The sequence below is a fragment of the Actinotignum timonense genome (assembly GCF_030216305.1).
Classification (GTDB): Bacteria; Actinomycetota; Actinomycetes; order Actinomycetales; family Actinomycetaceae; genus Actinotignum; species Actinotignum timonense_A.
On the sequence record NZ_JASOKT010000004.1, the window covers coordinates 57672 to 147537 of the forward strand.

Annotated in this window: 81 protein-coding genes and 4 tRNA genes; 20 read left to right on the forward strand and 65 right to left on the reverse strand. The window is 63.1% G+C overall.

Features of this window, described 5'->3' with window-relative positions; all coding sequences use genetic code 11:
* Positions 1 to 3: 3 nt before the first annotated feature.
* The 21 genes from rplO to rpsJ form a co-directional block, all read right to left on the reverse strand.
* Entirely contained in the window at positions 4 to 480 is a 477-nt protein-coding gene (rplO, locus tag QP305_RS03745) for a 50S ribosomal protein L15 (RefSeq protein ID WP_087070541.1), read from the reverse strand.
* Positions 480 to 662 carry a 50S ribosomal protein L30 gene (gene rpmD, locus QP305_RS03750; RefSeq protein WP_026428275.1) on the reverse strand — a complete coding sequence of 61 codons (183 nt, stop codon included), beginning with the start codon at positions 660 to 662 and terminating at the stop codon, positions 480 to 482. The genes rplO and rpmD overlap by 1 nt, the downstream gene beginning before the upstream one ends.
* Positions 662 to 1366 carry a 30S ribosomal protein S5 gene (rpsE, locus tag QP305_RS03755; RefSeq protein ID WP_026428276.1) on the reverse strand — a complete coding sequence of 235 codons (705 nt, stop codon included), beginning with the start codon at positions 1364 to 1366 and terminating at the stop codon, positions 662 to 664. The genes rpmD and rpsE overlap by 1 nt, the downstream gene beginning before the upstream one ends.
* A 23-nt stretch (positions 1367 to 1389) precedes the next feature.
* Positions 1390 to 1761, reverse strand: coding sequence for a 50S ribosomal protein L18 (gene rplR, locus QP305_RS03760; protein ID WP_016443087.1), 372 nt, complete (start codon positions 1759 to 1761; stop codon positions 1390 to 1392).
* Positions 1761 to 2297 (reverse strand): 50S ribosomal protein L6, encoded by a 537-nt coding sequence (gene rplF / locus QP305_RS03765; protein ID WP_284904074.1) that lies wholly within the window; start codon positions 2295 to 2297, stop codon positions 1761 to 1763. Before rplF ends, rplR begins: the two co-directional genes overlap by 1 nt.
* An 18-nt stretch (positions 2298 to 2315) precedes the next feature.
* Positions 2316 to 2714 carry a 30S ribosomal protein S8 gene (rpsH, locus tag QP305_RS03770; RefSeq protein ID WP_026428278.1) on the reverse strand — a complete coding sequence of 133 codons (399 nt, stop codon included), beginning with the start codon at positions 2712 to 2714 and terminating at the stop codon, positions 2316 to 2318.
* A gap of 54 nt (positions 2715 to 2768) precedes the next feature.
* Entirely contained in the window at positions 2769 to 2954 is a 186-nt protein-coding gene (locus QP305_RS03775) for a type Z 30S ribosomal protein S14 (protein WP_016443090.1), read from the reverse strand.
* Positions 2955 to 2956: 2 nt separating this feature from the next.
* Positions 2957 to 3508, reverse strand: coding sequence for a 50S ribosomal protein L5 (gene rplE / locus QP305_RS03780; protein ID WP_016443091.1), 552 nt, complete (start codon positions 3506 to 3508; stop codon positions 2957 to 2959).
* Positions 3505 to 3846 (reverse strand): 50S ribosomal protein L24, encoded by a 342-nt coding sequence (gene rplX, locus QP305_RS03785; RefSeq protein WP_016443092.1) that lies wholly within the window; start codon positions 3844 to 3846, stop codon positions 3505 to 3507. The genes rplE and rplX overlap by 4 nt, the downstream gene beginning before the upstream one ends.
* Positions 3846 to 4214, reverse strand: coding sequence for a 50S ribosomal protein L14 (gene rplN / locus QP305_RS03790; RefSeq protein ID WP_016443093.1), 369 nt, complete (start codon positions 4212 to 4214; stop codon positions 3846 to 3848). Before rplN ends, rplX begins: the two co-directional genes overlap by 1 nt.
* Before the next feature lie 157 nt (positions 4215 to 4371).
* Positions 4372 to 4647 carry a 30S ribosomal protein S17 gene (gene rpsQ, locus QP305_RS03795; protein WP_026428279.1) on the reverse strand — a complete coding sequence of 92 codons (276 nt, stop codon included), beginning with the start codon at positions 4645 to 4647 and terminating at the stop codon, positions 4372 to 4374.
* A gap of 11 nt (positions 4648 to 4658) precedes the next feature.
* Positions 4659 to 4886, reverse strand: coding sequence for a 50S ribosomal protein L29 (rpmC, locus tag QP305_RS03800; RefSeq protein WP_016443095.1), 228 nt, complete (start codon positions 4884 to 4886; stop codon positions 4659 to 4661).
* A complete protein-coding gene (gene rplP, locus QP305_RS03805; protein ID WP_016443096.1) occupies positions 4886 to 5302 on the reverse strand; it encodes a 50S ribosomal protein L16 in 417 nt (138 codons plus the stop codon). The genes rpmC and rplP overlap by 1 nt, the downstream gene beginning before the upstream one ends.
* A 3-nt stretch (positions 5303 to 5305) precedes the next feature.
* Positions 5306 to 6139 carry a 30S ribosomal protein S3 gene (rpsC, locus tag QP305_RS03810; protein WP_026428280.1) on the reverse strand — a complete coding sequence of 278 codons (834 nt, stop codon included), beginning with the start codon at positions 6137 to 6139 and terminating at the stop codon, positions 5306 to 5308.
* Entirely contained in the window at positions 6139 to 6519 is a 381-nt protein-coding gene (rplV, locus tag QP305_RS03815; protein ID WP_026428281.1) for a 50S ribosomal protein L22, read from the reverse strand. The genes rpsC and rplV overlap by 1 nt, the downstream gene beginning before the upstream one ends.
* A gap of 34 nt (positions 6520 to 6553) precedes the next feature.
* Positions 6554 to 6835, reverse strand: a complete 282-nt coding sequence (gene rpsS / locus QP305_RS03820) for a 30S ribosomal protein S19 (RefSeq protein WP_026428282.1) — start codon at positions 6833 to 6835, stop codon at positions 6554 to 6556.
* A gap of 14 nt (positions 6836 to 6849) precedes the next feature.
* Positions 6850 to 7686, reverse strand: coding sequence for a 50S ribosomal protein L2 (rplB, locus tag QP305_RS03825; protein ID WP_026428283.1), 837 nt, complete (start codon positions 7684 to 7686; stop codon positions 6850 to 6852).
* A gap of 33 nt (positions 7687 to 7719) precedes the next feature.
* Positions 7720 to 8031 (reverse strand): 50S ribosomal protein L23, encoded by a 312-nt coding sequence (gene rplW, locus QP305_RS03830; protein WP_016443101.1) that lies wholly within the window; start codon positions 8029 to 8031, stop codon positions 7720 to 7722.
* Positions 8031 to 8678, reverse strand: coding sequence for a 50S ribosomal protein L4 (rplD, locus tag QP305_RS03835; RefSeq protein ID WP_284904076.1), 648 nt, complete (start codon positions 8676 to 8678; stop codon positions 8031 to 8033). The genes rplW and rplD overlap by 1 nt, the downstream gene beginning before the upstream one ends.
* 2 nt (positions 8679 to 8680) lie before the next feature.
* Entirely contained in the window at positions 8681 to 9346 is a 666-nt protein-coding gene (rplC, locus tag QP305_RS03840; RefSeq protein ID WP_016443103.1) for a 50S ribosomal protein L3, read from the reverse strand.
* 11 nt (positions 9347 to 9357) lie between these two features.
* On the reverse strand, positions 9358 to 9666 hold the full coding sequence (gene rpsJ / locus QP305_RS03845; RefSeq protein WP_016443104.1) for a 30S ribosomal protein S10: 309 nt from the start codon (positions 9664 to 9666) through the stop codon (positions 9358 to 9360).
* Between the two features lie 294 nt (positions 9667 to 9960).
* On the opposite strand from rpsJ, the gene QP305_RS03850 reads away from it, so the two are divergent.
* From QP305_RS03850 to QP305_RS03860, 3 genes are all read left to right on the forward strand, one after another.
* Complete coding sequence (locus tag QP305_RS03850) at positions 9961 to 10092, forward strand: hypothetical protein (protein WP_257960040.1); 132 nt, start codon at positions 9961 to 9963, stop codon at positions 10090 to 10092.
* A gap of 84 nt (positions 10093 to 10176) precedes the next feature.
* Positions 10177 to 11601: an aldehyde dehydrogenase family protein gene (locus tag QP305_RS03855; protein ID WP_284904078.1), complete on the forward strand. Its 1425-nt coding sequence runs from the start codon at positions 10177 to 10179 to the stop codon at positions 11599 to 11601.
* Positions 11602 to 11603: 2 nt separating this feature from the next.
* Complete coding sequence (locus QP305_RS03860; protein ID WP_284904080.1) at positions 11604 to 12704, forward strand: zinc-binding dehydrogenase; 1101 nt, start codon at positions 11604 to 11606, stop codon at positions 12702 to 12704.
* Positions 12705 to 12797: 93 nt separating this feature from the next.
* Here the strand turns inward: QP305_RS03860 and QP305_RS03865 are convergent, their stop codons facing one another.
* The 16 genes from QP305_RS03865 to QP305_RS03940 all read right to left on the reverse strand — a co-directional run bounded on the left by QP305_RS03865 (position 12798) and on the right by QP305_RS03940 (position 33333).
* The gene (locus QP305_RS03865) at positions 12798 to 13454 is read right to left on the reverse strand and encodes an HAD family hydrolase (protein ID WP_284904081.1); all 657 of its coding nucleotides are present in this window, start codon (positions 13452 to 13454) and stop codon (positions 12798 to 12800) included.
* Positions 13455 to 13673: 219 nt separating this feature from the next.
* Positions 13674 to 14864, reverse strand: a complete 1191-nt coding sequence (tuf, locus tag QP305_RS03870) for an elongation factor Tu (RefSeq protein ID WP_026428288.1) — start codon at positions 14862 to 14864, stop codon at positions 13674 to 13676.
* Between the two features lie 104 nt (positions 14865 to 14968).
* A complete protein-coding gene (fusA, locus tag QP305_RS03875) occupies positions 14969 to 17095 on the reverse strand; it encodes an elongation factor G (protein ID WP_026428289.1) in 2127 nt (708 codons plus the stop codon).
* A gap of 42 nt (positions 17096 to 17137) precedes the next feature.
* Positions 17138 to 17608: a 30S ribosomal protein S7 gene (rpsG, locus tag QP305_RS03880; RefSeq protein WP_016443110.1), complete on the reverse strand. Its 471-nt coding sequence runs from the start codon at positions 17606 to 17608 to the stop codon at positions 17138 to 17140.
* A complete protein-coding gene (gene rpsL / locus QP305_RS03885; RefSeq protein WP_016443111.1) occupies positions 17608 to 17982 on the reverse strand; it encodes a 30S ribosomal protein S12 in 375 nt (124 codons plus the stop codon). The genes rpsG and rpsL overlap by 1 nt, the downstream gene beginning before the upstream one ends.
* A gap of 286 nt (positions 17983 to 18268) precedes the next feature.
* Positions 18269 to 22156: a DNA-directed RNA polymerase subunit beta' gene (locus QP305_RS03890; RefSeq protein ID WP_284904082.1), complete on the reverse strand. Its 3888-nt coding sequence runs from the start codon at positions 22154 to 22156 to the stop codon at positions 18269 to 18271.
* 45 nt (positions 22157 to 22201) lie between these two features.
* Positions 22202 to 25699, reverse strand: a complete 3498-nt coding sequence (gene rpoB, locus QP305_RS03895) for a DNA-directed RNA polymerase subunit beta (RefSeq protein WP_284904083.1) — start codon at positions 25697 to 25699, stop codon at positions 22202 to 22204.
* Between the two features lie 437 nt (positions 25700 to 26136).
* Positions 26137 to 27165, reverse strand: a complete 1029-nt coding sequence (locus QP305_RS03900) for a GNAT family N-acetyltransferase (RefSeq protein WP_284904084.1) — start codon at positions 27163 to 27165, stop codon at positions 26137 to 26139.
* A gap of 416 nt (positions 27166 to 27581) precedes the next feature.
* On the reverse strand, positions 27582 to 27971 hold the full coding sequence (gene rplL, locus QP305_RS03905; protein ID WP_026428293.1) for a 50S ribosomal protein L7/L12: 390 nt from the start codon (positions 27969 to 27971) through the stop codon (positions 27582 to 27584).
* A 182-nt stretch (positions 27972 to 28153) separates the two neighbouring features.
* Positions 28154 to 28675 carry a 50S ribosomal protein L10 gene (rplJ, locus tag QP305_RS03910; RefSeq protein WP_026428294.1) on the reverse strand — a complete coding sequence of 174 codons (522 nt, stop codon included), beginning with the start codon at positions 28673 to 28675 and terminating at the stop codon, positions 28154 to 28156.
* 355 nt (positions 28676 to 29030) lie between these two features.
* On the reverse strand, positions 29031 to 30362 hold the full coding sequence (locus tag QP305_RS03915) for a hypothetical protein (RefSeq protein ID WP_284904085.1): 1332 nt from the start codon (positions 30360 to 30362) through the stop codon (positions 29031 to 29033).
* A gap of 198 nt (positions 30363 to 30560) precedes the next feature.
* Entirely contained in the window at positions 30561 to 31262 is a 702-nt protein-coding gene (gene rplA, locus QP305_RS03920) for a 50S ribosomal protein L1 (RefSeq protein ID WP_284904086.1), read from the reverse strand.
* Positions 31263 to 31437: 175 nt separating this feature from the next.
* A complete protein-coding gene (gene rplK / locus QP305_RS03925; protein ID WP_016443119.1) occupies positions 31438 to 31872 on the reverse strand; it encodes a 50S ribosomal protein L11 in 435 nt (144 codons plus the stop codon).
* Between the two features lie 238 nt (positions 31873 to 32110).
* Complete coding sequence (gene nusG / locus QP305_RS03930; protein ID WP_284904087.1) at positions 32111 to 32923, reverse strand: transcription termination/antitermination protein NusG; 813 nt, start codon at positions 32921 to 32923, stop codon at positions 32111 to 32113.
* A gap of 42 nt (positions 32924 to 32965) precedes the next feature.
* The gene (secE, locus tag QP305_RS03935; protein ID WP_016443121.1) at positions 32966 to 33205 is read right to left on the reverse strand and encodes a preprotein translocase subunit SecE; all 240 of its coding nucleotides are present in this window, start codon (positions 33203 to 33205) and stop codon (positions 32966 to 32968) included.
* Between the two features lie 55 nt (positions 33206 to 33260).
* Positions 33261 to 33333, reverse strand: a tRNA-Trp gene (locus QP305_RS03940).
* A 195-nt stretch (positions 33334 to 33528) separates the two neighbouring features.
* Here QP305_RS03940 and QP305_RS03945 point away from each other — a divergent pair.
* Positions 33529 to 34743: a pyridoxal phosphate-dependent aminotransferase gene (locus tag QP305_RS03945; protein ID WP_159455005.1), complete on the forward strand. Its 1215-nt coding sequence runs from the start codon at positions 33529 to 33531 to the stop codon at positions 34741 to 34743.
* A gap of 202 nt (positions 34744 to 34945) precedes the next feature.
* On the opposite strand, the gene phoA is transcribed toward QP305_RS03945, so the two are convergent.
* Positions 34946 to 38722, reverse strand: a complete 3777-nt coding sequence (gene phoA, locus QP305_RS03950; protein WP_284904088.1) for an alkaline phosphatase — start codon at positions 38720 to 38722, stop codon at positions 34946 to 34948.
* Between the two features lie 196 nt (positions 38723 to 38918).
* Positions 38919 to 40253 carry a phosphotransferase gene (locus QP305_RS03955; RefSeq protein ID WP_284904089.1) on the reverse strand — a complete coding sequence of 445 codons (1335 nt, stop codon included), beginning with the start codon at positions 40251 to 40253 and terminating at the stop codon, positions 38919 to 38921.
* 102 nt (positions 40254 to 40355) lie between these two features.
* Between QP305_RS03955 and QP305_RS03960 the strand changes: the two genes are divergently transcribed.
* Positions 40356 to 41375, forward strand: a complete 1020-nt coding sequence (locus tag QP305_RS03960; RefSeq protein WP_284904091.1) for an adenosine deaminase — start codon at positions 40356 to 40358, stop codon at positions 41373 to 41375.
* Here the strand turns inward: QP305_RS03960 and QP305_RS03965 are convergent.
* The 13 genes from QP305_RS03965 to QP305_RS04025 all read right to left on the reverse strand — a co-directional run bounded on the left by QP305_RS03965 (position 41372) and on the right by QP305_RS04025 (position 53367).
* Complete coding sequence (locus tag QP305_RS03965; protein WP_284904092.1) at positions 41372 to 42538, reverse strand: UDP-N-acetylmuramate dehydrogenase; 1167 nt, start codon at positions 42536 to 42538, stop codon at positions 41372 to 41374. The two genes, QP305_RS03960 and QP305_RS03965, sit on opposite strands and share 4 nt — an antisense overlap.
* 208 nt (positions 42539 to 42746) lie before the next feature.
* Positions 42747 to 42917, reverse strand: coding sequence for a 50S ribosomal protein L33 (rpmG, locus tag QP305_RS03970; protein WP_016443127.1), 171 nt, complete (start codon positions 42915 to 42917; stop codon positions 42747 to 42749).
* A gap of 39 nt (positions 42918 to 42956) precedes the next feature.
* A tRNA-Met gene (locus QP305_RS03975) sits at positions 42957 to 43030 on the reverse strand.
* A gap of 27 nt (positions 43031 to 43057) precedes the next feature.
* Positions 43058 to 43130, reverse strand: a tRNA-Thr gene (locus tag QP305_RS03980).
* Between the two features lie 97 nt (positions 43131 to 43227).
* Positions 43228 to 43309 (reverse strand) — tRNA-Tyr (locus tag QP305_RS03985).
* A gap of 306 nt (positions 43310 to 43615) precedes the next feature.
* Positions 43616 to 44665 carry a lipoate--protein ligase family protein gene (locus QP305_RS03990; protein WP_284896430.1) on the reverse strand — a complete coding sequence of 350 codons (1050 nt, stop codon included), beginning with the start codon at positions 44663 to 44665 and terminating at the stop codon, positions 43616 to 43618.
* Between the two features lie 45 nt (positions 44666 to 44710).
* Complete coding sequence (locus QP305_RS03995; RefSeq protein ID WP_284904093.1) at positions 44711 to 46132, reverse strand: FAD-dependent oxidoreductase; 1422 nt, start codon at positions 46130 to 46132, stop codon at positions 44711 to 44713.
* Positions 46133 to 46588: 456 nt separating this feature from the next.
* Positions 46589 to 47242 carry a ribosome hibernation-promoting factor, HPF/YfiA family gene (gene hpf / locus QP305_RS04000; RefSeq protein WP_284904095.1) on the reverse strand — a complete coding sequence of 218 codons (654 nt, stop codon included), beginning with the start codon at positions 47240 to 47242 and terminating at the stop codon, positions 46589 to 46591.
* A 187-nt stretch (positions 47243 to 47429) separates the two neighbouring features.
* Complete coding sequence (locus QP305_RS04005; RefSeq protein WP_284904096.1) at positions 47430 to 48380, reverse strand: ComF family protein; 951 nt, start codon at positions 48378 to 48380, stop codon at positions 47430 to 47432.
* 154 nt (positions 48381 to 48534) lie between these two features.
* On the reverse strand, positions 48535 to 50256 hold the full coding sequence (locus tag QP305_RS04010) for an LpqB family beta-propeller domain-containing protein (protein WP_284904097.1): 1722 nt from the start codon (positions 50254 to 50256) through the stop codon (positions 48535 to 48537).
* Complete coding sequence (mtrB, locus tag QP305_RS04015; protein ID WP_284904098.1) at positions 50253 to 52145, reverse strand: MtrAB system histidine kinase MtrB; 1893 nt, start codon at positions 52143 to 52145, stop codon at positions 50253 to 50255. The genes QP305_RS04010 and mtrB overlap by 4 nt, the downstream gene beginning before the upstream one ends.
* On the reverse strand, positions 52142 to 52825 hold the full coding sequence (mtrA, locus tag QP305_RS04020) for an MtrAB system response regulator MtrA (RefSeq protein ID WP_026428307.1): 684 nt from the start codon (positions 52823 to 52825) through the stop codon (positions 52142 to 52144). Before mtrA ends, mtrB begins: the two co-directional genes overlap by 4 nt.
* 152 nt (positions 52826 to 52977) lie before the next feature.
* A complete protein-coding gene (locus QP305_RS04025) occupies positions 52978 to 53367 on the reverse strand; it encodes a DUF3499 domain-containing protein (RefSeq protein ID WP_087070520.1) in 390 nt (129 codons plus the stop codon).
* Between the two features lie 105 nt (positions 53368 to 53472).
* Between QP305_RS04025 and QP305_RS04030 the strand changes: the two genes are divergently transcribed.
* Positions 53473 to 53841: a metallopeptidase family protein gene (locus QP305_RS04030; protein ID WP_284904099.1), complete on the forward strand. Its 369-nt coding sequence runs from the start codon at positions 53473 to 53475 to the stop codon at positions 53839 to 53841.
* Positions 53842 to 53955: 114 nt separating this feature from the next.
* Here QP305_RS04030 and QP305_RS04035 read toward each other — a convergent pair whose 3' ends face one another.
* Genes QP305_RS04035 through QP305_RS04045 form a run of 3 tightly spaced genes read right to left on the reverse strand, consistent with a single transcriptional unit; the run spans position 53956 to position 58739 of the window.
* Positions 53956 to 55335, reverse strand: a complete 1380-nt coding sequence (locus tag QP305_RS04035; RefSeq protein ID WP_284904100.1) for a DUF5719 family protein — start codon at positions 55333 to 55335, stop codon at positions 53956 to 53958.
* Positions 55335 to 58352, reverse strand: a complete 3018-nt coding sequence (locus tag QP305_RS04040; protein ID WP_284904101.1) for a glycosyltransferase family 2 protein — start codon at positions 58350 to 58352, stop codon at positions 55335 to 55337. Before QP305_RS04040 ends, QP305_RS04035 begins: the two co-directional genes overlap by 1 nt.
* Before the next feature lie 36 nt (positions 58353 to 58388).
* Positions 58389 to 58739: a WhiB family transcriptional regulator gene (locus QP305_RS04045; RefSeq protein WP_425319833.1), complete on the reverse strand. Its 351-nt coding sequence runs from the start codon at positions 58737 to 58739 to the stop codon at positions 58389 to 58391.
* Positions 58740 to 59040: 301 nt separating this feature from the next.
* Here QP305_RS04045 and rfbA point away from each other — a divergent pair, with 301 nt between their 5' ends.
* Positions 59041 to 59931: a glucose-1-phosphate thymidylyltransferase RfbA gene (rfbA, locus tag QP305_RS04050; protein WP_284904102.1), complete on the forward strand. Its 891-nt coding sequence runs from the start codon at positions 59041 to 59043 to the stop codon at positions 59929 to 59931.
* Between the two features lie 109 nt (positions 59932 to 60040).
* Here the strand turns inward: rfbA and rfbD are convergent, their stop codons facing one another.
* Positions 60041 to 60898, reverse strand: coding sequence for a dTDP-4-dehydrorhamnose reductase (gene rfbD / locus QP305_RS04055; RefSeq protein WP_284904104.1), 858 nt, complete (start codon positions 60896 to 60898; stop codon positions 60041 to 60043).
* 38 nt (positions 60899 to 60936) lie between these two features.
* Positions 60937 to 62631, reverse strand: coding sequence for a DUF2142 domain-containing protein (locus QP305_RS04060; protein WP_284904106.1), 1695 nt, complete (start codon positions 62629 to 62631; stop codon positions 60937 to 60939).
* 166 nt (positions 62632 to 62797) lie between these two features.
* Between QP305_RS04060 and QP305_RS04065 the strand changes: the two genes are divergently transcribed.
* From QP305_RS04065 to QP305_RS04080, 4 genes are read left to right on the forward strand one after another with little or no spacing between them, the layout of a single operon-like run.
* A complete protein-coding gene (locus tag QP305_RS04065) occupies positions 62798 to 63415 on the forward strand; it encodes a dTDP-4-dehydrorhamnose 3,5-epimerase family protein (RefSeq protein ID WP_284883091.1) in 618 nt (205 codons plus the stop codon).
* Between the two features lie 2 nt (positions 63416 to 63417).
* The gene (locus QP305_RS04070) at positions 63418 to 64350 is read left to right on the forward strand and encodes a glycosyltransferase family 2 protein (RefSeq protein WP_284904109.1); all 933 of its coding nucleotides are present in this window, start codon (positions 63418 to 63420) and stop codon (positions 64348 to 64350) included.
* Complete coding sequence (locus QP305_RS04075) at positions 64347 to 65885, forward strand: DUF2142 domain-containing protein (protein ID WP_284904110.1); 1539 nt, start codon at positions 64347 to 64349, stop codon at positions 65883 to 65885. Before QP305_RS04070 ends, QP305_RS04075 begins: the two co-directional genes overlap by 4 nt.
* 57 nt (positions 65886 to 65942) lie before the next feature.
* Positions 65943 to 67577 (forward strand): hypothetical protein, encoded by a 1635-nt coding sequence (locus QP305_RS04080; protein WP_284904111.1) that lies wholly within the window; start codon positions 65943 to 65945, stop codon positions 67575 to 67577.
* Here QP305_RS04080 and QP305_RS04085 read toward each other — a convergent pair.
* From QP305_RS04085 to QP305_RS04095, 3 genes are read right to left on the reverse strand one after another with little or no spacing between them, the layout of a single operon-like run.
* Positions 67491 to 68414, reverse strand: a complete 924-nt coding sequence (locus QP305_RS04085) for a lysylphosphatidylglycerol synthase domain-containing protein (RefSeq protein ID WP_284904113.1) — start codon at positions 68412 to 68414, stop codon at positions 67491 to 67493. The two genes, QP305_RS04080 and QP305_RS04085, sit on opposite strands and share 87 nt — an antisense overlap.
* Entirely contained in the window at positions 68411 to 69577 is a 1167-nt protein-coding gene (locus QP305_RS04090; RefSeq protein WP_284904114.1) for a glycosyltransferase family 4 protein, read from the reverse strand. The genes QP305_RS04085 and QP305_RS04090 overlap by 4 nt, the downstream gene beginning before the upstream one ends.
* Entirely contained in the window at positions 69574 to 70638 is a 1065-nt protein-coding gene (locus QP305_RS04095; RefSeq protein WP_284904115.1) for a glycosyltransferase family 2 protein, read from the reverse strand. Before QP305_RS04095 ends, QP305_RS04090 begins: the two co-directional genes overlap by 4 nt.
* Before the next feature lie 153 nt (positions 70639 to 70791).
* On the opposite strand from QP305_RS04095, the gene QP305_RS04100 reads away from it, so the two are divergent.
* A complete protein-coding gene (locus QP305_RS04100; RefSeq protein WP_284904116.1) occupies positions 70792 to 72843 on the forward strand; it encodes a glycosyltransferase in 2052 nt (683 codons plus the stop codon).
* 59 nt (positions 72844 to 72902) lie between these two features.
* On the opposite strand, the gene QP305_RS04105 is transcribed toward QP305_RS04100, so the two are convergent.
* Genes QP305_RS04105 through QP305_RS04115 form a run of 3 tightly spaced genes read right to left on the reverse strand, consistent with a single transcriptional unit; the run spans position 72903 to position 76997 of the window.
* Positions 72903 to 74741 (reverse strand): hypothetical protein, encoded by a 1839-nt coding sequence (locus QP305_RS04105; RefSeq protein ID WP_284904118.1) that lies wholly within the window; start codon positions 74739 to 74741, stop codon positions 72903 to 72905.
* A gap of 54 nt (positions 74742 to 74795) precedes the next feature.
* The gene (locus QP305_RS04110) at positions 74796 to 76046 is read right to left on the reverse strand and encodes an ABC transporter ATP-binding protein (RefSeq protein WP_284904120.1); all 1251 of its coding nucleotides are present in this window, start codon (positions 76044 to 76046) and stop codon (positions 74796 to 74798) included.
* 24 nt (positions 76047 to 76070) lie between these two features.
* Entirely contained in the window at positions 76071 to 76997 is a 927-nt protein-coding gene (locus QP305_RS04115) for an ABC transporter permease (RefSeq protein ID WP_284904121.1), read from the reverse strand.
* Positions 76998 to 77227: 230 nt separating this feature from the next.
* Here QP305_RS04115 and QP305_RS04120 point away from each other — a divergent pair, with 230 nt between their 5' ends.
* Positions 77228 to 78808 (forward strand): hypothetical protein, encoded by a 1581-nt coding sequence (locus QP305_RS04120; RefSeq protein ID WP_284904123.1) that lies wholly within the window; start codon positions 77228 to 77230, stop codon positions 78806 to 78808.
* Positions 78805 to 81252, forward strand: coding sequence for a glycosyltransferase (locus QP305_RS04125; RefSeq protein ID WP_284904124.1), 2448 nt, complete (start codon positions 78805 to 78807; stop codon positions 81250 to 81252). The genes QP305_RS04120 and QP305_RS04125 overlap by 4 nt, the downstream gene beginning before the upstream one ends.
* A 156-nt stretch (positions 81253 to 81408) precedes the next feature.
* Here the strand turns inward: QP305_RS04125 and QP305_RS04130 are convergent, their stop codons facing one another.
* A complete protein-coding gene (locus tag QP305_RS04130) occupies positions 81409 to 82827 on the reverse strand; it encodes a glycosyltransferase family 39 protein (RefSeq protein WP_284904125.1) in 1419 nt (472 codons plus the stop codon).
* A gap of 126 nt (positions 82828 to 82953) precedes the next feature.
* Between QP305_RS04130 and QP305_RS04135 the strand changes: the two genes are divergently transcribed.
* The 4 genes from QP305_RS04135 (at position 82954) to QP305_RS04150 (ending at position 86325) form a co-directional block, all read left to right on the forward strand.
* A complete protein-coding gene (locus QP305_RS04135; RefSeq protein ID WP_284889314.1) occupies positions 82954 to 83709 on the forward strand; it encodes a glycosyltransferase family 2 protein in 756 nt (251 codons plus the stop codon).
* Positions 83684 to 84058 carry a DUF2304 domain-containing protein gene (locus tag QP305_RS04140; RefSeq protein ID WP_234984475.1) on the forward strand — a complete coding sequence of 125 codons (375 nt, stop codon included), beginning with the start codon at positions 83684 to 83686 and terminating at the stop codon, positions 84056 to 84058. The genes QP305_RS04135 and QP305_RS04140 overlap by 26 nt, the downstream gene beginning before the upstream one ends.
* A gap of 32 nt (positions 84059 to 84090) precedes the next feature.
* Positions 84091 to 85158, forward strand: coding sequence for an NAD-dependent epimerase/dehydratase family protein (locus QP305_RS04145; RefSeq protein WP_087070499.1), 1068 nt, complete (start codon positions 84091 to 84093; stop codon positions 85156 to 85158).
* 87 nt (positions 85159 to 85245) lie between these two features.
* Positions 85246 to 86325 (forward strand): acyltransferase family protein, encoded by a 1080-nt coding sequence (locus QP305_RS04150; RefSeq protein WP_284904126.1) that lies wholly within the window; start codon positions 85246 to 85248, stop codon positions 86323 to 86325.
* A gap of 61 nt (positions 86326 to 86386) precedes the next feature.
* Here QP305_RS04150 and QP305_RS04155 read toward each other — a convergent pair whose 3' ends face one another.
* Complete coding sequence (locus QP305_RS04155) at positions 86387 to 87274, reverse strand: glycosyltransferase family 2 protein (RefSeq protein WP_284904127.1); 888 nt, start codon at positions 87272 to 87274, stop codon at positions 86387 to 86389.
* Positions 87275 to 87487: 213 nt separating this feature from the next.
* Here QP305_RS04155 and QP305_RS04160 point away from each other — a divergent pair, with 213 nt between their 5' ends.
* Both QP305_RS04160 and QP305_RS04165 read left to right on the forward strand, forming a co-directional pair.
* Positions 87488 to 88807, forward strand: a complete 1320-nt coding sequence (locus tag QP305_RS04160; protein ID WP_284904128.1) for a hypothetical protein — start codon at positions 87488 to 87490, stop codon at positions 88805 to 88807.
* Between the two features lie 63 nt (positions 88808 to 88870).
* Entirely contained in the window at positions 88871 to 89860 is a 990-nt protein-coding gene (locus QP305_RS04165) for a glycosyltransferase family 2 protein (RefSeq protein WP_284904130.1), read from the forward strand.
* Positions 89861 to 89866: the final 6 nt, after the last annotated feature.

Here is an 89866-nt window from a genome sequence, read left to right on the forward strand (position 1 = left end):
GTATTACTTGGATTCGACCTGCGGCGCGGAGATGGAACCCCCGGCAGCTTCGATCTTTTCCTTAGCCGAATTCGACCACGCTTCCACTTCGACGTCGAGCTTGACGGAAATCTCACCGGTTCCGAGAACCTTGACCGGGGAGTTCTTGCGAACCGCGCCCTTGGCCACGAGATCCGCCGAGGTCACCTTCCCACCTTCGGGGAAGAGCTCGCCGAGCGCCGAAACGTTAATGACCTGGTATTCGACCCGGAACGGGTTCTTGAAACCGCGCAGCTTCGGAAGGCGCATATGCAGCGGCATCTGGCCACCTTCGAAACCGGGACGCACGGTATTACGTGCCCGGGTACCCTTGGTACCGCGACCGGACGTCTTACCCTTGGATCCTTCACCGCGACCAACGCGAATCTTCGCCTTGTTCGAACCCGGAGCCGGACGCAGGTCGTGCAGCTTAATGATGGAATCCTTTTCTGCTTCCGCCATTAGTCAACCTCCTCCACGGTAACGAGGTGAGCCACGGCGCGAACCATGCCCTTCACCTCGGGGGTATCCTCGCGCACAACGGACTGACCGATCTTGCGCAGACCGAGCGTGCGCAGGGTGTCCTTCTGGCGCTGGATCGCACCAACAACACCCTTCACCTGGGTGATCTTAAGATTTGCCATTACGCACCAACTCCCGCGGCCGCGGCCTCATTTTCCGCCTTAGCGGCTTCAGCCTCTTCGATCTCGCGTTCCTTGGCTTCCGCTTCGGCGCGGGCCCGCAGCATAGCTTCGGGAACAACGCGCTCGATGGGGAGCCCACGCCGGGCGGCAACCGCTTCGGGCTGCTCAAGCTGCTTGAGGGCAGCCACGGTGGCGTGCACGATATTGATCGCGTTCGAGGAACCGAGCGACTTGGAGAGCACATCGTGAATACCCGCGCACTCCATAATGGCGCGCACCGGACCGCCGGCGATCACGCCGGTACCGGGAGCGGCCGGGCGCAGCAGCACAACGCCGGCGGCGTCTTCGCCCTGCACCACGTGCGGGATGGTCCGCGCGATACGCGGGATGCGGAAGAAGTTCTTCTTCGCTTCCTCGGTACCCTTGGCGATAGCGGCGGGAACTTCGCGGGCCTTGCCGTAGCCGACACCCACGAGGCCGTTACCGTCACCCACCACCACGAGGGCGGTGAAGGACATCCGGCGGCCACCCTTGACCGTCTTCGCGACGCGGTTAATGGTCACCACGCGCTCGATATAAGCGTTCTTTTCTTCACCGCGACGGTTGTCACGGCGGTTCTCACGACGGTTATCGCGGCGGCCGCGACGACCTTCGTTGCGATTTTCCCGGCCGTTCTGGGCCGGATCCTGCTGCTCTGCAGCCATTTTCCTCTGCCTTTCCTCAGCCGTTAGAAATCGAGTCCTGCTTCGCGCGCACCTTCGGCGACAGCTGCAACGCGACCGTGGTACTGGTTGCCACCGCGGTCGAAGACCACGGCGCTGATACCAGCATCCTTGGCGCGCTGACCGACGCGTTCGCCGACCTTCCGCGCGATTTCTGTCTTGGTACCCTCCGCTTCGCGCAGGTCAGCCTCGTAGGACGAGGCAGCCGCGAGAGTGCGGCCCACGACGTCGTCGATAACCTGGGCGTAAATATGGCGGTTGGAACGCGAGACCACGAGACGCGGCCGCGCGGCGGTACCGGAAATACGCTTGCGCAACCGGAAGTGGCGGCGCGCACGAGCGATGTACTTGCCCTTGCCCTTGATGGTAACAGCCATCACTTACCAGCCTTTCCAGCCTTGCGACGAATAACTTCGTCCGCGTACTTGACACCCTTGCCCTTGTAGGGTTCGGGCTTACGAAGCTTGCGAATCTTCGCTGCGGTTTCACCCACGAGCTGCTTATCGATACCCGAGACTGTGAACTTGGTCGGGGTCGTCACCGTGAAAGTGATGCCTTCGGGAGCTTCGAAAAGAATCGTGTGGGAGTAGCCCAGCGAGAATTCCAGATCAGAACCCTTAGCGACGACGCGGTAACCGGTTCCGACGATTTCCATCGCCTTGGCGTACCCGTTGGTGACGCCCTCGATCATATTCGCGACGAGGGTGCGGGTCAGGCCGTGCAGCGAACGCGATTCGCGCTCGTCATTGGGCCGGGTCACCAGAACCGTATTGTCATCAACATTCACCGCGATCGGCTCGGCCACGGAGAGCGCGAGCTGACCCTTGGGGCCCTTGACGGTGACGTCCTGGCCGGAAACCGACACTTCAACGCCGCCGGGGATAGCGATGGGAAGCCTACCAATTCGAGACATTATTGCACCTACTTCCCATTACCAGACGTAAGCGAGGACTTCCCCGCCAACGCCCTTATCCTTGGCCTCGCGGTCCGTCATGAGGCCGGAGGAGGTGGACAAAATAGCCACACCCAGGCCGTCAAGAACGCGCGGCAGGTTCGTGGACTTCGCGTAAACGCGCAGGCCCGGCTTGGAAATACGCCGGACGCCAGCGAGGGCGCGCTCACGGTTCGATCCGTACTTCAACGTGAGGGTGAGAGTCTTGCCCACCTGGGCGCTCTCCACCTCGTAGGAGTCGATGTAGCCTTCGCGCTTCAAGATGTCCGCGATATGGGACTTAATCTTGGAGTACGGCATAGACACCGACTCATGGAACGCCGAATTGGCGTTACGCAGACGCGTCAGCATGTCTGCGATTGGGTCAGTCATTGTCATTTTGGGCTGTGGCCCTTCCTCGTCGCGGTTTCCGATGGACCTGCGACGTAGTCTTTACCAGCTGGACTTCTTAACACCGGGGAGTTCGCCGCGCAGGGCCAACTCACGCAGGCAAATACGGCACAGGCCGAACTTGCGGTAAACGGAATGCGGACGGCCGCACCGGTTGCAACGGGTGTACGCACGAACGGCGAACTTCTGCTTACCGGCGGCCTTTTGCTTCAGAGCGGTCTTTGCCATATTTAGGCCTCCTTGAAGGGGAATCCGAGATGCTTGAGAAGAGCGCGCCCTTCGTCGTCGCTCCCGGCAGAGGTCACCACGGTGATGTCCATACCGCGCACGCGATCAATCTTGTCCTGGTCGATCTCGTGGAACACGGTCTGTTCGGTCAGACCGAAGGTGTAGTTCCCGTTGCCGTCAAACTGCTTGGGCGAAAGGCCGCGGAAGTCGCGGATACGCGGCAGCGCGGTGGAAATAAGCCGGTCGAGGAATTCCCACATGCGGTCACCGCGGATGGTGACGAAGCACCCGATGGCCTGGCCTTCACGCAGCTTAAACTGCGCGATGGACTTCTTGGCCTTGGTGATCATCGGCTTCTGGCCGGTAATCGCCGTCATATCGGCGACGGCGCCGTCGAGCACCTTGGAGTCGCGCGCAGCATCACCCACGCCCATATTCACCACGACCTTGACGATCTTGGGAACCTGGTTGACGTTGACGTACTTAAATTCTTCCTGGAGTTCCGGGATGATGTGTTCCCGGTACTTCACCTTGAGACGGGGGGTATCGCTCACAGTTCGATTTCCTTCCCGCCGCGGCGTCCGATGCGCTCACGGACAATCTTCTTCTTACCGTCGCGCTCCACCTCTACCTCGCGGTAGCCCACGCGAATCGGCTTGCCATCGTGAACGAGGGCAACGTTCGAAATGTGAATCGGTGCTTCAACGGTTTCAATACCGCCGGTGGTGCCGCCCCGCGAGGTCTGCCCCACACGCACGTGCTTCTTCACGCGCTGGACGCCTTCCACGATGACGCGATCACGCTTGGTATCAACGGAAAGCACGCGCCCCTGCATACCCTTATCGCGCCCGGCGATAACCTGGACGAGATCATCCTTCTTAATCTTCGCCATTAGATCACCTCCGGAGCCAGCGAAATGATGCGCATGAACTTCGCGTCGCGAAGCTCACGCCCAACGGGCCCGAAGATACGGGTGCCGCGGGGTTCGCCGTCGTTCTTCAACAGCACGGCTGCGTTTTCGTCGAACTTGATGTAGGACCCGTCCTTGCGGCGCGTTTCCTTAACTGCACGGACGACGACCGCCTTGACGACGTCGCCCTTCTTTACGTTTCCGCCCGGAATAGCATCCTTGACGGTGGCGACGATGGTGTCACCAATTCCGGCGTAGCGCCGGCCGGAGCCGCCGAGCACGCGGATGCACAAAAGTTCCTTGGCACCGGTGTTATCGGCGACGCTAAGCCGCGTCTCCTGCTGGATCATGTGTTTCTATCTCCTATTGTCGTGCCGGTTCTCGGATTCGAGCCTTGCCGAACGAATGGGTTCGCGCGAACTGCGCCGGCCCAAACGCCTTTGGCCCACATGCGAGGGCCGCCTGCGTTCAGGCCGGTCACATTCGCTCAAGCTAGGAAAGCCCTAACTACTTCGCCTTCTCGATGATCGTAACGACCCGGAAGTGCTTGGTCGCGGAGAGCGGGCGGGTTTCCATAATGGAGACCAAATCGCCTACGCGAACTTCGTTATTTTCGTCGTGCGCCTTCACTCGCTTGGTGCGGGTGATAACTTTACCGTATAGCGGGTGCTTTACGCGATCTTCAACTTCAACAACAACGGTCTTGTCCATTTTGTCGGAGACCACGTAGCCGCGCAGCGACTTGCGATGATTACGTGTTTCGGTGCTTGCGTTCTCGCTCATCTCATCCTCACTTACTGAGCGGCCGGAGCGGTTCGAATGTTCTTCTCCCGCTCGCTCTTAATGGTGTAAATGCGAGCAATCTCGCGACGAACTTCCCGCAGGCGGCCACTGTCCTCCAGGCGGTGAGTCACCGCCGAGAAGCGGAGGTTGAACAGTTCCTTCTTCGACTCGGCAAGCTTCTCGAGAAGCTCCGCGTCGGTCATCGCGTCGAGTTCCGCGGTGGTCAGTCCCTTAGCCATTACTCAACCTCCTCACGGGTGATAAAGCGGGTCTTGATGGGCAGCTTGTGCTGGGCGCGGCTCATGGCCTCACGGGCGAGAGCCTCATCCACACCGGCCATTTCGAACATGACACGGCCGGGCTTGATATTGGCAACCCAGGTTTCCACCGGGCCCTTACCCGAACCCATACGCACGCCGAGCGGCTTCTTGGTGAGCGGGCGATCCGGGAAGATGTTGATCCAGATCTTGCCGCCACGCTTGACGTGACGCGTCATGGCGATACGGGCTGCTTCAATTTGACGATTGGTGATGTAGGCCGGCTCGAGCGCCTGGATACCGTATTCACCGAAAGCCAGCTGAGTTCCGCCCTTGGCCATACCCTTACGGTGCGGACGGTGCTGCTTGCGCCATTTAGTACGACGAGGAATCAGCATGAGTTATGCCTCCGTTCCGGTTGATTCCGGCGCGGCCACCGGAGCTTCGGCTCCGGCTGCCGGGCTCTGAGCCTGTTCGCTGCGGGCTTCCCCACGCTGGCCACCGCGACCGCGCCCGGCGCCGCGGCGACCGCGACGATCCGAACGGCCCCCGCGCCCACCGCGCGGAGCTTCCGCGAGGCTGCGGTAGTACTCAGCGTCGGTCAGATCACCGCGGTAGATCCACACCTTCACGCCGATGCGGCCGAAGGTGGTACGCGCTTCGTAGAAACCGTAGTTGATATTCGCGCGCAGGGTGTGCAGCGGCACACGCCCTTCGCGGTAGAACTCGCTACGCGACATTTCGGCGCCACCCAGACGGCCCGAGCACTGCACGCGGATGCCCTTGGCACCGGCGCGCTCGGCGGACTGGATGCCCTTGCGCATGGCGCGGCGGAAGGACACGCGCGAGGCGAGCTGTTCCGCGATACCCTGCGCCACGAGCTGGGCGTCAGCTTCCGGGTTCTTCACTTCGAGAATATTGAGCTGCACGGCCTTGCCGGTCAGCTTCTCCAGATCGGCGCGGAGGCGATCAGCTTCCGCACCGCGCCGGCCAATGACGATGCCGGGGCGAGCGGTGTGGATATCCACAACCACGCGCTCGGCGCGGCGCTCGATGTGCACGCTGGAAATCCCGGCGCGCTCAAGCGTCTTTTCGATCATGTCACGGATTTTGACATCTTCGAGGACGTAGTCCGAGTAGCGCTGCCCCTTCTTGGTGGAATCAGCGAACCACTTGGAGCGGTGGTCAGTCGTGATGCCGAGACGGAACCCAATAGGGTTGACTTTCTGTCCCACTAGCGGGCCCTCCTCTGCTTCTTGGCCTTCGGCTTCTCGTCGGTAACGATAACGGTGATGTGACTCGTCCGCTTGTTGATGCGGTTCGCCCGGCCCTGGGCACGCGGCTGGATACGCTTCATCGTCGGGCCTTCATCGGCGTAAATCTCGCCAATGAACAGCTCGGACTCATCGAAGCGCTCCCCCGCCTGCTCGGCGGCGTAGCGCGCGTTGGCGATGGCCGACTCCACGATCTTACGAACCGGAGTGGCGGCCGCAAACGGTGCGAACTGCAGTACGTCAATAGCGTCCAGGGCGCGCCGGCCGCGGATGGTGTCCACGACACGACGGGCCTTCATGGGCGACACGCGCACGAAGCGCGCCTGCGCCTTTGCTTCCATAGTTCTGCCTTACTCTCTCGCTCGAGGCCCCGGCTTAGCGCCGGCGGCCCTTTCGGTCGTCCTTGTCGTGCCCGCGGAAGGTGCGGGTCGGGGCGAACTCCCCGAGCTTGTGGCCAACCATGGATTCGGTAATGAATACCGGCACATGCTTGCGTCCATCGTGCACTGCAAAGGTGTGACCCAGGAAATCGGGGGTGATAACCGACCGACGCGACCAGGTCTTGATTACGTTCTTGGTGTTCTTCTCGTTCTGCTCGTCGACCTTCTTGTAGAGGTGCTCGTCGACGAACGGACCCTTCTTCAAACTGCGGGGCATCAGCTAATCCTTCCTCAGCGCTTCTTGCCGGTCTTGCGACGGCGCACGATGAGCTTGTCGCTGGCCTTGTTCGGACGGCGGGTACGGCCTTCCTTCTTGCCCCACGGGCTAACGGGATGGCGCCCACCGGACGTCTTACCTTCACCACCACCGTGCGGGTGGTCCACCGGGTTCATCACGACACCGCGGACGGTCGGGCGCACGCCCTTCCAGCGCATACGGCCGGCCTTACCCCAGTTGATATTCGCCTGCTCGGCATTACCGACTTCACCGACAGTGGCGCGGCAACGCACGTCCACGTTACGGATTTCGCCGGAGGGCATGCGCAGCTGCGCGTACTTGCCTTCGCGGGCAACCAACTGCACGGAAGCGCCGGCGCTGCGGGCGATCTTCGCCCCGCCCAGCGGCTTGAGTTCCACATTGTGCACCGTGGTACCGAGCGGGATATTGCGCAGCGGCAGGTTGTTGCCGGGCTTGATATCCGCATTCGGGCCGGTTTCGATGAGATCGCCCTGCTTCACGCCGCGGGGAGCAACGATGTAACGCTTCTCGCCATCAACGAAGTGGAGCAGCGCGATACGCGCGGTGCGGTTCGGATCGTATTCGATGTGCGCAACCTTGGCCGGCACGCCGTCCTTATCCCAGCGACGGAAGTCGATGAGACGGTACTGGCGCTTGTGCCCACCGCCCTTGTGACGGGTGGTGATGCGTCCCTGGTTGTTACGCCCACCGGTCTTCTTCAGGGGACGAACGAGGGACTTCTCCGGGGTCGAACGAGTGATCTCGGCGAAGTCGGCAACGCTCGCACCGCGACGACCCGGGGTCGTCGGCTTGTACTTACGAATTCCCATGAGTTCTTATTCCTCAGTTCCTCGAATCGCCTATTAGACGATTTCGCCGTAGATGTCGATGGAGCCTTCACGCAAGGTGACGATGGCCCGCTTGGTATTCTTGCGCCGCCCGATGCCGTTGCGCGTACGCCGGGTCTTGCCCTGGCGGTTCTGCGTATTGACGGAGGCAACCTTGACGCCAAAAATCGCTTCGACGGCCTGCTTGATTTCGGTCTTATTCGAACGCGGATCAACGAAGAAGGTGTACTTACCCTGTTCTTCGAGCAGCGCGCTCTTCTCCGACATCACCGGGGCGAGGATGACATCGTGCGGGTTCTTATTCCAGAAGTTACCGTTCTCAGTCATTACTTCTCATCCTTCTTGGTGTTCCTCTCCACGAACGCGCCCAGCGCGGCTTCGGTGAAGATAACGTCGTCAGCAGCAAGAACGTCGTAGCTATTGAGCTGATCAACGTAGAGGACGTGGATCTGCGGGAGGTTGCGCACGGAAAGCACCGAGGCATCATCTTCACGCTGGACCACGACGAGCGCCTTGCGCCCCTCGTTCATCTTCTCGATGAGCGCACGCGCCGCCTTGGTGGACGGGGTCTCATCGGCAACAAAAGCGGTCACGGCGTGAATACGCTCGTGGCGAGCCCGATCCGAGAGGGACTGCAGCAGCGCGGCCGCAATCATCTTCTTGGGGGTGCGCTGCGAGTAGTCACGCGGCTGCGGGCCGTGGACAACGCCGCCACCGACCCACTGCGGAGCGCGGATCGAACCCTGGCGGGCCCGGCCGGTTCCCTTCTGGCGCCACGGCTTCTTGCCGCCGCCGGACACCTGACCGCGGGTCTTCGTGGCGTGGGTACCCAGGCGAGCGGCAGCTTGCTGCGCGTTAACGACCTGGTGGACCAGCGCCATATTGAAGTCGAGATCAAAGAGCTGAGCCGGGAGGGTGGCCTGCGAGGTCACCTTGCCGGTTTCATCGAGAACGTCAATCTTGAAGTCTGCCATTGTTAGGCTCCCTTCACGGACGTGCGGACCACAACCGAGCCACCCTTTGCACCGGGGATGGCGCCAACCACGAGCAACAGGCCGTTCTCGAGGTCAACGGAGTGGATGGACAGATTCTGCACCGTGACGCGATCCTGACCCATGCGACCAGCCATGCGCAGACCCTTGAAGACGCGCGAAGGGGTGGCGCAGGCGCCGATGGAACCGGGCTTGCGGTGGTTGCGGTGCGCACCGTGGGAGGCCGACACACCGGCGAAGCCATGACGCTTCATCACACCGGCGAAGCCCTTACCGCGGGAGGTACCGATAACGTCAACGGACTGACCGGCTTCAAAGATATCCGCGGTCAGTTCCTGCCCGAGCGTGTATTCACTGGCATCGGGGGTGCGGATTTCCGCCAGCTTCTTGCGCGGCGTAACACCGGCCTTAGCGAAGTGGCCCTGGAGCGGCTTGGTGACGTTCTTCGTCTTTTCATCGCCCGAGGCGAGCTGCACGGCGGAATAGCCGTCAACCTCGGGGGTGCGAACCTGGGTCACCACATTGGTGCCCACGCGCACAACGGTAATGGGAAGGAGGCGCCCGTCCTCATCCCAGAGCTGGGTCATCCCCAGCTTCGTGCCCAGCAACGCCTTCACGGGCTTGCTGGCAACAGCTTGCTTGGAGTTCATTGCGTATTACCTCAGAGCTTGATTTCCACGTTGACGTCAGCCGGAAGATCGAGACGGCGCAGGCTGTCAATCGTCTTCAGGGTGGGATCCACGATGTCAATAAGGCGCTTGTGTGTGCGCATCTCAAAGTGATCGCGGGAATCCTTGTACTTGTGGGGCGAGCGGATAACGCAAAAAACGTTTTTTTCCGTCGGCAGCGGGACGGGTCCCACCACGGTCGCGCCGGTACGCGCAACTTCATCGACGAGCTTCTTGGCCGCGCTATCAATGACCTCATGGTCATATGACTTCAGCCGAATGCGGATCTTCTGTCCCGCCATGGCGCGTCTACCTCTCTTTAGCTTCGGTGCCCGGTACCCGCACTCGGGCGTGTCGTACCGGAGGTAAATCTAGTAGCCATGCCCTATGTGAGGTTACGGAGAACCCTTTATACGATAATCGGCGTTGGGTAACCGATTAAGTTCCTTCGCTCGTAATCCGAGCAACTTGTTAAGTATGCCAAAAACTTCGGCGTACTTTCAAGACTTTCACGGCGAACGTGCGCCGTTTCTCATTCCCAGCGAGCCCGAAGGCCGGCCGGCACGGGTAAAAATTTTACCGAAAGACCACGTTTCGTGCAAGAAACGGTTGCGGTGAAGCGCTTCACGTCACGGTACGACGACGCCGCAGCCTCCCGGACTCTCGGCCACGCGGGCCGCCAGCGGCGCCGTCGCCCCACCCTTGCCCCGGATGCCGCCACCACCTAGCATGGCTTTAAGTGATCTACATCGCTAAGCGGCGCAGGTGCCGCGAGCGGGTGATCATCCACCATACCGAGGAGGTAGACAACGATGTCCTATCGATCAACAAATCCCTATACCGGTGAGGTGCTCGCCGAATTCCCCTATGCCACCGACGACGAGGTGGATAAGGCACTCGAGCTGGCGCACGGAACATTCCAGACGTGGAGCCGCACCTCCATCGCCGAGCGCGCCGCTATTTTGCGCCGCGCCGCGGATATCGCGGAAGAACGCGCGAGCGAACTCGGGGCGCTGGCCACCCTGGAAATGGGCAAACTCATTGGAGAAGCCACCGGGGAAGCCGGCGGCACCGTTCCAACAATGCTGCGCTGGCTCGCTGATGAAGCGGAAAATATTTTAGCTCCGCGCCCTGTCAGCTCCACCGCCGCACCTTTTGAAGGCTATATTGACTATCGCCCGGAGGGCGTCGTCGTCGAAATTGAACCGTGGAACTTCCCGTACTACCAGGCCATTCGCGGTTTCGCGCCCGCAATGCTCTGCGGCAATACGGTTATCCTCAAGCACGCGTCGATTCTGCCGCAATGCGCCGCAGCGATTGTCCAGGTGCTCTACGATGCCGGGCTGCCGCGCGGGGTATGGCAAAATCTGTACGCCACCCACGCGCAGGTGGAGCGGCTCATCAGCGACGACCGGGTACGTATTGTTACGCTCACCGGTTCGGAAGCAGCGGGAGCGAAAATCGCGCAGCTCGCTTCCCGGCACCTGAAGAAATCCGTCATGGAACTGGGTGGTTCCGATCCCTTTATTATTTTGGACGACGCCGATATCGAGGCCACCATCCAGCTGGCAATTATGGGACGCTGCTTCAATGCCGGCCAGGTATGCGCCTCCCCCAAACGCATGATTGTTCCCGATGCGCTCTATGACCGTTTCGTCGCCGGCCTCAAGGAAAGCACCGCGCAGCTGCGGCCCGGGGACCCGGCAGCGGAAGAGACCACCGTGCCGCCCATGTCGTCCCGCGAGCAGGCCGCCACGGTCAATGATCAAATCCGGCGGGCTATCGAAGGTGGAGCGAGCGCCACTCCCCTGGGCCATATCGTTCCGGAAGGAGATACCTGGGTGCAACCCACCCTCCTCGAAAACGTGGAGCGGGATAACCCCGTCTTCTACGAGGAGATTTTCGGGCCGGTCTGGAGTGTGTACCGGGTATCCTCGGAAGAAGAAGCAATCCGACTGGCTAATGACTCGTGCTACGGGCTGGGCGGAACGGTTCATTCGGTCGACGTTGCGCATGCCGCGCGCGTCGCCGCCCGGGTAGATACCGGCACCGTTGCCATTAACTCCCCGGTTCCCGCTGTTCCCGCCGGCATGCCTTTCGGCGGTGTCAAGCGCTCCGGTTTCGGGCGCGAGATGGGCTACGAAGGGGTACGCGAATTCGCCAATATCCAGTCGATTCTTCTCCCGGAGGGAATCTCCGCGGCGGAGTTCCTCTCCTCGCTTTCACGAAAGGAGTAAGAATGAAAGCAGCAGTAGTTAATTCTGTGGGCGGTGGGTTCACCACCGAAGATATCGAGATTGCCGAACCCATCGGGCGCGAGGTACTTTTCGACGTCAAGGCTTCCGGCCTGTGCCGCTCGGATCTTACGCTCTCCACCACCAATTTCGGATTCCCCTTCCCGCAGGTGCTCGGGCACGAAGCCGCCGGCGTGGTTACTGCCGTCGGCCCGGACGTGAAGGAAATCAAGGTGGGTGACCACGTGGTTGCCTCCCTCATCCAGTATTGCGGGCACTGCCGGGCCTGCCGTGAATCGCGCATGTACGAATGCGAATTCCCGGAGGAAACACTGCGCGGCCCGGATGAAGCCCCGCGGCTGAGCCGGAACGGCGAACCGATTTTCCAGACCTACGGTATTGCCGGCTTCGCGGAGCAGGCGCTCGTGCACGAACACCAGGTCGCGAAGATCAATCCGGACATGCCTTTCCCGCAGGCCTGCGTGATCGGCTGCGCGGTCATTACCGGCGCGGGCGCGGCTCTCAATACCGCGCAGGTGCGCCCGGGTGACACCGTGGCGGTGGTGGGCTTGGGCGGGGTGGGCCTGAGCATCGTCAACGGCGCCCGCATTGCCGGGGCCAGCCGGATTATCGGGGTGGATACCAACCCGGAGAAGGAAGAATTTGGAAAGAAATTCGGGATGACCCACTTCGTGAACGCGGGCGACCGGGATGTTATCGAGCAGATCTTCGCCGCGACCGAGGGGCGCGGGGTGGATAAGTCCTTTGAGGCGCTCGGCATCGTGCCTACGATGGAGACGGCTATCGCCGCCACCCGCCAGGGTGGAGACGTGTACGTAGCCGGGGTCTTCAAGCCGGAGATGGAGTGGACCATTAATCCGCTCAATGAATTCTTCGTGCACCGGCGCCATATCCACGCGGTATACATGGGGAATACCGATATTAAGACGGATATTCCCCAGTACGTGGAGTTCTACCAGCAGGGGCGCCTCCACCTGGATGACCTTGTTGCCACGGAGATTGCCCTCGATGATATCGACGCGACCTACAAGGCAATGGTGAATCATCACGCCGGGATTGGCCGCGTGGTTATCACGTCCTTCTAGCGGGTGGGCTGCGCGGCGGCGCGCTAGAGCTCGACGGCGCGCGAGTGCAAGGCCGCGGCCCCGCAGAACCGCGGACCGCAATATGGCTACAAGCTAAAGTAGCGCCGCGAGTTCAGCCAGGGGGAACTCCCCCACATCCACGGTGAAAGCGCCGGCACTCCGGGCCGCGGCCAGCCCCGGCCCAGAATCCTCGAAAGCAAGGCAGCTATCAATAAGGACGCCGAGGCGCTGCGCACCCAGGAGGTACGGGGCGGGATTCGGTTTACCGGGGACGTCATCGTCCCCGGTAACCGCCGCCTCCAGCCGGCTACCCGGCCCGGCCAGGAATATTTCCACCGGGCGGCCCGGGGTGGCCGTGACCAATGCCTGCGGAATGCCGGCCGCGGAGAAAGCATCGAGGAGCTCAGCCGCCCCGTCGATGAGTTCCGCATCGGCCATATGATCGGCCATGGCCCTTAGCACCTCGGCAAACATTTTCCAGGGATCCACTTCTCCCCCGCCGCGGCGTACCGCGGCCATCATGCGCCGCCCGTGCGCAATCGTATCCGCACCGCGGATAGCCAACACATCCTCATCGGTCCAGATTCCACCGTGGGAACGCACCACATTTCCAGATACCCGGGCCCATTCCTCTTCGGAATCCACCAGGGTTCCGTCCATATCCCAGAGCACCGCTGCCGGGGCTGCGTTTCCTGCTGCCGGGGTAACGCTGCCCGCCACATCACCGGGAAACCCGATTTTCTTATACACATCCTCAAGAGCTATAGCGCCACTCTGCCAAGTTCTGCGTCGTCGTGCAAATATACGGCGGCACGCAAGCATCAAGCGTAACGGCGCACCGCACAGCGCCCCTAACACCCACGCATAGCAAAGGGACCCTAGCGCAGTGCTAGGGTCCCTTCCCGCCTCGCGGCGGACGTTTTGCTCAGTTACCCGGTGACCGGGTAGCTGCGCCCAGATGCATCAAAGTTACTTGATGATCTTGGTGACACGCCCTGAACCAACGGTGTGGCCGCCCTCGCGGATAGCGAAGCCGAGGCCTTCTTCCATGGCGATGGGCTGGATGAGCTCAACCGACATCTCGGTGTTGTCGCCGGGCATAACCATCTCGGTGCCTTCGGGCAGCGTGATGACGCCGGTGACGTCCGTGGTGCGGAAGTAGAACTGCGGGCGGTAGTTGGAGAAGAACGGGTTGTGACGGCCGCCTTCTTCCTTCTTCAGCACGTAGACCTGAGCTTCGAACTGGGTGTGCGGGGTAATGGTGCCGGGCTTGGCCACAACCTGGCCACGCTCAACATCTTCACGCTTGGTGCCGCGGAGCAGCAGACCGCAGTTTTCGCCAGCTTCGGCGTAGTCCATCTGCTTGTGGAACATTTCGATACCGGTGACGGTGGTCTTCTGGGTATCGCGGATACCGAGAATTTCCACTTCCTCGTTGAGGTTGAGGATACCGCGCTCCACACGGCCGGTGACCACGGTGCCACGGCCGGTAATGGTGAAGACGTCCTCAATCGGCATGAGGAACGGCTTGTCGGTGTCACGCACCGGATCCTCGAAGTAGTTGTCCACCTGGTCCATGAGCTCTTCGATGGAAGCAACCCACTTGGGATCGCCTTCCAGCGCCTTGAGAGCGGAGATCTTCACGACCGGGAGGTCATCGCCCGGGTAATCCTGGGAGGACAGAAGTTCGCGAACTTCCATTTCCACCAGTTCGAGCAGCTCTTCGTCGTCAACCATATCGGACTTGTTAAGAGCAACGATGATCTGGGGCACGCCCACCTGACGGGCGAGCAGCACGTGCTCGCGGGTCTGGGCCATCGGGCCGTCGGTCGCCGCAACCACGAGGATCGCGCCGTCCATCTGGGCCGCACCGGTAATCATGTTCTTGATGTAGTCCGCGTGGCCGGGGGCGTCAACGTGTGCGTAGTGACGCTTCTCGGTCTGGTATTCCACGTGGGACACGTTGATGGTAATACCGCGCTGGCGCTCTTCGGGAGCGTTGTCAACCTGATCGAACGGGGTGTACTCGTTCAGATCCGGGTACTTATCCGACAGAACCTTGGTGATCGCAGCGGTCGTGGTCGTCTTTCCGTGATCGACGTGACCGATGGTGCCAATGTTCATATGCGGCTTGGACTTATCGTACTTGGCCTTCGCCACTGGGCCCTCCTGGGACTCTAGAAATTACTTACAGCTATGTGGATGATGCTCGCGCATAATCCGGTCTGTTCCGAACAGTTACCTATTGTAAACGAAACCGGCGACTATTCACCACGAGATTCCGCGATGATCTGTTCCGCAACGGCCTTCGGGACCTCGGCGTAGGAATCCATCTGCATGGAATACACCGCGCGCCCCTGGGTCTTCGACCGCAGGTCACCAACGTAGCCGAACATTTCGCTCAGCGGCACGTTGGCGCGCACGATCTTGACGCCCGTCGCATCCTCCATGGACTTGATCATACCGCGCCGGGAGTTCAGGTCGCCGATAACGTCGCCCATGTACTCTTCCGGGGTGCGGACTTCCACGTCCATGATGGGCTCCAGGAGCACCGGGTTGGCGCGGCGTGCACCTTCCTTGAACACCTGGTTACCCGCGATCTTGAACGCCAGCTCCGAGGAGTCGACGTCGTGATAAGCGCCGTCTTCCAGGGTGGCCTTGACGCCCACCACCGGGAACCCGGCGAGGACACCATTCTGCATGGCTTCCTGGATACCCTGATCAACAGACGGGATGTATTCACGCGGAACGCGACCACCGGTCACGGCGTTGACAAATTCGTAAGTATCGCCGTCTTCGTTGGAGTCAAGCGGCTCAAACGTGACGATGACACGCGCGAACTGGCCCGAACCACCCGTCTGCTTCTTATGGGTGTATTCGACGCTATCGACCTTCTTGCGGATCGTCTCGCGGTAGGCAACCATCGGAGCACCGACGTTCGCATCAACCTTGAACTCACGCTTCATACGGTCGACGAGGATGTCGAGGTGGAGTTCGCCCATACCGCCGATAACGGTCTGGCCGGTTTCCTCATCCTGACGAACCGTGAAGGTCGGATCCTCTTCCGCGAGCTTCTGAATAGCCACGGAAAGCTTTTCTTGGTCACCCTTCGACTTCGGCTCAATTGCCACGTGAATCACGGGCTCCGGGAAGGACATGGACTCAAGAATAATCGGGGCGTCCTGGGCGCAGAGGGTATCACCGGTGGTGGTGTCCTTCAGCCCAATGAACGCGTAAATATGCCCGGCATGCGCTTCTTCAACAGGGTTTTCCTTATTGGAGTGCATCTGGAACATCTTGCCCACGCGCTCCTTGCGGCCCTTGACTGAGTTGAGCACCTGGGTTCCGGCCGAAACCTTACCGGAGTACACGCGGATGTAGGTGAGCTTGCCGTAGAAGGGGTGCACCGCAATCTTGAAGGCCAGCGCGGAGAACGGTTCGTTCTCGCTCGGGTGGCGTTCTTCGGTTTCACCGTCTTCTTCGTGGCCCGGCTTGAAGCCCTTGATAGCGGGAACGTCAATCGGGGCGGGCAGGAAGTTCACCACGCCGTCCAGCGCGGGCTGAATACCCTTGTTCTTGTAGGCCGAACCGGCGTACACGGGGTAGATTTCCGAGGCGATGGTGCGGATACGCAGACCCTTGATCATATCCTCGGTGCTCAGCTCGCCGTCCTCAAGGTACTTCTCCATGAGTTCATCGGAGGCTTCGGCGGCATCTTCCATGGCGGCCATGCGCAGTTCTTCGGCCTTGGCCTGCAGTTCCGCGGGGATATCCTCTTCCACCACCACGGCGCCCCAGGTGTCATTACCCTGGGCGTCCTTTTCGGGGAAGCGGATCGCCTTCATCTTGAGAACATCCACCACGCCGGAGAAGTCATTCTCCGCACCGATCGGGAAGGTGATGACCGTCGGGTGCGCGCCGAGGCGATCCCGAATGGTCTGGACGGAGAAGTCGAAGTTGGCCCCCAACTTATCCATCTTGTTGATGAGGCAAATACGCGGCACATGGTACTTATCAGCCTGGCGCCACACGGTTTCCGACTGCGGCTCCACGCCTTCCTTACCGTCGAACACCGCGATGGCGCCGTCCAGCACGCGCAGGGACCGCTCCACTTCCACGGTGAAATCAACGTGGCCAGGGGTGTCGATGATATTGAACTGCGTACCCTTCCAGAACGCGGTCACAGCGGCAGACGTAATCGTAATGCCGCGTTCCTTTTCCTGTTCCATCCAGTCGGTCGTCGAGGCGCCGTCATGGGTTTCACCCAGCTTGTGGTTGATGCCGGTGTAGAGCAGGATGCGTTCGGTGGTCGTTGTTTTGCCGGCATCGATGTGCGCCATGATGCCGATATTGCGAACCTTGGAAAGGTCCGTAAGCACTTCTTGTGCCACTTTTCGCTCTCTTCTATATCGCGGGTCAGATAACCCTGGTGATTACCAGCGGTAGTGGGCGAAGGCCTTATTGGCTTCCGCCATGCGGTGGGTATCCTCGCGGCGCTTCACAGCACCACCAAGGCCGTTGGAGGCATCGAGGATTTCGTTGAGGAGACGTTCCGTCATGGTGTTTTCGCGGCGCTGGCGCGCGAATTCCACCAGCCAGCGCAGGCCGAGGGCCGTGGAACGGCCAGCCTTGACTTCCACCGGCACCTGGTAGGTGGCGCCACCAACACGGCGGGAACGCACTTCCAGCTGCGGACGGATGTTATCCATAGCGCGCTTGAGAACCGCCAGGGCATCCTGCCCGGACTTTTCCGCCACGCCTTCCATCGCACCGTAGACGATGGACTGCGCCAGGGACTTCTTGCCATCCACGAGGACGCGGTTGACCAGCTGGGTCACCAGCTGGGAATTGTAAACCGGATCGCTAACCAGCGGACGCTTCTTAACCGGACCCTTACGAGGCATTACTTCTTCTCCTTCTTGGCGCCGTAACGGGAACGAGCCTGATTGCGGCTCTTCACGCCCTGGGTGTCAAGGGCGCCGCGGACGATCTTGTACCGCACACCGGGGAGGTCCTTCACGCCACCGCCGCGAACGAGGACGATGGAGTGTTCCTGCAGGTTGTGACCTTCACCGGGGATGTACGCCGTCACTTCGATACCAGAGGACAGGCGAACACGGGCAACCTTACGGAGCGCAGAGTTCGGTTTCTTGGGGGTGGTGGTGAACACGCGGGTGCACACCCCACGACGCTGGGGGCTCCCCTTAAGCGCCGGGCGCTTAGGAGCGCGCTTCTTCTTCGCGCGGCCCTCGCGGACCAGCTGCTGAATTGTAGGCACTACTTCTCCTGATAGACAGATGAATATTATAACGTTTGCCAAATCTGCCCGAACGCACACCGCTCATTACGGGACGGCCGAGGGCCGCCACAACAGACCCGCAAACAGGCAACCTAAACAAGAATAGCGGTTAATGCGAGGAGCCGTCAAAGCTTCGCGGGCTGAGGTGTTAGGAAACACACGGGCTACGGGCCCGCCCCGGCACTTCTTTTTACGACGACGCCGCAGCGGGGCGGCCACACCGTGGCCGCCCCGCTGGGAACTCCCCCGCTACCGGGGAACTTATTTAGGAGAACGTTCCGTAGCCGGCTCCGAGATCGAACTCTTGGAAGTCGGTATACGGGAAGGTGTCATCGAACATATCGAAATCGGTGGCGGCGAAGCCGTTGTTCTTTTCGAACTCCACCCGAGCTTCGGCAGTCGGTTCGATCTTGGCCGAGCGCATCGTCTCCAGGCCGGTACCGGCCGGGATGAGCTTACCGAGGATAACGTTTTCCTTCAGGCCCTCGAGCGGATCGGACTTGGAATTGAGCGCGGCCTCGGTGAGAACGCGGGTGGTCTCCTGGAAGGAGGCCGCCGAGAGCCAGGAATCCGTGGCCAGGGAGGCCTTGGTAATACCCATGAGCTCGGGGCGCCCGGAGGCGGGCTTGCCACCTTCGGCCATCGCCGCGCGGTTCTCATCTTCAAAGCGCGCCACATCCACGAGTTCGCCCGGGAGCAGCTTCGTGGTTCCGGCTTCCAGCACGGTAATACGGCGCAGCATCTGGCGCACGATGACCTCGATGTGCTTGTCGTGGATTTCCACGCCCTGGGAGCGGTACACCGCCTGCACTTCGGAAACGATATGTTCCTGGGCCACCCGGCGCCCGGAAATACGCAGCACCTTCTTGGGGTCCACGCTACCTTCCACGAGCTGCTGACCAACGTTGACGTGGCCACCTTCGGGAACGAAGAGCTTGGCTCGCTTGGAGACCTGGTAGACAAGGTCCTCTTCGGCGTCGTCGCGCTGAATAATGAGGCGACGTACGCGCTCCCCGTCCTCGATCTGGAGGATGCCGGCCGCTTCCGCGATCGGGGCCTCGCCCTTCGGGGTACGGGCTTCGAAGAGTTCCTGCACACGGGGAAGACCCTGGGTGATGTCGTCCGCGGAGGCCGAACCACCGGTGTGGAAGGTACGCATCGTCAGCTGGGTACCCGGTTCACCAATGGACTGGGCGGCCACGATACCCACCGCTTCGCCGATATCCACGAGCTTGCCGGTGGCCATGGAGCGCCCGTAGCACTTGGCGCAGGTACCGGTGCGCGACTGGCAGGTCAGCACGGAACGCACCGAAACCTGAGTCACGCCATTCTCAATGAGATGCTCAATAATCGCATCGCCCAGATCGGTTCCGGCAGCCGCCAGCACCTCGCCATCCTCGGATACAACATCCTTGGCAAGAGTGCGAGCGTACACGGAGGTATCCAGCTGCGGATCGGGAATGAGGGTGCCGTCGGCGCCCTTTTCCGCGATGGTCTTGGTCAGGCCGCGGCTGGTTCCGCAATCGGATTCGCGCACGATAACATCCTGGGCCACGTCCACGAGACGGCGGGTGAGGTACCCAGAGTCGGCGGTACGGAGCGCGGTATCCGCCAGGCCCTTGCGGGCACCGTGGGTTGCCACGAAGTATTCCAGAACCGAGAGGCCCTCGCGGTAATTCGAGGTAATCGGGCGGGGAATAATCGCGCCTTTCGGGTCGGCCACCAGGCCGCGCATACCCGCGATCTGGCGGACCTGTTCCCAGTTACCGCGCGCCCCGGAGGACACCATGCGATTGACGGTGTTATCCGCGGTGAAGTTTTCGCGCATCTCCACGGCAATCGCATCCGTCACTTCCGACCAGAGGTCCACGAGGTCGCGGCGGCGATCCTCGTCCTCGATACGGCCGGTGAGGAACTGGTTTTCGATAACCGCGGCCTTCTTTTCGGCTTCCGCCAAAATTTCCGGCTTCGATTCGGGTACGACGACGTCCGATACCGCAATGGTGGCGCCGCTGCGCCCGGCCCAGTAGAAACCAGCTGATTTCAGGGCGTCCAGCGAGGCGGCTACGTAGACCTTCTCGTAGCGTTCGGCTAGCCGATTGACGATCCCGCCGAGTACCTTCTTATCGACAGTCTCATTGACGTAGGGGAAGTCCACCGGGAGCGAATCATTAAAGATCGCCCGGCCCAGGGTGGTTTCCAGCAGCAGCCGGTCGCCTTCTTCGAAGTTCTCCGGGGCCTTCCAGCCGCGCGGGGGAACAACGTCCGCTTCGAAACGAATCTTCACCTTCGCATTGAGGTCAAGACTGCCCATGTCATAGGCCATCTGCGCTTCATCAATGGAGGTGAAGTAGCGGCCTTCCCCGGTGGCGCCGTCGACCTGAGATGTCAGGTAGAACAGCCCGATCACCATGTCCTGCGAAGGCATGGTCACGGGGCGCCCGTCGGAGGGCTTGAGAATGTTATTCGAGGAGAGCATGAGGATGCGCGCCTCGGCCTGGGCTTCCACGGAAAGCGGGAGGTGCACGGCCATCTGGTCGCCGTCGAAGTCCGCGTTGAAGGCGGAGCACACCAGCGGGTGCAGACGGATCGCCTTGCCTTCAATCATGAGCGGCTCGAAGGCCTGAATGCCCAGGCGGTGCAGGGTAGGTGCGCGGTTGAGGAGCACCGGGTGCTCGCGCATAACCTCTTCGAGAACGTCCCACACTTCGGGGCGCTGGCGGTCGATGAAACGCTTGGACGCCTTGATATTCTTGGCGATTTCCAGGTCCACCAGGCGCTTTTGCACGAAGGGCTTGAACAGTTCGAGGGCCATCACACGCGGCAGCCCGCACTGGTGCAGTTTCATGGTCGGGCCCACCACGATCACGGAGCGGCCCGAGTAGTCCACGCGCTTACCCAGCAGGTTCTGGCGGAAGCGGCCCTGCTTGCCCTTGAGCATATCGGAGAGCGACTTGAGGGGGCGGTTGCCCGCGCCCTGCACCGGGCGCCCGCGCCGGCCGTTATCGAAGAGCGCGTCCACGGATTCCTGGAGCATGCGCTTTTCGTTATTGACCATGATTTCCGGGGCGCCCAGGTCCAGCATGCGCTTGAGGCGGTTATTCCGGTTGATCACGCGGCGGTAGAGGTCGTTGAGATCGGAGGTCGCGAAGCGGCCACCGTCCAGCTGCACCATGGGGCGCAGGTCCGGCGGGATCACCGGGAGGGCATCAAGCACCATCGATTCGGGCTTGGTATCCGAGTGCAGGAAGGCGTTGACCACCTTGATGCGCTTGAGGGCGCGAGCCTTGCGCTGGGCGGTACCCGATTCGATGACCTCCACGAGGCGGTCATGTTCGGCCTGCAGATCGAAGGAACGCAGCCGGGCCTGGATCGCTTCCGCACCGCGGGCGGCCTTGAAGTAGTCGCCGTAGTGCGCGTCCATTTCGCGGTAGAGGTCTTCATCGCCTTCCAGATCCCCCACCTTGAGCTTGGTGAAGCGATCCCACATGGTTTCCAGGCGCTCGAGTTCACGCTCTGTATTCTTGCGGATCTTGGCGAGGTCGTTATCGGTCGCGCGCTTGATCTTCTGCTTCTGGGAATCGGTGGCGCCATCTTTTTCCGCCTGCGCGAGCTCCTTTTCTTGCTCTTTCTGGCGGTTTTCGAGGGCAACATCCCGGTTCTTTTCCAGGGCGCGGCGCTCCAGTTCGTATTCGGACTGGAGGGTGGGCATATCCGCGCGGCGGGCCTCTTCATCAACTTCGGTCACCATATAGGCGGCGAAGTAGATGACCTTTTCGAGGTCCTTGGGGGCTACGTCCAGGAGGTAGCCCAGGCGCGAGGGCACGCCCTTGAAGTACCAAATATGGGTGACGGGAGCGGCGAGCTCAATATGGCCCATCCGTTCGCGCCGCACCTTCGAGCGGGTGACTTCCACGCCGCAGCGTTCGCAGACGATGCCCTTGAACCGCGGCCGCTTGTACTTACCGCAGGCACATTCCCAATCGCGGGTAGGCCCGAAGATCTGTTCGCCGAACAGGCCGTCCTTTTCCGGCTTGAGGGTGCGGTAGTTGATAGTTTCCGGCTTCTTCACCTCACCGTGCGACCAGGCACGGATATCATCCGAGGTTGCCAGACCAATGTGGAGCTGGTCAAAACGATTAACGTCGAGCAAGATTCCTACTTCCGATGTTGTGCGCCACTAAGAAGATTTGAGAGTTTAGAAGTCGGCTCCGGTGGACAGATCCTCCAGACCGGTCTGCAGCACGGGCTCCTCAGGGCCGGCCGCAGCGCGCATGCGATCTTCTTCCGCATCCTGGAGGTCAATGACCTGACCGGATGCATCGAGAGCTGCCACATTCAGGCACAGCGACCGCATTTCCTGCATAAGAACCTTGAAGGATTCCGGAATACCAGCTTCGGGGACGTTATCGCCCTTAACGATGGCTTCGTACACCTTGACACGGCCTACGGTGTCGTCGGACTTGATCGTGAGCATTTCCTGCAGGGTGTGCGCGGCACCGTAAGCTTCCAGGGCCCACACTTCCATTTCGCCGAAGCGCTGGCCGCCGAATTGTGCCTTACCGCCCAGGGGCTGCTGGGTCACCATCGAGTACGGACCGGTGGACCGGGCGTGGATCTTATCATCCACGAGGTGGTGCAGCTTGAGCATGTACATGTAGCCAACCGAGACCGGATCCGGGAAGGGATCGCCGGTGCGCCCGTCGAAGAGCCGAGCCTTGCCGAAGCGATTGACCAGGGTGTGGCCTTCCGCATCCGGGAGGGTGGACTGGAGCAGTCCGTCCAGCTCATCGGCCTGGAGGCCGTCGAATACCGGGGTGGCAACCCGGGTACCCGGAGCGGCCTTGACGGTATTTTCGGGCAGGCGCAGGGCCCATTCTTCGCCCGCTTCCCGGGCGGCGCTGGCATCCCAACCGCGGGAAGCGACCCAGCCCAGGTGCAGTTCGTACACCTGACCGAGGTTCATACGGCCGGGAACGCCCAGCGGGTTGAGGATGATATCAACCGGGGTGCCGTCTTCCATGAAGGGCATATCTTCCACCGGAAGAATGCGGGAGATAACACCCTTATTTCCGTGGCGGCCGGCCATCTTATCGCCCACCGTGATCTTGCGGCGCTGGGCGATGTACACGCGAACGGTCTCATTAACATCCGAGGGCAGTTCGTCGTTATTTTCCTTATCGAACTGGCGGATATCGATGACGATGCCGGATTCGCCGTGCGGGACGCGCAGCGAGGTATCGCGCACTTCCTTGGCCTTTTCCCCGAAGATGGCGCGCAGCAGGCGCTCTTCGCTGGTGAGTTCTGTTTCACCCTTGGGGGTAATCTTGCCCACGATGATATCGCCGGCGCGCACTTCCGCGCCGATGCGAATAATCCCGTGATCATCGAGATGCGAGAGCATTTCCTCGGACACGTTGGGGATATCGCGGGTGATTTCCTCCGGGCCGAGCTTGGTATCACGCGCATCGACCTCGTGTTCCTCGATATGGATCGAAGTGAGGAGGTCATCGCGCACGCAGCGCTCGGAGAGGATGATGGCGTCCTCGTAGTTGTAGCCATTCCAGGACATGAAGGCAACGAGCAAGTTCTGCCCCAGCGCGAGTTCGCCACCTTCGGTAGCTGCGCCGTCGGCAATAAGAGTTCCCGCTTCCAGGCGGTCCCCAGCGGAAACAACCACACGCTGGTTAATGCAGTTGCCGGGGTTGGAACGCTCGAACTTGGACATCTTGTAGATAACGTGGCGGCCGTCGTCCTGCTCCACGTGCACGGCGTCGGCATCCACTTCGGTGACCACGCCGGGGGCCGCGGCCACCGTCACGTCACCGGAGTCAACCGCGCAACGCATCTCCCAGCCGGTACCCACGTACGGGGAAACCGGGCGGATGAGCGGCACGGCCTGGCGCTGCATATTCGCACCCATGAGGGCGCGGTTGGCGTCGTCGTGCTCGAGGAAAGGAATCATGCCGGTACCGATGGAAACCATCTGGCGCGCGGACACGTCCATGTAATCGATTTCGTCCACCGGAACGAGGGCCGGTTCGCCGCCCGGTACGCGCACGAGCGCTTCTTCTTCCAGGAAGTGGCCGTCCGCATCGATGGGCGCTTCGGCCTGGGCGATATTGTGGTTATCTTCGTCGCCGGCCTGGAGGTAATCGATCTCATTCGTGACCCGGCCATCGACCACGCGCCGGTAGGGCGTTTCGATGAAGCCGAAGGAATTAATCTGCGCGAAGGAGGCCAGCGAACCGATCAAGCCGATGTTCGGACCTTCCGGAGTTTCGATGGGGCACATGCGCCCGTAGTGCGAGGGGTGCACGTCGCGCACTTCCATGCCCGCGCGATCACGGGACAGACCGCCCGGACCGAGGGCCGAGAGGCGGCGCTTGTGGGTCAGGCCCGCCAGCGGGTTGTTCTGATCCATGAACTGCGAAAGCTGGGACGTTCCGAAGAACTCCTTAATCGCGGCAACAATCGGGCGGATATTGATGAGCGAGGAGGGCGTAATCGCTTCCACTTCCTGAGTGGTCATGCGTTCGCGCACCATCCGGTCCAGGCGCGCCAAACCGGTGCGAACCTGGTTCTGGATGAGCTCACCGACCGCGCGCACGCGCCGGTTGGAGAAGTTGTCAATATCATCGGTGCTCACGCGCACCGGGGTGGCACCTTCGGCGCACAGGATGGTCGGGAATTCGCCGTCCTCCCCCATGCGATCCATGCCCTGGTGGAGGGCGAGCAGGTAGCGCAGCGCCGCGGTGATATCCGTGAGCGTGAGCTGGCGGGCGGTGTTATCTTCCGGCAGGCCCAGCTTCTTGTTGATCTTGTAGCGCCCCACCTTCGCGGTGTCGTACCGCTTGGGGTTGAAGTAGAAGTTATTGAGCAGGGTACGGCCCGCTTCCGCCGTGGGCGGTTCGCCCGGGCGCAGCTTGCGGTAGAGATCCTGCAGGGCTTCTTCCTGGTTGTGGACGGTGTCCTTTTCCAGGGTGTCAATGAGGATGGGGAATTCGGAGAAGGTTTCGCGAATTTCCGATTCCGTCATGCCCAGGGCCTTGAGGAAGACGGTCACGGACTGCTTGCGCTTGCGGTCCACGCGCACGCCCACCGCATCGCGCTTATCGATTTCGAATTCCAGCCAGGCACCGCGGGAGGGAATCACCTTGGTGTTGTAAATGTCCTTATCGGAGGTCTTATCCGCGGTGCGCTCGAAGTACACGCCCGGGGAACGCACCAGCTGGGACACCACCACACGCTCGGTACCGTTCACGATGAAGGTACCGCGGTCCGTCATGAGTGGGAAGTCGCCAATGAAGGTGGTCTGCGACTTGATTTCGCCCGTTTCGTAGTTCTGGAATTCCGCGGTGACGTACAGGGGGGCCGAATAGGTGAGGTCACGTTCGCGGCATTCGAGGATGGAGTACTTCGGTTCCTCGAGATGCGGGGCGGAGAGCACCAGGCCCATGGTTTGCGCGGCATTTTCGATCGGGGAAATTTCTTCGAAGATTTCTTCGAGCCCGGACTGAACGCCGGGGTTTTCCGCGACCCATTTATCCGAGCCGATCAGCCAACCGAAACTATCGGTTTGGAGGCCGAGCAAATTCGGCACTTGCAGTGGTTCATGGATTTTCGCGAAAGATACGCGGTCAACAACCGGCTTGCCGTTATGTGCAGCGAGCGAGTATGTGCGCGAAGCAGCCAAAGTGGATCCTTCCCTGACGAATCTGGCAGAAGGACAATCCAGTCACCCTCACCGAAAACCGCGATATCACGCCGAAAAGCGCTGCGGAGGTGATCAAGGGCATAGGAGTGTCAACGCAAGTTTCTACACTACACGTTTTAACGGCAAGAACCAAGACCCCAGGCCTATGCGAGGGGTCACACATAGGGATACCAGCGCTTGGCGGTGCCGGTATCTCAGCTGAACTTCATCGTCCGAAAGTACTTTCGCACAAGAACGGCGTACATGCAAGTGCGGGCGCGCCGGGGCACCGTTGCGCGGGGTGTTCGCGCAGGTCTGCGGGTGCGTGCGTATGTGGCGCGGCCCGGGCCGGGTGGCGAGCTTGCGTGCGCCGGGGTACCGTTGCGCGGGGCGTTCTAGTAGCACGACGACGCCGCAGCCCCGCGTGGTCACCTCCCCTAGCGCAAGCGTTTTTCGAGGGTCACCTCGGCGCAGTAGCCTTCAAACCCGTGGGCGGTGTACAGCCGGCCGGCCCCGGTGGAGCTATGGGTATCAACGTCTAGGCCAACGGTGGCATACCCGGCCCGCGCCGCATTGGTGATGACACGATCCACGAGTTGGCCGCCCACCCCGCGCCCACGCACGGCTCGCAGCGAGCCGAGGTATTCGATATAGAGCTCGGTGCCGTAGTCATTGGCGAGCGCGTAGCCCACCACCGCGCCGGTTTCTTCGCTGAGCGCCACGACGGAGCAGTCCAGGCGCATGCGCCACCCGGTGAGGAAGGAGTGCCAGGATGCGGCGTCGTAATCGTAACGCCCGTAGTGGTCACGGAAAGCTTCGGCGTGGGCGAGGCGCAGCGGCTCTTCGTCAGCGAGGGTGGGGGCGCGGAAGGTCACGCCATCAATGTGGACGGCGGGGATTTGCGCGGCCGGGCGGCGCATCACTTCGTATTTTCGGGTGAGGCGGTAGCCGAGCTCCCCCAGCGCCGCGTTGGTTTCTTCTGCGTCATCATCGCGCGCTACCTGCACCGACAGCCCGGAGTAGCGGGTTTCGGAGCGTTCGGCGAGCCCGATGGCGAGCTGCTCGCAGCGGCGGAGGAGTTCGGGGAGGTACGTGAGGTCCGGGCAGGCATAGCCAATATAAATATCGAGGTCATCATCTTGGTCGACGTCGCCCATCGTGGACACCGTGGCTCCGGCGAGGAGGTGTTCCCCGCGGTACAGCGCGAGGGTTTCGGTGGCCGGATCGACCTCAGGATTGGCGAGGAAATCGCGCAGATCACGCTCTGTGGCGGAGTGAAGCAGGGAGGGATCCGCGGCGCCCAGCGCAGCCCAGGCCGGGATGTCGCTCGGGGTGAGGGGGCGCCAGCTCAGGGCTTCGCTTGAGCACTGGTTCGGGCTTTGCTTCGGGTTTTGCTCCTGGGGCGATTCGGAGCTGTGATTCGTCGTTGTTTCCTGCGTCATCTTCACGTTCGTCTTCGTTATCATCGTTGAGTTTGTATCCGGGGCGCTTCCGGGGCGTTTCCGGCTCGTTTCCGGGGCGAGCTGCTCTCCGTTCCCGGCCCTGTCTCCGGCTTTGCATCCGCCTATGCGCCGATGCTCACTCGTGCCAGTGTAGCCGGCTACAACCTTCTTGCGTACCTTTGCGACAAAGTGGTACTGGAGAACATCGGGCCTTACAAAGTGGTACTCCACGACAGGAAATCGGGGATTGACTGTAGCTCCAGTACCACTTTGCGATCCAGCAGGGCGCCGGACGGCCCGCATCGCAGAGCCTCACAGCCCGGAAACCAAACAAGCGGATACGCCGGGGCGTATCCGCTTGTGGAGTGGAGCGCGGGCATGAAGCCCGCGCTCCGATGGCTGATTGTTCAGCCGACTAGCCGAGTTTTCGGCGTGCCGTGTTACTTGAGGGTAACGGTGGCGCCGGCGCCCTCGAGGGCTTCCTTGGCCTTTTCGGCGGTGTCCTTGTCCACACCTTCGAGGACGGCCTTGGGAGCCGAGTCCACGAGGTCCTTGGCTTCCTTGAGGCCGAGGGAGGTGAGGGCGCGGACTTCCTTGATGACCGCAACCTTCTTGTCGCCAGCGGCTTCGATAACAACATCGAAGTCGGACTTCTCTTCGGCGGCAGCACCGGCGTCGCCACCGGCAGCGGCCGGAGCGGCAACGGCGGCAACGGGAGCCGCGGCTTCAACGTCGAATTCCTCTTCGAACGCCTTGACGAAATCGTTGAGCTCAACGAGGGTGAGCTCCTTGAAAGCTGCAATGAGCTCTTCGGTCGAGAGCTTAGCCATGATGGCCTTCCTTTCCGCTCTAGCGAGCAGACTCTATCTGATGGGCAGAAGTACCTGCCGTGCAGATCTAACTGGGTGCGCGGCTGGGGGCCGCTCCGCGACGCGTATGCCGAGCCGCGAAAACTCCGAAATATCCGTGATAGTCGCTATTCGATACCCGTGATATTCCGAGGTGGAAGTGGCTACGCAGCCGCTTCCTGCTTGGCGCGCAAGGCGTCGATGGTGCGAACGGCCTTGGTGGCCGGCGCGTTGAGTACGTACGCTGCCTGGTACATGAGCGCCTTGAGAACACCGGCGGACTTGGCCAGCAGGACTTCGCGGGATTCGAGTTCCGCGAGCTGCTTGACGTCGTCTGCGGACAGCTGGGCACCGTCCATCACGCCGCCCTTGAGGATAAGGGCTTCGTTCTCCTTGGCGAAGGTCTTGAGGGCCTTCGCGGCTTCCGGAGCTTCACCGGTAACGAAAGCAACGGCGGTCGGACCCTGGAAGGTCCCCTCCGCTACCTCGACTCCGGCCTGCTTCGCGGCGATATCAAGAAGGGTGTTCTTGGCGACCTTGTAGACAGCTCCACCCTGGAACGACCGGCGCAGATCTTTCATCTGGCCGACCGTCAGGCCACGGTACTCAGTAAACAGCACAGCGGTGGAGTTCTCGAAGAGCTCCTTGAGTTCCGCAATCGCTGCAGACTTATCGGTCCGTGCCATGGGGCCTCCTTCCGGTCTTACCCGCAGGATCGGCAACGAAAAAGCCCCGCGCGGTAAGGCACGGGGCTTGGATGACCTGCCGTGAGCACGGCAACATTCAGCTCTGTTCTTACCTGCGCTGGCCTCGCGGTGCGAGTTTGATCCCGTTGGAACCTGCGGTCTTTGGCATCGGTTAGTCTATCGTTTTCGCGCGGCCACGCCAAGGCCGTTCCGCGTGGCTTGCCTCACGGGCGCGGATAGGTGGCCCTCCGCGAAGATCCACTTCCGGCCCGTGCCCCGCCGGCGGTCCGACACACGCACTGAAGGCGTACATATAGCGTGTGCCGGCCCCGTCCATATAGGTACGACGGCGCAGCTACGCCAGCACCGGCCCGGCGAGCAAACACAGGTACCCCAGCGCCCCGGCCCCCATGAGCACACCGCGCCAGATAGGCCGGTCTGCCAGGTGGGCGATAGCGGCCAGCGCCCCGGCCACATTGGCGATCCCGTAGCGGCGCGGAATGGAACGGAAGTAAAGGCCGCCGTTGATAATTTCCCGCGCCTGGACCACCACGCCCACAATAAGGGGCCCGGTAGCGCCCGATAGACCGAGCACCCGCCCGCGCACCGAGCGCAGCCCCGCCACCAGGGCGAGGAGCGGCCCGGCCAAGAGAATCCCGTAAGCCACCGTGCCCCAGATCTGGGTGGAAGCGGAGATGAGCTCCGGGGAGAAGTGGTACTTAGCCCCGGGATTGGTCAGGCCATAAGGATTGAGAAGGCTGAGAAGGAGGCGCCCGGTACTGGCTTCGCTGACCGGGGAGGTGGAAATCGCGTTGATGGCCGGCACGTAGCCTTCCGGGGTACGGGCGCCCTGGATAGCATCCCAGCCCAGGTAGCAGGCGGCCACCGTAAGCACCTGGGTACCGAGCAGCACCGCGAGGGGGCGCCGCTGCACCCGCCCGAAGCCCACCAGGCCCGGCCAACAAATCGCCAAGGTGACCGGCACCAGAATTGCCAAAATTCCGGTAATAGAAATGACCCGGGAGAGGCAGATAGCCGCGGTTATCAACGCGGGCAGCACCCAGCCGGTTTTCTTACCTACCACGATGCGCGCGCTCAGCCATACCGCGGCCGCGCCGGCCAGCGGGCCCACGGCGTCGTTATGCACCATGGTGGCGCTGGCCGCCACCGAGGGCACCGCCAGGAAGAACAGCGCCGCGGCGAAGGACACCGCCGGACTCAAGCGCCAGGCGCGCAGCGCGGCGTAGAAAAGCCCCACACCGGCGGCTACCAGCACCGCCGAACCCAGGCGGGCGCCCGTGAGGAAGCTCAATCCCGACAGGCCACCCAGGCGCGCGATGGCGCCGTCGACCAAAAAATACAGGGGCGGGTGGAAAGCATTGTAGTTTTCCGCGCGATAGGGCCAATCTGCCGGGGCCACCTGATCCCAGGTATCGCAGGGTGGTGGAGTGATGGCGGTGCCGGCCGGGGCATGGCAAGCCCACGCCTGCCGGGCCTGCGGGGCCATCACATCCCCGGGGGCGGGGACGGTGCCGCTGGATGCCTTGAGGGAGTAGTCCAGGTAGGTCCACTCCCCCACCGGGTTGATGGACGGGTTGTGCGCAAAGGCCCACGCCGCCCACCCTAGGCAGAGCAGCATGAGGAGGCAGGCGAGCAAAGCGTCACGTACACGCGGATGGAAAGTCACGGCTCTAGCCTAAAGCACGGTTACGACAAGAAAAAACGGCGGAACGCGCGCGCCCAAAGCCCGCGGAACGCGCGGGCCCGTCACAGCCAGGTATGCGCGCAGATACGCGAACCGCCGTACATATAACAAAGGGCGGAGACCCCTGAGGATCCCCGCCCTTCGCGTTACGCGTATATCCGCTTAATCGCCAACCGGCCCTTAGGCTTCGGCGCGAGTCTTGGTGGCATCAATCGGGATGCCGGGGCCCATCGTGGTGGACACGGTGGCCTTGAGGATGTAGCGGCCCTTCGAGGAGGAGGGCTTGAGACGCATGATCTCCTCGTAGGCGGCAGCGTAGTTCTCCAGGAGCTGCTGCTCGGTGAAGGAGGTGTTGCCGATGATGAAGGGCAGGTTGGAGTTCTTGTCCACGCGGAATTCGATACGCCCGCCCTTGATATCGCTGACGGCCTTCGCCACGTCCATGGTGACGGTGCCCGTCTTGGGGTTCGGCATGAGGCCGCGGGGGCCGAGCACGCGGCCGAGGCGGCCGACCTTGCCCATCATATCCGGGGTGGCCACAGCCGAATCGAAATCGGTCCAGCCGCCGGCAACGCGTTCAATGAGTTCGTCGCCGCCAACTTCGTCCGCGCCGGCGTCAATAGCCTGCTGGGCACGCTCGCCCTGGGCGAAGACGATCACCCGGGCGGTCTTGCCGGTGCCATTGGGCAGGCTCACGGTACCGCGAACCATCTGATCCGCCTTACGCGGATCCACGCCGAGACGGAACACAACTTCCACGGTTGCGTCAAACTTCGTCACCGACGTTTCCTTCGCGAGGCGCATTGCCTCCACGGGGGTGTAGAGCACACCGGGCGCAATCTTTTCTGCTGCGGCGCGGTATGCCTTCGAGCGCTTTGCCATTTCTGCTTCTCCTTTAGTGCAGGTGTGGTCAACGAGCCTGCGTGGCCCTTCCACGGTTCCACTCGGGAACCTGCGGATGCTAAGAGCGCGGTTGCTCGATGCTCTTAGCTCCGGTTACGTTGTGGTCTCAGATTGCGGTGGAACGACGGCGCTGCCGCCTTCCAGCACGCGCTATTTAGATAGCGTCCGAGGTGATGCCCATGGAGCGGGCGGTGCCGGCGATGATGCGGGCGGCGTTGTCAATGTCATTCGCATTGAGGTCCGGCTCCTTGATCTTCGCGATTTCGCGAAGCTGATCGGCCGTGAGGTGCCCAACCTTCTGGGTGTGCGGAGTGGGCGAACCCTTCTGCACCCCGGCAGCCTTCTTGATGAGCTGCGCCGCCGGCGGGGTCTTGAGAACGAAATCAAATGTGCGGTCTTCGTAGACGGTGATTTCCACCGGGACGATGTTTCCGCGCTGGGATTCGGTCGCGGCGTTGTACGCCTTCGTGAACTCAACAATGTTCACGCCGTGCTGACCGAGAGCCGGACCAACCGGCGGGGCCGGGGTGGCCTGGCCGGCAGGAATCTGTAGCTTAATGAAGCCTGCAACCTTCTTCTTCGGTGCCATATCTGGTCCTTTTCTCATTGAACAGCCGTCGCAATGGCTAGCGACGGCACGCCTATCTATATTACGGGAAAGTGAGCGATGCACAAAGCCCCGCCTGTGTGAGACACACCGCGGAGCTTGTGTTGAATTGCGCGAGATACGAGCCTGCGTTGCCGCCGTGCTCGCGTTTCTGCGCTCTTACGTCTATGCGTGCGCCGGTTTACGGAAGTACGACGACGCCGCAGCTGCCACGTGGAACTTAGTCTTCCTTGCGCACCTGGGCGAAGGAGAGCTCCACCGGGGTTTCCTGACCGACGAGCGTCATCATCACGGTGAGGCGCTGGTTTTCCGCGTCGATTTCCGAGACGGTGGCCGGCATTCCGGCCCACGGTTCGGCGGTGAGGGTGACCGGATCGCCCACTTCGAAGGGAGCGATGGTTTCCGGAGTGGCGCCGGTGGGCAGACCCGCGGCGCGTGCCTCATCTGCCGCGGCGGCTTCCACCACCGGGGTCAGCATGGTGACAACCTCATCAAAGGTGAGGGCCACCGGGGTACGGCCATTGCCTACGAAACCGGTCACGCCATTGGTGGATTGCACCACGCGCCAGGAATCATCGGTGAGGTTCATGCGAATGAGCACGTATCCGGGCATGCGCACCCGCGATACCAGCTTGCGCTGCCCGCGGCGCACTTCGAAGACTTCTTCCATGGGGACTTCGATCTGGAAGATGTAGTCCTCCATGTTCATGGAGACAAGGCGGACTTCCAAGTCCTGCTTGACGCGCTTTTCGTAACCGGAGTACGTGTGGAGAACGTACCAGCGGCCTTCCAGGCCCTTGAGCTTGGCCCGCACCTCTTCTTCGGTGACGATGCCGTCCTTCTTCTTGCCCTTCTTGGAGGAAGCCGGAGCGGTTTCCTCACCGGGCGCAGCATCCGCGGTTTCTTCCGCGGCTACGCTTTCCGGGGTGGTGGTATCGGTGAGGGAATCCGCGCTGGGAGCAGCCTCCTCAGCGGGCGCGCTTGCACCCGGTTCCATAAAAAGATCGTCGTGCGCGGTATTGTTCTCAGACACGCTGTTCCCTCACTGTTCTTGGGGCCGGCCCTGGTTCTGGACCTACCCGAAGATCCAGACGGTGGCGCGACCGAAAATAAGATCGAAGATTCCGATAAAGACCATCACGGCGAGGATGAAGAGCACCACCGTGGTGAACAGCTGCCCCAGTTCCTCCCGGGAGGGGCGCTGGACGCGCTTCAATTCACCGAAGATTTCGTGGAAGAACTGCGCGAGCCGGGCAAAGAAGCCCTTCTTCTCCGCAGCGCCCTTGGAGGACTTGGATGCTGCAACTTCCTTCACAGTGCGTCCTTTTCCTCGTCGTAACAATGCCCCGTCAGTATTGGCGGGGCAGGAGCAGGGTAGGAGGGACTCGAACCCCCAACCGCCGGTTTTGGAGACCGATGCGCTACCAATTGCGCCACTACCCTAGGTTGGCAACTCCACCATTATGCCTGAAACCGGGGTGCTCCGCGAGCTCCGGCCGCCAGGTGGACGTTGGAGTATCACGACCGCGAGGCCGTCATACCCGGAATAGCATAGTCGATAACGCCCCGGCCGTCCACTTCCGCACCTTCCCTTGGAGAAAGGTCACAGCCTCGGCCGGGACAGTGTTTAATGGGAGGGTGAGTACTACACCGAGCCCCCATACCCCGCGCCGCGTTTCCGCGCGCCTGGAAGCCCTTGCTCCCTCCGCCACCCTCGCGGTGGATGCCCGCCAGCGTGAACTGCGGGCCGCCGGCCGCCCCATTATTTCCTTCGGGGCCGGGGAACCGGATTTCCCCACCCCGGATCATATTGTTGCCGCCGCGGCTGCCGCCACCGGCGATATCCGTAATCACAAATACTCCGATCCCAACGGCTTGCCGGAGCTGCGCGAGGCGATTTGCGCCAAAGTCGCTTTCGATGCCGGGGTGCGGATTGACCCGAGCTGCGTCGTCGTTACTAATGGCGCGAAACAGGCCAATTTCGAAGCGTGGGCGGCGCTCATCGACCCGGGCGATAATGTGCTCCTCCCCTCCCCCTACTGGGTGACCTACCCGGAAGTCATTAAGCTCTTCGGCGGTACCGTCACCGAGGTGTACGCGCCCCCGGCGCAGGGCTTCAAGGTGAGCGTGGAGCAGCTTGAGGCCGCCCGCACCGAGAAAACGAAGGCGCTGCTGCTGTGCTCGCCCACCAATCCGACCGGCGCGGTCTACAGCGCCGCGGAAGTGCGCGCTATCGGCGCTTGGGCCCTTGAGCACGGGATTTGGCTGGTGGTCGATGAAATTTACGAACACCTCACCTACGACGGCGTGCGCACCGCCTACCCGCTGGCCGAAGTGCCCGAGCTGGCCCAGCAAGCCCTGGTGATCGGCGGGGTTTCGAAGTCCTTCGCGATGACGGGTTGGCGGGTTGGGTGGCTCTACGGCCCGGCGGATGTGATGGCCGCGGTCAAGCGGGTGCATTCGCATCTGACCGGGAACGTCAATAACGTGGCGCAGCGGGCCACCATCGCCGCGCTCACCGGCCCGCGCGACCGCATCGAGGAAATGCGCGAGGGCTTCGCGCGCCGCCGCGGCCGCATCGTGAGCGAACTGGCCAGTATTGACGGGGTGGAGGTCGCGCCCCCGGATGGCGCCTTCTATGTTTTTGCCGACGTCGCAGGCCTGCTGGGCGGGGCGGGCCCCCGCCGCGCCACGAGCTCCCTGGAGCTGGCCGATCAGCTCCTGAGTGATATTAATGTGGCCGCGGTGCCCGGGGAAGCCTTCGGGGTGGGCGGCTTCCTGCGCTTCTCCTACGCGCTTTCCGATGCGGAGCTAGCCGAGGGCATGGCGCGGCTGCGCGATTACTTCGCCTAGCAGCCGGAGAGCTGCCTAGCCGGCCGGCTGTGCTCCGCATGGTCAATCCGGCACGTTTCCAACACCTGTGGGCCGCGACGTTTCCGCCGCGGCCCACAGTGCTTGACCCGTTATTCAGGCAGCTGAGCGCCAGTATTGACCGCCGGTGCGCAGTGCCGTGTTTATCGTGCCGGCGTACAGTGCCGGCACCTAGCGCCAGTACTTAGCGCCGCACCGCCGGGGTATCGGTGCCGTTACCGTCCCAGTCACCAACGAAGAGCTCGTCGGCCACGCATCCGTAGTGGAGCGTGAGATCGGCCGGGCCGGCGTTGAGGGAGTTCTTCACGAGCAGCGCGTTGCCGCGGCGCACCGCGAAGGTATCCGTGCCGTTACCGTCGAAATCTCCGGTGAAGACTTCGTCCGCGGCCTTGCCGTAGGAGAACTGGGTATCGGCGTTACCCGAGACAATGGCGTTCTTGACGAAGATGACATTGCCGCGGCGTACCGCGAAGGTGTCCTTGTCATCGCCATCCCAGTCACCGACCAGCGGGGTATCTCCGTAGCGGCCGTAGCTGATGACCTCATCCGCGTCCCCGCTCTTGAGGGAGTTCGCCACGTAGAAGGTGTTGCCGCGCTGAACCGCGAAGGTGTCCTTACCGTCGCCATCCCAGTCACCCACGAGCACGGTGTCACCGGCCTTACCGTAGGAGAATTCGATGGGGGCCTTGCCGCCCGCGAGGGTATCGGAGACGTAGAAGGTGTTTCCGCGGCGCACCGCGAAGCTATCCTTGCCATCCCCGTTCCAGTCGCCTACGAGCACATCGTCGCCGGCGCGCCCGAAGCTGAAGACCGCCTGGGCCACGGTGGCGGTCCAGTTATTGGATACGTAGAAGGTGTTGCCGTTATCGGACGGCTCGGCTGGAACGGTGGGATCACCGCTCGGGTCCGTACCCGGTTCCGGAGTCGGATTCACGCTCGGATCCACGCTGGGCTCCGGCTTCGGCTCCGGCTTGGCACCTTCCTTGACGAACTGATTGACAACCGGCTGCGATTCCTTATCCAGGCCGAGCGCATTCGCTACGGTGTAGTGCAGGTCGGTCTGGTCGGTACGCCCGATTACGTTTTCCGCACCCGGGCCCGAGGCCGCGATACGCAGCTGGGCACCGGTGTGGCCCTGGCCGCCGCGCGCCACCTCATTGGAGGCCGCGGTGTTATAGGACATCTGCATGTAGTCGCCATCAACCGTCTTGAGGATGGTGTTCACACCGGAGGTCGTGCTTCCCGCACCCACGATCTGCGAGGTGTGGGCATGATCGGCGGTCACGAGGATAAGAGTGGGTTCACCATTCTCTTTGGCCCAGCGCTGCGCTACCGCAACTGCCTGGTCCAAATCGTCCAGTTCGCCAATCTGACCGCAGGCATCCGCCCCGTGATCAGCCTTATCAATCGAGGCGGCTTCCACCTGGAGGAAGAATCCGGCGTCGTTCTTGAGCAGATCCATGGACTTCTGGGTCATGGCCGCCAGGGTGGGAACATCGGCGGTCCGGGCTTCGTTAATCGTGCAGGTTTCGTAGGTTGTCGGCTTGCCCGGGGTGGGCACCGACTCGTTGAACATGCGCGGCATATTGCCCGGGGTGAAGAGGCCGAGGACCGGCTTATCCTGGTTGGCTTCGGTCAGGGCAGCCATCTGCTCCGCCGTCGTCACAATCTGGAAGTCATTATCGCGCGCGTTTTCCAGCACGGATTTACCGGCCGTCCACCGCGTCGTCTCACCCCAGGTACCGGACACCTGGACTTCGGCATCGAAGTACTTCGCGCCGCCACCCATCGTCACGTCCGCACGGGTATCCACGAGCTGTTCGGAAATCGAACCCATCCCGCCGTTTTCACGCAGATCGGAACCCTTGGCGGGCTTTGCGTTCCCGGAGGGCGCGTAATGCGAGCGGCTGGTCACGTGAGCACCCATAACCGCCGGGGTGGCATCCTGCACTTCCGAGGTGGTGATATTACCGGTCTTGAGCCCGGCCCGCTTCGCCTTCTCCAGGAGGTTCTCCTGGGGCTTCTGGGCCAGGTCCACGCCGATAGCGCCGTTGTACGTCTTGGTGCCGGTGGCCCAGGCGGTACCCGAAGCGGCCGAATCGGTCACGTAGTTGATGGCGCCGTCGCGATCAATGGAGAAGTGGGTGTAGGACCCGGTGTAGTCGAGGTTATCGATACCGGGCAGGCGCCCGTTCGCCCCGTAAAGGTAGTTGCGGGCGGAGGTGATTTCCGAATCGCCCATCCCGTCACCGATGAAGAGCACCACGTTCTTAGCCTTGGCATCCGAGCGCTGCTCGCCGTCCTTGCCGTACTGGGCGAAATCACCGGGGGCCGGCACGGTCACCTTGCCGTTTTCGTCCACGGCGATGGCCATCTTGGCCCCGCCGGCTACCGGCTTGGCCAGATTGGCATCGCTGGCGGCGGTGGAGGCTTCGGCGTTGAGCGAGAGTGCGTTACCGATGGTGTAGAAAAGATCGGTCTGGTCGGTTTGACCCAGCACATTTTCTTCACCGGGGCCGTAAGCAGCCACGCGCAGCTGCGCGCCGGTGTGCTGCTGGGAACCGGCATTCGTGCCATCCTCGGCGACCTTCGTGGTGCCGTAAAGGATGGACATGGGCGAACCATCGGCGGTGGTCAGGCGGGTCACGGGGCCCACGTGGTCGTCGCCGTCGGACACAATCTGCGCGGTATGCGAGTGATCCGCGGTCACGATAACGAGGGTCTGCCCGTCCTTCTTCGCGAAGTCCAGGGCAACCTTGGTGGCCTGGTCGAGGCGGTCAGTTTCCCCGATCTGCCCGCAGGCATCCGAAGCGTGATCGCGCTTGTCAATGGAGGCGGATTCAACCTGGAGGAAGAAGCCCTTCTCCGCGCTCGGGTCATCGAGAAGTTCAATGGCCTTGCGGGTCATATCCACGAGTTCAGGCTCGGTGCCAATATCTTGCTTTTCGCAGGTGAGCGGATCAGCCTTCGCCCCGCCGACCTTCGCCTGGGAGGACTTGTAGGCCGTGGTCATATTCGAGGGCGCAAACAGCCCGAGAACCGGAGAATCCTGGTTCGCCTTGGTGATTCCCGCGAGTTCATCGGCGGTGGTCACCACTTGGAAATCATTCGCGCGGGCATTGTCCAGAACCGACTTATTGGCTTCCCACTGGGTGTTGTACTTGGCCGCACCCTCGAGGAAGGGGTTGGTGTTCCCGGAGGCGGTGGTCACCATGGCGTCGAAGTACTTCGCGCCGCCGCCCAGGGTCACGTCCGCGCGGGTGTCCACAATCTGCTCCGAGATGGAGCCGAGCCCGCCGTTTTCACGCAGGTCCGCGCCCTTGGCCGGCTTCGAGTTACCGGAGGGAGCGTAGTAGCTGCGGCTGGTGGAATGCGCACCCATCACGGCCGGGGTGGCGTCCTGAATATCGGAGGTGGTCACGTTGCCGGTACGCATCCCGGCGTTCTTGGCCTGCTCGATGAGGTTCTGCACCGGCTTGCCGGCCAAATCCACGCCGATGGCTCCGTTGTACGTCTTCGTACAGGTGGCCCAGGCGGTTCCCGAGGCGGCCGAATCAGTCACGTAATTGAAAGCACCATCCTTGTAGAGGGAATGGTGCGTGTACATACCTTCGGAGGTGAGTTCGTCAATACCTTCGAAACGCCCCGAGGCGCCCTTGAGGTAGTTGCGGGCCGCGGTGATTTCCGACTGGCCCATGCCATCACCAATAATGAGGATGACGTTGCGGGCCTTGGCGTTGGAACGCCCCTGACCCGCCTTACCGAATTGCGCGCAATCGCCGGGTTTGGGCGGAATAACGTTGCCTTGCGAATCAAAAATAACGCAGTTTTCCGGCCCGTTCGCGGTGCGGTAGGTGGTATTTTCCGCCGAAGCGGCACCTCCCGCGAGCGCCGAGAAGCCGACGGCGGCCACAGCTGCTGCTGCCACCGCGCGCCGGGCAGTGAAATGTGAGGATCCCATTGTCCTTTTATCCCTTCTAACAGAACGTGGGCCCTCTAAGGTTCACTTAACTCATTTACCGGAAAGCAAGCACAATGTAACGAGCGGGTGAACAGTATTGTTTGTGCGTGGTGGTTGCGGCACTGTCAGGTGACGAAAATTCCGGGGTTTTAACGACGACGCCGCTCGCCGGGCAGCGGGTGTATCGGGAGCGCAGCTAGCCCCGCGGGTAGGCATTTCCTCCATATCCGGCCAGGTAGCGCGCCCGGGAGAGCCAGTATTCAGCTTCGCGCAGCCGCCCGAGGGCATCGTGTTCCCAGCGGGTGCCGTCGGTGCGGGCGGCCCCGGCAACGAGGGAGAGCGTGACCCCGGCTGCCCGCGCGTACACGGGCGCGGCAGGTAAACGCTGTTCCAGCAAGGCGCACCACTGGCCCAGGATGGAACGCAGGTGCGGGTAGGCGGCCGGGGCCAGGTGGGGCAGCACGCTCATATGCCCGAGCAGGCAAGCCCAGTCATCGGCGCGGTAGCCCGGGCCGAGGGAATCCACGTCAATAACGCCGGCCATCCAGCCGGTGGGGCTTCCCGCCGCGCGCCCCGTTGGCGTGGGCACGTCTACGGCAGTCCCCATTGGCGCGGGCGCGCCTACCGCCGGCCCGCGCTGCACGAAAATATTGGCTTCGTAAAAATCGCCGTGCACGGGCACGATGGGCCCGGGATCGAGGCTGGCCATCATCTCCGTGACTCCGCTGGCCACCGCGTGGGCGCGAGCCGCGATACCGGGGAGGGCTACCGCGGCGGCGTGCGCGTAGTGGCCCACCCGATCCGCCCAGGCAGGCCGGTGGGTGAGGTGGATGGCCGCGGCCGGCAGGCTTTCTTGCAGATTCCACAGGGTGTCGAAAAGCGCGACGCTCTGCTCCCCCAGCCCTCGGGCCAGCCAATTGGCCAGCGGCTCGCCCGGGAGGGTGGAAATAAGAACGAGGCCGCTCGAATCTTCGCGCACCACCCGCGGGGCGAGCACCCCGGCCTCCCCTAGCATGCGATGGCGTTTGGCCAGGGACTGCGCGGCCGGTGGGCGCAGCACTTTCGCGAAAGCACTTCCGCCGCCCGCGGTGGTGACTTTGACGACGGCACGCCTGGTGGGCCGGTAGCTTTTGAGCTCCACCGCTACTTTTTCTCCCAGGAATGCCGACATTCGGCTCGGGGTAACGGCCAGCGGGAGCGCGGGAAGCTCGGGATCATGGGGGTATTCCCAGACCCACACGGCAGTATCGCGGTGGGTGAGGCGCACGAGGCTCGGGGTGAAAGTTTGGGAGAGCTGCGCGGTGGAGGCGCACACGTATTTTTCGCGCGCTTGGCCGGTGGGGCGCCCGCCTTCCCCGCGGGCGCGCGCGGTCACGGTGTAGCTCACGGTCACGCCGGCCCCGGGGCGGTGATTGACGCGGTGGACCGCCCAGGAGATGAGCTGCCAAGCGGGAAGCGCGGTGGCGAGCATCGACCCGGCGTCCGGGCCGGTCAGCAACGCTAAATCAGCGCTTTCCGAAGATGCAGCCATAGAACAATAGTGCCGCATCCACCCCGGTGGCACAATGCGGGCGCGCGCCACGCTGCGGGTGCCCGCACCTCACGCGTGCCGCCGGCGTGGGAAGATGGAGTGGTGCGTGACCTTGCTGCCCTTCCCAAAGCCCATGTGCATCTGCACTTCACCGGTTCGCTGAGCGTGCCCAGTCTCGTGGATATGGCCCGCCACGCCGGGGTGCGCCTGCCCGAGAACCTCACCGATAACGTGGCGATGCAGGTGCCCGCGGACCAGCGCGGCTGGTTCCGATTCCAACGTGCCTACGATGCCGCGCGCGCCGTCGTTCGATCTGAAGAAGCAATGCGGCGGATCGTACGCGAAGCGGCTCGGGCCGACCGGGCGGAAGGATCGCGGCGCCTGGAAATTCAAATCGACCCGACCTCCTACGCCCCTTACGTCGGCGGTATCACCCCGGCCCTCGAAATTGTTCTCGACGAGGCGAAAGCGGCCACCCGGGATACCGGTGTGGAGGTGGGTGTTATTGTGGCGGCCTCGCGCACCCGCCACCCGCTCGATGCGCGCACCCTGGCCCGTCTGGCCGCCCGCTACGCCGGGGATGCTCCCGGCGAGGTAGTGGGTTTCGGGCTTTCCAATGATGAGCGGCGCGGGCACACCGCGGAATTCGAGGCAGCTTTCCGCATCGCCAGGCGGGCCGGCCTGCGTTCGGTTCCCCACGGCGGGGAGCTGCTCGGCCCCGAGCATTTGCGCGAGGTCATCACGCACCTGAATCCGGACCGGCTCGGCCACGGGGTGCGGGCCGCCGAGGATCGCGCCCTCATCGATGAGATTGTGGAGCGCGGGATCGCGCTGGAGGTATGCCCCGCCTCGAATGTGTCGCTCGGGGTATTCCGCGAAAATGACGATGTTCCCCTGCGTACCCTTTTCGACGCCGGGGCAATCATCGCCCTGGGTGCCGATGACCCGCTGCTCTTCCTGGCCCGCCTCAATGACCAGTATGAGATTGCGCGCCGGCAGGGCTTCTCCGATGCGGAGCTGGCCGAATTAGCCCGCCGTTCCATCCGCGCTTCCTTCGCCTCCGCTTCCTCCAAACGGGCCTGGCTCGCGGAGGTTGATGCCTGGCTGGCAGAAGAGGACTAGGCTTCCAGGCCGCCGAGCACCACCGGCTCGGGATGGAGCACCACCCCGAAGGCTTCTTTCACACCGGCCTGGATTTCCCGGGCGAGCGCGCGCAGCTGAGAACCGGTGGCTCCCCCGGCATTGGTGAGCGCTAGGGTGTGCTTGGAGGAGAGCCGCGCCGGGCCGTGCCCGTAGCCCCGGGTGAACCCGGCATGCTCAATCAACCAGGCGGCTGAGGTCTTGACTAGCCCGTCTACTACGGGAACACCGCCGCTCAGAGTTGCGTGTGCGGCGTCGTGCACCTCGTAACGCGGGGCGTCTTCCGGCAGCCGCTGCGCCTGCGCGGTGGTGAGCACCGGGTTGGTGAAGAAAGAACCGCACGAATACGTATCGCGGTCGGCATTATTGAGGACCATGCCTTTGCTACCGCGCAGCTCCAGTACCGCCTCTCGCACCGTTTCCGAAGGCACCCGCGCCCCGAGCTCCACCCCGAGGTGGCGGGCCAGCTGCGCGTAGCCGATGGGATCGGACACATTGGATAGCTTGGTTTGGAAAGTCACCTCAAGGACGATATACCGCGGGCTCGGCCCGTATTCCCCGATGGTTTCCTTGAGGATTGAGGTGCGGTAGCCCAGGCGCATATCCGCGAGGAACAGCGTGCGGATGCGTTCTTCGCGCCGGTCATAAACCTTGAGACGCGCGAGGGTCGCGGCGACTTCCTGCCCGTAGGCCCCGATATTTTGCACCGGGGCCGCGCCAACCGTTCCCGGAATCCCGGAGAGCGCTTCAAAACCGCCCCAGTCCTGGGAAATCGCGTGGACCACGAGGTCATCCCACGGGGTTCCCGGCAGCGCGGAAAAATTCGCGCCTTCGCAGCTGCCCAGCGAATCCAACACGATCCCGGAGCGCATATCGCGCAGCACAATCCCGTCAAAATGGCTATCCGCGGGCAGGATATTCGAGCCGCCCCCAATAACGAGGAGCGGGGTGCCGGCCGCGTCCGCCCGGCGTACGGTATCCACCACCTCGGTTTCGGTGGTGGCTTCCACGAGTTCGGTGAAGGTTCCGCCCACGCCGATGGTGGTGAGTTCGGCGAGGGTGGTAGCTCCGCTGCGGGCCCGGGTGGAGAGCACCGGCGCGCTCACGTGATGCGGTTCGGGTGGTTCGGGAAGAGTACAGCTCATTGTTCTAGCCTACGGCTTTCACGGCGACGGCGCATGCGCTGCGCGCGCGATTGGTACGACGGCGCAGCTTCAGCCCGAGCGCGATTGGTACGACGGCGCAGCTGGAGCCACCAGATACGCAAAAAGGGAAGCCCGTTCAGGCTTCCCTTGAGCTGTGCATCCCGGCCGGGGTTCATCCCGGGTGGGATACCGTCACGCTACCGCGCTATTAGCGGGTTTCGCGATGGTTCGTGGAGGCATTGCACCGCGAGCAGTACTTCTTCAGCTGCAGACGATCCGGATCGTTGCGGCGGTTCTTCTTCGTGATGTAATTACGTTCCTTGCACACCTCGCAGGCGAGGGTGATCTTGGGACGCACGTCAGCAGACTTGCTAGCCATTCCTTTTTCTCCTCAAGGTTGTGCCCTACTGGTAGTCAGTAGCGGGGGCGGGGATTGAACCCGCGACCTCACGATTATGAGTCGTGCGCTCTGACCATCTGAGCTACCCCGCCTCATGTCACCGCATGAGGCGGCAACGGAGCCCCGAAAGAGAATCGAACTCTTGACCTTCTCCTTACCATGGAGACGCTCTGCCGACTGAGCTATCGGGGCGATGCCGATTTCGCAACGAGTACCAAGCTTACTCGATTCACGCTGAAAAACCAACAATGCGAGAAATGTGAAACAGATCAACCATTTCGACATTTCGTGGCGGGTGTAGGATTCGAACCTACGAAGCGTAACGCATCTGATTTACAGTCAGGTCCCTTTGGCCGCTCGGGAAACCCGCCAATATAACTTCCGAAGAAGTGTTTTTCACCCCGCGGAAGAAAGGCTTCGTGGCCGCCCTTCCGTAAGGCACCAGATGAGATTACCCAGGGAGGAAAGTTACTGTCAACTTTTGAGGCGGGAACGTGGCCACCACCACTCCCCCGGCTGCCCGGCGAGCGCGCCGACCGCTAGCTGCGCCGTCGTACCTACGCGTGCAAGGGTGCGTACGCACGTGCCGGAGCGCGCATACACACGCTTACGCGCACGCACGCGCACTACCGCGCACGTACGCAATGCAATAGCGCGCCCATGCGCCGCAACCGAACTTAGGGCAGGCGGTGAATCCATTCGGGCGTGGAGAATTTCGCCTCGTAGCGTTCCTGGGCCACGCGCAGGTCCTCCGCGGTGATCTGCCCCTGGCTCGCGCCGTATTTCTGGGTGAATACGTCCTTGAATACCTCGATAATGGCGTCGCGTTCCATCCCGGTCTGGCTCTTCATCGGGTCCACGCGCTTGTTCGCGGAGCGGTGCCCGCGGTTCTTTTTGCCCGCGCTGCCCATATTGAGCACGTCCATCATTTTGTCCGCGTCGATGTCATAAGCGAGGGTGACGTGATGAACCATATAGCCGGTCGCGAAATGCTTCTGGGCCGCGCCGCCGATTTTGCCGCGGTCGGAGGCGATGTCATTGAGGGGAACGTAGTGGGCTTTCACCCCCACCCGCGCGAGGGCTTCGATCACCCAGGCATCCAGGAAGGGATAGGACTCCAGGAAGGACATCCCGTCCACGAGCGCGGTGGGCACTACCAGCGAATACGTGATGCAATTGCCCGGCTCCATGAACATGGTGCCCCCGCCGGTAATGCGCCGGCCCACGGTGATCCCGTGGCGATCCACCCCGTCCTGGTTGATCTCATTGGAATAGGACTGGTAGGAGCCCATGACCACGAGCGGGCGGTCCCATTCCCAGATACGCAAGAAAGGCTTGTGTTCCCCGCGGGCCACCGCTTCGGGGAGGGTCTCATCCATGGTCATATTGAGAACCGGGTGGATAACCGGGGTGTGAAGGACCTCGAAATCGATATCTTCCCAGGCCAGGGCATGGCCGACGGCGCGGCGCACCGCCACGGCAACCCCGCGCGGGCTCAGCCCGAAGAGGTTATCGGTGGGGAGCACCGCCGCTTCCACCGCCTGGGCAATATCCTCCGCGGAAGCATCCGCGCTCAGCCCCTCGATGGCATCGGTGATGCGCCACAGCGCGCTATCCGGTTCGATGAAGAAATCACCAGAGAGGCGAACATTCGCGAGTTTGTTATCGACCACGTCCAGGTCAACAATGGCCATTTTCTGGCCGAGTTCCTTGTATTCGCCGTGCATAAGCGTTCTTCTTTCTGTCGCGGAAGGTGAGGGATGAGCGGATGGTTAGAGAAGTGCGCCGTCGTGCGACTCCCCGCGGGAAATCGCGGTCATCGTGTCACGATTGACCACCTTGACGCGGGCGCGGCCCTGCTGGGCGCCGAGGTTTTCCTCGAAAGCTTCCAGGAGTTCCCAGCCTTCCCAAGTGGTCCATTTCACGCCGCGTTCGGTGAGGAGGTCGAGGAGCCCGCGCCCGCCCGAGCCGTCCCCGGTGGCGCGCGCGATGCCGGCTTGAGCGTCGGCAACGAGGTGGCGGATGGTTTGGCGCGCATCGGATTTCGTGGAGCCGATCAGGCCCACGGGACCGCGTTTGATCCAGCCGGTCACGTAGTAGCCGGGGATAGCCTCCCCCGTATCGGTGACGATACGGCCTTCCTCATTCGGGATAACCCGGTGGATGGGATCCCAGGGAAGTCCGTCCAGCGGTTCGGAGGCGTAGCCGATAGCGCTATAGACGGCCTCCACCGGGTAATCGACGGTTTCGCCGGTGCCGGTCACGGTACCATCCCCCTGGAGCTGGGTACGTTCCATGCGGATGCCGGTCACGTGATCCGTGCCGAGGATCTCCACCGGGGCCTGCATGAGGTGGATATGGATCCGGCGCGGGGCGGTCATTTCTTCCGGGTCGTTGAAGACCCAATCTGTGAGAAGATCCACCACCTGACGGGTCATCTTCGAGGAATCGAGGGCTTCTTGGGAGCCGGCATCATATTGGAAATCTTCGGGGTAGACCTGGATATCCACCCCGGCCACTTCGCTCAATTCTCGCAGCTCAAGCGGGGTGAACTTTACCTGGGCCGGGCCGCGCCGCCCAAAGATATGCACGTGTTCGACGGGGTTGGCGCGCAGCCCGCGCTCCACATTCTCCGGAATATCGGTGTGGGCGCGCAGGTCATCGGCGGAACGCACGAGGATACGGGAAATATCGAGGGCCACATTCCCCACCCCGATAACCGCGACGTTGCGGGCGTTCAGGGGCCAGGTGCGCGGCACATCCGGGTGGCCGTCGTACCAGGAAACGAAATCCGCGGCCCCGTAGACTTCCGGAAGATCGGCGCCCGGGATGGTGAGAGGTACGGATTGATCGGCGCCGGTGGCGACGACGACGGCATCGTAAAACTCGTGAATTTCGGACATGTGAACGTCTTCCCCGATTTTCACATTCCCGAGGAAGCGGATATCGCCGCGTTTGAGGATGGCGTGGAGGGCTTTGATAATCGAGCCGATGCGCGGGTGGTCAGGCGCAACCCCGTAGCGGACCAGGCCGTAGGGAGTGGGCAGCTTATCGAAAAGGTCAATGCTGACCGGGATATCGGATTTGCTGAGGATATCCGAGGCGTAAATCCCGGCCGGTCCCGCGCCGATCACCGCTACCCGATAGGTGCGTTCCGGGGTGGCTTGCTCGGGGGCGGGGGATGCATGTGTCACGGCTAACTCTCCTTCTGCGTTCACCTCCCCTATCTTAGCGAGCCGTGCGCACGGCGGGCAGGGTGGTACTGGGGAACATCGAGCCACACAGAGTGGTACTGCACGACAGAAAATCGGGGATTGGCTGTAGCTCCAGTACCACTTTGTTATCCGACCCGGTCTCTCTCCTCCTCAGAGTGCGCATTTCGAACCGTCAACCCCGTCAAGTGCGCGTAAGGAACATGAAACCGGGTGAAAACGGTGCTCTTATGCGCACTTTGTTTTCGGAGGCGGCTGCGCATGGTCAGTTACGATCTGGGAAATAGGGCGAGGGGCCGAGCACAGGGCGAGGGACCGGGCATGATGCTCGGTCCCTCGCCTTGGTGTGTATTCGTGGCTTCGGCCCGTTTGGAATTCCGCTGCTAGCCCGCTACTCAGCGCGGGAGGCGCGGCGCGGGCCACACCCGGGTGCGGTCTTTAGTGCACCGTGGTGTCGAGACGAATAATCCCGTAGGTCCAGCCGTGGCGCAGGTAGACCGCGCACGGTTGCTTCGTTTCTTCGTCGATGAAGAGGTAGAAGGGGTGGCCCACCATTTCCATTTCGTAGAGAGCCTGGTCCACGGACATGGGATTGGCTTCGTAGAGCTTATCGCGCACCACAACCGGGGAATCCCCCAGCTGGGTTTCTACCGCTTCCCCGGTAGTTTCGGGGCGGGTGGGATGCGCTGCTTCCACCTCGACTTCGGGCGCGGGCTCTGCCTGGGCTTCGGCCGCGAGGTCCTCCGCGGTGAGCGTGAGCGGTTCGCCCACCTTCTCAACCACGCGCCGATGGGACTTGCGGCGATCACGCGAGCGGCGCAGCCGCTCAAAAAGCTTTCCGGATGCTAGATCGAGGGCGCTGTACTGATCAGCGGCTGAGGCCTCAGCCCGGATAACCGGGCCCTTATCAATAACCGTGATTTCGATAACTTTCGAGTTATCCGCTTGGGCGGGGTTCTTTTCCTTCGACACCTCTACCTCAACGCGCTGAGCGCGCGGAGCGAACTGTTCCACCTTCGCGATTTTTTCTTCAATGTGATTGCGGAAACGGTCCGAAACTTCAGTGTTCCTACCCTTGACGATAATCTCCACGGTGTCCTCCTTGGGATGTAGTGGCGGGCGCACGGCCCGCTGAAAAAAATGCCCGCTTCTCACGCGGATAAGAGAGGCACCACCCCCTATCCTGGGTCACCCGGCACGCATGCGGCTCAACGTTCACCATTGCTCGTTTCGCCCGCTCGCGCGGCCGGCACCGTTATTTCTTGGCATTAAGTGTAGTTCAGTTCACAACATTCTGAAAGGGCTGGAGCAGCGATAACGCTGTGCGCGAGTTCGCTGGACGCGGATCCGGAGCGAGGGCTAGGACCAATGCCGCAACCACCTGCCCACCCACCTGCGCGATGGCTCGGGCACACCCGGCCAGGGTAGATCCGGTGGTGAGCACATCGTCAATAAGAATGACCCGCCCGGGAATGGTGATGCCCGGGCTCAGCCGAATCCCGCGGCCTTTCGCAGCCCGCTCCCGCTGACCGGCAAGGTGGCGCTGCCCGGCCCGGGCCCGCTTTTCTTCCGCCGCGTGTTTTGCGCGGGCCAGGAGCCGCGCCGGAAGCGCGCCGAGTGCCCCGCCGCCAGTTCCTTCACCGCGCAGGATGCCGCCGAGTAGCCCACTACTAGCGCTTTCCCCGCTGATGAGCACCGGTGCGGCCTGCGCATCTACTCCCCCGGCAACCAGCCCCCGCGCGGCGGCCTGCGCCAGGTGCCCGGCAACGAAACGCCCGGCCCGATGGCGAGCCGCGCCCGAGGGCGCGGGAATAACGCTGAGCGCCGTGCCCTCCCAGAGCGGAGCGAGCTGCCGGCAGCGCTGCGCAAAAAGAGTGGCGAAGCGGGAGGTGAGTGCGGCGTCGTTCCCGTGTTTCCAGGTGAGGAGTGCTTGCCGGCGTACCCCGACGTATTCCCCCAGGGCGAAAACCGGGAAGAGGGCTTCTTCATCGCCGTTGGGGAGAACTTGCATGAGGGCGGGGGCGCGGCCTTCCCCGCCGCGCCAGCTGCCGGCTACCGCGCGGGTGCAGGCCGGGCACAGGGTGGCATCCCAGACCCCGCATCCGGCGCACCAGCGCGGGAAGATGAGGTCGCCCAGGGCACCGGCCCAGGAGCGCAGCGCGCCGGTAACGCCACCGCAATGTGCGAGCAGGGCGCGGGGTGGCGAGGGCGGCGTCGTACCAATAAACATGGCTCCAGCGTGCCGCACGTGCTCCGAAAACGCAGCCACCCGTAAACGGCCTGTGGATACGCGCGACGTTTGGGAACTTGTGGACAGTTCCGCGACAAGCGCAGCTACCCGAGAAACCCAGCCCCGCGACAAGCGCAGCTGCCCGAAAACCCAGCTACCCCGGCAGCACAATATCCGTGACGCCGGTGGCAACCGGGCGCCACGCCCCGCCGTCGCGAGTGGCAACCACCTGCTGGTCGGTGAGGACCACGATGGATTGTTCCCCGCGCCCGGCGGTGAGCCGCACCGAACCGGGATAGGGAGTGACGTTGAGGCGTTCCATGGGCCCGCCCACCTGAACCGCGAAAATCAGCGGATCGGTGCCGGCGGTGGCGCGCCCGAGCACCGCGATATCCGTGCTGGAAATCCAGGCCACCGAGCTCACATCCGCCAGGCGCTGGCCCACTTCCAGGGGATCGCCGAGCGCCGTCGGCTCGTGGCGGGCATCGCGCTGGATGGGAGCAATGAGCATCTGCACGGTATCCCCCACCTGCGCCACGATAAGCAGCCGCGCGCCCTCACGCGAAGCCCGCACCTCGCGAATCCGCGCCCCCTTGAGGAACGGCGCGGTCAACTCGCGCACCCGGCCGTCATCGGCCGCGGCCAGCACCACGCCCTTATTATCGGTTTCGGAGGTCCACACCCAGCCCCAGTAGTCGTAGGAGGGCTCCACCAGGCGTTCCCCGCGCACCATCGTGAAGGGCTGGAAACCATCGCTTCCCACCCGCACCAGGGCATCGCGCTGGGCAGTGAGCAGGGCGTAGGAGGCCACCGAATCGGAATAGTTCCCGGCCATGCGCGCCACCTGGATATCGTCGAAGACCCCGCTGCTGAAGACCGGGCGGGTCTTGCCTTCTTCTACCTTGTAGGGCCGGTTATTTTCCAGCACCGTGAGGTCATAAGCCCCGTAAGGATACGTGGGCAGGTCAGCGATGGCGATGGTATCGAGCGGCTCACCGGACACCGTAATATTCACCGAATGCACCGGCACCACGCTCTGGCCGGTGAAGGAACGCTGGATTTGCTGGACGGCACGCGCCTGGGATTCCCGGCTGAGGGTGGAGATTTCCGCGGTGACATCCAAGGTCAGCACCCCGCTTTCCAGTTTCGGGCTGGAGGCCATGCGCAAACTGGTAGGAATTTCCGAGTGCACCGCATCGGCAAGCCACGGCGAAGGCCCGGCCAGCAGCCCGGCAATCGTGGAGGAAATAAAGGTCATCCTCGGGTAGAAACGCAGGTCGGGCACCATGGTATCCGAGCCGGGACCGATGAAATACAGCGGGGTGCGCACGTACATGGAGGCGAAGAGGCTATCGGTCATCATGATGCCGTCTTCCAGTTCCGCGATGCGCCATTCGCCGCTGGCATTGCGGTCCAGTTTGAAGGTGGTGGAGTGGATGGCGTCCGTGGAGGCTTCGGTGTAGCGCCCGCCGGTATCCACGGTTCCCTGCGCGGTCACCGAAATAACGTAGGTGCCGTCCTCGCGTTGGGTGGGGGAAATATTTTGAGAATTCGGGTAGACCCGCACCTGGGAGCGCGGGTTCCAGGTGCGGCCGGCTTCTTTGGTGAGGAATTGGCGGGCGGTGGCATAATCGTCGCCCGCCCCGCTGCTCCCGGCCAGCAGGAAACCGCGGATCACTTCTTCGGGTGAGGCGCCGGTGGCCGGCCCGGCCGGGGTGAGGCCGAAAACAGCTTCTTCGGTGGGAGGCACGCTCGCCTCATTGACCGGCCCGGAGCGCGGCAGCCGCCCGCAGCCGGCCAGCGCCAGGATCACCACGCTGAGCAGCACCGCGAGGGCACGCCCCCGCCCCGCTTTCTTCAGCACCTGCGTGTTCATGCGTCCTCCTTCCCCGCCGGCCCGGTAGGCGCCGCCGAACCGGTGGGCGCCATTGTTCCGGTGGGCGCGCTTGGGGTGTGCGTCGTCGTACCGGAAACGCCCGTGCCCGGTACCGCATTTTTCGGCGACGCCGCCGCAGCGGCCCCGCTACTTGCGTCCACTGGCGCTACCGCAGTTGCGCGGATAGCTGGAATCGTGCCGGTGGTACCCACCGCGGGCAGGGACCCGGTGGTATCCGCCCGCGCGATCTCAATGGGAATATCCCCGCTGTCCTGCCAGTCTTCGGCGGCCGCCACCCGCAGGGGCAGCGGCGGGGTGAACGCCGCTTTTTGGGTGCGGGGCACGGTGAGGAGGAAGGTGGATCCCACCCCCAATTCGCCGGTGGCTTGCAGGCGCCCTTCGTGGAGCAGGGCGTCCTCGCGGGCGATGGTCAGGCCCAGGCCGGTTCCCCCGGATTTGCGGACCCGGGAGGTATCCGCGCGCCAGAAACGGTCGAAAACGTGGGAGGCCTGCTCGGGGCTCAGGCCGATACCGCGGTCGGATACTTCCACCGCCACCGCGGTATCCGAACCGACCACCCGCACTTTGACGGGCCCGCCTTCGGCATGCTCCACCGCGTTCACCACGAGGTTGCGCACGATGCGTTCGATGCGGCGCGAGTCCACGCTCGCCACGGTTTCCCCGCGCGCGGAGAGCGTGACGGGCACCCCGTTCGCTTCGATCAGAGGCGCCTGGGAGATAATCACGCGCCGCACAATTTCTACGACGTCGATTTTGCTGGTTTCCAGCACCATCGAACCCGCATCGAAGCGGGAAATCTCCAGCAGATCGGAGAGCATGGTGTCCAGGGAAATAAGTTGGGAATGCTGGAGTTCGGCCGAGCGGCGCAGGCTGGAGGGCAGTTCGGAGCGCTTATCGTAGATAAGCTGGCCGGCCATTCGGATCGTGGTGACCGGGGTACGTAATTCGTGCGAGACCGCGGATACGAAATTCTGCTGCACCTGGGAAAGCCGCTCGAGGCGGGTGAATTGGTCCTGGAGCGATTCGGCCATCTGATTGAAAGCGGAACCGAGCTGGGCCAATTCGTCTTCCCCGCGGTCATCCATGCGAACATCAAAAGCGCCCCCGGCTAGCTGGCGGGCATTTTCCGCCGCCGCCCGCACCGGCTTCAAGACCACATTGACGAGCACCCCGGTGGCCACCGCCACGATGGTGAGCAGGGCGATGGTGGCGAGCATAAGCACCCGGGAAACCTGCGCCACCGTCACTTCTTCGTTTTCCAAGGAATAAAGCGTGTAAAACTCATACATGCCGGCATTGGGCAGGCGCACGGTCGCGCCGATAAGAATCCCGGGGAGGGTGTATTCCTCCCCTTTGGCAATCGCCACCGCCTGCCATTGCGGGCTGGAGGATTCCTGCACGGCTTCGCGCAATTCGGGGGTGAGCACATCCATAACGGTTGCCGGGGTGGGTGCCCCCACATCCGCCACCAGATAGTTACCGGTATTCTGCCCCGGGGAGCGGATGAGGGCCGTGCCCACCACTCCGCGGATCGGCTCGAATTGGGAACGCACCTGCGCGTTGGCGATTTCTTGGACCGCTCCGGAGGTCTGGGCGTTCGCGGAGTCAAAAACGTACTGGGCTTGGGAGCGGGCGCCATAGAACTGTTCGGTGGCGGCGCTCACCGCGCGCTCATAGAGTTGCGAACGCGTTTGGTTGGCAACAATCACCGCGGTGACGATACTGGTGAGCACCCCGATCGCCACAATTGCGGAAACCACCCGCGCGTTGAGGGAGGTGCGCCACGATTGTGAAAATGAGGTGAGGGCGCCACGCCCCATGCTCCCGAGGCTGCGATGAATATAGCCGCGCCGCGAAAATTGACTCACTCCTGGGTTGCCCCCGCCCGGTAGCCCACCCCGCGCACCGTAATAACCACCTCGGGATTATCCGGATCCTTTTCCACCTTGGAGCGCAGGCGCTGGATATGCACATTAACGAGGCGGGTATCGGTGGAATCGTGGCGGTAGCCCCACACCTGCTCCAGGAGTTCTTCGCGGGAAAACACCTGGTAGGGCTTGCGCGCCAGGGTGGTGAGCAGCTCGAATTCGAGGGGTGTCAGGTGCAGATCTTCCCCGTTACGGGTGACCTGGTGGGCGCGCGGATCGATAACCAGATCGGCAACCCGCAGGGTTTCCGCTTCCGGTTCGGTGCGCCGCAGCCGCGCCTTAATGCGGGCCAGCAGCACCGAGTTCTCAAAAGGCTTGGTGACGTAATCATCCGCCCCGGCCTCCAGGCCGGCCACCACGTCCACCGAATCGGTGAGCGCGCTCATCATAATGATGGGCACATCGCTTTCTTCGCGCAGCTGGCGGGCCACTTCCACCCCGCTCATTCCGGGCAGCATGACGTCCAGCAGCACAATATCCGGTGTTTCCGCCCGGAAAATAGGCAGGGCATTGGTGCCGGTGGCACACACCGTCACGGCGTATCCTTCCGATTCCAGCAGGATCGCCACCATTTCAGAGATACCGGGATCGTCATCGACCACAAGAACGCGCATAGTCATAGCGCCATTTTCTCACGTTCGTGCCAATCGTGCAGAAAAACGCACGAATGGGGTGCGCGGTTGCGTGCGGCGGCTGCGGGGCGTGCGGCGTGCGGCGTGGGTACGAAGCCGGGACGCGGTAGGCGCGGGGCCGACGATGCGCCGTCGTACCTCTAGTTGTCTTTCGGCGTTTCCGGCTCTTCACTGCGCACCACGCTCAGGCGCGGGCGCACCTCCACATCGGAGGGGCGGCTCACCCGCCGGGTAGCGCGGGTGGGTTCGGGTGGCTGGCGGGTGGCGGTTTCGCGGATGGCATCCGCGAGCGCCATGAGGTCGGTATCCGAGGGCGGGGCCGGTTCAAATTCGGTGCGCAGGCGGATCATCTGCCAGCCGCGCGGGACGGTCACCGATTCGGCGTGGGCTTCGCACAGGTCGAAGGTGCCCGGGGAGGCCACCGGTGAGAGCGGCCCGATCACGGCGGTTGCTTCCGCGTACTGGTACGTCAGCGTGGCAACGGCCGGCTGCTGGCACGTGGTGCGGGAACACTTTCTCAACGGACTCACGCCTTAGACGTTAGCACGCCCGTGTAACCTTGGGGTATGGACACTTTTCCTTCCCAGCCTCGCCCCCGCCGCCGTGATCGGCACGGACGGGGCATTCGAGGACCGGTGATCCCCTATACCCTGCCGGCCTGGCGCACCCGCGCCGATAAATTCGACGATATTATCGCCGCCGAACTCGCCACCTACCGCGCCCATTTCGGTGAGGATATGCGCGATCTTGATTTCGCGGTGATGGATGTTCCGGCCTCGGATCCTTCGCCGTGGGAGGATGGCGTGCCGCTCGCGCGCCTGCTGCCTTTCGAACGCGGCGGCGCGGTGCGGGCGCGGCTGCTGTTTTACCGGATGCCGATGATGCGCACCGCGATGGCCAGTCCCTTCCCGCGTATCGTCATCCACGATATCGTCACCGAGCAGCTCGCCGCGGCGATTTCCCGCCACCCCGAAGACATCGATTTTTTGCGGCGCGGTTTCTAGTTTTTGGTACGACGCCGCAGCTGCGGCCCGCGTGCCTGCGTTCCTGCGCGCCGCGGCGACGCGGTGGTGCGCTTTTATGTATCGCGCACGCCTAGGTGGCTCGCCCCGTGGTTTCTAGTTCTGGCGCACCGCAACACGGGCAGAGAGCGCTTCGCGCTGGTCGGCCACCGCGCTCACCCAATCAATTCCGCTGGCCCCGCCGGCTTCCCCATTCGGGGCTAGGATCAGCGCCGCGGCACTCACCGGGTTTTCCGCCTCGATGCGGTAGCCGCGGGCCGCCTCAGGTAGCTCAACCGTGGCGTATCCGCGCACCTGGGCATTCACGGGATCGAGGTCCACGCCGTCGGCTCCCACCGGGGTGATGTCAACGTGGCCGCGCCCGGCCAGTGCCAGGCGGGCCGGGCCGGGCCCGAAGCTTCCCGCGGTGCGAGCGGCCGGGGCAACCGGACTGGCCCACGCCGCATCTCCCCCACCGCTCAGTAACGCGCCCGCGGCGAGGGGCTGCGCCCCGCGCACCTGCACCGCGTAGGTGCCCGGGTCGATACCGGCCAAAGTGAGGTCCATAACGGAATTCGCGGCGATCTGCACATCTTCCCCACCGGGCAGGGTGCGGGTGGTGCCATCTTCCCCGGTGAGCTGCACCGTGAAGGTGGTGGCCTCCCCGGGGTTGGCGATGCGCAGGGTGGAGCCCTCCGGGATTCCCGGAATGGTCAGCTCCGTGGCGGCCGGGGCGCCGGTCGCGAAGTCCACCCCGGCGCCGCTGGTTCCGGAAATATGCTGGTTTTGCAGGGTGGCTCCGAAGGTGCCGGCCTGGGTGCTCAGGTGGAGGGCCAGGCGGGAATCTTCGGCGAGCAAGCCGTCCAGGGTGTGGCGTACGGTGGAGCGCCCGGGTACCGCCACTCGCACCGTGCCGAGCGGCCCGGCCCCGCCCAGGCCATCCACCCGCACGGTAATAGGCGCGGCTCCCGGATTGGTGAGGAGAAGCTGGTTGGAGTACCCCACGCTGGTGGCCGAGGCGGTAATCCACAGGTCTCCCGCCCCGCTCACGCAGGTATTCGTGGCCAGACCGCGCCCGTTACCGCCCTGGGCGCTATAGGCGACCGCGCCGGAAAGAACCTCGCCGGGATCGGCGCTGAGGATGGTGCCGGTGGGGAGCGCCGCGCGCGCTTCCTTATCCGCGGTGCCGAAAAGCAGCACCTGGGTGGCGATATTTTCCGCGTTTCCCCCGGGGGTGCCCTCCACGGTCATGCCCGCGGAAATGGTTTGTTCGAATCCGCCCCCGCAGAGCAGCTGGGTGGGGGCTTCTCCCGCGCTCGCCACTTCGGCTTCTACCGCGCGCGGCGCCCCGGTGGGAAGAACGACGCCGGCCGCCGCTACCGCGGCGGCGATTCCCGCCGCCGCGAGCGCACTACCGGCCCGCACCGTGAGGTGGCGCCAGCGCGCCCCGCGCCCGTTGGCACGCCCCACTTCGGCTTCATCGCGAACCTGGTCCATTACTCCACCACCTTCCGACGCACCGGAATAGCCACCACGAGCGCCGCGGCCACGGCCAAGATCCGCGCGGAGGCCACCAGGGCGTCCCCGGTGCGGTTATAGGTAATCGTGAGGCGCCCGGAGCTCCCGGCCGGTATCTCAAAAGCTTGGGCCCACCCGGCGTTATAGACGGGGAGGCGCTCGCCGTCCAGGCGGGCTTCCCACAGCGGGTCCTGGCGTTCGGCCAGCCGCACAATTCCGCCGCTGCGGCCCGCGCTCGCGGGTAGTTCGGTGTCCACACTGTAGCGCCCGGCGGGTAGCGCGCTGCCGTCCAGGGTGAGGCGCGCGGCATCCACGGCGCTCGCCTCGCTGCGGGTCAGTCTCCAAGAAAGCTGCTGCTCAGTGGCGCTAATCATATCGAAACGCCCGGTGGAACCCAGGGCGCGGGCGAGCTCCCCGGCCCGGGGTGCCTGGGCGGGGATCACCACGTAGGAGATGGCGTGTTCGGCCAGGATATCCGCGGCGCGCGGGTTTCCAGCGTTCATATCGGCGACGGCGCTGGCCACGTCCGCCGCGGCGGCATCCCCGGAGTAGGTTCCTTCCAGGGCCGCGAGCGCGCCGGCCATGGTGTTATCGGTGAGTTGGCGGCCCGGCCCGCGCCAGATTTCGGCGCGAATACCGTTCTCGGCCGGATAGAGGGCGAGGACTCGCACCCGGTCCGGGGAGGTGGCTTCGAGGGTGGCAGCGGCCGGCACCGGCCTCCCGGTTTCCTGCTGGAGCTCGGTGGTGCCGGTGAGGGCCCGGCTGAGGTAGAGGCCCGATCCGGCCAGGGCGCTCAGGATCAGTACGGCGACCGAGCCCAGGCCGAAGAGCTGGTAGAGCCCGAAGGAGCGGCCGCTCATATCGGTACGTAGGCCATCCCCGGCGCTCACCAGCGCGATCCACAGCCCGCCGAGCGCCACGCTCAAGCCGATACCGCTCCAGGCTGGCGCGCTGAGTGCGGTGGCGCCGTCGTACACCTGGGCCACGGATACGCGAGTGGAGGCAAGCGCCCAGGCGAAACCGGCCGCGGCGATCAACCAGCCGGCGCGGATGCGCTGCCAATTGCGCGCCCGCCCCAGGGCCAGTACCGCGATCACCACGAGGCAGGCCGCGCAGATGAGGGCGATCTCCCCGAGCCACGGAAGGGCCTCAGGTTGGGCGAGGGGGAAGAAGGAAAGGAGGTCGAGGGTGCCCGGGCGGGCCGCGAACGGCTCCCCCGGGGTGGCAAAGAGCAGCCGCCAGGAAGCTTCGAGCCCGGGAATAACCACCACGGCCGCGGGAATCACCACCCACAGCCAGCGCAGGCGCCGCCAGCGCAGCGCCCCCACCAGAGCAATGAGAAGAAGCACGGCGAGCATGACCGGGGCGGCGGCGGCCAGGTAGATGCCGGCGAGCGCCGCGGTGCCCAGGCCCGCGGTGGATTCGATGCGGTCGCGGGTGCGGGGTAGGCGCCACACGGAGAGCACCGAGGCGGCCAGCACCGGCACAAGTATATGGACAAGCGCCCCGGCCACGTGGCCCGCGCTCAACGCCCCCACCAGGGGCCCGGCCCCGGCCCACACCAGGCCGGCCACCGCGCGCACATGCGGGGAGAAAGTGAGGGTGCGGGCCGCCCAGAAAGCCGTCATGCCGGCCAGCACGGGGGCGCTCAGGAGCAGGAGCACCGCGGCGTCCCCCAGGGTGCCCCCGAAGGGCTGGAGTGCCAGGGCGAGCGGGGAGAGCAGGGTCCATAGCGCGTCGATGCGCCCGGGGCTGCCATCCCCCACCGCGAGCCAGCCAGGCAGGCTGGCTCGCAACACTTCGGTGCCGGTAAGAGCATCGGGGCGCAACGCCCCGCCGCTCAGGTACCCGCCGCGCAGCAGCGGGAAGGCCGCCACTCCCGCCACGAGGGCGGTCAGAAGGAGGACGGTGCGCCGGGCACGTGCGGTGGACCGGTGCCAGCGCCGTCGTTCCGCTTCTTCGAGCGGATTCGGGCGCGCCACCAAACGGATTTTCTCCCGCTCGCTGCGTGTCATTTCGCGCCGTGCCGCGCGCACATCACGCCCGCGCGCTTCGAGGGCCGCGAGTCCGGCACGGCTTTTTTCGGTGCGCCGGCGCCGCCGCCGAGCCCGCATCAGCGCAGGAAGGCTCCCGAGCAAGCGCGCGGCCCCGCGTATTTCACCGTCCGCGAGCCGTGCCTCTTTGCCCAGCAGCCGCACCAGTGCCCGCACCGGGCCGAGCAGCACATACCCGAGGAACAGGAAGGGCGCGAGCAGCGCGGGGGCGGCGAGCACCGCGTTGTAGAGTTGCGCGCCGCGGCGGGCCGCGAAAGAATCGCGGCCGTCGTTGCCGAGGGAGACGCGCGCGTGGCGCACGGTGGCGGAAGGTTCAACGACGACGCGCCAGCCCGCTCCGCGCAACCGCCGCGAGAGTTCGAGCCCGTCCCCGAAGGGCCCCAGCCAGGTATCGAAACCGCCCACCTCGCGCAGGGCGCTGGCGCGCACGAGCATGCCGGCACTTCCCACCGCGAGCACGTCGGAGCGCCCGTCCAGCTGCCCACCGTCGCGGTCATCGAGGGCGACTTCCGGGACTCGCCGCGCGCTGCGAGTGGCGCGGATGCCGACTTCCAGGAGGGCGCCCGGGTCCGCCCAATCCACCTGTTTGCAACCCACCGCGCCAATATTGGCGCCGTTTTCCAGAGTGCGGGCGAGGTTCGCGAGGGCATCCGGGGCGGGTGCGCTATCGTCGTGCAGGATCCAGTAGGCGTCATAGCTGCCGGTGGTGGATTCTGCGGCAGTCGATTCAGCCGGGGCGGACTCGCCGGTGCCGCGTGCTTCGCCGCTTGGTGTGTCACGGGCATCCGCGGCAACCGCGTCATTGACAGCTACCCCGAGTTTTCCGGTGAGCACGCTGATGGCATCGGGTTTTCGGGTGGAGGATTCCAGCGCGGCGAGGGTGTCCTCCAGGTAGGCGGAGCCCGGCCGGGTAATAACGAGAGCGCGAATTCTGAACTGCATTGCTGTTGATGCTACGCCAGCGCGGGCGCTGGGCGGTTATGCCTCGCCGACGCGGCGGCGTTGCCGGCTCAGGCGCCGGCGGTCATTATCCGACATACCACCCCAAATACCGTGACGAATATCATGTTGGAGGGCGTATTCTAGGCATTCCTCCCGCACCGGGCATTCGTGGCAGATCGACGTGGCAGGGGCGGTTGAGCCACCTTTTTCGGGGAAGAAAATATCGGGATCGGTTTGGGCACACAGCGCGGATTCACGCCAATGCAGCGATGCCGAATCCGCTTTATCGTAACCGAGGTCGAAGATATCGAGCATGGCATCCTGGGCGTCCTGCGGTGTCAATCCGCCGCTCCCCGCGACGCGCAAGCCGGGGTTAATCCTCCGCACATGTCCTCCTCTAACCAAGGTCTCTTTGTAAATTACAAGCGTGTCATACCCAAAAAGTCAAGCGAAAGCGGTATATTGCCCACCCGAACTTTCGTTCGAGTCCGGCGTGTTGCCGCGGCCAGGTGCGCTTTAGGCCACGTGAGCGATTTGCTCACAATCACGAGGAGCGTAACCGGCCGGCGGCACTCGAACCCGGCCAGCAGTACCAGAAACCGGCCTGAAGGCACTGAAACCGGCCCGGCAGCCCCCGAAAGCGGCCCGGCCGGTGGCGCCCGGCCTGCAAATAAGCAAAAATGACCCTATGCGTGGAATCATTCTGGCCGGAGGCTCCGGCACTCGACTTCATCCCGTTACGCTGGGCACCTCCAAGCAGCTGGTACCCGTGTATGACAAACCGATGATCTACTATCCCCTGAGCACGCTCATGCTCGCCGGGATTCGCGATGTCATGGTTATTACAACGCCCGAAGATGCCCCGGCGTTCCACCGGCTCCTCGGGGACGGCAGCCAATTCGGCATCAGTATTTCCTTCGCGGTGCAGGAAGTTCCTAACGGCCTGGCCACAGCTTTCACCATCGCCGCCGATTTCATCGGTAACGAACCGGCCGGCCTGGTGCTGGGCGATAACATTTTCTACGGCCCCACGATGGGACGCCGCTTGGAACGCAATACCAATCCGGATGGTGGCGCTATCTTTGCGTACCATGTTTCGGATGCGCGAGCCTACGGCGTCGTCGAATTTGACGAGAATTTCAAGGCGATCTCCATTGAAGAAAAGCCCGCCCACCCGAAGTCCAATTTCGCGGTACCGGGCCTGTACTTCTACGACAATGATGTTATCGAAATCGCCCGGAACCTCGAACCCTCCGCGCGCGGGGAATACGAAATCACGGACGTCAATCGCAAGTACCTAGAGGCAGGCAAGCTCAAAGTTGAGGTGCTCGACCGCGGTACCGCGTGGCTGGATACCGGCACTTTCGATTCCCTCGCGGATGCCACCAGCTTCGTGCGCACCATCCAGGCCCGCCAGGGTCTCTCGGTGGGCTGCCCGGAGGAAGTGGCGTGGCGGCGCGGATTCCTCAGCGATGAGGAGCTGCGGGTACGCGGAGAGAAGCTGCGTAAATCCGGGTACGGGGACTACCTGCTCGGGCTACTGGAAGCCCAGCACGATATTCCTTCCGCGAGCTACTAGAGCGGGCGCTCGCGCGAACGCGGCGGGCGAGTAACTCGGACCCATTCACACAATCGGGGCGGCTGACATGGTGTCGGCCGCCCCGTTCGTATGCCGCGCTAGTCCACTGCTAGCCCAAGTACTCCGCGAGCACGCTCGGGGCCGCGGTCTCCCAGCGTTCCTTCCAATCCCCGATGGGCTCGATACCGGCCCGGCGCAGGGCGCCGTGGGATAGCACCGAGAAATGCGGGCGCGGAGCGGGCCGGTTGAAGGCAGCCGCCGTCGTCTCCCCCACCATCGCGGGGTCTTTACCGAGCGTCGAGACGATCTCGCGGGTGAAATTCCACCAGTTCGTCTTCCCCGAGGACGTGCCGTGGTAGGTCCCGGAGGGAATATTCGCCTCGACCATGCGGTAGATAAGATCGGCAAGATCCACGGTCCAGGTGGGCTGCCCCACCTCATCGGTCACCACGGACAGCGCATCGCGTTCGGAGGCCAGGCGCGCCATGGTTTTCGGGAAGCAATTGCCCTGGGCGCCGTACAGCCACGCGGTCCGCACGATGTAGTAGTCCTCCGTTTCGGCGCGTACCGCCCACTCCCCGGCCGCTTTGGTGCGCCCGTAGGCGCCCTTGGGGTTCATAACGTCATTTTCTTCGTAGGGGTCCACGGCGTCGCCGGAAAATACGTAATCTGTGGAGACCTGTACCAGTTTCGCGCCGATCTGCGCGGTGCGCCGCGCCAGGATTTGCGGGCCGGTTGCGTTAATGGTGAAGGCTGCCGCCTCCTCACTTTCGGCTTTATCTACGGCCGTATGCGCAGCAACATTAACGACGACGTCGACCTTATCGACCAGGTGCGCCACCGCGGCCGGATCGGTAATATCCAGCTCGCTCTTATCCACAGCGAGCACGTTCTGCCCCCGCTGTGCCAGCAGAGCAACGAGATCCTGGCCGAGCATTCCCCGGCTTCCGGTAACCATCCAGCGCATGGGTGTCCTTTCCTTGGTCTATACCCGCGTTATTGTACTCATTGGACCGCAGCCGCGGCAGGGTGGGAGGAGCCGGCGGGGCAGTACGCCAGCTCCGCGGGGCGAAACTGGGGTAGTAGTTCCACCCGGGTGAGCCGGTAGCACACCAGTCCGGCACCCAGAAGCGCGGCGTATCCGAGCGCCAGTGCCGCGCCGAGCACGGGTACCGGCAGCCCCGCCGCGAGCGCCCAGCGCTCCAGATTCATCCCGAAAAATGCTCCCGGGTAGCACGAACGCAGCCACAGCAGCATCGCGTACGCAGAGAGCAGCATGCTTGCGGCCACCACTGCGGGCAGGAGGAAACTGCGCCATCCAGCTTCTTCACGGTAGCGCGGCCGGCCCGCGGGCGCCGTGAGCGGCGGATCCCAATGGCGCCCGGCTGCCCCCATCGCAATAACCACCAGCAAGCCCAGGGCTCCGGCGAAAAGATAGCGGCCCTGCACCCCACCGATAATTCCCAATCCGCGGTACTGGTTGTAGGCCTGCACGATGAGCATGCCCAGAACCAGCACAATATTCGCGGTGAAGAGAAGGAGGCGCCAGCTTTTATCCGGATGGGTGCCAAGGGCACGCGCGAGGAAAAGAACGGTGAGGAGGGTGAGAAGAATGAGGAGGAGCGGTGCGAAGGTGATATCCAGCCACCCGAAATCCGACCAGAAAGAGTCCACGAAAGAGGTGGTCACCCGCTCGGCGAAGAAACCGATATCGGTGCCCGGCTCCGTGGCTTGGGCCTGGAAACCATCGGGTTGGATCACCCCGTAGCGCACGATATTACGCAGCCACCAGTAGCCGCCGGTGAGAACACCGATGAGTCCCGCGCTCAACCCCTGAGCCAGGCGCCGCCCCCATCCACCTATACGCGGATTAGCGAGGAAGGCGAGGAAAACCACCAGCCCCATGGGGATGAAGGTTCCTTTGCTCCACAGGCCAAGCCCTAAGGCAAGCCCGGCCGCGAGCACGGTGCGCCACTGCCCGGCACCGAACATAGCTGCACTCACTGCCGCTATGGTGAGTGCCCCGGCCCCGATGAAGAGGGCGTCGTTAGTGACCGAAGCGGAGATAAAGCTGAGCATGGGGATGGCGTATACCGTGCCGGAAGCCAGGAGCGCACCGCGCCGGCTCAGTCCGGTGCGCCGCGCCGCGAAAACAAGGCAGGGCACCAGAGGTGAGGTCAGCACAATGGAGTAGAGCCGCAGGATAAGAATCTGGCGGTCCCAGGGGGCATCCGTCATTCCGGTGGCGCGTAACACCAGGGCCCCGCCGGCGTAATAAAGCGGGGGGTGCTGGGTCATCTGATCCAGAATAGGGACTGTGCTTTCAGCTCGCGCAGAGCGGCGTTGCTCGTGCGGGAGGAGTTTCTGGCTGCGGTAGGAATCCGGATCCGCGCCGATCCAGGCATCTCGCCCCAACCGGGTGCGGTAGTGCAGGGAGTAGCTGGGAGCTCCTTCCACCAGCAGGCCGCTGGCCCGGGAGGCTTCAAAAATATCGCGGTAGAGCCAGCTTGTTCCCGGATCGGGCCACTGCCCGGTCTGCTCGAGTCGAATAACGGAATTGAGGTGGTGAGGTTCATCCGGGGTGCGCAGCGGCGGGCTGGCAAGCGCCCAGAGCATCTGCCAGATAAGGAAGAGAACCGTGAGGAGCCCCGCGCACGTATAGAAACGGCGTGAGCTCATGGTGGTATCACTGGTTCGCATACGGTCCTTCGGGGAATTCACGGGGCGCCCGGCGATCCCCTCCTCACCGGATGGTACCGGTAGGGCCGCGGGAAACGCGCTGGTTATCCCAGTCTAGCTTCCGCATCACCGGCGCGGAGAAGGTATCGTAGTTCCCGTACATCGAGTAGCCGAGTGAGGGAACATTATGGAGATTCGGGAATTAGCGATTGCGGGCGCATGGGAAATCACCACCAAGCATTTCCCCGATGAACGCGGTATTTTCTTGGAAGCCTACAAATCCTCTGTTTTTGAAGAAACAATCGGCCACCGTTTGGATGTGCGCCAGGTGAATACCTCGGTATCCAAGGCCGGCACCGTTCGTGGTATCCATTTCGCCGATGTGCCGCCCAGCCAGGCGAAGTACGTAATGTGCCCGCGCGGTGCAGTTCTCGATTTCGTTATTGATATTCGGGTGGGCTCCCCCACCTTCGGGAAGTGGGATTCCGTTCTTCTCGATGATGACACCCGGAAGGCGATTTATATTTCGGAGGGCCTGGGCCACTGCTTCGTGGCCCTGGAAGATGATTCCACCGTGGTTTACCTGTGCTCGGCGCAATACGCTCCCGGGCGGGAACACGGGGTGAATCCGCTGTGCTCGCAAGTGGGCCTGGTATTCCCGGAAACTGATCGCCAGGGTAAGAAGCTTGAGCTGCTGCTCTCCCCGAAGGATACCGATGCTCCCGACCTGGATGAGGCCGAACGCAGCGGGCTCCTCCCGCGCTATGAGGATGTCCAGGCTTTCCTCGCCACCCTGCGGAGCTAAATATGAAGCGGGCTGAACTGTCCGCCCTCGCCAACCAGGTCACCGCGGTTGTCATTACCTATAACCCGGACGGGAACTGCGAAACCCGTCTCACCGCGTTGGTCTTGCAGGTGGGGCACGTGGTGGTTATTGATAACGGTTCGGAAGAATCGCGCCGGGCAGCTGTAGCGGAAAGTGCTCGTGCGGTGGGTGCCCAGTTCGTTCCGCTCGCCCAGAATCTCGGGATTGCGGCGGCCACGAATATCGGTATCGAACAGGCCCGGGCTCGCGCTGCTCGTTTCGTGCTGCTCATGGATCAGGATTCCCTGGTTGGCTCGGATATGGTGGCCCGCCTGCTTGAGGTACTGGCCGGCAATCCGCAGATCGGTGCGGCCGGCCCCCTCCCCAGCGAAGAACGCGAAGGGGAGGATCAGCTGGTTTACGTTGCCCGCGAGTGGGCCCCCAAGCGTGCCACCGCGGCCGAGCTGGAACGCCCGGTGCTTGACGTGGCTTTCCTTATTGCCTCCGGGTGCCTCATCCGGATGGAAACGCTCGATGACGTGGGGGGAATGGGCACCGCTCTCTTTATTGACCACGTGGATCTGGAGTGGGGCGTGCGAGCCCGGAGCCAGGGGTGGCGCCTGGTATGCGTGACGGCCGCCCGGCTCTACCATTCCCTAGGTGACGCCGTCGTTCTTCTTCCCGGTCGCACGCAACCGGTGCACGTGCACGCCCCAATCCGCAATTATTACCTGGTGCGCAATACCGCCCGCGTTATTGGCAGTTCGCTATTCCCGGGCAAGTGGCGGGTGCGCTATGCCTGGTGGCTGGCGAAATACCTGGCCTTTAACGGCTTCCTCCTGGACCGCGGGGCCGAGCGGCGCCAGCTTATGCGCCAAGGCTTACGCGATGCGCGGCGGCGGCGCGGCGGGCGCATAGGTGACGCGGCAGTATGACATCGCGCTCGCACCGCCAAGCTCATCCAGCTCATCCAGCTCGCCCCGCGGACCCGCAAGCTCCGGATGCGCCGCCCTCCCGCGGGCTGTGGTCCCCCCGGGTTTTCCTTTTTTCTTTCCTCGCTTTTCTTTGCTACACCACCGGCTTGAGCCTGCTCACTCCGCTGCACGGTTCCCCGGATGAACCCGTGCATGAAATTTACGGCTACCAGGTGGTCACGGGGAATATTCCCCTCGAATCGGAGCGGGTGCTCGCCCCGCGCTACCTGCGTTCGGGTGCGCCCGATTGCTGGCGTACCACCCGCTCCCAAACCGCGTGGTGTTCGCCCCCGATCAGCTCGGATGCCACCCTGCGGGAAATGGGAACAAGCGCGGTCAATTACCCGCCCCTCTACTACGCCCTCACCCACCAGCCGCTGCGCTTCCTCAGCGGAGCGGCGGCGCTCTGGGCGGTGCGCCTGTGTTCAGCGCTCCTCTTTTCCCTGCTGGCGGCTTTCGGGGTATCGGCTTTCGCGGCCGGCCTGCCCCACCGCCTCGAATCCTTTATTGCCCTCACTGTCCTCACCCCGGCGTTCTTCACTTTCGCGGGTTTTTCCAATCCCCAAAGTCTGGAAATCGGGGCGGCCCTCGCCATGGCCGGATGCCTCATCCCGCTCCTCCGGCCCCTCCCCCCTCGGGAAACAGCGCGGCGCTGGATCGCGGGGGGCTGCGCGGCGCTGCTGCTCATTATGGCGCGCCCGGTGGGCCCGTACTGGGCTATTGCCATGTGCCTGCTCCTGGCCGGGGTATTCGGGCGCGAGCGGGTGCGCACGTATATTCGCACCCGCGCCTTCGCGATATTCATGGCCCTGTGCGCTGCCGGCTGCCTGGCCTGGCTGGCCTGGACCCGCATCTCCACCATCTACGGCCCCACCCCCACCGAAGTCACCAATGACGGCTGGAGCGCTCTCACCCTGCGCCTCCTCGGGAATTTCCGCTACTACATGCACGAGACGATCGGCACGGGCGGGTGGCGCTCCGTGACTACCTCGGTGCCGGTCACGGTGCTCTACTGGGTGGTCCTCTTCGCCGTGGTGGCGGCCGCGTGGCGCTGGGGGCAGCGGCGGCACCGCCTCTCCATCGCCCTGGCTTTTATTTCCCTGCCGCTCAGCGCCATCCTTATGAATACCCTGGTGCTCAGCCGCACCACCTTCCCCATCTGGCAGGGCCGCTACGGCTTCCCCTTCCTCTTCCCGCTCTTCTGGGTGTGCGTGGCTGTTATAGCAACCTCCGGGCGCCGTCGTACCAATATAAGCGGGGCCCTGGCGCGGGCAACCTCCACCCTCTTTTTCCTGGCGACCGTTGATATTACGGTGCGGATGGCCTGGCGTTTTTACGCGGGTATCACCACGGCGCCGCTGTGGCGGGTCCTCACCGATACCCCGCCGCACGCCCTTATCGGCGCCGCGCTCGCTATCGCGGTAGCGGGCACGTACCTGGTGCTCACGTGGCGTTCCACCCGCAGATGTGCCGATTCTTGCCTGCCCGTCATATAATTCCAGGGGCTTATTTGTTATGAGATGTACGTCAATCAATAACTCATCGAGGTGATCATGGGCGGCAATGCTGCTGAGGCGCGTTCCATCGATTTTTCGCAGGACCGCCGGCGGGTAGTGCACGGGAAAATGTTCCTCCTCGCATTCGTCGGGTTCTTTATCTATGCGATGGGGCTCAGTTTGCTCACCCCGCTCAACGGCGGCCCCGACGAAACCCAGCACGAAATTTACGGCTACGCGGTGGTCACCGGGCAAATCCCCCAAAAAAGTATTCGCGTGGAGGCCCCCGCGTTTTTGCGGCGCGGCGCCCCGGATTGCTGGCGCCACGACCCGGCCGCCACCGCCTTCTGCTCGCGCATTTTCACCACGAACGACGAACTTATCTCCCAGGGCACCTCGGCGGTTAATTACCCGCCGCTCTACTACTACCTCACCCACTGGCCCCTGCTGCTCGCTTCCGGGAAATACGTGCTGTGGGGTATCCGGGTGCTTTCTGCCGGGCTTTTCGCCGGGCTGGCAGCGCTCGGCTTTTCTTCTCTGTACGCGGGGTTGCGCAGCGCGGCGCTCCCCTATCTCACCATCGGTCTGCTGGCCCCGGGTTTCTATTCCCTCAGTGGTTTTTCTAATCCGCAGTCGATGGAAATCGGGGCGGCCCTGGCCCTCACCGGTTTCCTCCTCCCTCTCCTCAACCGGGTTCCCGCCCGCGAAGAATTGTGGCGGTGGATTGGCGGGGGGCTGGCCGCCATCCCCCTCATTTGCGCGCGCCCGGTAGGCCCCTACTGGGCGATCCTGCTCTGTTTACTTTTCGCTATTATTTTTGGGCGCGTGGCGGTGCGGCATTACCTGCGCACCCCCGGATTCTGGATTTTCCTCGGGCTGTGCGCCCTGGGATGCCTGGCCTGGTTCGGCTGGAATTACCTGGCCTCCACCTACGGGAAAGCACCCGATCCGGTGGCCAATAAGGGTGCTTTCCGCATGGGCCTGCAAATCCTGGGGACCATGCCCTATTACATTCACGAAACAATCGGAACCGCGGGCTGGCGCAACGTGGAGCCGAGCAGCCCGGTTTCCCTGTGCTACGTGATTTTCTTCGCCTGCCTGCTCATTGCTGTCTACCGGGCCGGGGCGCGCCACCACCGCCGCGCGGTTATTTTCGGGGTGGTGGTGCTACCCTTCAGCGCCCTGCTCCTCAATACCGCGGTGGCGGATCGCATCCCGCTCGTCATGTGGCAGGGCCGCTACTGGTTCCCCTTCTTCTTCCCCTTCTTGGTGACCTGCGCGGCGGCTCTCCTCCAGCACCACGAGCTGCGTGAACGCACCGATTCTGCCCGCGATTCGCGCCTGATTCCGGTACTTTCGTTGGCCGGGGCCCTGCTTTTCGCCGTGACGACCATTGATTTCACGGTGCGGATGGCCTGGCGTTTTTATGTGGGCTTGCGGACCCCCGTCTTCGCGGTTTTATGGACGACGCCGCCCCGCGCGCTGCTGGGTCTCCTTTTGTGCGTGGGACTTTCCTGCGCGGTTGCGTATCTTGTGGTGCGCCGCTACCGCCCGCACCTGAGCGCGCTACGCCGCGCCTGGCGCGAGTATCTGCATCCGCACACCTTAACGGCGGGCCGCGCGGCGCGCGGCGAGGCCGGCGAGGAGTCCGAGGCTCACGTCCGCGAGGGTCGTGAAAACACGCGAAAGTAGTACGACGACGACAACCGGCCCGCTTCCAACCGCGGTAGAAAGTACCGCGGCAAGAGCCAATTCCCGCACTCCCACCCCGGCCGGGACGAAGAACACCAGAAAACCTACGGTCCAGCCCAGGGCGTAGCCGCCGGTGGCGAGCAGGAAGGTCGGCAGCGAAGCGGCCATGCCCTGGTAGATGAGCATGAGCCAGAGTTGGGCACCCATGAGGAGCCAGCCGGCCGCGGCCCACAGTGCCGCCAGGCCGGTACCCCGCCAGCTCAGCTGGGCTTCCAGCGCCCCGCGCCCCAGAATTTTCAAGCCCAGGCTAATGATCCTATTGAGAACAGGCGGGATAAGGGCCACCACGCCCACGGGAATGGCCAGGGCGAGCCAGCCGTATTCTTCCATGAGGCCGGCCGGGCCCAGGAGCAGCGCGAGGACCGCCAGCACCAGGCCGGTCACGATAGAGACCACCATGGAGAGAAGCAGCGCCACGAAGGAGCGCCGCCGGGCGATGGAATGTGCCGCGCCCATTTCCGCGGCCGCCACAAAATTCCACACTCCGCCGGGCAGGTATTTCGCCACCTGCGAGGTGTAAAAAATACGCCGGGCCACCCGGGCGGGCACGGGTTGGCCCACGTCATTGAGAAGATAGCGCCAGGAAACCATCGTGCAGGCCACGTAGAGCAGGGAGAGCGCGATTCCGGCCAGGCTCACCCACCAGGGCAGCGCCGCGAGCGCCTCCCCCACCGCTTCCCGGTTGGCCACGATTGCCCAGATCGCGGCAATCACCGCGAGGAGCATAAAGCCGGCCCGCACAGCTGGTGCTTGCAGGACGCTGAGGATTTTCTTCACCGGGGGCTCTTTTCTTTGGCGTGGTGGGTGGCCGCGCCCGTACCCCGCCTGCCCGGTACCCGGTCGAGGGCCGCGAGGAGAGGGCGTACCACTTGAGCGGGGTGGAAAGCATTATCCGCGCGCTCGCTGGCTCGGGTACGGGCCGCGGCGATGGATTCCGGATCCGCGGCGAAACTGTCCAGCATATCGGCTAGGGCACTCGCATCCCCCGCGGGAACATAGGAGGCGGCGTCCCCGAGCATATCGCGCTGCGGGGCGGTATCGGAGGTGATGAGGGCCAGGCCGGCGGCCATGCCCTGGTAGGCCTTATTGGGAACCACGCGCTGGGCCTTATCCGAAGTCCCGAAGATGCCTAGGCAGAGGTCATGGCCGGCAATTTCGCGCGGTAGCGCGACGGCGTCGACCCAATCCCGCCACGTTACCCGCACGTGGGTGCTTTCGTCTTCCAGAATCGCGCGCGCTTCGGCGTAATCTTGACCGGTACCGATGAGGGTGACCTCGAGGTCTACGCCGCGCTCCTCGAGGAGGCGCAGGGCGCGCGCAATCGTGACGGCGCCCTGGAGCGGGGTGAAAAGGCCGTAGAACACCACGCGGGGCGGGGTGTGAACCGGATGCGGGCTGCGGGCCGCGAAGAAACTTTCGGGCGAGCCCACGGGCACGACGACACCGCGAGCGCGCAGGCTTTCGGGCATCTGCGCGAGGTGCGCGGGGGTATCCAGGACCGTGATGGTGGAGGCGCGAATGGCGGCGCTATCCAGGGTGCGCAGCAGGCGGTCTTTGATACCGGTGTTGAGGCCGCGGTCGGTGGCGGTGGTGGAGGCGAAAATGAGGTGGTCGAGCACGATGGGGGTGCGCGGGAAGAGGAGGCGGGCCAGGAGCACATCGAAGTGGCCGAGGTAGCCCACCACGATAACGTCCGGTGCATGCGGGCCGCGGAAGCGCCGGGAAGCGCGCACCAGATGCCACCAGTGCCGGGCAATATCCGCTCCGAAGGAAAGAGCCCCGCGGGCGCTGGCGAGGGCCGCTACCCGGCCGGCGGTGCCGGTATCGAGGGGAATATTGAGCTCGCGGACCGTGTGGCCGTGCTCGGCCAGCCCGCGCAGCAGCACCCCGACCCGGGGGTGGTTCGCGGTGTTGTAGGTGCCAAAGCCAAGGATTCTCACCGGGTGGCTCCCCCGTTCGCGGCGGCAGCCGGATCATCTGGGTGATCTGGGTCATCCATTTCGGGAACGTCGAGGGCATTGGGGGCTTGGTCGGTGCTCGCGGCGGCAGCCAGCGGGCGCGGCGGGCCGAAACGCAGGGCTTTGATACCTTCTAGTTGCTGTTCGAGGAGGACGCGGTTGGTTTTGAGGAGGTCGGCGATGATGAGGATGGTGATGGAGATAATGGAGGCCACGATCATGGCCGAGCCGAAAATAAGGGATTGGATATGGCCGGCGCCCTGCCCCATGAAGTAGAAGATGAGGAAGCGAATGAAGGGGATGGCACCCAGGATCCCGGTGATTGCCGCCGTCCAGCCCAGGGGCACATGGGGTTTGAACATGAGGTAGGAGCGCACAATCGCGGTCCCGGATTTGAACATGTGCTGGAAAATATTGGAGAACAGGCGTGATTCGCGGGTTTTTGGGTTGGTGGTGATGGGCACGGAGTCGATGCGCAGCCGCTTATTTCCGGCTTGGATAATGGTCTCCATGCAGTAGGAGAATTGGGTGACCACATTGAGGCGGTAGAGCGCGCCCTTGGAGTAGGCCCGGAATCCGGAGGCGGCGTCCGGAAGTTTGGTGCCGGCCGCCCGGTTAACCACCCGGGAACCCACATTCTGCATGAGCTTCTTGAAGCGGGAGAAGTGCGCGATTTTTGAGGTTTGGCGATCAGCAATAACGATATCGGCGTGCCCGGCCACGATGGGAGCTACCAGTTCCGGGATGGCTTCCTGGGGGTACTGGTTATCGCCGTCGGTATTCACCACAATATCCGCGCCGTTCGCGAGCGCGTATTCCACCCCGTCCCGGAAGGAGCGGGCCAGGCCCTGGTTGCGGGCGTGGCGCACAAAGTGTTTCACCCCGTAGGATTTCGCGACCTCAACGGTGGCATCGGTGGAACCGTCATCAATAATGAGGATCTCAATGCTATCGATGCCCGGAATTTCCTTAGGGATGGATTCCAGTACCAGGGGCAAGGTCTTTTCCTCGTTCAAACACGGAACCTGCACAAATAGTTTCATATCCCTCTCCGCCGCAGTCGCGATGATCCAGCACCTAGCCTAACAAGCTCCGCGGCACCGCCACGTCCTCGCCTCCCGCGTGCCGCGGGTCCGCTACAGTACAATTCAAAGAGCAGAAAGCCGATGCCGCCTCTTCAACCAAAGGATTCCGCCGTGACCACTATTTCTTCCTCCTCGGCCAAAGCCGCACTCCGCTCCGCACTCCGCCACGTTCCGGGTGCGGAAGCTGCCGGTCGCAAAGTGCTCCAGAAGGTTCACTACCGGGTGCCCTGTTCGGAGCAGCCCCTGGTGTCCATCATTATTCCGGTGTACGGGCATTGGAAGGAAACATTTGCCTGCCTGAAGGCGGTGGCGGCAACCGCGGGGAATATTCCTTATGAAATCATCGTGGTGGATGATTGTTCTCCGGATTCCACCGGGAAGAAACTGGATCGTATTTTCGGCTTGCGGGTCATTCATATGCCGAAAAATGGCGGCTTTATTCGGGCCTGTAATACCGGCCTCCAGCATGCTCGCGGTGAGATTGTTGTCTATCTCAATAATGACACCGAGGTCAGCCCCACCTGGCTTATTCCTATCGTGGAACGCATGGAAGATCCCTCCATCGGGCTGGTAGGTGCTCGTTTGGTATATGCGGATGGCACGCTTCAGGAGGCAGGTGGCGTCGTTTTTGCCGACGGCGTTACGGAAAACTATGGCAACGGCAATAACCCGGAAAATCACTCCTATACCTATTTCCGGGATGTGGATTATTGCTCCGGGGCCTGCTTGGCGGTGCGCAAGTCGATTCTTGACGAGTTAGGTGGCTTCGATGAGCGCTATATCCCCGCCTATTACGAAGATACCGATCTAGCTTTTGAAGTGCGGCGCCTGGGCTACCGTACCGTTTACGAACCGCGCTCCCTTGTCATTCACCACGAAGGCGTCTCGAATGGAACAGATACCTCGCAGGGTACGAAGCGCTACCAGGTCATTAATAAGGCAAAATTCGCTCAGAAATGGGCAAAAGAATTAGCATCACAGCCGCTGAGCCGCTACCAGGACCCGGACTTCGAAATGGAGCGTGCTGTTCATACCAAAAATGTTGTTATTGTATGCGACGGCGCCGTTATCACCCCAGATCTGGACTCTGGCTCGGTGCGGATGGAGCAGATTCTGCTGGAGCTGCTCCGGCTCGGATACCAACCGATATTCATCCCGCAAAATAAGGAACGTCCCGAACCTTATGTTGGAAACCTGACGAAACGTGGAATTCAAGTAGTCTACGACTCGTTCAATGAACACGGCCAAACTAATATCAGCGCCTACGCTCTTACTATTTTGCTTCGTGGAAATGTACGCGGAGTGATCCTGTCCCGGGTCGGGGTGGCCGCAGCTGCCATCTTCCCGGTGACCCACGCACTTCCGGGCGTCCCCGTTATTTTTGACACGGTGGACCTGCACGGCACCCGCGAATTACGCGAAGCGAAACTGGCCGGTGATGATGCCCTTATCACCGCTGCGCACCAAACCAAGGAATTGGAGCTCGGGGTTATGCGGGCCAGCACCGCCACCCTGGTTGTTTCTTCCGAGGAAGCAAAAATGCTGCATGCGGTCCATCCCGAACTTCCGGTCTTTGTGGTGGGGAATGTGCACGTTCCGGTGGAGCACCCCGCGGGATTGCAGGGGCGGCGCAGCATAAGTTTTATTGGTTCTTTCGCCCATCCCCCGAACGCGGATGGCCTGCACTGGTATTTCACCGAGGTGCACCCGCTGGTCCGCGAGGAACTGGGCGATGTTGAGGTCAATGTATACGGGAAGAACCCACCGGAATCGCTGCGCGTTTTCGAGGGGAACGACGTGAAGCTGTGCGGCTACGCCGCTGATTTAGCTGATGTGTATAATCCGGCCCGGCTCTCCATCGCGCCGCTGCGCTACGGTGCGGGCGTGAAGGGCAAGGTTGGAGAATCTCTTTCCTGGGGCGTGCCTATTGTGACCACCGATATCGGTGCGGAAGGCATGGGCCTAGAGGACCGCGAGACTGCGCTGATCGCCAATAGCCCGGAGGACTTCGCGCGAGCCATTGTGGACGGTATGCGTGATGATGCGCTGTGGGAACGCCTCTCTACCGCGGGTGAACGCCATATTCAGGAGATCATGGGTGTGCCCCGCCTCCACCACGATCTCGCGGCCGCCTTTGACTTCGCGGGGATCACGCGCGTCTGATCGTGCCGCTTGCTCACTAACGCACTGGCGCACCGGCCTGCTGCTGGTGCGCCAGTGAGCTATTCCGCCAGCGTGACGATGGTGAAGTCCGCGTGCGGTTCTATCCGCAGGCGCGGGTCGGAAGCAATCTGCTCACGCAGGGCCTGCGCTTCCGCGGCGAAAGCATCCGCGGATCCCTGTTCGATTCCCCAGCGGAAATCAAAATTCGGGATGACCACCGCTTGCACCTGCCCGGTGTAGAGCACCTGCCACACCGAATGCCCGAAGTTCGCGTGTGGGCCGATCACGTCCTGCATTTCCGGCGTCCAGTTTTCCCGAGCCTGGGCCACGTCTTTATCGCCGAAGGTGTTGTAGAGAACCAAGTCAGATTCGCTCGCAATCACCCCGGCCAGGAAATCATTACCGTCCGAGACCGGGGAACTGAAAGCCACCACGGCATCGTCCGGCAAGGCAGCATCAAGTTTTTCTGGAATCTCACCGATAAGCACCCCAAGATGTGTGGCCCGGTCGCTAGCACCTACCGCCAAGCCCGCGAGGTTCGGGGCGGAAGCCAGCACTGCCAGCGCGGCCAAGATTCCGCAGGCCACCCGCCGCCCGCTGCCTCGCGCTTCCCGGCGCACCAGCGCGCTGATGCCGCTCGCGAGCGCCGCGAGCAGGGCCAGGCGAACCACCAGCATCCAGCGGTAGATAGCCCGCATAAGATCAAGGCCGGGAAGTTCCTCGTAGAGCGGTGCCCACGGGAAGGTCCATAAGGCTTCCGAGCGGGGCATAAGATAATCAGTCACCTGAATCGGCGGGGTCAAAGGCCCTCGGATTTCCCACCATTTCAGGGAGGGCCCTAGGGCAATAACAAAGGCCACCAGGGCTACGCCCACCCACAGCAGCACGTAGCGGCGCGACCCGCGCGCCCACACCAGCACGCAGATCAGCAATACCAGCGCGGTGATACCGATGTAATTCCAGCGGACGTTGGTGCCGTCCCCCCACAGCAGATCTGCATCCAGCCCGATTCCAAGGAGCTCCGCCCACCACACACTCGAGGTGGGGATAACCGTGGTGGCAACATCCACGCCCATGGAACGGAAGAAATCTTCGCTGGTACCCATACCGGCCAGGGCCCCACCGGCGCTGCGGTAATAGACCACGAGCGCCACGGCGCTGGCCACCGCCATATAAACAAAGCCCAGACCGGCATCCCGCAAGCCGCGGCGCCCGCGCAGCAGCGGAAGCACAATAACCACCACCCCGGCGGTGAAACCGAGCATGACGAAAGAATATCCGTCAAGGAAAACAGCCCAGGTGAGAACCCCGCACCAGCCAGCTAGAGCAAGAAGCCGGCGCCACCAGGGGGGCCGCAGCCAGAATTGCAGCAGCACCACGCCCACGTAGACGGTGGCGGGTAGGAGTAGCGCACCCCAGAAGGTGGTACCGAAATTCCCCATGCCGATAACGGAAGGGTTGATCATCCATACCGCTGCCGCTATCCCGGCGATCAGGCGGTGCGAGGTGAGCCAGAAGAACAGCCCGTACGCGCCCACCAGTGCCAGGACGATCCAGATGAGGTACCACGCAGAGAGCGCGGCGGCGTCGTCGCCAGGAAAAATGAGTGCAAAGAAGGTGGCCGCGCGGCTAAAAATACCACCGTTGACCGTGGCGGTACCTTCCGGGAAACCGATGATCGGGCAGCGGCCTTCTTGCAGGTACAGGCGCGGGAACTCGGTTCCGCATTGGAGGCGCCCGAGGTCGGCCACCCAGGCGTGTACCGGGCCGATGGCCCACGCGTTCACGCCGTAGATAAAGGACAGGGCGATGGAGTAGAGGAGGGCGCCCAGGCCCGCGAAGCCGCGGGTGCGCCACCGCAGCGGCGCGCTGCGTGGGTGGGCTTCGATAACTGGCACGTGGTTCCCCTCTATCCGCTCTATCCGCGGGAGCGATGGTGACCGCGAACGGTATTATTGCTCGGTTCCGCTCCCCGCCTCGATCTTAACATTGTGAACATAGACTTCGGGGAAGGTTTTGACGAATCCCGTGGTCATGCCATCGGATTTGGTGGTGAAGAGAGCAACGCTATTGCGCCGCTCGATTTCAATATCAGCACTGTCGAGAATCGCGATATTGACGATGTAATCGCCCTCCCCGATATGCAGATCGGGGAGCACCACCATGATGGTGGCGTAGTCTTTTTCTACCGCGGGGAGGGGAAGCTGGAGGCGGCGGCTGGACATTCCGAAAACCGGGGTGCCCTCGTTCATGGTGGCGATTTCCACCACCACGCCGTAATCGCGCATGGGTTCGTGGGCCACCAGATCGAAGGCAATGCGCATGGTATCACCGGAAATATGTACGAAAAGCCCGTCGTCGGAGGTACGCACGCCGTCCACAATCGCGGCATTGTCAATACTGCACGGGTGGGTATCCACCGCGGTGAGCACCCCGCCGTTCTTTTCCGCGAGTTCGGCGAGCATTTGTTCCTGGTAGCCCTGGTGGAGGCGGGACATCGCGTCACGCACATCCCCCACCATAACCATGGCGCCTTTATCCAGAACGACGGCGCGATCGCACACCTCAATCACTTGCGCCGCGGAATGTGACACCAGAATAATGGAGCGCCCTTCGCGCTGGAATTGGCGAATTTTCTCCATGCATTTCTTCTGGAAAGGCTCATCACCCACCGCGAGGACTTCATCCACGAGCAGGATATCCGGGTCGGAATGCACCGCCACCGCGAAAGCGAGGCGCACGTACATCCCGGAGGAATAGAACTTCACCTGGGTGTGGATGAAATCTCGAATCCCGGAAAACTCAATAATGGAATCAAGCTGGGCGTCGATCTCCGCTTCGGACAAGCCCAGGATAGAAGCATTGAGATAAATATTTTCCATGCCGGTGAGATCCGGGTGGAAACCGGCACCCAATTCGAGAAGCGCGGCCATGCGCCCGCGGGTGCGGACCTGGCCGGCATCGGGGGTGAGGATCCCACCGATCACTTTGAGGAGGGTGGATTTACCCGAACCGTTCGCCCCCACCAAGCCCACCGATTCTCCGGCGGCCACGTTGAAGGACACGTTCTTAAGCGCCCAGTATTCTTCCGCGTGGGTGCGCGAACGGGCGGCATTGACCAGGCGTTCCTTGAGGGATTTATCTTTGTGGACGATGAATTTCTTCGAAACTCCGTCAACTTGAATGACGTCGGGACGTGACATGAGAATCCTTGACTCGCCTTTCCTTTAGAGTTCCTGCGCGAAGTTACGTTGCATACGGGCGAAGTAGCGCTGCGCGAGCCAGAGAAGCACCAGCCCGATGATAAGGAAGATTCCCAGGCGGGTGAGGAGATGGGAGGGCAGCAGGGCATCCTGCCCGGCCGCCCAGAAGGAATGCTGGAAGCCCATAACCGCCACCGAGGTGGGGTTGAGGAGATAGAGGTTAATCATCCAGCTGGGCGCCGCCCCGGCGATCATCGCGAAAGAATAGACGGAGGGGGTGAGCCAGAATCCGATGAGAAGAATAACCTCCACGAGGTATTGCACATCCCGCAGATAAACATTCGCGGCGGAGAGGAACAGCCCGAAGGCCACCGCCCACACCACCACCACCGCCAGGGAGATGGGGAAGTAGATGAGGGCGCTCCCCCACGGCACCCCGCGAATAATAAGGGCCCCGCATACCAGAATGGCCAGTTGGGAGAGGAAGTCCACAAAGGCCGCACCGGCCGCGGAGAGCGGGAAGATTTCGCGCGGAAGATAAACCTTCTTGACGATCCCGGAATTACTCACGATCGCCCCGGTGGAGGCCGCCACGATCTGGGAGAAAAGCCCCCAGGCGGTCAGCCCCGCGAAAACATAGATGGCGAAATCGGGGATGGCGCGTTCGGCGCCCAGCACCTTGCCGATGGCGAAATAGTAGATGAGCAGGTTAATGAGGGGCCGCACCAGGGTCCACACGTACCCGAGCACCGAATCCTTGTAGCGTGCTTTGAGTTCGCGCCGGGTGAGCAGGCCCAAGAGGTGGCGATGGTCGAAAATATCGCGGACGGAAGCTCGCCATCCGCTAAAGAACCCGGTGTCAATAGCCACGCGCGTGAGATCCTGGCTGGCGAGTTTCTCGAAGCGTGTTTGCGCTTCGGGGCTCACCTCGCGTTCGCGCTCTGCTGCCATACCCGACCTTTCCTGCCGGCATCCGCGCTGATGGCTCCCCACCCGGGTTAGCCGCGCGTATGCACCTATCTGTCTCATACTACCTAGCTGCGGGCCAAGCCGCGCGCACAGCCGCGCACCGTCAGCGCCACCTCGCATCGCCTTGTACGATAGAGAAAGTAAGTTTCACCCGGGAGCCGCCGCGGCTATGCGAGCCGCGCTTGCCGCCCCGCGGAGGATGATAGGCAGTCATGAGTGTTTGTGTTCTTGTTCCCGCCGGAGCCGGGCCTGCTTTAGCGCGGGCCCTCCCCTACCGTGTTGCGGAGCTCATTCCGGGCCAGCCCGCCCCGCGCGCGGATCTCGCGGCGGGAGAAACGATCACCGCGGTGGTGACCACTCCCGGTGCCATCACGAAAACAGCCCTCGCGCAGCTCCTGAGCACCCCGGGGCCTAATACCGCGTGGGGCGCGGCCGCGGATTCTTCACCGCAACCAAGTGCGGATACCACCGCGAGCGCCAGCGCGGATACCACCGCGAGCGCGCCGGAAACCCCCGATTCCCGCAGCGTCCTCGCGGTTCCCGCCCCGGTCTACACTTTTGATTCGCGGGCGCTCCACCTGTGCGGCGGTCTCGATACCGCGTTCTCGCTTCCGGCTCTGGCCGTGGATGCCCAGTGGCGCCTCACCGCCGCCGGAGTACCGGGTGAGCAGCGCACCACCGCCCTCCTCGAAACCGGCACCCCCGATCTGGATACCACCGATTACCTGCGCATCCTCACGAAGAATCTTTCCCCGGCCTACCAGCTGGAATTCCTCGCCCCGCTCTTCACCGCGCTGATCGATCACCCGATCCGCAGCTCCGGGGTGGATACCGCGGCCCTGGATCTAGCCCGCCGCCCCGGGAACGACGACGTCCCCTCCCTCCCCGTCCCCTCCACCACTTTCAGCGGTGCCCAGGTGGTGCGCGACTGGAGCGCCTCGCTGGCCGGCCTGGAAGACCGGCACGCCGCGGCCACGGCCGCCGCCCGCATCCCGGATCGCCGCCTGCCCCATATGGCCGATTTCCTTGACCGGGTCTGGGCCAGCGCCGGTATTCCCGCCGCCGAACGGGATTTCCTGGAAAGCGCTTTCGCTGATGTGCGCCGCGATGATGAGCCGAGTATTGCTTTCGCGGTGGCGGCTTCCGATACCGCGGCCCGCGCCCGTTTCGAGCAGATTGCCGGCGCGCTTTCCGAGCCGCTCTACCTGTGGGATCCGGAAAGCAAAGAGCTGAGCGAGCGCAGCGCCGATCCCGCCGCACCGTTCCAAGCGGCGCGCCGCGATATGGCCAGCGCCGTCGACACAATTGCCGTGACCTATATTCTCAATCTCCCGGCCCGCGCGGTTCCGTGGACCGGAACCCACGGGGTGGTGATTGCCGATGTCACCACCGCGAATCTCACCGCGATGGTCCGCACCGATTGGGTGGGGGTGACCGGCACGGAAAGCGTGGGCGCGAACGCCAGCGTCCTCAACGAAACGCTCACCGTTGCGGATCGCGTGATCACCGCGGATACCGCCCAGCGTGATTTTGTGCTCGGGGCCCTGTCCGGGAACTATCGTTTGGATCAGAATACGTACGACGACGATCACTCCCTCACCAGCCTCGTCGCCCAGGAAAACGGCGGTATTGCGGCGGCCCTCGCCGCGCTACGCTCCCCCGTCCACTCCTATGAACGGGTGGAAACCACCCAGCTGTACGAAGAGCCCGGCAAGCCCGGTGCCCGCAAGCATCCCCACCTGCGCCGCGCGCTGCGCGGCCTAGCCAGCACTCTCAAGGGAGAACGCAAGTGACCTCTGTTTCCGTTATTCTTGTCAATTTCCGCGGGGCGGAGGATACCATTGCCGCCGCGCATTACCTGCGTGAATGTGATTGGCCCGCGCAGGATCTGGAGATCGTCGTCGTCGATAATAATTCCGGGGATGGTTCCTACGAGCGCCTGCGCGCCGAACTACCCGACTGCCAGGTACTGCAATCGGGCGCTAACCTGGGCTTCACCGGGGGCTGCAACTTCGGGGTGGAGCATTCACGCGGGGATATCGTGGCTTTCCTCAATAATGATGCCCGGCCCGGCAAGAAGTGGATTCGCGCCGCGGTAGAGGCGATTGAAGCGGACCCGAAGGTGGGATGCGTCGCCTCCAAGGTGCTCACCTGGGAAGGCGACAGAATCGATTTCGTCGACTCCTCGATGACGTGGTTCGGGATGGGCTACAAGCGCGAGGCGGAGCGGGAAGATACCGGCGCCTGGGATACCCCGAAGAATGTGCTCTTCCCCACCGGGGCCGCTATGTTCGTGCCGCGCCGCGTTTTCGAGGAACTGGGCGGTTTCGATGACCGCTACTTCATGTTCTATGAGGACGCTGATTTCGGCTGGCGCGCCAACCTGGCCGGATACGATGTGCGCTACGTTCCTGAATCGGTGGCCTACCACCGCCACCACGTCACCATGAAGAAGTTCGGGAATTTCCGGGAAACGTATTTCCTGGAACGCAATGCGCTGGCCTGCCTGTACAAGAATCTCGGCGATGATCTGCTCCGCACGGTATTCGCTCCCGCCCTCGCTTTTGCCCTGGAGCGCAGCGCGGAACGTAGCGAGGTGGAAGAGCGCCGCGGCCCGGATTCCTATCGTGCCGCGGAAGGCACCATCACGAAAATTGCTGCCACTGCACCCTACGCGGTCTCGTATTTCCGCGATATTTTGCCCTCCCTCGTGGAATCGCGCCGGGAGATCCAGGCCGGGCGCAAGAAGTCCGATGCGGAGATTATTACCCTCATGCGTAATGCCATGGAGCCGGCCTATCCGCTGCCGCGCTACCTGGATCTCCACGAGGCACTGGCGCGTTTCTTCGGCATCGCGAAGCGTTTTTCCGGGCAGGCGAAGGTGCTGGTAGTCACCGGTGAACCCATCGGGGAAAAAATGGCCGGACCGGCTATCCGCGCCTGGGAGATGTGCACCCGCCTGGCCCTTGAGCACCCGGTGCGGTTGTGTTCCACGGCCGGCGTCGGCAAGGTAGCCCCCCAGGCTTTCGAGATCCACAATGGCGATACCGATACCCTGCGCGCCTGCACCGATTGGGCGGACGTCATTATTTTCCAGGGCTTCCTGCTGGAAAGCGCCCCGTGGCTCATGAGCTCGGAAAAGATCATCGTGGCCGATATTTACGATCCCATGCACCTCGAGCAGCTCGAACAGGCCCGCGACCAGGGCCCGGAGGGCCGCGAACGCTCCATTACCGGGGTGACCGGGGTGCTCAACCGGCAGCTGGCCCGCGCCGATAAATTCCTGTGCGCCTCGGATAAGCAGCGCAATTTCTGGCTCGGGCAGCTGGCGAGCATGGGTCGTATCAACCGCAATGTCCTCCCCGACGGCGCGGATGTGCGCAGCCTTATCGATATTGCGCCCTTCGGCCTGGGCGAAGAAGCACCCCGGCAAACCGAGCACGCCATCCGCGGGAAGGTTCCCGGCATCGGCATGGATGACAAGGTCATCCTGTGGGGCGGCGGGGTCTATAACTGGTTCGACCCGCTTTCCCTCATCCGCGCGGTCGCCCAGCTTTCCCACACCCACCCGGATGTGCGCCTCTACTTCCTGGGAATGAAACACCCGAATCCGGGGGTGCCGGCCATGCGGGTCGCCTCCGAAGCGGTGGCCCTGGCCGACGAGCTGGAGCTCACCAACCGCTTTGTATTCTTCAACCACGACTGGGTCCCCTACCACGAACGCCAGAACTACCTGCTGGACGCAAACGTGGGAGTCTCTACCCATTTCGAGCACGTGGAAACCCAGTTCTCCTTCCGCACCCGCATCCTCGACTACCTGTGGGCGGGGCTACCCATCGTGGCGACCAGCGGGGATTCCTTCGGGAACGCCCTCGATAGCGAAGGCATCGGTATCTCGGTGCCCCCGCGCGACGTGAAGGCCCTGGCCGCCGCGCTCGAAACACTGTTATACGACGACGCCGCAGCGGCCCGCGCACGTGCGAATATCGCCGGTTTCGCCCAGCAGTTCCACTGGGATAGGGCGCTCGCCCCGCTGCTGGAGTTCTGCCGGCACCCGCGCCGGGCCTCGGATCTGGCTTTCCGCACCGGCGACGATGTGCCGGGAACCATGCTCGGCTTTATCGACCCCGGTTTCAACCCGGTACGCGATCTCAAACTCGTGGTGGATTACCTGCGCACCGGCGGCCCGAAGGTGCTGGCCTCCAAGGTGAAGTCCCGGCTGCGTAAATACATCTAGGACATCTCGGATGCCTCGTGCGCCTGCGGCAGGTGCACAGATGCCCGCGGATCGCTCTTCGCGTTCCGCGGGCATCTTCATGTTCATGCCGCTGGCATTTGTGGGCAAGCTGCTACGCTGCGGCGCTGTACTGCCACAATGCGCCGCCACGCCACCCTACGTTGCCGAGGGAATAATGAGGGCGTAGCCATACATGCAGGCGGTCACAATTGCCAGGCCCCAGGTCACGGAATGGCGCAGCTTAATCCAGGCAGCAGCCGCGCAGAAGAGTGGGATAAGAACCATGCCGTAGCGGTGCTGCATAAAGGTGAGGGAGCCGGCGAGGATATTGAAACCGAGCACCACCCCCGGGGCTATACCGAGGAAGGACACCGCGGCAGCCTGGCAGAAACGCTGCTCCACAGTAGAGTGGCGTTCCAGAATCCAGGCCACGCACACAATGGCGGTAATTCCCAGCCAGAGCGCCACGCTCGCGAAAGGTGACTTCGGGTATTGCTCGGCTGTCCCACCAATCCCGGCGAAAACAATTTGCAGCGCATCATCGGTCATATAGGGCAGCTGGCGCAGATCGAGCACCCCGGTTGGATCCACCACAATATCCGGGCGTGCCACCGTAATGAAGGGGCGGATAACCAACCAGGCCCCGCCCGCTACCGCGGACACCAGCCCGAGGGCGCCAATTTCCCACCAGCGCGGCAAGGTGGCAGGCTCCGCGGCAGCTTTCTTACCCCAGCCGTTTCCGGGCCGCATCCGGTACCACACCAGGAAAATAAGGGCCGCCACCACCGCGAAAATATTTTGCATTTTCACCACGCAGGCCACCGCGGCAATAAGAAGCAGCCAACCGAGAGACCATTGCCGGCGCGCGTAGAAAATACTCCCGAAAATAATGAGGGTGCCCACCAGGAGATTGAGAGCATCCGGGGTGATATAGCAATTCGTAGTGCGGAAAGTCGGCATAGAGGTGATGAGGAGCGGCACCGTGAGCGCCATCGCCCAGGTGGCACCAACGCGGCGCATTCCCCAGGCAAGGACCGTCATCCCCAGCACCAACCAGAGCACGCTGGTGAGGCGAGCGCTACCCAGCAAACCCATCCCGAGCATCATAAACGGCTTAGCCAGCCAGGCGGTGAGGAAGTAGTAGACCGGGGAATGCACCCCGGCGGTGGTGTAGCCCGCGAAGGGGAGCTTCTCATCAGGGAAATCGCCCCCGCACACCCCGATAGTTGCCGAACTGACCGGATTGGAACCGAAACCGAGGCAGGCCAGCACCTCACGGGCGTACGAATCCGTGGTCATCCCGTCACGCACCACGATCCCGCGACCGGCCTTATCCACCGCATCGAGGTACACGTATTCATCGAAGGGAGACAGGTGCGGATTGGTGATGATGAAGTGCAGATTGAGTGCCCCACCCAGAATCCCGAAGAACACCAGAACGGCTAACCACACCACCCAGGGGCGCCCGGCACTGATTCTGCGCAACCGCGATACCAGAGCCGCCCGATGCGTCGAGCGTTGAGAAGATGAAGCGGCCTGGGGTGCCCGAACATCTGCGTGTGTGGCTACAACCATGGATTTCCTTGAGATGGACAACGTTTCACTTGCCGCGTTATCTTATCGCGAAGTACCACCCCTCATATAGGGCACACAGCACGGGCGTTCGTTCAAGCCCGGGCCTCAATGGCCTAAAATCAAAGAATGACTTCTGAGCAAGACAGGCACCCACGTCTCGTCGTTCTCATTCCGGCCTGGAATGAAGAAGAGGCGCTGCCGGCGGTTCTCACCGAATTACGCCAGGCAGTACCGCACGCATCCCTCGTGGTCATTAACGATTGCTCCCGGGATGCCACCGCCCAGGTGGCCGCGGCCGGCGGGGCAACAGTCCTCAATCTACCCATTAACCTCGGGGTGGGCGGCGCGATGCGCACCGGCTACCTGTACGCCTGGCGCCACGGTTTTGACCGCGCCGTGCAGGTGGATGCCGATGGCCAGCACCGCCCCGAAGATATTGCCCGCCTCCTCGAAAAGATGGATGCCACCGGTGCCGATATTGTGATCGGGGCGCGTTTTGCGGAACGGGGCTCCTATCGGGTACGCGGCCCGCGCGCCTGGGCCATGCGCTTCCTCTCCCGCGTACTCTCCCGCGTCCATCACACCCGGCTCACGGACACCACCTCGGGTTTCAAGCTCACGAACCGGAAGGCCATCGGGGTGCTCGCCGATGAACTCCCGGCCGAATACTTAGGCGATACCATCGAGGCTCTTATTATCGCCAGCAAAGCCGGGCTGCGCGTTACCCAGGTAGGCGTGGAGATGCGCGAACGGCAGGGCGGCACCCCCTCCCATAACCCACTCAAAGCCGCGCGCCTGCTGCTGCGCGGTATTATCGCCATGGCGGTAGCCTCTACCCGCCCCGGCCAAAAAGATCTTGACGGAACCGAAGGAAGGCAATAACGTGCTCTACCGCCTCTTGCCGATCGCCGCGAGCATCCTCTTCCTCGTGTACCTGTTTATCCTGCTGCGCTCGCGGCGGATGAAACAAACCTACGTATATATCTGGTTCCTTATCGGCATTGGCCTGCTCGTTATTTCGATCTGGCCCCAGGTTGTTTTCCTCGTCTCCCAAGCCCTCGGTTTCAAACGCGCCTCCAATATGATTCTGGTGATCGCGTGCGTGGTGCTCCTCATGGTGACGATCCAGCTATCCACCGCCGTCTCCCGCTTGGAAGAAGACCGGCGGCGTTTGGCTGAAGAAATAGCTTTACTGCGCGCGGAGCGCGCTGCGCCCCCAGCCGAGGCGTAAACTTCATGTGCATCAATACAGGAAGGACTTCCATGCGCATTCTTGTTACCGGTGGTGCCGGTTTCATCGGAGCGGCGATGTCAACATACCTCGCCGACCATCACGAGCAGGTTATCGCTTTCGATAATCTGCACCCGCAGATCCACCCGGATCACCAGCCCACGGCCGGCTTCGATAAGCGCGTGGAGCTCTACGAAGCAGATGTGACCGACCCGGCCGCCTGGGATACCTTGCTGGAGCGCTTCACCCCGGATGTTGTGGTCCATTTGGCGGCGGAAACCGGAACCGGGCAGTCCCTGACCGAATCCACCCGGCACGCCTCCGTGAACGTGGTGGGCACCACCACGATGCTCGATGCCTTCGCGCGCCACCAGGTCATCCCGCAGCGCATTGTTCTTGCCTCCTCGCGCGCGGTCTACGGCGAGGGTGCCTGGCGGCATACCTCCGGGGAGCACGCCGGTGAGCTGTTCTACCCCGGTTCGCGTACCGTGGCCATGTTCGAAAAAGAAGAATGGGATTTCCCGGAGGCCGAGCCGGTGGCCATGAACGCCGCCCTGGTGGAACCGCACCCGTCCTCGGTCTACGCGGTCACCAAGATCGCCCAGGAACAGCTACTGCGCATGTGGGGCGATGCTTTCGGCTGTGAGATCGGGATTGTGCGCCTGCAAAACGTGTACGGCCCGGGCCAAACGCCCTCCAATCCCTACACCGGGATCATGTCCCTCTTCTGCAGGGTTGCCTACAATAAGCAGCAGATTTCCGTCTACGAAGACGGCCTCATCCGCCGCGATTTCATCATTATTGATGACGTAGCCCGCGCCCTCATTAAGATGATCGAAATTGAGAAGTGCCCGGGAGTCTCCGTGGATATCGGGGCGGGCCACTACACCACTATCCTCGAAGCCGCCCAAATTATCGCGAAGATTTACGGGGCGCCCGAACCGAAGATCACCGGTCAGTGGCGCCACGGCGACGTACGCCACGCCTGGGCGGATCCGGCCCCTGCCCGCGAGCTCCTCGGATTCGAGGCCGAGGTGGACGTGGAAGAAGGCTTCACGCGCCTTGCTTCCTGGATTAACACCCAGACCCAGTATCTCTAAACCCGATAACCGCAGCGCGGCGTGCGGCGACGACCCGGCACCAGCGGCGTCGTCGCCCCGCCGCAATGGGACCACGCGAAGGAACGTATGCGCACATGGCTTGACCCCCGCAATAATTCGCTGAATCTGATTCGGCTTGTTTTTGCGCTGATGGTACTTTTCCACCACGTGGGGCCGGTAACCCAGCTCGTCGGGGAATTTGAGATCACACCCGGCGAATCGGTGGGTGCCTGGGCTGTTTTCGGTTTCTTTATGATTTCCGGGTATCTCATTACCGCGGCGCGCCTGCGTTCGGATGTGGGGCGCTACCTCAAGAACCGCGTGGTTCGGATTTTCCCGGCCTTCCTGTTCATCAATGTGGTGACGGCCTTCCTCCTCGCGCCCTTCGTCTATATCCTTGACCACGGCACTCTGGATGGCTACCTCACCACCGGCCCCACGCCGATCAGCTATATCCTGGGCAATTTCTTCCTCTATATGAACCAGTGGGGCATCGCGGATACTCTCCACAATGTCCCCTACCCCATTGCCTGGAACGGCTCGCTGTGGTCGCTCTACTACGAGTTCGTGTGCTACCTCATTGTGGGCGCGCTGCTCACCATCCCTTTCTTCAAGCGGCATATCTGGCCCACGGCCGTGATTTTCCTGGGCACCTGCGCGCTGCGGGTCTTCCTCCCCACCGCCACGGTCTACCTGGGCACGATGAACGGCACCCTCGACCAGCTCTCGCGCCTGCTGCCCTTCTTCTTCGGTGGCTCACTGCTTTTCCTGGCGAAAGACCGCCTCAGCCTCACCACCTGCGGTGCGCTGGGGGCAACGGTTGCGGCCGTGGCGATTATGGTGGTGGCTCCGCATTCCGGGCCGCAGATTTCCGCGCCGCTCCTCACCTACGTGCTGCTGTGGATCGGGCAGACGCTCCCCTCCCCGCGGCTCTTCCAGGTCCACGATTTCAGCTACGGCATCTACATTTGGGGCTTCCCGCTCACCCAGCTGCTCACCCGCCTCGGCTTGGCCGACGCAGCGCCCTACCTGGTTTTCTGCGCGGTTCTTTTCGTGCTCACCGCCCTGGGCGCGGCATTCTCCTGGTTCCTGGTGGAACGACCCGCCATGCGGGCTTCGCGCGGGAAAAAGAATCCCTTCGGGGAGTTGCGCGCGCCGGCGCGCTAGTGGGTGCGAAGAAGCGCGCTGCGGGGCGTGCGTCGTCGTACCAAGAACGACGACGCCGGGCCTAGCTGCCGAGCAGGTGACGCAGCAGGGTACGTATCCCGGTGGAGCTGCGCTCCTTGAGGGCCCGCGGCAGCAAGGTGGCGGCGTAGAGGCGTGAGGTGGCGTGCAACCGGGCCGCCCGCTGGGCTTTGGTCCAGCCGCGGCGCTTCATCTCCTCCGCAGCGAGCGCGAAATAGCGCCGTTCCCCGGCGAAGCGGGTGCCGTCTAGAAGCTTGGAGGCGGAGGCGGAAGAATCGTGGCGGCGGTAACGGAAGCACACGGTGGGCTCCACGAGCAGGGAAGCACCGGCGGCCAGCATATCGACGACGATAGCGAGATCCTGGATGAGGGGGAAGCCGGGGCGGAAGGGGGTGGCGCGAATGGTCTCGGTGCGGAAAACGAGCGAGGGCCAGTAGAGCCAGTCCCCGGTGAGGAGTACCGCGGCGGCACCTTCCCCGGAAATAACATTGCCCATCCGGGTGGAGCGCTTGCGCAGCGAGGTTTTGATGCGGTCCCCCAGCGGAGAAATAACGGTGCCCTCCGCGTCGATCGGGCGCACCCCGGGCTGAATAATATCGATGGTGGGGTGGGCGGCAATAGCGGCCTGGATGGTGGAAACAAAATTCGGTTCCATCACGTCATCGCAGCCCATGAACATCATGTACTCGGCGGTGGCCAGCTTCAGGCAGGTTTCGTAGTTTTCGGTAATGCCGCGGTTCGTTTCGTTGCGGATATAGGTGATGCGCTCATCATGCAGCTGGGCGAAGTAGTCGGGAACGCTCTCATCGGGATAGCAATCGTCCACCACGGTGAGCTTCCACTCATCGCTATCCTGGGCCAGGACCGATTCCACGGTTTGGAAGAGGTAGTCCGGGTTCCCCCAGAAGGGCAGCATGATATCGAGGCGCATCGGGCGTGATCCTTTCTGTGGCGAAGCGGCTTTGCGTTTCGCCGCCATCCGTACTAGCGCCTATTATGGCACGGGCGCGCTCAGGGCGCTGGTCCGGGCGGGCGCGCAGCGGGCGCGGTGAGCCAGCCTGCCCGAAGCGTGCCGTTAGCCCGGCTGCCCGGGCGGGCCGCGCCCTATACTTAAGAAATCCTGCGAAGAGAAAGGCCATCCGTGATGTCCACCGCCGCTGGCCAGAGCTCAGAAACTGCCGGGGCTGCGCTGCCCGTTGCCTTAGGGGGTGCCTCCGGGGCGCTGTCCGGTTTCTTTATTACGGTGGTGAGCGCACGCTCGCTCTCCCCTACCGATAACACCCTGTTTTTGACCTTCTGGGCCGCCCTTTTCGCCATTATTGCCATCGTGGCGGGCCTCCAAAATGAAGTGACGCGAGCGGTGCGCCAGGACCGGGTGGAGAGCCTCGAACGCGTGGAAAGCGGCGAACGGGTGGAAAACCCTGAGCGGGTGGAAAGCCGCGCGGGTGTGGATTCCGGGGCCGCGGGCCCGCGTTACCGCACTTCGCCGGTCCTCATCTGTGCGGGGGTGGGCGTATGCGCCGCGCTCCTGGTGCTGGCTGCCACGCCGCTGTGGCTGCGAGTCTTTCACGGGTTTTCCGGGCGCGGGCTCCTCATTGCTTTTATTGCCCTGGGGGTGCTTCTCAACAGCGTGCATTTAGGGCTCCTCGGAGTTTTCGCGGGGCGCGGGAAGTGGAAGATTTTCGGTACCCTCACCTCGCTGGAACCGGCCCTGCGTTTCCTCTTCATTGCGGTAGCCGGATATCTCAGCCTTGCGCTCCACCTCTACGCCCTCGCCTGCGTGCTGGCCTGCGGTACCTGGCTGCTGCTCAGCGCCGCGCCGGGGGTGCGGGCTTTGGCACGCACCCGCATTAATATTGCGCCGCGGGGTTTGGTGCGCCGCCTCTTGCTCGCCATGGCCGCCACCGGGGCCAGCGCGCTTCTTATTAACGGTTTTCCGCTCCTTATGAGCCTGACCACCGAGCCGGTGGTGTTCTCTAAAGCAGCCCCGCTCATTCAAGCGGTGTCCGTGACTAGGGCTCCCCTCATGCTTCCCCTGGTGGCTTTCCAGTCCATGGTGATCACGGTCTTCGTCCAGCACCCCGAACGCACCCGCGGCTATTTGCTGCGTCTGGCCGTTATTGTGGGCGGAATTGGCGGGGTTGGCGCCCTGGCCGCGGCCGCGTGCGGCCCGTGGCTCATGGCGGTTATTTTCGGGCCGGCTTATGCGAATACTCCCCTGATCCTGGGCTTCTTGGTGCTTGCTGCGGCCTGCCTGGCTCTTCTTACCCTGACCGGGGCGGTGGCGCTGGCTGCCGATCACCACCGGCTCAATATTCTGGGCTGGTGCGTGGCCCTGGTGGTCTCCGTCGCCATCATGCTCCTCCCCGTATCCCTGGAAACGCGCACGGTTATCTCCCTGGTGGTGGGCCCGCTGCTGGGGAGCATCTGCCATATCTTCGGCCTGGTGCGCCGCACTCGATAGCACGCTAGCGCCGGAGCGGCGCGCGGGTACCATGGAGACTACTGAGCTGACCTAGGAGGAAACATGGCACGGGTATCCGTTATCACTCCCGCCTACCGCGGTGAGGACACTATTCGGCGCGCGGTTGTATCGGTCCTGGGCCAAACCATGCCCGATGTGGAGCTCATCGTTGTGGATGATCACTCCCCGGATAACACCGCCGGCGTGCTGCGCGACCTGGAAAAAGAACTTGCCGATAACCGCCTCACCGTGATCTACCACGAGAATAATACCGGGGTCTCCGGGGCCCGGAACTCCGCCCTTGAGCGCGCGTCCGGGGACTATATTGCTTTCCTTGACGGGGATGATTACTGGGAATCCATCTATCTGGAACGGATGCTGCGTGAAGTAGAAAGCGCGCCCGATACCGATGTGGTGTGCTGCGGGCGCACTATTCATCTTTCCAACGGCCAGACGCGCACCGAACATTCTCGTTTCCTCGGCACCCTGGCGGGCGCGGAGGCGGTACGTGCTTTCCTCACCGATAACCTCACCCCGTTCCTCTGGGATAAGCTTTTCGCCGCTGCCACTTTCCAGGGACTACGTTTCCCCGAGCATATTCACCGCGGGGAAGATCAGGTTGTTGCCGCGATAGCACTTTCCCGGGCCCGGCGCGTCACCTCAATTCCCGATGCCCTGGCCAATTACGTGGTGGGCACCCAGTCTCTCACTTGGGGTCGCGTTCCCGATCCGCAAGAATACGAGGATGCCGCACGTTTCCTAGCCGAGCAGCTCGGACCGGAATGGATGGCAGAACCGGAAAACCTTTCCGCTTTTTTGGTGTATCGCACCCTCGCCATGATGATCTTGGCGCAATCGGCCATGCGTTCGGAGAAAGACACCGCCGATATTGTGCGCGCGGCAAGGAGCTCTATTAGCTTGCCCATGCTGCGCGCTACCGCGCAGGCTCGCCCGCAGCTGGCGGCCGGAGCCGCCCTGCTGCGTACCTGCCCCGCGCTCTACCGCAAGATCTACCTGCGCTACGTGCGCAGCACCTACGCCATCGCGGATTAATAGCGG

Excerpts from the sequence above, each read along its gene's own strand:
- rplO (WP_087070541.1), bottom strand. The coding sequence starts at position 480 with ATGGCGGAAGCAGAAAAGGATTCCATCATTAAGCTGCACGACCTGCGT.
- rpmD (WP_026428275.1), bottom strand. The coding sequence starts at position 662 with ATGGCAAATCTTAAGATCACCCAGGTGAAGGGTGTTGTTGGTGCGATC.
- rpsE (WP_026428276.1), bottom strand. The coding sequence starts at position 1,366 with ATGGCTGCAGAGCAGCAGGATCCGGCCCAGAACGGCCGGGAAAATCGC.
- rplR (WP_016443087.1), bottom strand. The coding sequence starts at position 1,761 with ATGGCTGTTACCATCAAGGGCAAGGGCAAGTACATCGCTCGTGCGCGC.
- rplF (WP_284904074.1), bottom strand. The coding sequence starts at position 2,297 with ATGTCTCGAATTGGTAGGCTTCCCATCGCTATCCCCGGCGGCGTTGAA.
- rpsH (WP_026428278.1), bottom strand. The coding sequence starts at position 2,714 with ATGACAATGACTGACCCAATCGCAGACATGCTGACGCGTCTGCGTAAC.
- QP305_RS03775 (WP_016443090.1), bottom strand. The coding sequence starts at position 2,954 with ATGGCAAAGACCGCTCTGAAGCAAAAGGCCGCCGGTAAGCAGAAGTTC.
- rplX (WP_016443092.1), bottom strand. The coding sequence starts at position 3,846 with ATGGCGAAGATTAAGAAGGATGATCTCGTCCAGGTTATCGCCGGGCGC.
- rplN (WP_016443093.1), bottom strand. The coding sequence starts at position 4,214 with ATGATCCAGCAGGAGACGCGGCTTAGCGTCGCCGATAACACCGGTGCC.
- rpsQ (WP_026428279.1), bottom strand. The coding sequence starts at position 4,647 with ATGAGCGAGAACGCAAGCACCGAAACACGTAATCATCGCAAGTCGCTG.
- rpmC (WP_016443095.1), bottom strand. The coding sequence starts at position 4,886 with ATGGCTAAGGGACTGACCACCGCGGAACTCGACGCGATGACCGACGCG.
- rplP (WP_016443096.1), bottom strand. The coding sequence starts at position 5,302 with ATGCTGATTCCTCGTCGTACTAAATGGCGCAAGCAGCACCGTCCGCAC.
- rplV (WP_026428281.1), bottom strand. The coding sequence starts at position 6,519 with ATGGAAGCAAAGGCGCAGGCGCGCTTCGTGCGCGTGTCGCCCATGAAG.
- rpsS (WP_026428282.1), bottom strand. The coding sequence starts at position 6,835 with ATGCCCCGCAGTTTGAAGAAGGGTCCGTTCGTCGACGAGCACCTCTAC.
- rplB (WP_026428283.1), bottom strand. The coding sequence starts at position 7,686 with ATGGGAATTCGTAAGTACAAGCCGACGACCCCGGGTCGTCGCGGTGCG.
- rplW (WP_016443101.1), bottom strand. The coding sequence starts at position 8,031 with ATGACTGAGAACGGTAACTTCTGGAATAAGAACCCGCACGATGTCATC.
- rplD (WP_284904076.1), bottom strand. The coding sequence starts at position 8,678 with ATGGCAGACTTCAAGATTGACGTTCTCGATGAAACCGGCAAGGTGACC.
- rplC (WP_016443103.1), bottom strand. The coding sequence starts at position 9,346 with ATGAACTCCAAGCAAGCTGTTGCCAGCAAGCCCGTGAAGGCGTTGCTG.
- rpsJ (WP_016443104.1), bottom strand. The coding sequence starts at position 9,666 with ATGGCGGGACAGAAGATCCGCATTCGGCTGAAGTCATATGACCATGAG.
- QP305_RS03855 (WP_284904078.1), top strand. The coding sequence starts at position 10,177 with ATGTCCTATCGATCAACAAATCCCTATACCGGTGAGGTGCTCGCCGAA.
- QP305_RS03860 (WP_284904080.1), top strand. The coding sequence starts at position 11,604 with ATGAAAGCAGCAGTAGTTAATTCTGTGGGCGGTGGGTTCACCACCGAA.
- rpsG (WP_016443110.1), bottom strand. The coding sequence starts at position 17,608 with ATGCCTCGTAAGGGTCCGGTTAAGAAGCGTCCGCTGGTTAGCGATCCG.
- QP305_RS03900 (WP_284904084.1), bottom strand. The coding sequence starts at position 27,165 with ATGATAACGAAGACGAACGTGAAGATGACGCAGGAAACAACGACGAAT.
- rplL (WP_026428293.1), bottom strand. The coding sequence starts at position 27,971 with ATGGCTAAGCTCTCGACCGAAGAGCTCATTGCAGCTTTCAAGGAGCTC.
- rplJ (WP_026428294.1), bottom strand. The coding sequence starts at position 28,675 with ATGGCACGGACCGATAAGTCTGCAGCGATTGCGGAACTCAAGGAGCTC.
- rplA (WP_284904086.1), bottom strand. The coding sequence starts at position 31,262 with ATGGCAAAGCGCTCGAAGGCATACCGCGCCGCAGCAGAAAAGATTGCG.
- rplK (WP_016443119.1), bottom strand. The coding sequence starts at position 31,872 with ATGGCACCGAAGAAGAAGGTTGCAGGCTTCATTAAGCTACAGATTCCT.
- phoA (WP_284904088.1), bottom strand. The coding sequence starts at position 38,722 with ATGGGATCCTCACATTTCACTGCCCGGCGCGCGGTGGCAGCAGCAGCT.
- QP305_RS03955 (WP_284904089.1), bottom strand. The coding sequence starts at position 40,253 with ATGGCTGCATCTTCGGAAAGCGCTGATTTAGCGTTGCTGACCGGCCCG.
- QP305_RS03965 (WP_284904092.1), bottom strand. The coding sequence starts at position 42,538 with ATGAGCTGTACTCTTCCCGAACCACCCGAACCGCATCACGTGAGCGCG.
- rpmG (WP_016443127.1), bottom strand. The coding sequence starts at position 42,917 with ATGGCTAGCAAGTCTGCTGACGTGCGTCCCAAGATCACCCTCGCCTGC.
- QP305_RS03990 (WP_284896430.1), bottom strand. The coding sequence starts at position 44,665 with ATGCACGGCGAATACAAGGAACTCGGCCAGAAAATGGCCATTGTTGAC.
- QP305_RS04005 (WP_284904096.1), bottom strand. The coding sequence starts at position 48,380 with ATGTTTATTGGTACGACGCCGCCCTCGCCACCCCGCGCCCTGCTCGCA.
- QP305_RS04010 (WP_284904097.1), bottom strand. The coding sequence starts at position 50,256 with ATGAACACGCAGGTGCTGAAGAAAGCGGGGCGGGGGCGTGCCCTCGCG.
- mtrA (WP_026428307.1), bottom strand. The coding sequence starts at position 52,825 with ATGACTATGCGCGTTCTTGTGGTCGATGACGATCCCGGTATCTCTGAA.
- QP305_RS04035 (WP_284904100.1), bottom strand. The coding sequence starts at position 55,335 with ATGGACCAGGTTCGCGATGAAGCCGAAGTGGGGCGTGCCAACGGGCGC.
- QP305_RS04040 (WP_284904101.1), bottom strand. The coding sequence starts at position 58,352 with ATGCAGTTCAGAATTCGCGCTCTCGTTATTACCCGGCCGGGCTCCGCC.
- rfbA (WP_284904102.1), top strand. The coding sequence starts at position 59,041 with ATGCGTGGAATCATTCTGGCCGGAGGCTCCGGCACTCGACTTCATCCC.
- rfbD (WP_284904104.1), bottom strand. The coding sequence starts at position 60,898 with ATGCGCTGGATGGTTACCGGAAGCCGGGGAATGCTCGGCCAGGATCTC.
- QP305_RS04060 (WP_284904106.1), bottom strand. The coding sequence starts at position 62,631 with ATGCGAACCAGTGATACCACCATGAGCTCACGCCGTTTCTATACGTGC.
- QP305_RS04065 (WP_284883091.1), top strand. The coding sequence starts at position 62,798 with ATGGAGATTCGGGAATTAGCGATTGCGGGCGCATGGGAAATCACCACC.
- QP305_RS04070 (WP_284904109.1), top strand. The coding sequence starts at position 63,418 with ATGAAGCGGGCTGAACTGTCCGCCCTCGCCAACCAGGTCACCGCGGTT.
- QP305_RS04075 (WP_284904110.1), top strand. The coding sequence starts at position 64,347 with ATGACATCGCGCTCGCACCGCCAAGCTCATCCAGCTCATCCAGCTCGC.
- QP305_RS04080 (WP_284904111.1), top strand. The coding sequence starts at position 65,943 with ATGGGCGGCAATGCTGCTGAGGCGCGTTCCATCGATTTTTCGCAGGAC.
- QP305_RS04095 (WP_284904115.1), bottom strand. The coding sequence starts at position 70,638 with ATGAAACTATTTGTGCAGGTTCCGTGTTTGAACGAGGAAAAGACCTTG.
- QP305_RS04110 (WP_284904120.1), bottom strand. The coding sequence starts at position 76,046 with ATGTCACGTCCCGACGTCATTCAAGTTGACGGAGTTTCGAAGAAATTC.
- QP305_RS04115 (WP_284904121.1), bottom strand. The coding sequence starts at position 76,997 with ATGGCAGCAGAGCGCGAACGCGAGGTGAGCCCCGAAGCGCAAACACGC.
- QP305_RS04120 (WP_284904123.1), top strand. The coding sequence starts at position 77,228 with ATGAGTGTTTGTGTTCTTGTTCCCGCCGGAGCCGGGCCTGCTTTAGCG.
- QP305_RS04130 (WP_284904125.1), bottom strand. The coding sequence starts at position 82,827 with ATGGTTGTAGCCACACACGCAGATGTTCGGGCACCCCAGGCCGCTTCA.
- QP305_RS04135 (WP_284889314.1), top strand. The coding sequence starts at position 82,954 with ATGACTTCTGAGCAAGACAGGCACCCACGTCTCGTCGTTCTCATTCCG.
- QP305_RS04145 (WP_087070499.1), top strand. The coding sequence starts at position 84,091 with ATGCGCATTCTTGTTACCGGTGGTGCCGGTTTCATCGGAGCGGCGATG.
- QP305_RS04150 (WP_284904126.1), top strand. The coding sequence starts at position 85,246 with ATGCGCACATGGCTTGACCCCCGCAATAATTCGCTGAATCTGATTCGG.
- QP305_RS04155 (WP_284904127.1), bottom strand. The coding sequence starts at position 87,274 with ATGCGCCTCGATATCATGCTGCCCTTCTGGGGGAACCCGGACTACCTC.
- QP305_RS04160 (WP_284904128.1), top strand. The coding sequence starts at position 87,488 with ATGTCCACCGCCGCTGGCCAGAGCTCAGAAACTGCCGGGGCTGCGCTG.
- QP305_RS04165 (WP_284904130.1), top strand. The coding sequence starts at position 88,871 with ATGGCACGGGTATCCGTTATCACTCCCGCCTACCGCGGTGAGGACACT.